Below are 115,343 nucleotides of genomic sequence, written 5' to 3' on the forward strand. Positions count from 1 at the left end.
ATTACCTCTGTTTACTTTCTTAAAGTACTTTATGATATTTTCTTCTAAACTAATCGAGGATGCAGTAGACCAGATCGCCGGATTGCCTGGCATAGGCAAAAAAACTGCTTTGCGATTAGTTTTTCATTTGCTCAAGCAAGATGAAAAATCAACGGTTGCACTGACCGACACACTCCTGAAATTACGCCGCGACATTGTGTATTGTAACCAGTGCCACCACATTTCCGATACACCCACCTGCAATATTTGCAATAGCAACAAGCGTGACCGTACATTATTGTGTGTAGTAGAAGACTCCCAAGATGTGTTGGCAATAGAAAATACAGCCCAATACCAGGGGCTTTACCATGTGTTAGGAGGAGTTATTTCTCCTATGGAAGGAGTCTCGCCTATAGACTTGCACATTACCTCTTTGCTGGAAAGGGTGGCCAAATCAGAAATTAAGGAAGTGATATTTGCGCTTAGCCCTACAATGGAAGGCGACACTACTACTTTTTATCTTACCAAAAAACTACGGGAACATCAAATTAAAATAAGCACTATTGCCAGAGGAGTGCCCATTGGCAGCGAACTGGAGTACACCGACGAAATAACCCTGGGACGCAGTATCATTGGCCGAACTACCTATGAATAGGGCCGTCGCACAAACTCATTATATTTCGTATATGTATGTTAAACTTCGCAAAACTTGGAGGCAAGCCTCTTGCGGTAGTTAACTTATTAGTATGACTCAAAGAATATCTGATAAACTATGGCTCTAACACAGGATTTTTCATTATACAACTACCTTACTACTTCTGCTAAGTATGATATGAACGATAAGGTAAAGCTCAAAGAGTTTGAAAAAGGGGAGTACGTTTACTTGCCCAACTCTCCTCAAAACTATATTTATCTGATAGAATCGGGAGTAGTAAAAATAGGAAGCTATGCCAACAATGGTGAAAAAGTGATTTATGATATTCTAACCCCCGGCGAAACTTTTGGTAACTTAAACTACCTGGGCGAAGATGTACCGTTTTTTGAGTTTGCTCAAGCCATCAGTGGTGCCAAAACCTCAGTATTTGAACTTAAGTTTTTCAAACACTTAATTGTACACGACCCTACTGTGTCTGAGTGGTTCAATATTACGGTAGTAGGCCGATGGAGCAAGGCAGAAACCCGCTTGTTGTACATGACCCGTGGCAATATTGAAGCCCGCATCGAAAACCTGCAAAAAGAGCTGTCTCACGAAGTAGCAGACAAAAGAGGGATTGCTTATAATGTGTTCAACCTTTTGTCGCAACAAGATATTGCTGACCTAACGGGTACGACCCGCCAAACAGTGGCAAAAAAACTGCGTTCGCAAAACTCTTCAGTATAGCCAGGTAAGCATACGCCTGGCTTTTTTTATAAGGGGCAACAAGTAAATATGCCTGTTGCTCTATAGTCCTTTTTATGCTTCGTCGATGTAAATAGAATAATGGGCTATTTTTTCTTGCAAACGTTGTTCGATATAAGGGTTCACCCCTTGCAAAGTATTTAATATCACCCGTGCCTCTTGTTGGTAGCGGTGCTTCTTGGGGGAATCCCAATAATAAGGAGGCTCGCTAAGGTTGTCTATTCGATCACACATTTTCACCATGCGTACTTCGGTACGTTGCCGTAAAATGCGCCGTAAACTATCTTCCATTTGTGCTTCTTTGCCTGGCAACTTGTCGTTTTTGGTAAGTGCCATTACTCCGTCTGCTACCTCTTGGCCAAAAACCTTGGCTACCTGTGCATAAGTCACCGTTGTATCTTCTATAGTATCGTGTAACAGGGCACATTGTAGGGCATAGTCTGCGTCAAATTTAACCGGGCTTTGTACCCAGGCAGTCATTATTTCCATAGCTACCCTTGCCAGGTGGGTAGTATACGAACGATTACTTCCAGGTATTTTTTGGGCAATGTGTGCATCTCCGGCAAACTCGATGGCTTTTAAATAAATCGATTGATTCCACATATTACTTTTTTTAGGAATGGACAAAAAGAACGCTTAGCCGAAGGTAGAATAAAGCCTCTCTTCCGAGGTAGATGACCTCTTGTTTTGATCGGCAAACAACCACCAACCCAAGCAATTACCTTTCAGAAAAACAAACTTATTTAAGTTACAATGTTTGAGTGCACGCTCGAAACGAAGATAAGCGAAATCTCCTGCAAGTGAAAAAATCGATGAACTTTCTTTGCTCCTCTTAAGTACACCAGACACTACATACATAAAATATTATTTACTGGTTTGGTAAGCTCAATACTCCGCAGTGATTTTAGTCAAAGCTGGTTGCTGGTTATCAGTTATTGATGAATTTAAAAACTATTTAATTGGGTGTTTAGGCGTAAAACCGAAACACTTTTAAAAATAAAGTGAGTAAGCAATCTTAATATAAAATACTGGTTTACAGCATTTAACAAGGTGAACATTTACTCGAATCGGCTATGGACTTCCATCTGCCGATTTTATAAGCCATTAAAAATCAGTGTATTATAAAACAGGTAGCATGCTTGCAAACCAGCTTAAAGCTAAGGGCTAATAGCTTTAGGCTGTAGAAGCTATCGCCTAAATACTATGGACTATTGTAAGCGTCATCACTTGTTAATTATTTCTTAAGAGCCTTGCCTTAAGTATTTAATTCCTAATTTTAAATACCCTATTAGAATATTTTATAAAACAACGACATAATGAATAAACGCTACCCAATAAAATGGAATCTATTGTGTATCATGTGGGTGCTGAGCCTTGGTATAATTACCACGGCTGAGGCGCAACGCAAAAAGAAAAAAAACAATAAAAATACGCCTGAAAGTACTGTAAAGCAATATTTTAAGTCAATGAAATGGCGCAACATAGGCCCTAACCGAGGCGGAAGAGCCGCTGCAGTTACCGGAGTACCGGGCAAGCCTGATTTGTACTATATGGGAGTGACTGGCGGTGGTGTATGGAAAACCAACGATGCTGGTACTACCTGGAAAAACATCTCTGATGGCTTTTTTGGAGGCTCTATAGGAGCCATCGCAGTAAGCGAATATGACAATAATGTAATTTATGTAGGTGGAGGCGAAACCACTGTTCGAGGCAATGTATCGCACGGCGACGGAGTGTGGAAATCGGTAGACGGTGGTAAAACCTGGAAGCACATGGGCTTGAAGGAATCGCGCCATATTGGACGCATCAGCATCCACCCAAAAAACCCTGACATAGTGTATGTGGCTGCTTTGGGGCACTTGTTTGGCCCTCATCCAGCGCGGGGGGTGTATCGCTCGATGAATGGAGGCAACACCTGGAAAAAGATTTTGTTTGCCAATGAAAACGCAGGGGCCTTTGACCTCATTCTTGACCCCAACAACCCTCGTGTAGTATATGCCAGTACCTGGCGCGTCCGCCGAACCCCATATAGCCTTGAGAGTGGTGGCAAAGGTTCTGTCTTGTGGAAAAGTACCGATGGCGGCGATAATTGGATAAATTTACACAAAAAATCGCAGGGGTTGCCCAAGGGCTTGTTAGGTGTGATTGGGGTAACGGTGTCTCCGGTGAACTCTAATCGGGTATGGGCGATTATAGAGCACAAAAACGGAGGTGTTTTTCGTTCTGACAATGCCGGCAAAACCTGGATAAAAGTAAATAGTGAGCGTAAACTACGCCAACGTGCCTGGTACTATAGCCGCATTTACGCCGATACCAAAGACCTGGACATGGTGTATGTGGTCAATGTTCGTTTTCATCGCTCAAAAGACGGAGGTAAAACCTACCAGTCTATTAAAACACCTCACGGCGACCATCACGACTTGTGGATTTCGCCTGATAACAACCAACACCTGATTGTGGCAGATGATGGAGGAGCGCAAGTGTCTAAAAACCACGGGGCAAGTTGGTCTACTTATATGAACCAACCCACCGCGCAGTTTTACAGAGTATCGGTTGACAATCATTACCCTTATAGGCTATATGCCGGACAACAAGACAACAGTGCCATTAGAATATTGAGCACGGCACGCCCTGGCAACATACGCGCTTGGGAAAGTACCGCTGGGGGCGAAAGTGGGCACATTGTGGCTGACCCTACCAATAATGACATTGTATATGGTGGTTCTTATGACGGCTTTTTGATCAAGATGAACCACAAAACCAAGCAGTTCAAATCGGTAGATGTATACCCAGACAACCCTATGGGCTGGGGCGCCAAAGACTTGAAATACCGCTTTCAATGGAACTTTCCTATTTTCTTTTCTCCACACGATGCTAAAACCTTGTACACTGCTGCTCAGGTGTTGTTTAAAACGACCGATGGTGGGCATAGCTGGACAAAAATAAGTGGCGACCTGACCAGAAACGACACTACCAAGATGAAATCGTCGGGGGGGCCTATCACCAAAGACAACACCAGTGTAGAGTATTACGGGACTATTTTTGCGGCTTGCGAATCGCCTTACGAAAAAGGCTTGTTATGGGCAGGTTCAGACGATGGTTTGATGCACGTGAGCCGTGATGGGGGCAAAACCTGGAAAAATGTAACGCCTAAAGGAATGCCTGAGTGGGTGATGATTAACAGCGTAGAGCCTCACCCAACCATCAAGGGTGGTTGCTATATCGCGGGCACGCGCTACAAGTTAGACGATTTTAAACCTTATTTGTATGTAACTACCAACTATGGCAAAACCTGGAAGAAAATTACCAACGGAATCAAGGACAACCATTTTACCAGGGTACTAAGGGCTGACCCCAAACGCAAAGGTTTACTGTATGCTGGCACTGAGTATGGCGTGTATATGTCGCTGGACGATGGGGCTAATTGGAAGTCACTTCAGTTGAACCTGCCCCAAGTGCCTATTACTGACCTTGCCATCAAAAACAACGATTTGATTGCCGCTACTCAAGGGCGTGCTTTTTGGATTTTAGACGATTTGACTCCTTTGCACCAGTTCAACGATGAGGTAAAGAAAAGCACCGCTTATTTGTTCAAACCAAACAGCACTTACAGTGGTGGGGCTTCGCGTGGGGTGAGCATTCGCTATTATCTTAAAGATAAACCGGGCAAAGACCAACCTGTCACATTAGAGTTGATGGATGGCAATGGTAAGTTGATTGCTAAGTACACCACCCAAAAGAATAAGAGTAAAAAACCACGCAAAGAAAATGGGGTAACCGTAAGAAAACTCAAGGTAAAAAAAGGCAGCAACAGCTTTCGCTGGAATATGCGCTATGAGGGTGCCGAACGCTTCAAGGGCATGGTGTTATGGTTTGGTGGCACCAAAGGCCCAAAGGCTGTGCCAGGCAAATACAAGGTGCATCTAACGGCCGCAGGTAAAACCCAAACGCAGGAATTTGAGATTGTCAAAGACCCACGCATTGAGGCATCGCAGGCCGACCTTGAAGCACAGTTTAAGTTTTTGGTAGAAGTACGTGACAAGCTCACCGAAACCCACCAGGCAATCAAGCAAATCCGCAAGATGAAAAAAGACATTGGTGGGGTAATGGCTCGCCTGGGTGACAACGACAAAATGAAGGATGTCAAGGAAATGGGCAAGGCAATGATCAAGAAGATAAGTACTATAGAGAAGGCATTGTACCAAACCCAAAACCGTAGTCCACAAGATCCCTTGAACTACCCCATTCGCCTAAACAACAAACTAAGTACACTGGCCACTTATGCTGGCTTTGCCGACAGCAGACCTACCCGTGGCTTGGTGCAGGTAAAAAAAGATCTTACAGCTAAAATTAATGTGCAACTCAACAAACTGAAAGGGGTCATCAGTCAGGATGTGCCTAAATTTAACAACTTGGTAGCGCAAAAACAGATTCCGGCAATTATGATTACAGATGAAGCAAAAGAGTAGTGATTAGCTATCAATTGCAAATAAATTCCAAAAAGCCCTGTTTTGATCAAAGACAGGGCTTTTTTGTTTGGTTTGACAATATATAATCAGAAAAACCGCGTAAAAGACCTAATCAGCCAGCGAAAGATGCTGTTGTAGACAGTTCAACCCAAAAAACAACTTCCTCGTGTTGGTCTTAAGGCTTTAGGCAGACCAACACCTGTCAGGCATAAGTGATGTCTTAAGCCAGCGAAAGATGCTGTTGTAGACAGTTCAACCCAAAAAACAACTTCCTCGTGTTGGTCTTAAGGCTTTAGGCAGACCAACACCTGCCAGGCATAAGTGATGCCTTAACCAGCGAAAGATGCTGTTGTAGACAATTCAACCCAAAAAACAACTTCCCCGTGTTGGTCTTAAGGCTTTAGCCAGACCAACACCTGTCAGGGAGGAGCATAGTAAAAAAATCACTTAAAAATACCGTCACCGCCTCAGCGAGTATCCCCACACGCTGATCGAATCGCCAAAATTTGGATACTGAAAGATGTTTCAGGGATAAAAAAGATAGTAGCCTGACGGCTATGGTGAAGACACACAGGCGAGGGTGATATTTTTTTAGCTGGGTAGAGTAGGCTTAAGTTACACTGCGCTACGCCTTAAGCCAGCGAAGTTTTGAAAATTTCCAATAATCCAGCAAAAATATAAAAATCTCTCGCCATTTTTTTACACAAAATTACCCACATCTGAGCAGAAATTTATCTGTGGTTGGTTTCCAACAAAAAAAGCCCTAAAATTGAAACTGAAACACACGACTAAAGAGCATTTCGTCTTGACAGGGTGTTGGTGTTTCTATTTTTTTCAACTAAAGAATTGACATTTTGGAACCTGATCGTAATAACTGTTCGTTTTCGCGGTGACGCTCTTTATCTGTTGAGAGTACTTTTGCCAAAGCTGGACATTTATTGAATCAAACTCCTTTAGCTTTTATATAATTATGGATTTAAAAACCACCGATTTAAAACAAACTGCCCTCAACGACATTCACGTAGCTCTAGGGGGTAAAATGGTAGAGTTTGCTGGCTACTCTATGCCCGTTCGTTATACTTCAGACAAAGAAGAACACTTTGCGGTGCGTGAAAACGTAGGGGTGTTTGATGTATCGCACATGGGCGAATTTTTGCTCAAAGGCGAAGGAGCGCTAGACCTTATCCAAAAAGTATCGTCAAACGATGCTTCTAAGCTTTACCCTGGCAGGGTGCAATACTCTTGCCTACCCAACGACCAGGGCGGTATTGTAGATGATTTGGTGATTTATATGATTGCCGAAAATGAATATTACCTGGTAGTAAACGCCTCTAATGTACAAAAAGACTGGGATTGGATAAGTAAACACAATACTTATGGGGTAGAGATGACCAACTTGTCTGACCAAACCTCTATGCTTGCTATACAAGGCCCTAAAGCCACTCAAGCCCTACAGTCGCTTACCGACGTAAAACTAGACGATATGAAGTTTTACACTTTTGAGAAAGCTACTTTTGCTGGAGTGCCCGACGTTATTATCTCGGCAACTGGCTACACTGGCTTGGGCGGAGTAGAACTATATGTTCCTAATGAGCACGCCGAAACTATTTGGAACAAAATATTTGAAGCAGGCAAAGACTACCACATTCAGGCCATTGGCTTGGGAGCACGCGATACTTTGCGTCTTGAAAAGGGATATTGTTTGTATGGCAACGACATAGATGATACTACCTCGCCACTAGAGGCTGGTTTGGGTTGGGTCACTAAGTTTACCAAAGATTTTGTAAACTCTGAAGCGCTTAAAAAACAGAAAGAAGAAGGTGTCAAACGCAAGTTGGTAGCTTTTAAGATGGTAGATAAGGGCATTCCCCGCCACGGTTACGAATTGCTGGACACCGATGGCAAAAACATAGGCAAGGTAACTTCTGGCTCTATGTCTCCCTCGCTCAATATTGGCATTGGCTTGGGTTATGTAACCAAAGAACTAAGCAAACCAGGCAATGAAATAATGGTGCAGGTACGCAACAAACAACTTAAGGCTGAGGTGATTAAATTGCCATTCATTTAGGCGACAAGCTTCAGACGACAAGTCAAAAACTCCCCCTTTATTTTACTGAAGGGGGAGTTTTTGTGTATAAATCTAAATCGCCAAGCGGTGACAAGTTATCAACGATGATTTACTTGATTTACCCACTCAAAAACATTTAATTCCTATACAAGCTAACAACTGAGAATGAAACAATTAGAAGTTTGTCTTACCCCCGACTTACTACAGCATTATTCGCTGGAAGGCAAGGTGGTAGTAGTAATAGACGTATTCAGAGCAACCACTACCATGGTATCGGCACTTGCCAATGGGATCAGCCGTATTACCCCAGTGGCTACACTCAAAGAGTGCTCGGCATTGAAAGAAAAAGGTTACCTGACAGCCGCTGAACGCAATGGTAAAAAGCCGGGTGGTTTTGATTTGGGCAACTCTCCGCTCAACTACCTCAAGCACGATTATTCAGGGCAGCAACTGGCCATGACTACCAGTAATGGTACGCTGGCAATTACCAAATCTATAGCAGCGCACGAAATTATTATTGGCGCATTTATTAATATGTCGGCGGTAGTAGCATATTTGCGTGCCCAAAGCCAGGATATTTTACTGCTTTGTGCTGGATGGAAGGGGCGCATCAACACCGAAGACAGCCTTTTTGCGGGGGCGGTGGCTCATTTGCTGGCAAACGAAACTGAACTGGCAAACGATTCGGCAGTAGCCGTACAAAGCCTTTACCAAACCCACGAAACCAATATGGAGGAGTTTTTGAAAGAAGGCTTACACTTTAACCGTCTGCAGCGCCTGGGGCTAGACGAAGACATCGAGTTTTGCCTGAAAAAAGATGAGTATAATTTAGTGCCAACGTATAAAAATGGCGTACTCATTGGCGTAGTTTATCACCCACAATAAACCCATCAGGAGATGCGCAAATCTTTATTTTTGTACGCTAAAACATGGGTGTTCTTAGTCTTGGGGTGCTGGCTTAACAGTTGCCAGCCCAAGCAGTTGTCGCCCCAAGCATTTGCCCAAAAGGTGGTGCAAAACTATCAACAGTTCAAGCCCGATCAAATGGCTGCTTTGTTTACCGATCGTGCTACAGCTATGATGGTTTCAGACCTGATCAATCACTACCCTAATTATATCAACAAAAAAAGGGCAGAGAGTGACCAACTGTACCAACAACGCATTGCCCATTGGGTGGCACAAAAACAACAATCTTTTAAAATTAACTGGAAAATGGTCAAGTTTGACAAGGTGGTAGTAGATGCCTCGAAACGCTACGGTAAGTCATTACAAACCATTGACTTGCGCATTGTTTTTCGGGGCAAGGTAAGCTTTCAGCAAGCGGTGAAGCTGATAAAACTAAAGGGTAAGTTGTATTTGTGGCAATTGGGAGGGTTTGACCGTTACCGCCAAGGTAAAAAAGCTTGATAATGATTTTATCCAGCCTTGTCTGACTTTCGTCTTATCTTATGCAAAAAAACCTAAAGCCAGTTTTACAATCTGCCATTTTTTCTCTTACCTTGCAATAAATTTTACCTCGACAATACTACTCAGTAACTCATGAGGTAAAACACTATTAGAAGAATGACAGGCAATGACTAATTTAAAACAATTACTCCATCATATAGAAGTTATCCAAACCAGAGGAAACGCTCCTGAATCTATTGAAAACATTCATTTTGACTCTCGTAAGGTACAAGCCAACGACTTGTTTGTAGCAGTAAAAGGTACACAGGCAGACGGACACCAATACATTGGGCAAGCGGTAGCGTTGGGTGCCAAAGTCGTCGTATGCGAAACGTTCCCCAAAAACCTGAGCGATTCGGCCACTTATATTCAAGTAGCCAATAGCGCCAAAGCGTTGGGCTGGCTGGCGTCTAATTATTATGATCATCCCTCGAAAAAGCTCAAGCTGGTGGGGATTACAGGTACCAACGGCAAAACTACTACGGTAACCCTGTTACACCAATTGTTTCGTAAGTTTGGTTACCGGGTGGGATTATTGTCTACCATTCAAAACTACATTGACGATACTGCCTTACCTGCCCGGCTTACTACGCCCGACCCACTGGAACTCAATCGCCTGATTGCCGAAATGGTAAAAGCAGGGTGTACACATTGCTTTATGGAGGTAAGCTCGCATGCAGTGGTACAAGAGCGCATTGCTGGGTTGCATTTTACGGGAGCGGCTTTTACCAATATTTCGCATGATCATTTAGACTTTCACGAAACTTTTGCCAATTATATCAACGCCAAAAAACAGTTTTTTGATCAGCTGCCGCCTACGGCTTTTGCCTTGATAAACGCAGACGATAAACGTGGCATGGTAATGCTGCAAAATACTGTGGCCAAAACCCAACGCACTTTTGCCCTCAAGCAATTTGCCGACTTTAAGGCAAGGGTGGTAGAGAGTTCGCTGCAGGGGTTGTTTATGGAGATAGATGATGTGGAGGTGTGGTTTCAGATGATTGGCTATTTTAACGCTTACAACTTGTTGGGCATTTATGCCATTGCAGTACTTTTGGGCGAAGATACCACCGAAACGCTTACTTTGCTGTCGGGTTTGCAGTCGGTTCCAGGCAGGTTTGAGAAAATTATTGGCGAATCGGGCGCTACTGGGGTTGTCGACTACTCGCATACCCCCGATGCCTTGGAAAATGTATTACAAACCATTTTTGAATTGCGTCAAAGCGGACAAAAAATTATTACGGTAGTAGGGTGTGGGGGCAACCGCGACGCCAGCAAACGCCCTATCATGGCTCAGATTGCCTGCCAATACAGCGATGTGGTTATTTTTACTTCAGATAACCCGCGAAATGAGCCGCCTATGCAAATACTGGAAGACATGCAGGAGGGGGTCTCTATTGATGATGAACCTAAAACCTCGCTGATTGCAAGCCGAAAGGATGCCATCAGAAAAGCCTGTGAACTAGCCCAAAAACAAGACATTATTTTGGTGGCAGGCAAAGGACACGAAACTTACCAGGAGATTGCCGGGGTACGTCATCCGTTTGACGATCGGCTAGTGCTTAAGGCATTTTGCAGTAAAATAGCGCACATAAGTAGCTCATGCTGCTACTACTTAAATTACCCTTACTTGTGAGTGATAACAAACAATAAAAACTAAACGAAAATACCCTTTACGGGAAACGACATCTAAACTACAAGCAAACTCAATGTTATACTACTTATTCGATTACTTAGAAAGCAATTACCAGTTTCCGGGCGCTACTTTGTTCAAATACATCTCATTTCGGGCAAGTATGACCATTATGATTTCCTTGCTGATTGGGGCAATTTTTGGCAGACGCCTGATCAACCTACTCAAAAAAATGCAGGTAAAAGAGCAAAGCAGGGTATTGGGTTTGCCAGGCGAAGATAGCAAGCAAGGGACGCCTACTATGGGAGGGCTCATCATTATTGGTTCTATTGTAATTCCTACGCTGTTGTTTGCCCGTTTGGACAATGTGTATGTTATTTTGTTATTGATTTCTACGCTTTGGCTGGGTTTCATTGGTTTTTTGGATGACTACACCAAGTTGGTAAAAAAGAAAAGAAGCTGGTTGGTTGGCGATCGGGGAATCAAGGGACAGTATAAAATTTTTGGGCAAGTGGGGTTGGGCTTGATTGTAGGCTTGGTGCTTTACTTTAACGAAAATGTAAAAGTCCGCCAGTATTACAACCCTGCTACTCAAGAGTACAACATATCGGTACCTGTAGATGGCTACCAGGAACGGTACAAAGACGTAAAGTCTAATGCTGTAAACGTACCTTTCTTTAAAAACAACGAACTGGACTACGGCAAAATCATTCCGTTTTTGCCCAAAAGCCTTACTTGGGTCTTGTATGTGATGGTAGCTATATTTATTATCACGTTTGTATCTAATGGTGCCAATATTACCGATGGGGTAGATGGGCTTGCTGCGGGCACCTCGGTAATCATAGCGGTTACACTTGCTATATTTGCCTATGTATCGGGCAATGCTATCTTTTCTAAATATTTGGGCATTATGTATATTCCCAATTCGGGCGAACTGGTAATTTTTTGTTCGGCACTGATGGGGGCCTGCATTGGCTTTTTGTGGTACAACTCTTACCCTGCCCAGGTATTTATGGGCGACACGGGCAGCCTTTCGCTGGGAGGGATCATTGCCGTGCTTGCCTTGTCGGTACGCAAAGAGTTGTTGATTCCTTTGATGTGCGGTATTTTCTTAGCCGAAAACCTTTCGGTAATCATTCAGGTAAGTTATTTTAAATATACCAAAAAGAGATTTGGCGAAGGAAAGCGCGTCTTCCTGATGGCTCCTTTGCACCATCACTTCCAGAAAAAAGGGTATCACGAAGCCAAAATTGTGACCCGCTTTTGGGTAGTGGGTGTCATACTTGCCGTACTTACATTGGTAATGCTTAAGTTAAGGTAAGAATTGTTTATAGAAATTATACAGTCAGTTTTTTGAGGCAACAAGTTCTACAGTGTACCCTATTACTTATCGCTAATTTTACTTGATAATCCATTGATTTTATAAAAAAATGCCAGATTTTTACAGGCGTAAAAAAACTGCGTAAAATCGCTTATGGAAGAGTTGATGAATACCACCAATTTTACCGAAGAAGAGGTAGAGAAAATGATCATAGAACAATTTGATATTGAAGGGTTTATCATTACCCAAATATCTGATCGTCACTATTATCACCGCGATTTGCCTAAAGGCATACAACTGCTTGATATTCAAATAGGTTTTACCTTGCCCAGCAAGCGCAAAGGGGTAAAGTATCGGGTGAAAAACATTCGCAACCTTACTTTGATTGTGCGTGAAGAGCAGCATTAACCAATCCAGAAATAAAATGTAACTTCCCAGGCTGAGTATAGGTAAACCGAGTAATTTTTTAACTGCGATTTTTATAAGTTACTGAAAATCAACGTGATATAAAAGGGTAGTTACCTGTCGGGGCTTTTAACTCTGGAGCACTCAGTACCACGTCTTGCCCAAACAAAGAAAGCCTTGATAGCTCACCAACTATCAAGGCTTTTACCTTTTTAGAGAAACAAACCCGTTTTAACTTGTCATTGCAGTAAGCAAATCGGCTTGGGTGATGATATGGATTTGGTTTTCATCGTCACGTACCATCAGGGCAGGGTTGTCTTTGTTGATCAACGATGACAGCACATCTACGGTGTTGTCCATCGCCACAAAGGTAAACGGTTTGTCCATAAAAGTGTCTATGGATTGATTTTTGATGTCGGGCGACTCTATCAATTTAGCCAAAATCTTAGAGTCACTCAAACTACCTACAATATGTTCACCATCTGTAATCGGAATCTGAGAAATTCCTTCTTTGGTAATCGTAGAAATAGCGTCAGCCACTTTACAGTTTTTGTCTATAGTAACCAGCTTGCCACTTCCGTTTTTGCGCGATACAATGTGGCGTGCTGTAGCAAAAGAGCGCTCCTCTAAGAAACCATGCGCACGCATCCACTCGTCGTTGTATACTTTGGCAAGGTAGCGGGTACCATGGTCAGGCAGTATAATCACCATTGTGTCCTCTTCTTTGAGGTTTTCACGGGCATACTCCAGGGCACCATATACGGCAGCCCCACACGACCAACCCACAAACAGCCCTTCTTCGCGCGCCAGGCGTCGGGTCATAATTGCAGAGTCTTTGTCGGTTACCTTTACGAAGGTGTCAATCATGCTAAAATCTACATTTTTAGGCAAAATATCTTCGCCAATGCCTTCAGTCAGGTAAGGGTAAATCTCGTTTTCGTCAAATTCGCCGGTTTCTTTATATTTTTTAAATACCGAACCATACGTATCTATTCCTACCGATACAATATTGGCATTTTGTTCTTTCAAGTATTTAGAGGTACCGCAAATGGTGCCACCCGTACCCACACCTGCCGCAAAATGAGTGATTTTGTGTTCGGTTTGTTTCCATATCTCAGGGCCAGTGGTCTCATAATGGGCCACTGAGTTTGACATATTGTCGTATTGGTTGGGATAAAACGAGTTAGGAATTTCCTCGTTGAGCTTGCTTGCCACTGAGTAATAAGAGCGAGGGTCTTCGGGGGCTACATTGGTGGGGCATACGTGTACTTCGGCACCTACAGCTCTTAGTATATCTATTTTTTCCTGAGACTGTTTATCGGCCATAGTAAAAATACAACGGTATCCTTTGGCGCAAGCCGCCAGTGCCAGCCCCATTCCGGTATTACCTGATGTACCTTCTATAATGGTGCCCCCTGGTTTAAGCAATCCGGCTTTTTCGGCATCCTCTACCATTTTAATGGCCATGCGGTCTTTTACTGAGTTGCCAGGGTTAAAGTATTCTACTTTTACCAATATAGTTCCTTTGATACCCTCAGCTATCTTGCCAAGCTTTACCAAAGGAGTATCTCCTATTGTTTCGATGATGGAATTGTAGTACATATAATAAAGTCTGTTTTATTCTTTATAATTCTTCTGTGATTGTGTTTGTCATATCGTGGTTGCAAAGTTCTATAAATTTTCTAACTTTTAACTATTTTTAAGGGATAATTGACAGGAGAGAATACAGATAGCCAAGTACTTGTTTGAAGTCAATGTTTCTAATGTGCTTTTGGGGGTAGATGCGTAGCCCTAAGGAATGGTGTAAAAATAAAGTTCTATAGTAACGTCAAAATATTTTGTTGTCAGGAGAGGCAGGGCAATATCCAGTGGATGTTGAGCCAGTCCTGCGGGACGGCGTCATAGCAGCGCTAAGGCAAGTTTTTTTAACGAATTCTGTCAGCGAAAGATGACGTTAAAAATGTAAATTTATTTTGGCACTATTACTAAGAGGAGCTAAACTGAAAAGAAGGGTGAATCGATGAAGGGAAAACCGTGTATAATCAAACAAAAACCTCCTTGGTTTCTTGGAAAAAGTAAGCCAGGAGGTTTTATAGTTTAAGCGTGAAAGCGAGATGCTAAGCAAAGTCGAGCAACCAGGCGTAGGCAGGTGTTTCTTCTTTGAAATACTTGGTAGTTAAAATTAAATTCCCTGTTTCGTCAAAAGTCTGGCTTACCGCCAGGTCATTGACAAAATCTCCATTGCTGAGCACAGCAAAGTAAAACTCTTGCCCTACAAATATCTTTTGGAATACGTTTAGGCTGTGCCATTCTTGCATTTCGGGACTCATGATATAATGAAACCCACTTAAATTAATTAGCCACTTTTGGGGGATTTTTTGGCGCTCTAATTTGCGTACCAACTGTCCAAGGTCTTTACGGTATTCATCATCACTCATATCAACCGTGTCTTGGTACCACTCCTGATGCCCTAGTTGTAAGCTTTTCTCTACAGCAATGGATTGATACCTGCTTTGGTAAATGGTTTCTAACTGCATAGTGATTGTTTTTTATTAGCTCAATAATATATTTCATAGCTTGGCAATGCTTGTTACAAACTGGTGATAGTGCTCCTTGCAAGCCAATATCTGTGTGTACGGAAGGCTTTGTTGGTTGGTTTTATCAGGCAAATGTATGTGTATGCCTAAAGCCGTATAAATCACATTTACTTAGTTTAATTAAAATACAGGTGGTTGCCATGCATTTTGTGTTTACTTATTTTATTGCCTGTGTTGGTTTTTGTTTTGTAAAATATTATTTAACTTAATTTTATGCTGTTTTTGTTTGTTATGATTAAATGTAGTATTGTTTTTTTTGATTTAATTTAAATTTTATTCTGTGTAGAAAAATTAAAAATAACCTTCATATTGTGCAATAAGTGAATTTTAAATGCAAAAATATCAATAAAGAGTAGTTGAGTGTTTTGTTTTTTATCGGAAAACAAGCTTTTTGATGGTGAATTTAGAATATCAATATAAAAATTATACAATCAAAAAATGGATACAATTACTACTATGCCGAGCATATTTCCGGCGGCACAAGACATTCCTACCCAATATCAAATCAATGAATTTATAGAACAGCGCGAGTACCTGATTGATGGGGAACTTCGCCAGTGGCAGGGACCAATGAACCAGGTGCAGTCGCCAGTATGCATTGAGACAATGGAAGGCTATCAGCAAAAAATAATTGGTAGCAGTCCCTTGCTTACCTCCAAAGAGTCGCTGGAAGCCCTGACCGCTGCCCACAAAGCATACAATAAAGGACAAGGCTTTTGGCCTACGCTTAAAGTAAAAGAACGCATTCAATATATGGAGGTGTTTGTAACTGAAATGCAAAAACAACGCGATGAAGTAGTGAAGTTGCTGATGTGGGAAATTGGCAAAACCCTGGCTGACTCTACCAAAGAGTTTGACCGCACGGTTACATACATTCAAGACACCATCAATGCCCTGAAAGACCTGGATAGGCGTTCGTCAAAATTTGAAATAGAAAGCGGTGTCATTGCCCAAATTCGTCGAGTACCTTTAGGAGTTACCCTTTGTATGGGGCCTTACAACTACCCGTTGAATGAGACCTTCACCACCTTAATTCCTGCGTTGATCATGGGCAACACGGTGGTGTTTAAGCCTGCCAAGTACGGGGTTTTACTGATCAGACCTTTGCTCAAGGCTTTTTGTGATATTTTTCCGAAAGGAGTAATTAATATTATCTATGGTCGGGGCAGAGATACGGTAGGGGCGTTGATGGAAACCGGGCAAGTAGACGCTTTTGCTTTTATTGGCACCAATAAAGGCGCCAATGACCTGAAAAAAATGCATCCCAAACCCCACAAGTTGCGCTCGGTACTAGGACTGGACGCTAAAAATCCTGGCATTGTACTGCCTGATGCTGATATGGAGAATGCCGTAGCCGAATGTGTTACGGGGAGCTTGTCTTACAACGGGCAACGTTGTACTGCTCTTAAGATTCTGTTTGTGCATCGCTCTATAGTAGAAGAGTTTTTAGGTAAATTTACCGAGGCAGTAAACCACCTAAAGCCCGGTATGCCCTGGGACGAAGGGGTAAAGCTTACCCCATTACCAGAACCTGGCAAAACCGATTATTTGGCAGGGTTGGTAAAGGATGCTGAAAGACACGGGGCACAAGTAGTGAATGCCGGATATGGTGGAGGCGAGGTAAACGAAACCTATTTTCATCCGGCAATACTTTACCCAGTCAATGACCAAATGCGGGTATACCGCGAAGAGCAGTTTGGCCCGGTAGTACCAGTGGTGGCTTATGACAACATAGAGGAAGTGATCGCGTATGTGGTCAGCTCTAATTTTGGGCAGCAGGCAAGTATTTTTGGGCGTGACCCTCAAAAGATTGCCGAGCTCATAGATGAATTGTATCACCAGGTAAGCCGGATCAACATCAATGCACAATGCCAGCGGGGACCCGATGTGTTTCCTTTCAATGGGCGTAAAGATTCGGCAGAGGGCACCCTTTCGGTATCTGATGCTTTGCGGGTGTTTTCTATCCGGGCGATTGTAGCCACCAAAGACCAGGAAAGTAACAAAGATATTGTGCGGAGCATTGTAAAAGAAGGACATTCCAGCTTTTTGCGTACCGATTATATTTTGTAAATAAATGATGCCTCAAGGTACAGGTTCCTTCTTACTTGTACCTTGTTACTTATTGAGTGTGTTTTGTTATTGGTTGTTTATTGCTACCTTGCCTGCACAACTTTAAAATAACTATAGCAATGAAAACCTCCATTTTTTATCCTGGTTTGGCGGCCTATTTGGCAGAGGTTACTCAAGAGTTTGAACAGATACCTGCCACGCGTCAGCACCAGCTCAAAGAAGTGAGCCAATACATTCGCCAAAAACTGAATGCAAATCAGCTTGTACAGGTAATAGTGATTTGTACCCACAATTCGCGCCGGAGCCATTTGGGACAAATTTGGCTACAGATAGCCGCTGCTTTTTATCATATTCAAAGGTTTACTTCCTTTTCGGGAGGAACTGAGTCTACTGCTTTTCACCCCAATGCTGTAACTGCCTTACAAACAGCAGGCATTGAGATTGTTTGCCAAAGTGCAGACGAAAACCCTGTATATGAGTGCCGTTATGGTGCCCATTTTCCTACAATAGAAGCTTTCTCTAAAGTGTATACGCACGCCACAAACCCTACCCAAAGTTTTGCGGCTTTGATGGTATGTACCCAGGCAGACCAGGGTTGCCCTATAGTAACCGGGGCTGAAGCGCGTTTTTCATTGCCTTACCAAGACCCCAAGGCTTATGACAACACTGCACAACAAAGCGAGCAGTACAACGAAAGGTGTCGCCAAATTGCCCGTGAAATGTTTTTTGTGATGAGCCAGGTCTTTTGAAAAAAAAACGTTGGGAACGCCAGAAGGAACAAGCCCTAAACTCGGTCTTGATTGAGCATTGGCTTCATCGTAAAAACAGACAACCCCTCACCCAGCTTTTGCCAGATCAGAGGTTGATTGTACATTAAAAACGATGCGCTAATCTTTGAAACTAAAATTCATAATAGGCATTAAACGAAGCAGTAAAGGATTGTCTCTGACATAATTGAGCAAACCAAACTGAAAACCTTTGAGCTTACGGGCGTAGTTAAAGATACCAATGGTTACCCCTTTTTGCTTACCCTTGATGTGGTTAAATGCACTAATGGCAAGCCCCTTCATAGTACCTCCATCTACTACATTGAGGTAAGCAGGAGCTATGTGAACACCACGTACATACTTGCCACCTACTACCAATGCTGCTGACAGCCCGCTGAGTTTTTTGGCGCCTACGGCTACCCCAGCTATGTTGATCCCCTTTACCTCGTCGCCTGCTCCTATGGCTATTCCGGCAAGGTTAAGCCCATATACCTGGCTACCCGCAGCTACGGCTATTCCAGCCACGTTTATCCCCACGGTTCTTTCGCCCGAGGCTACTGCAATGGCCGAAGCTGAGACTCCATATACGTTTTTACCTGCTCCAACGGCAAGCCCACCTAGGTTGATGCCTGCAATATTGTCGCCCGCGCCTACGGCTAAACCGCCTATATTGAGTCCTTGTGCTTTGTCGCCTGCGCCTATTACCCCAAAACTGGCATTGATTCCACTGACGTTGCCCCCTGAGCCTACGGCTAAACCGCCCAGGTTGAACCCAGTGATTTCTTTGCCTGCCCCTACAGCAAGCCCGCCTATGTTGATGCCTTGCACTTTTTTTCCGGCACCTGCTGCCAAACCGCCCACATTTATTCCAGTCAGGTTTTTGCCAGCGCCCAGCCCCAGCCCTCCTATATTTAGCAAGCCACTTACATTGTGCCCGGCGCCTAGCCCCAGTCCACCCAGGTTGACCAAGCCTACTACGTTGCGTCCAGCTCCGGCACCCAGCACACCCACGGTTACTCCATATATCGACTCGGTGGCACCTACACCAACTCCCACGGCAATGCCTCTAATGTTGCGGGCGCCAGTGAGTGGTACGCCTAAGGCCACGCCATTGACGTTGCCTCCTTCGCCCTGCTCCATATCATAGGGTGTCCAGATAGTGGCATTGAGCCCATTGACTTTTTGTAGACGGTAGTCACGATAATTTAGTCTAATGCCATTAAACTTTTTAGAATTGCCAAAGCCTATGCCGGTATGCTTGACTGCAAGGTTGAAACCGCCTCCGGCATCTTGTGCCAATACCGGCAGGGTAGTCATAGAGAGTAAAGAAAAGAGCACGATCAGGTAGCCTGCCACCACCTGGGTGTGATGCAGTTGTTTAAATTTATTCATGGTTTTTATGGTATTTTATATGGTTCAATGTATTTGCCTTTAAGACACCCCACTTGCTGTCAAAGGTTGCTTGAGGCTATAATTATTTTCGGTTGAAGGACATAACTGTTTGTTTTTATGGGCTTTAGGTAAGTTGATAATCGATACAAATGGCAATAATTTTGATAGGAAAACCAGTCGCCTGGTAGCTGCTGTGTTCAAATGGTTACCCAATTTTCCAAACCTCAAAAACATCTAAAGCCACCCTTGGGTTATTCGATAAAGTTTTGGAGTGTATTTAAAATTCATTCAATTTAAAATGAAAAAAAGTTATTACTTTCTTTGGTTTCGCCTGCATCAAACCGACCAATACCTTATTTGGGTGCAAGCCGATCACAACTTGGTTTACCTTGAAACCCCGTCGTTCCTGCCCACTTTTTCCAGCAAAGAAGCATTGAAACAATATGCCCACACAAAACAAATTCAACTAGAAGCCGATCCTCCTGTATTGCACCACCTGGACCTTGCCCTTGGTTGGTTGTCAAACCCGCAGGCAGACTTCAACTGTTTACAGTTTTTGGCAGCGTGGCATCTCTTTGGCGACATTGCCCGTAGTGTAAACAAGTTTTTTTTGGGCAACCAACAAAAAGATAGGCTCACCAATCAAGTGTATGATAAGTTGTTTGGAGGCAACAACCGACCTGCCTCAGCTTATGACCCTCACTGGACAGTGACCGAACTCAAAAGGCTTGCTGAAGTGCTTACACAGGGGTTTCAGCTAATGAAAGGGGTAACCAAAGAAATAAAAAGGTGAGCAGTAGGTGTGGGAGATTTTTTTAAATAGCGTTTGCCCAATCCTGGCGATTAGCCAATTTGAGCATCTACTCAGGTAACTTTGTACTTATAATCGAAAAAAGCCACCTCAAGTTTGAGGTGACTTTTAATTTAAGTCAGATGTCAATCAGTGGACTTCATCTATCTATTTATATCAAAGGTCAGCCATCACTTCACTACCAGTTGCTGGGTGTATGTCTGTTGGTTTGTGATAATTTGTAGCATATATATTCCCTTGGTCAGGCTATTTAAGCGCAAATTAGCCTTGGCTTGTTGCATAGTAAAGGTTTGCTTCAAATGACCACTTAAATCTAACACTTTTACCTTTACAACATCACCCAAAGACAAACGATGTGCCTCAGGTAGCTCTACTGTAAAGCGTCCGTCCGTTGTTGGGTTAGGGTATACCTTTGCTTGCCTTTGTCGATAGCTTGCCTGAGTAGTTCGCGCCATTTGAGTGCTTACATTGAGGCTATAATCTTCTACTTCTCCTGTCCAACCATCTCCACAGGCAGTACTTAACGAGCTACCGTAAGAAAGGCGAATACGTATACGGGTGGTGCCTATAGCCGCATTATTGGGGGCAGTCAAACGTACAGTATAAGGACCAACTCCCTCTACTACTGTGCCTTCGTTGGCATCGTCAAAATCACCGTCTTGGTTCCAGTCTACCCATATACTTAGCTTGCTGTCTGTCCAACTAGCACTTGGGGTTACTGTAATATCCTGACTTGAGCCAGGCATGATGTTGGTTGTCTGATCCGTGTAATTGGCATATCCACTAGAGGCAGACTCATTATCTATGTTGCCTATTTGCACCCGTGTAATGTGTTCTGTGTTGGTTTGCTGTGCACTTGCCTTGCAATAATCAGGTAAAGGATTAACACCATCACTTATAATATGCACAGTATAGTCTTCTACCTCACCATGGGCAAAGCTTCCACAGGCAGCACTGGCAGCACCATTGTACTTTAGGGCTATGCGCATACGGGTCTTTTTAACTATTCCAGAAGGTACTTCAATATTGCCAGTAACGGTAGTTTTAGTAGCTCCAGAAACATACACAAGTTCTCCGGCATCGTCAAAATCACAATCTCCGTTAAAATCAATCCATACCTTGAAATATTCGTCATAAGCAGTGCCCGAATAACCTGGTGTAAGCGCTATGGTTTGGGTAGTACCTGCGTAGAGCGTAATAGTTTTGTCAGTAAAGTCGGTATAGTTAGCCGCACCAGAAGCATTGTCAAAGTCCCCCAGCTTTACCTTGGCAATGTGCTCATAGTCAGAACCGTTACTTGTAGCGGCACAATAAGTACAGGTAGTGTCACCAGTGACCGTAATCATTGCAGCTATAGTTTGAGTATGATCACCTGTGGCATTGCTTACGGTCAGACTTACTTCATATACCCCCGGAGTATTGTAAGTAATCACGGGGTTTTGCAATGTACTACTGGTAGATGAACCTCCCGCAAATGTCCAGTTCCAGGCAGTAGGGTTGCCCGTAGAGGCATCCGAAAAACTGATGCTTTCACCTGCATCGATGGTTGTTTTATTTGCCGTAAACTGAGCCTTGAGTGTAGGCGCTACATATACTGTATAGTCTTCGGTTTCGCCTATGCCATCTGCTCCACACGGTGCCGCATGGTCGGCATAGGCAATCCTTACCCTCATACGGGTGCCACCTTCTTTGGCATTGGCAGGTACAGCAACCAATGTATTATAAGGAGCACCTGTTCCGCTTACATCCAGCACTCGTTCATTGGCATCGTTAAAATCTCCATCCTGGTTCCAATCTATCCACACCCTTACCCTATTGAGGTCCCAGTCTTTGGTGGCACCTATCGACAATGCATATTGATTGTTGTGTAACAGGGTAGTACTTTGCGCAGTGTAGTCTTCGTAGCCGTTGGTACCAGAGCCTGAGTTGTTGTTAATGGTATTGAGTTGTACATTGTTGATGTGTACATCATCGCGGTTGTGAGAAGCAGTACAATAGTTTCCGTCTACTCCACCACCTTGGCGCACTGTTACATAACCAATGACCTGGTTGCGTCCAGTGACATTGCTTGCCGTCAAAATTACTGGATAAACCCCCGCAGTAGAGTAGGTGACAGTAGGGTTATTTGCTGTACTGGTGGCAGGGTTACCATTAGGGAACTCCCACAAGATATCAGTAGGGTTGCCCAATGATGTATTTTCAAATTTAAGTGCTTCACCCCGGATGGTATAATTTACCTCAGAAGTAAACGATGCCACAGGCGCTTGTTCAACTATAGCTTCATTAATCACTACTACCGAGTAATCTTCGGTTTCACCAATAAAATTATCATTACCACAGGCTTGAGGATTTTCGCCTACCCGGTAATTAAGTCTTACCCGCATGCGGGTAGCAATATCGCGTACTGCGTTGGTGGGCACTTGTATCATTGCCTTTACTTCCTTAAATCGTCCTTTTTGCATCATTACTTGTTCTCCAGCATCGTCAAAATCACCATCCTGGTTCCAGTCTATCCAGACACCCACCCCTATGTTGTCTGACCTGGTATGCCATGGGGTAACAGTTAGCTGGAAACTCTGCCCTTGAGTAAGCTCGGTGAGTACCGAGGTGTGGTCGGCATACCCATTGGCAGGAAAACCCTCGGTAGCGTGGTCAATGTTTGCCAGTTGCACCCGGCGAATAGACGTGAAGTCATTTTGAGTAGCAGGAGTACAATAGTTTGCGTTGTTTTTGGCATATACCCTAATGTACTCATTGCGACTGGTGGTGTTAGTAGTACCATTTTGGCTGTTGGCGGTCAAAGCCACATCGTATCTGCCAGCATTTTTATATGCTACTGCAGGGTTAGGTACATTACTTATGCCGGGCGCTCCCCCAATCAAGCTCCAGGTCCAGTTATTTATCTGACCTACTGATTGATCGATGAACTGCAACTCTGTACCAACTAATACTGCCCTCATGCTTGCCTTAAAGTTGGCAGCAGCATCTTTGCTTATGTTAGGGTTGCGCAAAGGTCCCGTCACCACAAAGTTAGCTTTGGGTATTCCTCCAGCAAAGCTCACATTGGTAATGTAGCCAACAGTGTAGTCGAAGTTATTAAATTTGCTATTGTTGCGTAGGTTCTTCAATAACTCATTCAGAGCGTCACCTGTGCTTTGGGCAGCAGTGGCGTTGTTGTTGGCAATACCCTTTCCGGTAATGCTCCCGGTAATTTTGAATCTTTTATTGATCATGCTTGTCTCCAGACTTGCCGTTACATCCTGGATTCCAGTGATTTGGCTAAACTCAGCCTTTACTTCGGATGGCTTGCCCAATATCAACTGAAGGTCGTTCAACCATTTGGTGCTAGGTTCTTTGCCGTTAACAACTTTCGTATTTACTTGCCCCAAAAAGGTTTGATATTGGCTTTCGTCTGATGACTTAAGTGAGTTTACCAGGTTGTCGAACCCTGCCACGTCATTGCTTCGGGTCAGCTCAAAAAAGGTTTTCAATTTACTAAAATCATTGGTATACCAATAGTACCAAGCCATGTTGCCATAGTGATAATGGTGAAAGTTGCCACTGGTATAACTGGTATTGAATAAATCGGTGAGGCTTGGCCAATTACTACCCAAACCACGCACTACATTGGCATTAGAGGCAAGCAATTTTATACCATCGGAAGCAGTAGACCCAGAAAAAAACTCAGCCATTCCTTCTTCATACCACACCAGGCGGTTGTTGTCATAAATTTCGTTTTCGCCCCAATAGCCTGGTACCAGATAACGACCTTGCAAATAATGACAATATTCGTGACGAAAAAGCGACTCCAGCGACAGCGAACTTTCTACTCCTACGGTACGGTCCCAGGTATAAAAAGTAGCCCGACGCTCTATGTATATGCCCCCATTATTCGTGTCAATGCCATACAAATAAGAGGCGTAGTCCTCGTACTGACTCTTAGAGCCAAACACTACCATGTTCAATGTTTCATTTACATCACCTTCCACGGGTTGATCGGTTTGTAACATTTTAAAAAACTGTGCCTGTACCTCTTTAGCCGCATGGTAAAGTTTCTGTACTTCTTTATGACCTAAGGGAGTTTTTACCAATAACTTGCCGTCGTCCAGCGAGTACTCATTTGGAAAAAGGTAGCGGTGCAGCTCTTCTTTAAGTGCTTCTTCGCCTTCGCAAAGCCCATAAGTAGCACAATTGCCATATTGGTTCAAAGCAAGCGTTGCCTTAAACCACTTGATCTCCATGCGAGGGTAAAGGTTGATAATGGAAGCAAGCTCACCCTCTATCTGACTAATTACCCCAGGAATGTGCGCCATCCGGCTCAACTCCTGCACGGCATTGTTTACCATAAAACCAAGGTTGGGATTGGCCAATAGTTCAGCGTCTTTACCAACACTGGCCAGTAAAGAAGTCAGTTCAGGATCGTTATCTACGGCTGTCCAAAACTGACTATCACCCTCATTAGGAGCACCACTGCCACGAAACATCAAAAAGAAAAAACCATTGTATGATCCAACATAAGTTCTTAGCAGTTTATTATCAGAAATCTGTTTCCAGTTATCGTTGATAGTAAGGTTACGCATTGCTTGTTTTACTACACTCAAAACAAACGGTTGATGGCGGACTCCTTCATAGTCACAGTTAGTAAAGTATTCTTTCAAAACCGACAAAGCCTCATCGGTCAGGTCAAACAAATGGTTGTTAGACGACAGCGCACCCAATGCCTGGCTGTATAAAGCTTTAGAGGCCGCATCGAGGGTAACATAGTTGGGGTTATAAAACTCCTGATAAGTAGCCGCATGCATGTAGATGAGCAAGCCATATATACCACTGGCAAAGGTTCCATCATAGCTTGCTCCCAAATTGTATATTTCCTGAAAAACTGCCTGAATCTTTTGATTGGAAAACAGGTTCGGTAAATGGTTTCCGATTTCAAACAGTGGGGTTCCCACACAATCGTAATCGCTGTTTGCTTTCAAAAAGGCAACCAACGCACTGGTACTCAAACCAGCCAATTGAGTGGGGGTATATTGGCAGCCAGTTTCTGTCGTTTCATGATTGTTGGCGGCACCTGCTGGAGCTATGCTAGACAAGTGAAACGGGCGCTTACGGCTACCTGCCCGACTCATTTTTTGTATATGTTGGCTGGCACGTATTTTCATTGCCTTTTTTTTCAGATTTTCCCGTATATGTTGTTTGTGGGCGTGCATTCTTGAGCATTGGTGATCATCAACTTGATGAGGCTTCTGGGGAGGGGGAAGTGTTTTGGGTTGTACCTTTAGTTGTGCATGGGCATGGCATAGAATACCTATCATTAACAATAAGAGCATTGTTAACTTTTGGGTGGCAGTTTTTACCCATTCTTTTCTTGAGTTTTGCTTCATTAGCATTGTGAAAAGTTGCTCTCGCTGCCTACCAGTGTGGCGTTTTTTTGATTGATTTAAAGTTAGCATTGTCTTTATTTTAGTTGTGTAGTATGATTGGATGGTTGCCGTTGGGCTTACCAACTATAAACAAAGTAATACAGGTAAGAATCTTTTCATAAGGCAGGGTTAAATTAGTATATACCTATGCTATGATAGTATAAATAAAGGGTGAAATAATCGTATATTTGTACAATAAATTATTGTTTTAAAACAAAAAACTGGGTCGATTAAAAAAGTAAGTGGATAGGCTAAAAACGACCCAATATGGGTTGAGAACAGGAAAAAAAGGGGTGAAAAAAACTACATCTGAGCAGCTAGTTGTCGCAATTCTTCGGAGTTTCCAAAGCCTCTGGCTTCTAACCAGGGAATCATTTCGGGTACAATATATTCAAAGGGGTTGTTATATACATTGAGTTTGTGCAAGTGCTCCAGTTGGGTCAACTTTATAGGGAGCGTTTTGAGTTGATTACCACTGAGCGAGAGACTTCGTAGGTTTTTCATTCCGTTTATTTCAGCGGGCAATACTTCCAGCTGATTGTCGTCTGCCACGAGTACTTCTAAAGAATTTAATTTTCCTATACTTTTAGGAAAGCCAGTCAGGCGGTTTACTTGCAAGTGAAGTTCTTTGAGTTTCGACAAGCCTCCTATAGTTTCTGGAAGAGCCCCCAGTTGATTGTAGGCCAAAAACACCTCTGATAATTGAGCCAGTTGACCGAACGTTTTGGGTAAAACTTTGAGCTTGCTATTTTCAAAGTTGAGTTGCTGAAGTTGCTTCAACTTGCCTATTTCGTCGGGTAATTTCTTGATCAGAGTGTCTGCCAACGACAAAGTGTTGAGTTGCACGAGTTTGCCTATAGCAGGAGAAAGGTCTTGTATATCGTTGCCCCCCAAAAATAATTTTTCGAGATGAATAAGCTGCGTTACTTCTTGAGGAAAGGTGGTTAAGAGGTTATTGTCGAGGTAGAGTACCTTAAGGGCGGTAAGCTGGGCAAAACTCTGTGGCAATGCTGATAAACGATTGCCCCATAGCCACAAATGTTGCAGGTGTTGCAAATGTCCTATGCTTTCAGGCAAATTTCTCAAACGATTTTTACTCAAGTTCAAAGAGGTGAGGCAACCCAGCTGGTGTATGGTATGGGGCAAAGCCTGTAATTGGTTGTTGCGTAACTTGAGCTCCTGCAATTGGGTGAGCTGGAGTATTTCTTTAGGCAAAGTACTCCAGGTATTTTGCTCCATTTTTAGTTGGGTCAAGCGTTGGGTATAGGTTTGTTCAAAACCATACTGTACACAAAGCAAGGGGTGTTTTTGCAAACAAGCAGCTAATTTTGGGCTATAATGCCCACCTGCTCCCTGGCACAACTGAAAAGCAAGTGTAACGTTTACCTCGTTGTTGCTGTTGAGCAAAGCAATGATTTTGTTTTCGTCAGCGTTGGTCATTTTTACTGGTTGTTGGTTATTATTGGCTATCAAGGCACTATTTTACTGTTTACCAGATGATCAACCAAGTTAAACTTCTAGTAATGTGCCCAAATTTAACTCATTGGCTTTTTGTAAAATATAATGTGCTGCGGTCAGGTCTTGGGTACCTACCCCCACCGATTTGTAAAAAGTAATGTCTTGAGCACTTTTGCGGATGGTTAAACCGGTAGTGAGTACTTCGCCCAACTCGGCGAGTACGTCTTGTTCGTCAATCAAACCCTCTTGCAAAGGCATTAAAATATCACCCGCTTCCTTCAGGCACGCTTCACGGTAGTCTACTACTATTCTACTTTTTGCCACCAGTTTGCCCGGAACTTCGCGTAGGTGAGGCTTATAAGTGCCAATAGCGTTTATGTGGGTGCCAGGTTGTATGTAGTTGGCATCAAACAAGGGAGTAGAGGCGCTGGTTGTTGTACAAACAATGCTTGCTTCGGCCAATGCTGCCAGATCGTCAGTGGCTTCCAACAGGGCGCTACAGTGGGCTTGTTGGGCTTGCACAAATGCCTGGGCTTTTGCCAATGACCTGCCAAAAATATACACTTTATTAATGTCACGTACCAGGCACAAGGCCTCAAGGTGGGTAATGGCATTGGCACCTGTACCAAAAATTGCCAGGGTTTGGGCATCTGGGTTTGCCAATACATCGGTGGCAAGCGCCGAACCTGCCGCAGTGCGCATGGCGGTCAAATAGGTAGAATCCATGATGGCTTCTGCTTGTCCGTTTTGGGTGTTTATCAATAACATCAAACCTTGAATCAAGGGCAGGTTTTGGGCGGGGTTTTCTCGAAAAACATTGGCTATTTTAAGCCCCATTTGCTGGTAATCGGGGATGTATACAGGCATCATCAACACATCGGCGTTGGCATCTTTGATCGCCATTTCAGTTCTGGGGGGTAGTTGCGCCCGTTGTTGATATAGCCAGGTAAAAGATTCGCGCATGGCTTTGATGGCATCTGCCATTGGCAAAGCTGTCTGTACGTCGTGGCGGGATAATATTCTGATTTTTTGCATTGTATTTAGCTTGTCTTTTGTGTTGTTTAGCCTATTTGTCCAGTATGCTTTCTAACTATCAAATTTGATAGCTACCTATTAGAACAGGGTGTACCTTACTGCAGGGTTTTCTGATAAAAGGCTATTTAGGAGAATATACCTCCTAAAAGCCATATTTCCGCCTCGGGCAGTGTCTTCACGCCCGATCGAAACTTCGTACTTTACAAGCTTCAGGTTGCTCATTTTTTATAAGAAAGCCCTCTACTTTACTGGTTTAAGTCTCCGGGCTTTATACCTGACAATAGAAGCAAGTTTGTAACTTGCTATTCAACGAAAGTTACAAACTTGCCTCTAATTCGAGGGCTGAAGTTAAAAAAAAATCAGCCAGTAGTGTATTGCCTGTGGAACAAGGTACGCCTAGAACCTTGTCGGCTCCCAAGTAGCTAATTAAAAATAAACCCTTCCTTGTGTGCATCCTCTGGGTCTACCCAAAACTGGTGACTGCCCGTAAGGTATGCCGTACCCGATACTTCGGGAATAATGGCTTTGTAAGTGCCAAAAGTAATTTCGCGGGCTATTTTTACCGAAAACTGTGAGTCTAAAATACTCTCGATGTACATTTTTTCGCCTACAGCAAGCTCTTGGCGGGCGTGATGAATAGCCGCCCTGCCGCTTACCCCTGTACCTGTAGGGCTACGGTCTACTTCGCCGTTGGCAAAAATGCACACATTACGACTGTCGGCACTGTCGCCTAATGGTGGAGCTATAAAAATGGTTCCATACAAAAAACCAAGGTCTTGCTCAAAAGGATGTTCAATTTTGCGACTTTTCATAATGGCATGTTTTATTTCCATCCCTTTGTCTATCAGTTCCTTGTATTCGTCTGGGGTACAATTGAGCCCCAGTTGGTCGGCTTGCACGTAAGCATAAAAAGCCCCGCCAAAAGCCAGGTCATACGCAATGGTGCCCAGCCCGGGTACTTCTACTTCGGCATCTAACTCTAGCACAAACGAGGGCACATTTTGGAAGTGTACCTCTGTTACCTCATCGTTTTCTATAGTAGCAAAAGCAGTAATAAGCCCGGCGGGCGTGTCAATTTTTATAGTAGTTACAGGGGTTTGTTGAGGCAACATGCCGGTTTGTAACGCCACTTTAGTAAGGGCAATGATGGCGTGTCCGCACATGGTACTATAGCCCTCGTTGTGGATAAACAACACGCCAAAATCTGCTTCGGGCGATACAGGAGGGGTAAGTATACAACCATACATGTCGGCGTGTCCGCGTGGCTCAAACATAAGCGCAGTACGCAAATGGTCTAAGTTTTCGCGGGCAAACCGCCTTTTCTCTAAAATAGTGTTGCCTGGTAGCTCAGGAAACCCATCTACAATAATACGCAAAGGTTCGCCACCAGTGTGGGCATCTATGGTACTTATCTGTTGCCAGTGGCTGGGTGGTTGCCAGGTTGTTTGAGGGGTAAATTGTTTCATAGTTTTTCGAAAAAATAAAGTTACCGCAATATCAGGGTAAATTACCTCATAAACTGGTACACAATTAACCAAAGATGTACGATAGGTGATTTATTGAGGGTAATCAGTGTGTTTTTTTCGGCACCATAAAAAAACACCCAAACCAGCATTTGCCAGATTGGGTGTTTTAGAGCTTGTTTAAAAATCATTAATTAGGTCTTTTACGTGCCTTTCCTGATTATATATTGTCAAATTTATCAGCAATAGCGCTGCTATTACTTCAAAATTTGACGCATCTAATCTGAAAACTCATCATAAAGTCTCCTATAAACGAAAATTTAAACAAGCTCTTAGGGGCATTGGTTATCATTGATTATTCTTTGGTGGTTTCACCTATTACAGCAAATCCATTGGAGAATGGTTTAAGTTTGGTGTACTTAAAAGGAACAACTACTTTACCCTTGGCATTCACAGCTCCCCATTTGCCATTCTTTTTTAGGATAGATAGTTTTTGAGTAGAAGAATAGTAATCTTCATATTCAAATGGAATCACTACTTTGCCTTTAGTGTTGATCCCTCCCCATTTGTCATTTTTTTTCATGAGGGCTACCCCGTTTTTAAAAGAACTGCCCCCTTCGTATTGCATCGGAACCGTGAGCACCCCTTTGGCGTTGATAAACCCATACTTACGCGCTTGCTTTACCAAAGCCAACCCTTCCGAAAACTGTCTGGGGTAATAAGACTGCACTAGAGGGATAATTTCTTCCCCTTGGGTGTTGATATAACCATAGTATTTGCCTTTGCGCACGGCAGCTTTCCCCTCAGCAAAAGAGTAGGCAAAATCGTATTGAATAGGAATGACCAGCTTGCCTTTTTTGTTGATAAACCCATATTTTTTGTCCTTTCGTACCTTGGCAAGCCCCGCGATAAAATCAGCTACATAATCATAAGTAGCCGGAATGACTAGCTTATTCTTTTTGTTAATGAACCCATATTTACCGTCTTTCTTTATTCTGGCGAGTCCCTCTTTAAAACCAGCCGCAAAATCGTATTGGATAGGAATGACTAGCTTGCCTTTTTTGTCGATAAATCCGTATTTTTTATTTTGCTTTACGGCAGCAAGCCCCTCCGAAAAGTCGGCGCTATACTGGTATTGAGGCTCTATAACCACTTTGCCCTGTTTGTTAAAGTAGCCATATTTGCCATAACGTTTGGCTTGTACCCTTATGAGTCCTTCCTGGTATCGCCCTAGGTAATGGTGCTTCGCCGGAATGACTACCTTGCCTTTCATGTCAATTAACCCATATCGTATGTTGGGCCTTTTGACTTTTTTTCTTACAACTGGTGGGTCTTCAATGACTTTTTTGGTTTTTTGGGTAATTTTAAAGAAACCATTGTCCAGCCTGCGTATCTGCTTGTAGGCTTGGGTGGTGAGTGTTTTTCCTTTGGTATCTACCACATAATACCCCGAACCATAACTGCCCTTGCTCGCTATAGAGGTTCCTTTTTTAAAGTTTTCGGTGTAGCGAAAAGTAGGAGGGATGACCATTTTGCCTTTGGTATTGATGGCACCAAACTTATTGCTGCCAAGGTCTTTTACCCAGGCAAGCCCTTCTGAAAACTCAAATGCAGTAGGGTACTTAAAAGGCAAAATTGTTTTACCTGTTTTGTTGATGTAGCCATACCTGCCATCTTTTTTTACTGCGGCAAGCCCTTGGCTATACTTGGTGGCGTAATCGTATTGGAGAGGAATCACTATTTTGCCCGTTTTGTTGACGTAACCGTATTTTCCGTCTTTTTCTACCCTACCGAGTCCTTCCGAAAAGCCTAGATTAAGGTCATATTGAGTGGGTACAATGATGCCTTTTTGGTTGGCATAGCCGTACTTTCTGTCTTTTTTGATTCTAATAATACCTTCTTTGGCGGCTGCTACATAGTCGTACTCGCAAGGTACTATGAGCTTGCCTTGGGTATTGACAGCTCCGTATTTTCTGTCTTTTTTCACCCTTATAATGCCCTCTTTTACTCCTATCACATAGTCATATTCGCAGGGCACTATGAGTTTACCTTTTTTGTCAATACAGCCATACTTTTTGTTTTCTACTACTTTGGCGTAGCCATTTTCAAAGGCAGTAACATAACTATAATTAACGCTTAAAACATTTTTGCCGTTCTTGTCTATAAAATAGTACTTACCATCTTTCCTCACCCTGGCAAGCCCTTCCGAAAACTCGCTTACCGAAGTATAGCCTCCACGAATCACCCATTGTTCTTTGGTGTTGATATACCCCCGTTCACCATTTTTACGCACGGGTGCCAACCCCTCTTTGCCAAAACTGCCAGCCCAATCATACTCAAATGGGATCGCTACTTCGTGTTTTAGGTTAACAAAGCCGTATTTCCCCCCACTTTTTTTTCGGGCTACTACCAATCCTTTAGAAGGGGTACCCAAACGGTAGTATTTTGGTGGAATCAGCAATTTGCCCCTGGGGCTAAGTATGCCCTGTGTTGAAGTAGTAACATATCTTTTGGTGGGGGTTGTCTTGATTGGTTGAGAGACTATACGGGTAACCTTAGAGACTTTTAGTAACCCTTTTTTGCCGTGGTAGTATAACCTGTCATACTTAAGGTCAACTACTAACTTACCTTTATTATCTATTGCGCCATACTTGCCTGTTCTTAGCTTTGCTCTTTTTACAATGGCTATCCCATTATTAAAGCGGTAGCCTACAGCATAGCCAAAATCCACTACTACTTTACCTTTTTTGTCAATGGCACCATACTTTCCCAAAGGCGTTTTCTTTACCCATGCCAACCCCTCATGAAATCTATTGCCATAGTTGTAGTACATGATCGGAATCACCAATTTGCCTTTGGTATCAATGTAGCCCACTTTTCCGTCTTTTTTTACTGCAGCCAGCCCTTCGCTAAACTCATAGGTGTAATTGTATTGAAACGGAACCACTACTTTGCCAGTTGTATTGATAAACCCCCACTTACCTTCTTTATTTACATTTGCCAATCCGTGGCTAAAGTTGCCCGCCTTTTTGTATTGCAAAGGCACCACTACTTTGCCTTGGATGTTGGCAAAACCATACTTTTCGTCTTTTTTAACTTTCACCAACAAATCATCATTCACATAGCTTATGTAGTCATATTCGATAGGCAATAATAGCTTGCCTTTTTTATCAATCAAGCCATACTTGCCATTGCTTTTTACCCTTGCTACTCCTTTTTTAAAGCTATAGCAAAGGCTATAAATGGCAGGAATCACGAGTTTACTTTGTTTGTTGATGTAGCCATACTTACCGTTGACTTTCACATCGGCGAGCCCTTCCGAAAATGGGTAGGCACGATCATAGGTGGCAGGTATTACGAGCTTGCCCTTCTTGTTTATATAACCATAAAAAGAGTTATCAGTGCGTACTGCGGCAAGCCCATCTGAGAATGAATAGGCTCTTTTGAATTTAAAAGGAATGACTGTTTCATTTTTAAGGTTGATATATCCGTAGAGTCCTTTTTTGGTTTTTTTGGCCATTATCAACCCTTCCGATACACTGCCTAACCTGGCATAATTGGTGGGTATGAGCATTTGCCCCTTTTTGTTGATCACCCCATACTCATAAGTGGTGATTACTCGTGGTTTTTTTCTTACCTTACGAGTAGTAGCAATAGGCGTCTCAATGGTTGTCTCGTATTCTTCATTTATTTTTACAATCCGAGCCATACCCTCGTGAAAGTGGAGGATGAGGTCATACTTAAAGTCAACAATTACTTTTCCCTTGCGGTCAATTACCCCGTATTGCTTGTCTTTGCTCACTATAGCATACCCTTCTCTAAAACGCTTCGCTTTTTTGTAGAGGGGTTCAATAATGGTTTTACCGTTTTTGTCAATGGCGCCATAATTGGCCTTATGCGATTTTCTTACCCAAGCCAGTCCTTCGCTAAATGATTGTACTCTGGAATAGTCGTTTTTGATAGTGAGGTTACCAGTCAGGTCTATGTAACCGTATTTAAAATCTTTCTGAACTGCAGCAAGCCCCTCTGTAAATTTTTTGGCGCGGTAGTAGGTAGGCGGAATTACCTCGGTACCGGTTTTATCGATAAAACCGTATTTTTTATGCCCTTTTTCTACCAAAGCCAGCCCTTGGTTAAAGTCGCTCACCGAACGATACAAGCGTCCTATAACAATGCGCCCCCCACGGTCTATAAATCCGCTTTTTCCGCTTTGGCTAATGGCTGAAAGCCCTTCTTTAAAAGGACGGACATAAGTATATTGGTAATCAATTACTTTGCGCCCACGTTTGTCTATAAAACCCCAGCGGTAGTCCATACGGGCAGCGGCAAGTCCTTCCGAAAATTTACCTGCCCTTTCGAATTGAAAATCTATTTTTATTTTTCCTTTTTTATCAATAAAGCCATACTTGCCATCTTTTTTTACTGCGGCCAGCCCTTCGCTAAAATCCAGGGCTTTATCGAACTGGGGCTTGATCACTTCTCTCCCTTTCTTGTCGATAAATCCATATTTTTTGCCTACTTTGATCACCGCCCGACCCTCGGAGAAGTTGCCGGCATAGGCATATTTCATCTTGACAATGACTTTCCCTTTTTTGTTGATAAACCCATATTCGCGGGCGGGAGGTTGTGCTTGAGCAGCTATAAGGTTGCCAAATAACAGCAAGCTTGAAATAACTAAACTTTTTAATATTAGGTGTTTCATTTAACTATAAACTTTAATAGAGTAAGCGGTTTATACTGATTGTTAAACCAGCTTAAGTAAAAAATTAAAAAATGAGTTGTTAAATATTTGATAATTAGGTATATAGCATAAGAACTGATCTGGTCTTTTTAAATGCTTGTGAAAACTACTCATTATTTAAAGATGAAATGAGTTCTTCTAACAAAAAAACGTGTTTTAGGAATGAACAAAAAATAACGTCTTCCTGATCAATCAGGGCTGTAAGCAGTTCGGTAACTTATTTTTTCACCATTCCTTAGTGATCTTTCATAAATAATTTGAGCCATTAAAGTGTATCTATTGCCCTCATTCTTCTCAAAAAAAAAGCTTCATAGCTTTGGCTATGCACCGTTTTTTTTGAATTGTCTGAGAACAATATATTTTCTTGAATTGGCACATCTTATTTTTTCCAGATCACTTAGAAAGATATTTATCATTCTTATTATCTTGTTTTTAGTTATCATGAATGAGTAAGACCCTGAAATACTCTACAGTCTGAACGATTCCTTTATAAAATGAACTTGGTTTACAATGTTGGCATCTATTACTTCCAAAATTATTCAAAAACTGAACATAAAAAAAAACCTCTATGGCAATCAGGACGATTTGCCGAAGGGTAAAGTTGCCAAAAAAGATGTGCAAGATGCCTTGCAAGAGGTCTATAAGCGTGGCGATAAAGTGATGACCGTGTTCATCGGTTTGCACTTAGTAGTTGCCTTGATCATTGCCCTTATTTTTCAGAATATATGGGCAGAAACCCTCACCGCCGGGCTTACTGCAGTAGGATTGTTTGGGTTAAGCGTTACCTTTCGCCCCCGTAAGTTTTTTACCAGGGTAATAGCAGGGATATGTTTGCAGATGTTTGCATTTTTGTTGTTTTACCAGCTTCAGGTACAGGGGCAGAAAATAGACGAAGGGCGTTTTTTCTTTTTTATTGCCTTTACCATTATGATCGTGTACCAGGACTGGAGGGCAATTTGGCCAGGAGCCATTTTTTTGTTTGGGGTCATTACCCTTCCTATTGTGCTGAGTTACGTAGAGCTTTTTACGGGAGCCAATATAGGTAGTTTTCTCGACTTTGTAATGGAAACTGAGTTTGTAAAAGCTACCCGTGAGTTGTTTTTTGCCACGGAAGGAAAGCAACAAGTGATTTTATACGATCGCCTCATTGCTTATTTTGGTATTTTGAGCATTCAGGTGGTTTTGTGCAGTAGCTGGGCGTATTTTATGCAGATTCAAACCATCAAGGAGATGTTGTCGAAACGTAGCCTGATAGCACAGCAAAAACAAATAGCTCAAGCCAACGAAGAGCTTGAAAACAATGTGAAAAACAAGACTGAAGACCTGCAACGTGCACTCGAAACCTCACAAACCACCGAGGAAGAGCTTCGGCAAAACATGGAAGAGTTGCAAGCTACTCAAGACGAAATGAACGTACAGTCGCGCAAAATCAGAGACAGCCAGGAGGCGATGAAAAAGGTAGAGCAAGAGTTGCGACAACGCCAGCAAGACATGGAACGCACTCAATGGCTGGAGTCCAATTTGTCTAAGTTTGACGACTTGATGCGCTTAAACTACGACAAAAGCCTGGAAGAGTTTACCGATGTGGTTTTACTGAATCTTGCCGATTTATTGAATGGTTCTCAGGCGGCACTGTATGTGTACGACGAAGACAAAGACCGGATAGAAATGAAGGGTGGCTATGCCTGCACACCTAAAACAGTAAAAAAATCAAGCTTTTATATAGGCGAAGGGGTGCTGGGGCAAATTGTAAAAACCAAGAAAACCCACTACCTCGAAGACTTACCCATTGATTCGGCAACGGTGGAGTCTGCCTTGTCAAAAATAAGCAATAAAAGCCTGATTGTGGTACCATTGCTCTACAATGAAAAAATTCAGGGAGTACTGGAGCTTGCCAGCCTAAGTGCTATGAGCGAGTTGCATCGCCATTTTTTAGAGCGGTTGGGCAAAAATATTGCGTCTATGTTACAAAACATCCGCAGTATGCTACGCACCCAAAAACTCTTGAAACAATCGCGTGAAATGACCGATGAGTTGCAACGCAATACTGCCCAAATAGAACAAACTCAATTGGAAATAGAGCGTAGGGCGGCCGAGTTCCAGGCGCAGTTTAATGCCATTAACCTCTCTATGCTGGTGGTAGAATATACCGAGGAAGGAGAGATCACCCAGGTAAATAAAAAGTTCCTTAAACTATCTAAATACACCAAAGACGAACTCGTTGGGCAGCACCACAGCTCTTTGCTGCCGGTAAAAGTGGCAGAGTCTGAAGACTACAAACAGTTTTGGCGCAAGGTACACGAAGAAGCTTACCACGAAACTGAGCATAAACTGGTGACTAAAGATGGAGCCACGTTTTGGTTACGGGCAAACTATTATTGCCTTGCCACCGAACAAAAGAAAAAACCATCGACCAAGCCAATATATGCCTCTGGTACAAAACAACTCCCCACTACTTCGCCTCAATCGGAGGGTACCCCGACTACTACCACCCACAGTGCCCCCCCTAGTGTTGTCCGTGACGTGAGCGGTGCGCACTCTATGTCACAAACCATTATGATGATTGGCTGGGACATTAGTTTGCAAAAATTGCAAGAGCAGCAAATCAAACAAAACCTGGAAGAACTACAAACCCGTGAGTTGGAAAGTCAACAAAGCATTAAGCAGATGCAAAAACTGCAGGACGAACTGGAAACCAGGGCAAAAGAGTACCAAGGGCAGCTTCAGGCAATTAACCTGTCTATTGCCATGATTAATATGGATAGAGATGGGGTGATTTTGTCCATGAATGACAAGTTTGCCGAGATATTTAATTATGCTAAAAACGATTTGGTTGGGCAACACCACGAGGTATTGGTAAGAGATGGTTATGCCAAAAGCAAACCTTACCGAAAACTATGGCAACAGTTGTATAAAAATGAGTTTGTAGAAGGGGAGTTCAAAGGAATTACCAGGGATGAAAAAGTAGTGTGGCTCAGGGGAAGTTATTACCCCATTACCGATGCCCGCAACAATTTGTCTAAGATTTTGGTATTGGCGTATGACATTACCAAAGAACGGGAGCAAGCCGCTCAGATTAAACAAAACATTGCCGACCTTGAAAAAGTACGCGAAGAGCTTGAGATTAAAACCAATGAGATGAGCGCCCAATTAGAGGTAGTAAACCTGATCGCAGGAGTAGTGGAGTTAGCGCCTACTGGCGAAATATTAAGTGTCAATGAATTGTTTCTTGAGTTTGCCAAATATGATGGTGTGGAAGAGCTTGCCGGACAACACCACCAAGTGTTGGTAGATGCTGGTTTTGCCCAGACCAAGGCATACAAAAAGCTTTGGGAAACCTTGGGCAAAGGCGAACACATTGAGGGTATTTATGAGTATTTAGCAAAAGATAAGTCAAAAATAAAACTTCAGGGCAGCTTTTTTCCTGTCAAAAATCAAGAAGGCAAAGTATTTAAAATTCTTCACCTCACGCTTGACATTACCACTGATAGCAAGCAAAGAATTGGGGCGGGTGAGTAGACTCGTTGATGGATGCCATGTAGCTTCTTTTTGGCACTGAAAATAAACAGCCATCATCACCCATTCAACGCTGTTTGTACCAAAAGAAAGTTAAAAAAAAACAATGAACATCGAAGACGAATTGATTAGAGAAAACTCCAAAGAAAATGCCTTGGCTATAGCCAATTACATTGGGGCAGACCCTCACCGTTTTGCTCAATTGATGGCTTTGTTTTTACAAGGTGAATCCCTGGTGGTGCAAAGGGCTGCCTGGGTACTGTCTAAGTGCGCCGACCAATACCCTGAGTTGCTCACCCCACACCTAAAGTCTATGATAGAAAACCTGCAAGGAGAGGAGGTGCCCGTAGCCGTGCAACGTAATGCCTTGCGGGTGCTCCAAAATGTAGAGGTGCCAGAAGCATTGCTGGGTACGCTTGCCGAGGTATGCTTTAAATATATGGAAGACCCTAAAGCAGCCATTGCTGTCAAGGTGTTTGCTATGACCAACCTATACAACGTTACCCAAAAAGAACCTGCACTGGCAAATGAACTCAAGCTGCTAATCAAGTACCAGCTTCCCTATGCTTCGGCAGGGTTTAAGTCGCGGGCAAATAAAATACTGACGGCTTTGAACAAGCAGTAATCGTATTGAAAAATAGGAATAATGAGGGTAAATGCATATCTTAAGGCATTTGTAAACCACTCATTTAGCCCATGTTTTATGTTAGTAGAATTAGCTATAGGGGATGCCTACGGAGCACAGTTTGAATTTGCTGACCCCGAATTGGTAGAACAGCACAATCATTTGCAGTATATAGCAGTAAGAGACGACGCCATATCTCCGGGAAGTTATACCGACGATACCCAGCAAACAATTGCCATTGCTGAGTTGTTGGTAGAAGGAACAGAATGGACGCCTGAAAATATTGCGGGCAAGCTGGTAGAAGTGTATCACCGTGATCCTCGCAAAGGATACTCAAGGCGGGTAAAAATCGCTTTGAATGCTTCGGCTAACGGGGCAGAGTTTCTCAAAAATATTGACCCCAACAGCGACACTAGTGGGGCCGCCATGCGTGCTTGTCCTTTGGGTATTATCCATGACTTGCCCGAATTGGTAGAACGGGTGACTATTCAAGCAAAAGTTTCTCACAATACTCCATTAGGCATACAAGCTTCTCTGGCTACCGCATTGGCTACCCATTATTGTATTTATGAAATAGGCGAACTCAGTGATTTGGGCGAATTTATTGTAAGTCAGGTGCCTGGCGATTGGAATGTGGCGTATGATGAGTTTGTGGGGCAAAAAGGCTGGATGAGTGTAAGGGCTGCCCTGACAGTGCTCAGTAAACATGACAACCTTGCCGATATGCTCAAGGCTTGCATTGCTTTTACGGGCGATGTAGACACTGTGGCCACTATAGCCTTGGGTGCGGCTTCAAACACTGCCCGGATAGAAAAAAACCTGCCCGACTGTCTTTACCAAAACCTGGAATCGAGCAACTATGGACTGGAGTACCTACAGGCATTGAACGAACGCTGGCTTGAGCTTAAGGTGGTGCCTAATTTATAAATGTTGTGGCAGTTGTACGCTTACTTTTCAATGACGAGTGGGTTGCCTCCCAAGACAATGTACCCCCCCTATAGAAAAACGTTTCTTAGCTTTGGTCTCACTTCGCCAAGAACAAAGCTAAGAAACAACATGGAGCTGGGAAGCAATACAAAAATTCGACTTTTTATTCCGTTTGAAGTATATGAGGAAGCAAACCTAAACTTAACAATGAGCAATGGAAGAGCAAGAGTACACAAGTAAAATAAAAAGCTTGCTATATAGTATTGACAAGGCAAACCAGGCGTTGGCGTTTGAGTTGATGCGTGGCAGCGGAGTACCCCCTTTATTAAGTCAGGAACTTGCCGAGAAATATATTATAGAATGTCTTTCCAATGATTTTACCAGCCTTTTTGCCCACACTGAAAAGCTCAACCTAAGTCGGCAAAAACTCGACACCATTCCCCCTGCCCTGGGCAAATTGCCTAAGCTAAAATTTTTATTTTTACCTTTCAACAATTTTGATCAACTACCCGCCGAAATGGGCAACTTGAGTAGCCTTAAACGTATTTACCTGGACGGTAATCGTTTGGCAGGATTTCCAGCATCTTTTACTCAGCTACAAAACCTAGAACGTATATCGCTTGTGGGTAATCGCCTTACTCAAGTTCCCCCCGAGGTGCTTGCCATGCACAACATGCGTTGGTTAGACGTAAGCCACAATCAAATCACCCAGTTGCCCGAAGACATAGGTAAACTTAACCAAATGGAGTTTTTAACCTTGAGCTACAATCAAATCACCCGATTGCCCGACAGCATGCGTAAACTGACCAAGCTGACCAGTCTTTCACTAGAGCATAACCCACTGAGCCAACAAGAGATAGAAAAAATACGTCGCTGGTTGCCCAAAGCCCAGGTTCGGTTTTAGCCCACTGAAAATGAACCCTATAGCGACAATGATGCGTGGTACTTTTTTATTTTGGTCAATCATTAATTTCTGGTAAAAAGTTGTACTTTTGCTGCTTGTAGAAGAACCTTTGTGTAGATCAAGTATGGCAGAAATTTTACCTTTTAAGGCATGGCGTTATAATGAGTTTTTAACTGAAAAGTTGCTCAGTTTAAGTGCCCCGTTATCCGAAACTATTTTTCAACAACAAGAAGCGGCTCTTTACCAAGAGCCTTACCACAACTTTCATATTGCATCGCCCAGCGATGCTCCTCCTTTTGAAAACATCAGCCGTAGAATAAGCAACTGGAAATTAGACGGCGTAATACGTCAGGACAACTTGCCTGGTATTTATGTATATTATCAGTATTTTCAGAGCAAAGGCGATAAAAAGATGTCTTGTCGCAAGGGTTTTGTTTGCCTGATTAGAACCTCCGATTTTGAAGACCAGGTGGTATTGCCTCACGAAATGACTGTACCCGCAGCAGTAAAGTTTCGTACAGGGTTGTTGCAGCACACCGATATGCACACTACACCCACCCATGGTTTGTATACCGACGATGAAGAACTTCTGGAACACTACTTGGACGAAAGCATCGAACATCCAATATACGACATTACTGACGCCCACCAAACCCGTCATGTTGTAAGCATTATTCAAGACCAACAAGTGGTCAATACGTTTATGCAAATTTTGCGTACCAAAAAAGTGTTTCTGGCAGATGGTCACCATCGGTACGAAAGCTCGCTTAATTATAAAAATACCCTTCAAAATAACAACCCCTATCACCAAGGCAATGAGCCATACAATTACCACATGATGTGGCTTACCAATACTGCATCGAGCGACTTGGGCATATTGCCTACCCATCGTATGGTGCACCGTTTGCCAAAGGGAATGAGTGAAGCTCAATTATTGAAAAAGCTTGAACAATATTTTGAGGTAACCCTCAAAGAAGACATCAAACAAGCATTGGGAGCGGCTGCGCCTACCGATAATCTCTGGAAATTTGTCCTTATTTTTAAGAATAGCTCTTATATCTTATCTTTAAAACCCGAAGCGCTCAACGACTTTGACCTGGAAATACCAGAGGTAGTAAAAAAACTGGATGTGTCGGTGATGCATTATTTTATCTTTGACCGTATCATGGGGTTTCCGTGGAGCAACCAGTTTGAGTACTTGAGTTTTTCGCAAAACTACCGTGAGTGCATCAAGCAAGTGCAAGAGGGCACCGAACAGTTGGCAGTGCTTACCCGTAAAGTGACTTTTGAAGAGATAAAAAATGTGTGCAAAAGTGGAAATACAATGCCAGCAAAAGCTACTTACTTTTTTCCGAAAGTATTGGGAGGGTTGGTGTTTGGGTCGGTAAAACCAGAGGAGTTTTAAAAACGTGTATGTGTCATTACTCATTACAAGTAATTCTTGGTGGTTGGCTGACGCTGGTTTGTATACTGTTGACAGGCTGCAATTCAGCATCGGACAATCGGGAGACAGTACATAAGGTGGGCTCCTGGCAAAAAGTAATTGTGAAAGATAAAAAAGGCAATCGCATTGTAAAGTTTATCTGGAACGAGCAGCAAGTATTGATTCAAACCCCTGAAAAACTATGGCAAAGCAAAGACAGTATTGCCCTGATTGAGCGCCCTACTAAAATATACCAAACCCCTGCAAACACTCCATTGATAGAAACCAACGTCAAAGGGTTAGATATTTTGGCCAAAACCATTTCTCCTCCCTTTTCTCAATGGCGGCTTCGTTTTGTGGGCGATACAATGCAAGTGTTCAAAGCAAACCAGCACCCACCTGCTTATTGGGTGGTACAGTACAAACTAAACAAATACCGGGTATACCAGGCAGGTAATGAAGTAGGCAAAACCAAGATAACTAATGGGATAGTAGATGTAGATGGCGTAGGCATTGACCTAAAAATACCAACGCCTACCAACTCTTATGCTTATACTTTGCTTATGATGTACCAAATACCCAAAATCATTAGGTGTAGCCTGATGGCGGAATTGTTGCTGAAGCAGCTCTAAATAAACATACCCATCACAACTACAACTCTTAACCTAATATGATAAGATCTTATACCCAAGCCGATAAAGCTGCTGTGCTACAACTGTTACAAGCCAATACTCCGACGTTTTTTGACCCTTCCGAAGAAGCCGACTTTGTTCATTACCTGACCAATGAACTAGAAGATTACTTTGTGATCGAACAAAATCATCAGTTGTTGGGCTGTGGGGGAATCAATTACTTGATAGCAGATAAAACCGCTCGTATTTCGTGGGACATGCTGCACCCTGAAGCTCAAGGAAAGGGGTGGGGGGCAAAGTTGGTGCAACACCGTCTTGATCACATCAAAACCAAACCTGAGATAGCGACTGTAATAGTGCGTACCAGTCAGCTGGCTTATCAGTTTTACCAAAAGTGTGGTTTTGTGCTACAGGAAGTCACCAAAGACTATTGGGCAAAGGGTTTTGACTTGTATTATATGGTTTTAGAGCTTGTTTAATAGCTCAATGGCTCGTAAAGTGGGATAGATAATCAACACATTTTGCGAACCATTGAACTACCTACCTTTGTTTACAGGTTTTATAAGCCTTCAAAACCTGTAGCTGCTTGCTGAGCAGGGTATACTTGTGGCTTATCGCTCGAAGCTTGTCCCTGTAGGAGCCGCCAACTATTTTACCTAAACCACTTCTTCAAATACAAATAATCGAGAAAGTAAATGACCTTAAGCGAAAAAGTATTGCGTTGGGGCATTTGCATGACGTTGCGTCTAAAATTATCGGCAAAGGCGTAGTTTTCGGCTATACCAGCGACATGACTCAAGATGGCATTTTTCCAGACAAAGGTTACAAAACTGCCTGGTGCAAACTGCCAGTTGTACACAAAGTCTAGGTTAAAAGCGTTGAAATTTACATTGTTGTTGCGTATCTCAGTAGACAAATCAGTGATTTCAGCGGGCATTTGCTGCGACAAATCGCCGTTGGCTTCCAGATTATATAGTTTATCGTATTGTACATCGCTCCAGTAGTGCCTTACCCTTAGCCGGAAGTTCATCAAGTGATTGAAGGCATAGTCTAGCACAAAAGTATTAATAGTTTCTTTTACATTTCTTCTGCCATAAATAATGGCATTATTGCCAAACTCATGTTGGTCGTTCGTTGCATTGGCGTAGCCTCGTTCTTTGCGTCGGGCAATAAAAAACAGGTGATGTTGAAAAGACAAACGGTCGTTTACCCGGTAACGGGGCGAAATACCCACCCAGTTGTCTACCTGATTCCAGGCGGGGCGCGTCCACACCCCCGCATTGCCACTAACGGCAAATTTTTTACGCGAGTCGCTGCTCACCGAAACCCGCCCTCTCATCCAAGGGAGTTTTTTAAAATATCGCCCTTGCTCAAGTGCCCTGGTAGAAAAATAATCAAAATTATCGACAGGCGAGGCATTTAGGTTTAGCACAATATTCCAAAAGTTGGTAAAAGTTACCGAAGCATTTGTCCACAGCCCTGCTCCGGTAAAAGTATTGGGTTCATATAGACGATTATGCCAGATGCCAGTCCACCAGCTAAATCGGTTAACAATGCCTTTGGGCTTAAAGGTCATGTATCCTACTTCCAGCTCGTGGCTTATGTCGTTGGGTGCCCGCAAAAAGCCCAAGTCGTTGGGGTTGTAGTTGTCGCTTTCTACATTGCGCGAAATGGCATACTGAAAGTTGCCACTGGTTTTGCCAAAGCGTAAGGTGTATTTATGTCCCAAGTCAGGAATATAGTTGCCAGTAGTAGTGCTTCGGGCGTATTTTTGACTCACCGCCACAAACCCCGACACCCGGTAAGTATTGCGCTTGTTGTTGAGCCTTACATCGAGTCCATTGACATTGGCGTGTTCAAACCCTCCGGCACGTGCCACATTGGTATTCAAAAAAGTAATGTTGGAGTTGTTGCGCAGATTTTGGTCTACCACAAATACACTGTAATTGGTCAGTGGGTCTACCAACACTTCACGGGTTTCGCCCGATTCTTTATTGTATACTTTGGCATAAGATGCCTTGGTCACCGCATTGAAAACTCCAATACCCAGCCCGCTTTTGGTACGTCCCGATATTTTGGTAGCATTGAGTAACTGGGTTTCTGCCGGCATAAAAGTGGTAGAGTCGTGGGTGCCCGGGTCTTCTCTGAGTATGCCCTGGCTTTGACCTACCCGCCGCGAATAAAACAAATTACCTTTGCCAAACAACTCCGTTCCTTCGGTAAAAAAAGGTCGATTTTCTTCAAAAAACACTTCAAAAGGTCCCAGGTTGTTTACCAGGTTATCAGATTGTACTTGGCTAAAGTCAGGTATCAGGCTCATATCCAGGGTAAAGCTCTCATTAATCCCGTATTTTAAATCCATTCCTCCACCATAAGAATAACTTGTGCCATTGTTGTCGTCTTTGGTGATGGCTCCAGATACATAAGGCATTAACGACAACCGGGTGGGTGGCTTGATATTGCGGAGCCCCTCAAGCACTCCAAACTGATTGACAAAGCCAGCTACCCGACTTTCCGCACCTGTGTAGCTAAAACCGAGTAATTTATTAAACCACTGTTTATGAGGCGTTTATTCAAGGAGATAGTATTTCCTAACTTCTTGCCCCAGTAACCTAATGACCTTTGTATGCATCTCATTCATATTAAGAATGAGCATAGGTTGTTCTTGATTAACCCACAAGCAGTGAATGCCTCTAAAAAACTCGAAAATCCATTTCATTGTGGGTTTTTGAGTTTCTTTTTTAGTTTGATCCAGGACAAACTCCTTTTCCTGCTGCAGGTTTTTTCTTAATTCTCTCTCCAAAGCTGCATACACCATCAGCGACAATGCCATAATCATGAGTATAGCTTCAAGTCTCTCTGGCTTTTTTACAAAGAAGCTATCAGCAAGGAAAGCTTTATCTTTCAAAAACCTAAAACCTTTCTCGACATTAGATTGTCCTTTGTAAGCCAGTAGTTTATGTCCATTCCCCCACCTTTGTGCTGTATCATTGGAAGCAATCACAAACTTGCCCTGTTTTTGTCTTAGTTGTTCATAGTGTGTGAGTTTGGTTAGTGGACACCCTGTAATACGATACCCTATGGTCTGTTTTTGAGCTCCTTTGGGAGGTTTACCTGGTTTTTTAAACCCCTTGACTTGTTGAAAATTCAGGTCTTCTATTGACAAGTACTGGCACTTTTTTGAAAATTGTTCCCAGGCTTTTTCTGCATCCTGTTTACAGCTAAAAACCTTTTTGCAAAGCTTGATAAAGTCTTGGTGCTCTTCACTGCTTTTTTTTAGGTAACGTTTTTTCAAACTATGAACATCTCGCTTATAACCTGCCTCAGAAAAGACAACCATCCATTCTTGTCTTACACCTCCATAGCTGTTGCATACTTTCTGGTAGCGGTAGTTTTTCAATTTTTCTTCTGTGAAGAATTGCATATGCTCTGGCTGTACCTGTAGGAGTAATTCTTGAACAGCAGTAAGCTTGGAAGGAACACGGGTGATCCAATAATGCCGACCTGAGATTTTACCGATGGTTTCCTCAGTGTATAAGGCACTATCTGCCACCCAACATATAGGCTGACCATTATTCTGCAAACGTTCTACATAATCATCAATGGTTTGACCAAAGCTTGTTTGGTCACTTGTATTGCCATGCAAACCTTCCATAAGCAAAGGTATGCCTGAGGAGTTTTCTACTACCAAGTTAAGCATTACCTGATTTAGGTCAGGGCGGTGATCCCGGCTGTAACCTTGGGTGATGTGAAGGCAAGAAACCTCTGCTTCGTTAAGTTCACTATTATATTGCCCTTCCAACCCAAAACTGGTCGCATCCAAGTGGCGAAACTCTGAGTCTACTTCTTCTGACAAACCCAGTATTTCATAACTCTGTGCAGCCAAATGGCTGAATAACTCACTTACACCAAAGGCATACAAATCATCCAAGCAACGACCAAGACGATCATCATTGAACATTTCTGCGCTTAGATTTTCTCCTAATAAGTGAGCAACAGGCTTATCAGAAAAAAAATGAGGACTCAGGTATAAGCGACGCTCGGCAAAACCTAAACCATTTAAAATCAAGGCTTTGACGCAAGTACCTGTGCTTACTTGATGAAGCCCATTGGTGTTAGGTAAAAGCTCATCTATTTTAGAGCTCAAGTTTAAACGATCACACATGCCACTTACCAACCCTAAGTGGTCAAGGTTTTTACTTATGGGAAATGATTGCATACCAAAAAGTAAAACTTTTGGTCGACATAAAAAAATAATGCTTTTGCAATCAAGTGATTACATCAATTATTTGTTTTCCCGAACATACGTGCGGAAAGTCGGAGCTACCGAAGGGTCTACCCGGTTCCAGAACGACTCTTCGCGGGTACGTCTTATCTCGCGATAAAAATTGATGCCCCAATTTTGCACCTCTTTTTTAGGAAAACGCAACGCAGAGTAGGGGATTTCCAGTTCTACTACCCATCCTTCTTTTGTAATCTTTACTGCACTTTGCCAAACCGCATTCCAGTTATAATCTTCGTTTTGGGGAGTGTTGAACATATCAAGCTGTACTCCGGCGGCAGTTACCATAAAAAAGAACGCATTTTGGCGGTTATGATAAGTATCCAGTGCAATGCCAAACATATCGGTATTTTTGCCTCTGCCATCTCTCGGTCCCAGTTCACGCGAAATCTTACCAGGCTCATTGTCATAAAGTTTGGCTGCTACATAAATGGCAAAGTCATCGTATACGATTTTTACCCGGGTTTTTTGGGCAGACTTTGCTCCGTTGTTGGGGCGCAGTTGAATAAAATTGCCCTCGAAAAAGTGAGAGTCATTTGACCATATTTTTTCATTCAACACTCCGTCTATTCGAGGTCTTTTACTGATTTTGGTGGCTTGTAGCGAATTGGGTTTTTTCTTTTTGGGTGGTTTGCCAAAGCCAGACATACTTGCCAGACACAATGCGCAAACAATGATTAAAAGGAGACGTTTTTTAGACCTGACATGAGGTTTTTATTGTTTATTGTATGAGTTTAAAATAACACCTGTATGACTAAAAGTGAACGAAAACGGACGCTTGTATTACAAAACCGGACACTTTTTAGCCTTATTCGTCATTGACTACAGGTATTTAAGATTCCTTACTTTAGATACAGCAGTGGGTTAATGCATTGAAAATCAGTGAATTAATTTTTCGTTTTGTGATGAACAAACTACTGTCTAATGGTTGATTTACTCATAAAATGAACAAATGAGAGACTAGACTTTATTTTTGCTAAATTTCACTTTGTTAAAAGGTTGTTAAGGAGTGGGCAAAAAATAACTTTTCGTTTTATAGGCGATTTTTCATCCTGATATTTTGTTACTTTTAGCCGAAGGTAGAACTCAGCATTTGCGTTGAAAACGCCTGCAATGATAAAAACCGATCCACGAATATGGTCTATTGTTTATCTCCCTTATGAAACAAACCAAACATTTAATAGAACTTAACATTGCACTGGTGTTTTTGAGCACTTCTGGGGTATTGGGCAAACTAGTCACTACTACTCCTGCCTACACTATTTTTTGGCGTTGTGTCATTGCAGCGCTTGCCTTGGCAGGATATGTTCACTTTCAGAAACTCTGGCAAAAGCCTAAAGCCAAAGAAACCCGTTTTTGGCTTATCAGTGGGGCTTTTTTTGGGCTACACATGATTTTTTATTTTTATGCCATTGGGGTGTCTACTGTAGCCATTGCCTTTATATCTTTGTTTACTTATCCCATCATTACTACCTTGATAGAGCCACTGTTTTTTAAGCAAAAGTTTGACTGGTTTAACTTGATAAGCGCAGTGCTGATCGCGGTGGGCATTGTCATTATGACTCCAGAGTTTAGCCTAAAAAACAACACTACACTAGGCGTTTTATTAGGAGTTATTGCAGCGGCTATGCTTGCTCTGCGCAACCTCATGAGCAAGCGCTACATGCAAGAGCGCAATGTGTCGGGATCGGTGGTTATGTTGTACCAACTCATCGTATCGGTGGTGGTACTCTTGCCCGCCCTGGCAGGTAATTATGGGCAAAATAGCTGGCAAAATATGGGCTATATCGCATTGTTAGGGGTAGCTACTACTGCTGTAGGGCATACGGTATTTATTAGCAAAATTCGTTATTTCAAAGCCAGCACCCAAAGTATTATTGCAGGAGTTCAACCCATTTATGGCATTGTGTGGGCGGTTTTGCTCATTGGCGAAAAGCTGCCTTTGCGTACGGTCATTGGGGGGAGTATCATTATTTTTACAGTATGCCTAGAGAGCCTCAAACAAGTACGCAAAGGCAGGAACTGATCCAGTGGGTACTAAATTCCTGCGTATATCTTTGGCTTTTTTCACGCAACTATCGCTTAAGTAGGAAAACCCAATTCAGTACTTGACTAACTGGTCTTTCGCAATACGTATTTTTGTTTTTAAGCGAAAAAATATAGTGTAGAACTAAGGTTGCGTCAGCTGGATTCAGCCTTAGTTTATTGACGTTAAGAATCCTAAATTCTTTGTATGCCTACATCTAAAAGCCACCACCAAGCTTGTCTCCTCCTCTTGGTCTTAAGCGCAGCTGACCAAGAGAGCGGGTAACGATAGCGAAGAACGTGCATTGTGTTGGTCTTGCTAAAAGCCTTCTAACTAACAAGTTAAGCTATTGAAAATGAGTGTGATGTGAATTTGTTAATTGCCTGTGAACCGAATCTACAGCTTGCTGTGATGAGCTCAAAGGAGTTAAACAAGGTGTACCTAGTACCTCAACCTCTAAGTAAATGCACTATTTATTTTGGATGAGATTTGTTCTCTGACGAACTTCAAAAATTGAGCATAGCCATAGCTACGCGATATTTTTTAAGTAAAGTCAGGGTGCGAATATCGCCGAAATAATGTATCAGGTATTTAGAGGTTGAGGTACTAGAACCTTGCATCTAGTCGCTAGAACCTTGTCGGGGCTTAAGACCACTACAAGTGAGTTTGTATGGGTTTTTAATCAAGTGTTAATGAATTAATTACCATAAAAAAAGCCCCAGTACTGGGGCTTGTATATTGTATATATCACAAGGTGGTGGCAGGTTGCCAATGGCTTGCCGCTACTTATTTAGTTCACCTTGCTCAGTAGTTCTTCTTTTTTACTGTTAAATTCATCGTCGGTTAACACGCCTGCATCTTTGAGCTTTTTGAGTTTGTCAAGCTTTTTAAATACCTCTGCCTGGTTGCTGGACTTACCCTCTTTGTGAAGCGTTACTGCATACTCTTTTCCTTTTTCAAACTCCTCTTCGTATTTCTTTTTGCCTTCTTCTACATCAATATCCTCTAAGCCTTGCCCCATTTCAAAGTAGTTGAGGAAAACCTTGCCAATGCCATAGGTAGAAGCCCCCGAAAGTATGACCATAGATACTCCACCAATGGCAGAGCCAATAATAGGAATACCCTTGATGGCGCTTGCCGCAAAACGAGCCAGCACACTACCCGAAATGGCAGTTACTATACTTTTGCCTTGGCTTTCGTTATAAGGCACATCATAGTTTGCGCATAGTTGTTTGAGCATGTCTATCTGAATCATAGTAACTGCAGCAATGTCCAGAATAGGAACAGGTACTGCTCCGGCACCCATTGCCCACAATACGTGATTGTTGATTACTTGATTAGCAAGTTTTGTAAGGTTTTTCTTTTCTTCACTCATGAGGTAAAATCTATAATGTGATTTTTTATATTTAGTTATATTTTGCAATATACGCTTTTTCCTGGTCAATAGTTGGTAGTCTGTAAGAGTGTGTCCATTGCCCTTATAACTTTGGCAATTTGCAACCGTTTTAGGTCAGGTTTTCAAACTCTCCAAATCAAGTTCAGCGCTGTACCTGGTTTTGCCCTATTGTTCGTTTAATAGCTACTTCACTACATAAAACCTTCCAAAGTTAACAGTTTCTTCGCCTTTGATGTTGAGTCGCCAGTAATAAAACCCTGGGGGAAGTGATGTTTTAAAAACCGCCTTATTTTTGGGTAAATCCCAACGTTTGGGCTGGCTTTGGGTAGCCTTGGTAAACACTTCTAACTCAAGTTTTTGCCCTTTTAAGGAGGCATTGTTCCAGCTAAATACTACTTCTTGCCCTGCCTTGAGTAAAGTATCTATAGCAGGCAGGTTTTTTTGAGGCGCTGCTATACCTCGCTGCTGAGCCATTTGTGTATCAAGCACGGGCAGGCGTTGGCTGGCGTATCGCTTTTTTTGCTGTTGCAGTACTTGAGCGTATCGTTGCTGGTTTTGCCACCAGTTTTTCGAACGGTTCAGTTGCCAAACAACCCACACCCCCGTTACTATCAATACAATTGCTACTACTGCATATTGCCAGGTACTGCTTACCTGCTTGGTTTGACTGGCTTGTTTGGTAGCCCATACATTTTCTAATTGAGCTTTGATGCCCCCTTTGCCAAATACCTCGCCAACGAGCCTTAAGTTTTGGTAAAACTCCAGGTCTTGTTGCAGGCTGGCATTCGTAGTGAGCTCTTCTTCAAATGCTTTTTTTTCCGCCCCTTCCAGCTTGCCGTCTAAATAGGCTAAAATTCTTGTAATATCATCCATTTTTAAAAGCTTTGTGCTGTAAATATATCGTTAGCAAGTAATTATTAGTGATTTAGCAGAGGAAGTACTTAGTTTTGTAAGTCAGGAAATTTGTAATGTTTTGCAAAAGCTTTTCTAAAATAGGGCAAACATACTTTGCTGCGCCTTACCCTGATATAAGCTTCACTTAACTGGGTTTTTTCGGCAATTTCACGGTCTCTTTTCCTTTCCAAAAAAAACATTCGAATGATGTCAATACAATGCTTCAGCCCCTTTTGTTTTGCCATATCTTTGAATACATCCTGTACAATTTCATTAAAAGTATTCAGTCTTTCGTACTCGTTCTCTTCAGGCACTAGATTGTTATCTTTAATTTCAGTTTTTTTCATTTTTTCGTTCAGCTTTTTGAACCCCTTGCGTTTGATAATGCCATAAATATACCCACCTAGATCTTCCATTACCTTGCCTTTGGCCAAATTTATAAACAACACAATGACTGTTTCTTGCCAAATATCCTTGGCATCTTCTTTCAAAGTAGCAGATGGGTATTTAATAGAGCGTAAAAATGCTTCTGTTTTGGGGTAATATAGTTCGTAAGCCTCTTCCCAGGCGTCCTGATCTTTTCTTTTTAGTTTTTCAATAAACCTCTCATAATTCTCTTCCTGCGGCATAAATCAATAGTTGAATAATAAAAAAATTAAAGTATTACCAAAAAAAACGCCTCAAACCTATAACATTTTTCCTCTTCTGGTAACGACTATTTACAAATAAGTGATCTGGAAAAAATAAGATGTTCCAATTCAAGAAAATATATTGTTCTCAGACGATTCAAAAAAAACAGTGCATAGCCGAAGCTATGAAACTTTTTTTTGAGAAGAATGAGGGTAATAGATACACTTTAATGGCTCAAATTATTTATGAAAGATCACTAAGATTATTTTTCGCACATTATTCAATACAGGCTTTATGAATCCATCTAAACCAACGAATATCCCTGTTTTAATCATTGATCAAAATCAGCATAAAATCTGTCTGCAACAAAAAAGCACTCGGGTAGAAGTGAGAATGAGCCCGTTGTGCAAGGCGCTCTATTTTTTGTTCCTAAAACATCCTCAGGGAATCACCTTGTATGACTTACATACTTATGAAAAAGACTTAATGCTTATTTATAAACGGATTAGCCGTAGAAACGACTTTGAAGCAATGAAAAAAAGCATTCATAACCTGGTAGACCGCAGCGAAAACTCTTTTCACGAGAAGTGCGCCAGAATCAAGGCTACATTTAAAAAAGTAGTCCCACTTGAGCTAGTAGACCTGTATTATATTAAAGGTGAACGAGGTGGGGAAAAAAAAATACATTTGCCCAATACGCAGATTATTTACACCCAGTGCACCTAAAGAAAACCCGGAAAAAGAAGTCTATCAATGGGCTTCTTTTTCCGGGTTCCATATAGCTTGCTTCACATTTACTAAGTCATGATAGGCATTAGAAATACGTTAAATACGTACCCCACTTTGCCCTTATATTTTACTTGAATCCAAGTACCCGTATGCTCGCCGATTGTCACCGTTTTAGACCTGTCTAAAGTAGCGCAATCGTTTACCAACTCTAGCATTGCACCCTCAGGCGCCAACGTTACCTGCTTGCCGTCTTTAGAGGGTTTATCCCTTAATGTTACTCCCGACGGAGTGGCTACCTCCATCTCAAGCGGACGCGATGAGCCTGCATACATTCGCACAAATGCATTGACTACATACCCCTCCTTGCCTTGGTACTTTACCTTGATCCATCGCCCTATCATTCCACCTATGCATTTGGGTTTTTGTTGTATGTCTATATTTTCTACTACCTCTAGTTTGGCATCATAGGGTGCTATTATTACCTCTTCTGACCCAACATCGGGCTTACTACGCAGTCTTATCCCAGAGGGAGCCGCCACATAAGCCTCTTTTTCGTTGGCAGGGCGGGTAAACTTACTTAAGTCTATCTCCTTCTTTTTAGATTTTTGCTCTGCTTCTTGCGAGCCTTCGCTTTCGTTTTCTTGTCCTTTGAGCTTTAAAAAGGCACTAAACACATACCCCTCATCCCCTTTCGCTTTTATTTTGTACCAATTGCCTTTTTTGCCTTCTATGGTTTCGGCAGGGCCATTTTTGTCCAATATTTCAACCTCACTTTTATCGTCTAATAAGGCTACTTGTTTGCTGTCGCTATTGGGTTTGGCTCTTAGGGTAAGCCCCGAAGGAGCGTTGACCTTAGCGGTAAGTTTGTTTACATCATTGTTTACACTGTCCGTACTTTGTCCTTTTTGACTGCCGCCACAGGCTGTCATCAACAGCAGGGCAAACGCCATAAAAATGAAATGATAGGTATATTTCATACAATTTATGTTTAAGTTTACTCTACCCAGCTTTTAACTTCGTTGAGCTCAGCACAGTAAAACTGTAGCTTCGGTTTTTTAAAAGTACCTTCCTCGCCTCGGTTGTGTGTCTTCACCAATTGATAAATCCCGCCATTCGGGGGCGATCGAAACCCTAAAATAAGCCGTTTTTTAAGCTTGTGGGTGAGGTGATTTGTGAAGACACAAATCAGGGCGAAAAATAGTAGGGTAGAGTAGTTTAAGTTAATAACTTAATAATAATAAAAATTAAGGGGTTTTTCTCAATGCAAAGAGATATATCTCAAGAAACTTTACTTGGAAATAAAAGTTTCCAAATGTTGCGGTTCCTCATCCGAATTCTTTATTTTTTTACCCCTACATTTGCCCCCTCAGTTGTATCATCCAAACAAAAATTTATGTCAAAAAAAACGCGGTTTCGTTTTTTCGTTCTTTGCTTTTTATCCGTATCATTCACAACCTCGTTTGGCTTTGCGCAAACACCTGCCGATACCTCGCTTACCAAGCTGTTAGATAGTGTAATAGTAACTGCATCGCGTATGGCAGGCCTGGAACAACAAGTACCCTATGCTTTAACAGTTTCTGATGCGTTTTATATGCAAACCGGGCAACGTCAATTATCTATCAACGAAGCATTACAAAACATTCCGGGGTTGGTGGCGCTCAATCCCGACAATTTTGCCCAGGACTTGCGGGTGTCTATCCGGGGTTTTGGGGCAAGGGCAGCGTTTGGTATCCGAGGCATCAAGATCATGGTAGATGGTTTGCCCGAATCTACTCCCGACGGGCAGGCTCAAGTAGATAACCTCGACTTGGGGGCTTTTCAGCAAATGGAGGTTATCAGGGGGGCAAGCTCCAGTCTCTATGGCAATGCCGCAGGAGGTGTGATCAGCTTTAGCAGTGAAGCATTGCCGTCCAAGCCTTATGTTGAGCTAGGGCTTACTACCGGGTCTTTTGGTTTACAACGTTCCCAGTTAAAAACCGGCTGGCAACAAGGCAAGCTGGGCGGTTTTTTGCACGTAGCCCATACCCAAACCAATGGCTATCGGTCGCAAAGTGCCATGCAAAGCACTTTACTATACAATCGTTTAGAGTGGAAACTAAACACTCATACCCATCTAAAACTCATTTATAATTATGTGTTTTCGCCCAAGGCAGACGATCCTGGTGCACTTACCCGCCCAGAGGCCGATAACCAACGCAGGGCAGCCCGTGACAGAAACGTGATGTTTGCTACCGGAGAGGCAGTAGAACAAGGAAAAGTGGGAGCGATACTGACCCATCAGTTCAGTCCTCGTCAGCGTTTGCAACTCAAGGGTTTTTTCTTAGACCGTAGCTTTTCTAACCGCCTTCCTTTTGAAAACGGAGGCATTGTTCAGCTCCGGCGGGCTTATGCTGGCGGTGGTGCCACTTATTATTACCAAAACCAACCAAATAACTATAGAATCAAGGCAGGCATAGACATTGAAAACCAGCGAGATAACCGACAACGCTACCAAAACCTACAAGGCACCAGAGGGGCGCAAACCCTGTATCAAATAGAAGGCTTTGCCACTACAGGTCTGTTTGTATTACAAGATATTGAGTTAAGCCCTGTATTTAAAGTTAATTTAGGAACCCGGTATGATGTTATCAAGGTGAGCGCAATCGACCGTTTTTTAAGCAATGGCGATGCTTCGGGTAATCAATCATTTCGGGTGTTTAACCCCAGCTTGGGTGTGGTGTACAGCTTTGCCCCGTTTGCCCATATATACGCCAATTTGTCTACAAGTTTTGAGACACCTGCCTTGAGCGAACTATCTGCCAATCCTCAGGCTACAGGTGGTTTTAATCCTGAGCTCACCCCACAAAAAGCGATCAGTTATGAATTGGGAGTTAAGGGTTTAGCACACAAAAAGCTAAACTATACAGCTGCTTTGTTTTACATTCAGGTACAAAACGAACTACTTCCTTTTGAACTGGCCGCTTTTCCTCAGCGTATTTTTTACAACAACGCGGGCGCTTCTACCCGCCAAGGCATAGAAACCAGCCTAAAATACCAGTTTGTGCCTGGTGTTTTGCTGGAAGGCAGTTACACTTTTTCTCGGTTTGTTTTTGATTCGTTTGTAGCCGATGGTCAAAACTATGCAGGTAAAGTGTTGCCAGGAATTCCCCAACACATGGGCCACCTGGGGGCACGGTATATATACCCCAATGGGAGTTATATAGCAGTGAGTGCCCGGTTCAATGGGCGTATATTTGCCAACAATGACAACAGCGTAGTTGACCCTGGTTATCAGTTGGTGAACCTAAGGGCAGGCTGGAAAAAGTCATGGAAAAACTGGGCAATTGAGCCTTTTGCCGGGGTAAATAACTTATTGAACATGAGGTATACAAGTAACCTGAGAATCAATGCTTTTGGCAAACGTTTTTATGAACCAGGTGCTACGATTAATTTTTACGGAGGTGTGCGGGTGAGATTTTTTTAGTGTACCAGCAAGTCAGCCCTCAATCTCTGCTAAAAAATCATTCAAAGCCTGGGCTACTTCTTCTGGCAGTTCTTCGTGTACAAAATGCCCCGCATCGAACTCTTTGACTGTAATATGCTCAAAACAATCGTCGATGTGCTCCAGAAAAGAAGGAATAATGACAGAGTCGCGTTTGCCATAAACATATAAAGAAGGCATCGTAAACTTATGTTCCTCATAAGTTGCCCAGCGTTTTTTGTCTTTGGGCAAGGTGCGGTAGTAGTAGGCACTGGTAGTAGGTGTATCCGGTATTTTAAAAGCACGCAAATATTCTTCTATAGCCTCTTCAGGGAAAAGCCTTTGCTTTGACATACGCAAAAAATAACGCAACCATACTTCTTCGTTACCCTCAATGAGGCGTTCGGGGAGGTTTTCTTGTTGGTAAAGCAGATGGTACCAATTAGGCAGGTTGTCGTTTTGTAGGTGTGCTTCTCTTGCTTTGAGGTTTCCTTTGAGGTTATTAATTAATAAAATATTCATTAAAACCATTGCTTGCACCCGTTTTGGCTGACTGATGGCCATTTCTTGCACTATAGCTCCACCCCAGTCGTGCCCTACCAAAACTACTTGATTGACCTCCAGTTTATCGAGGATACGCCATATATCGGCAGCCATTTCATTTTTCAGGTAAGCCGGACGTGCCAAGCTACGGTCGCTATTGCCCAACCCGCGCAAATCGGGGCGGATCAAGCGGTGGTTTTTAGGTAAATAATCCAGCATGGCTTCCCAGCAATAAGAAGTTTCAGGCCAACCGTGCAATAGCACCACTACAAGTCCATCTTGTTCGTTGTCTCGGACACTAAAAGCTCCATGACCTGTCTTTACTTCTTTGATAATTGTTTTTGACATAACCTTATAATACCTCTTTAGCTTCAAAAGTGTGTGTTAGTAAGTAGTGCTCACTCGCGCATCATATGCTAATTGTATTGTATTTGTGACCGCAAAAATTTAGATCAAGCTCGAAAAACACTACTTTCAGCTAATTGATTAGTTTGTAATTAAGTATAAGGAAAAATAGGAAAATAAACCTGTTTCAACAAGTTTATAACAGGGATAATCTATATAAATTTACCCGCTTGTAATGCTTCTACTACGCTACTTGCCAATTGTACCCCACTAAAAAACAATCCAATGCCCAGTACTTTTTGGCGAGACGAAAGGTTGACAAAAGCCAATGGAAGAAATGTAACTGACATAAGGGCATAAAAAACAGGATACAAGATAAAACAAACCAGTGCTGGGGTACCCGAAAATACTGATATGCCTAGTAGCATGACTGCACAACCTACTACACCAATCCAAGCAGCTTTGACCACCGAAAAACGTTGTGCCCATAAGCTCAATGGATAACAAAGTAAGGCAGAAAAGGCAATTAAAATAGAAGTAAAATAAGAGCTTTTAAAACCAGTAGACTTTAAGAAAGGTAACTTTGCGGCGGTTAAATTAGGAAAAAGCTCAAAGAAGTACATGGTGGCGAGCCCCATAAACAAACCTAATAATAACACTACTCCAAAACGCGATGGAGTTTGAGGCTTATCAGTATTTTGATCGTTACCAGTGAGAGGTTTAAAGCTCCGCACCGTACGTTGCAGCCATAAACCAGCACCAAACACCATTAAACCACCTGCGGCAAAGGTAAGAGGAGCACCAAAAAAAGTAATCAGGTCTATGATAGAAGGCTCAATAGAGGCCGCCATGTCAGTGATTACCGCAAAAATAGCCATAATCTGGGGCAGTTTTTCCCTAGGCACAAACATATCCAGGGTAGATATAGCCGGGCTATGAAACACGTTCATAAACACCAACCATAGTACAATCATAAGTGGGAAAAGCATACGTATAATACCACCAGGGTTGGCCCATACAGTAACTGCTACTACCATAAAAACCATAGAGACAAAGTTGATTCCTATGCCTACCACTGGTATGGGGCGACTGTCTTTGAGGCGTGCTTTGTCAGCAAACCAACCAGCAATAGGTGGGGTTACAAACAAAATAAGTCCTTGTACAATGGCGAGTTCAAATACGTACTGGCTAAACCTAAACTGAGTAAGTAGTTCTGGTTGGTACTTGTTGTAGGCGACCCAACTAATGACAATTGCCAGGTTGAGGGCGATCAGACTCCACACTTGTTTCCATTGGATATTTTGCGATTGTAAATTGGATGTATTACTCATAAAATAAATGGTAAATGTTTATTTGACAATGAGGGTATCTATATACCCTGTCAGGGTTTGTATTTCTTTATATACTCTACATTACTGAAGAGTAGGTGCTTATTAATTTTGGTGGAGCTGTAACTTTTCCCTTAGCGGAACAATGACACCTACGCAAAAAAAAAGTAGTTGGATTTTTATAGTTTATCAATAACCTGGCAAATTGTGACAAAAAGGAGGTTAAATGTTTTTGTTTTTACTTTTTTTCCATCTTTGGCGTAAAGGTGCAAGCTTCAAGCGACAAGTCCTTAGATGCCCACATAACCTCCATTATACAAACCCTTCACAGACAATCAGTAAACCTGTAAAATACTGAAGGTGAGTAGTTTGTGGGTTTGTTGATTAGAAGCCAAGAACTATTCTCAAGGTTATTTCATTGTTAACTAAATAAAATATGGATTCTTTAGCCACGCCAAAACGTTTGGGATAAGCTTGTTATAACACACTGGGGACTAAAAACACATTGATTAACTGACCTTTCGCAGTACGTATTTTTGTTTTTAAGCAAAAAAATACAGTTTAGGACTAAGGTTGCGTCAGCTGGATTCAGCCTTAGTTTGTTGCCGTTAAGAATCTGTGAAACGAAGCCGTAAAAACAGATCACTGTTTGAGCGAAGCGAGTTTGAGCTGTTTCGGCGTAGTGCAACAGATTTAGGCGAAACAAACTACAGCTGCGGGTTTTTTGATTACTTTTTTACCTGTAGAAAAAAGTAATGGCTCACAGATACTCGAATCATTGCTTTTTATGAGCATATTTTGCTGAGTGGTATTTTTTCACAGAGAACAAATTTTTGACCTGCGAAAGGTCAGTGATTAACCAACATATTTATAGAATGAAAATAAAAGTAGGCATTATTCAGCACAGCTCGGTGCATCAAAACCTGGCAGCAAGTGTAGAAAAACTCACCACATTACTAGAGCAAGCTGCCCGGCAAGACCTTCAGATGGTAGTAGTAGGCGAAGGATGGCTTTCTGGCTATCCGGTATGGTTTGATTATGTACCCGAAGCAGCCCTTTGGGATCATTTACCTACCAAAAAACTATATGCCCGCTTTCGCGAAAATAGTGTATTGATCGACGGGGCAGAGATGGAGCATATTTGTGCGCTGGCAAAAAAGCATCAGCTAGTGCTGAGTCTTGGAATGAACGAGCGTGTAGAAAAAGGTTTAGGGGTTGGATCGGTGTACAACAGCCTGGTGTTGATAGATGCCAACGGAGCCATTGTAAACCACCACCGCAAACTAGTGCCTACCTTTACCGAAAAGCTAGTGCATGCCCACGGTGATGCTGCCGGGCTCAAAGCCGAAGATACCAAAGTAGGCAAGGTAGGAGGCTTAATTTGTTGGGAGCATTGGATGCCGCTCAATCGTCAGGCATTGCACAACGACGCCGAGCAAATTCATGTGGCAATGTGGCCCAACGTACATGAAATGCATCAGGTGGCAAGCCGACAATATGCCTTTGAGGGGCGTTGTTTTGTATTGGCAGCCGGACAAATGCTCAAAGCTAAAGATTTGCCCGAAGAGCTTACCTTGCCCGAAAACCTTGCGGCCAACCCTGAACAATATATTTTGCGGGGAGGAAGCTGTATCATAGCTCCCGATGGCAGGTACATTGTTCCGCCTGTGTTCGACAAAGAGGAGATCGTGACTGCCGAAATAGACTTGCAGGAAATGTATTACGAAAAAATGACTTTGGACACCTCAGGGCATTATTACCGCCCCGATATCTTTAGTTTTTCTGTCAATAAAAAACGCTCAGGTTTTTAATGAACCTTTGACCAGTTTTTGCCTGAATTTAGCCTACGGGCACTTGCCAAATTTTATTTGGAATATTTTTTTATATTTGTAAAACCAGAACCTGCAAATGGTTGTTAGTTTGGCAATAATGCCATTCCTTTACAGTAACAATAGTATGTTTAAATTTTGTCATTGGAGTTAAAAATTATTTTTCAGCCCATTAGTGATCTGGAAAAAATAAGATGTGCCAATTTAAGAAAATATATTGTTCTCAGACAATTCAAAAAAAACGGTGCATAGCCAAAGGTATGAGGCTTTTTTTTTGAGAAGAATGAGGGCAATAGATACACTTTAATGGCTCAAATTATTTATGAAAGATCACTTACACAATGTTTAAATGTATTTATAAGTATTAAAAACACAAACAGGGCATTGAAAAACGATGCGGTTGTTGAACCAATGCCTGACACTAATAGATGAGAAGATATGAAAGAAACCCAAAATAAAACGACCTTAAAAGCACCCATTAAGGACAAGCAAACCAAATTGGGTAAACCCAAATGGTTGAAACTTCAAATACCTACAGGCAAAGAGTATTTAAAAGTAGACAAAATTGTAGAAGATCATGGTTTGCATACAATATGTCGCAGCGGTAAGTGCCCTAATATTGGCGAATGTTGGGGGAGTGGTACTGCTACACTAATGATTTTGGGTGATGTATGTACCCGTGCGTGTACTTTTTGTTCGGTAAAAACCGGACGACCTGATACAGTAGACTGGAAAGAACCCATGCGGGTAGCAAAATCGGTGCAGTTGATGGGGCTTAAGCACGCAGTGATTACATCGGTAGACCGTGATGATTTGAAAGACGGGGGGGCTTCGGTATGGCAAGCGACCATTCAGGCGATCAAAAAACTCAACCCGGAAACCACCATGGAGGTATTGATTCCTGATTTTAAGGGCAAGCCCGAAAACATTCAATTAGTAATAGACGCAAAACCCGAAGTGATTTCGCACAACATGGAAACTGTTCGCCGTCTTACCCGCGAAGTACGCCGCAACTCTAACTACGACCGAAGCCTTTCGGTACTTAAGTTTGTAGCAGAGGCAGGCATTCGTGCCAAGTCGGGGGTGATGGTAGGCCTGGGTGAAACCGAAGAAGAAGTACTGGAAACAATGGACGATTTGCGCGCCAACGGGGTAGAAGTACTTACCATTGGGCAGTATTTGCAACCTACCAAAGACCACCGCAAAGTATATGAATACATTAAGCCCGAAGTATTTGAACGTTACCGTGTGGCAGGACTTGAGAAGGGTTTCAGGCATGTAGAGAGCGGACCAATGGTGCGAAGCTCATACCACGCTGAAAAACATGTGCACTAAAATTACGCCTAATTTAAGGGGGGTAATTGACTTATTATCAATGGTTTACTATTACTTAAACCATATATCACAAGGCGAGGGATGCAAATCTCTCGCTTTTTTTGACTTTTGAATTTTAACCCATGGATAAAAAAACTGCTACATCACCTACCATTGTTTTTCAAGATTTAGGGCTTATAGATTATAAAGAGGCCTGGGACTATCAGAAAACGGTATTTGAACAGTTGGTGACATATAAAAAAAATGCCAAAGATCACCCTAAACAAAGCTTAGTATCACCGGATAACTACCTGTTGTTTTGTGAGCACCCTCATGTATATACATTAGGAAAAAGCGGCAAGCCCGAAAACCTATTGGTGTCAAAAGCTCAGCTACAAAGCAAAGGCGCTGCTTTTTACCAGATAGATCGGGGAGGAGACATTACCTATCATGGACCAGGGCAGTTGGTGGGTTACCCTATATTAGACCTTGAGCGCCTTGGCTTGGGCATTAGGCAATATGTGCACTTAATCGAGGAGGCTATTATTCAATCATTGCAGTATTTTGGCATAGCTGCTGCCCGGCTAGAGGGCGCCCCCGGAATATGGGTGGAACAAAGCAGGAAAATATGTGCGTTGGGAGTGCGCGCCAGCCGAGGCATTACTATGCATGGTTTTGCCTTGAATGTAAATACTAACCTTGATTTTTTTGGATTTATACACCCTTGTGGCTTCGTTGATAAAGGGGTTACTTCTATAGAAAAAGAGCTTGGAAAGCCACTGGAAATGACTCAACTAAAAGCCATAGTAAAGCAAAATTTGGTAAATCTATTTGGAATAGAAACATAATCACGTATTTTCGTACATAACACTGTATTTATAAAGGAATTAGCACCATACACAAAAGACAAAAATATGTTACCATTCCCAAATTTTGAACAAGTAATAGACACCAAAGTAGCCTCTAGTGGACATCGTTATTATGCTTACGGACACATTACAAATATTCGCCTAAAAGAGTTTAGAGAGTGGACAGCCAAAGTAAAAGGTTCACAGTCTTATGATGTAGAGATAAAAATTGGTAATGGTTATGTAGAGCATTTCAAGTGTGATTGCTCTGATGGTTGCTTGGGTGAAGTCTGCAAGCATGTAGTGGCTGTGTTGTATCATATCAAAGAAGATCGCTTGCAAACCGAAGAAGATTTTATTGAGCTGAGCAATGAGGTAAATGGAATGTTGGCGGGTTTGTCGAAAGAAGATTTGAAAGCCTTTATGGTGGAGTTTGCCACACAAAACAAGAAGTTTCGGGAGCGACTTATGCTAGAGTTTGGTCAGTGAAGCATGCTTGATTAATGCGTTGAATAATGAAACTTTTGCCTGAAGCACTATTTCAGGCATTTTGTTTGTGCTTGCTTGTATAAATAAAAAAACGTGTCCTTTAACTTTGTACTTGAAGCAAAACCCTTTGATATGCTGATAACCAATATATTAGCTAAATATATCAGTCGCTGCAAGTGTATGCTTTGCCAACGTTTTGCCACCCTTGCAAAACAATATATTACAGCGTCTAATGTTCTGATAAGCACTGTATTGATTACACACACTGAGTAAGTATACCTAATCTGGTAAAAGTAAAATCGCCTGATTTTTTTATTAAAAGAAAATTCCTCTGTTTTAATGGTAGTTTGGGACTATTTTAGAGGGGGAAAGCTTGTTGACTATAAGAATGAATTTATGAAAAATATTGAGAACACCAATCATTTGAAAAACACCTTTGCAAAAACAGAAGATCAAACATTACAAGACAGACTATGGCTAGATGCTACCCTTCAGTCATTTGACGAGATACTACGGGGTAGCTATGACAAATCTATAGAAGATTTTGCTGATGCAGTATTGTATCATTTTGCTAAAATCACTCAGGCTTTACGCGGTACTTTTTTTACTGCTAATATTGACAAAGAGTTGCTTGTGGCTACAGGAGGTTATGCCTGTAGGCCAGAACATTTGCCCAAAAAAGAATTTTATTGGGGGGAAGGTTTGGTAGGGCAAGCCGTAAAAACCCAGGAAACCCTTTACATGAACAATTTGCCCCCTGTCAGCATTACCGTTGATTCATCGCTGGGGCAAGTGCCTGCCGTGGCTTTGCTTATTGTTCCCCTAATTTTTAACGAAGAGGCTTATGGAGCCATCGAACTGGTATTTGTTGAAGACCTTCCCGACAAATTTATATTACTTTCTGAGCGATTGAGCAAAAATATAGCGTCTATGTTGGGGAGTATTCAGAGCAACATCAGAACCAAACATTTGTTAGAAGTATCGCAAGAGCAGGCCACTCATTTGGCAGCTCAAGAAGAGGAGCTACGCCAGAACATGGAAGAAATGACTGCTACCCAGGAGCACCTCGAAAAGCAAGTACAGGAAACCAACGCCATGAAGCAAGAATTGCTGGTACGTGACCAGTTATTGAACAAAATTGCTTTAGTGTCAGAAACCGACCTCAACGGAACCATTACTTACGCCAACGAAAAATTTTCTAAAGTATCTAAATACAGTATCGAGGAGCTGTTGGGTAGTCCTCATAATATTGTGCGCCACCCTGAGGTATCGCCAGCGGTGTTCAGAAAAATGTGGGATACTATTCAAAGTGGAAAAATATTTAAAGGGAAGTTTAAAAATCAGGCAAAAGATGGTACCACTTATTGGGTAGATGCCAGTGTGGCTCCAGTGCTCAACGATGAAGGCGTGCCGGTGCGTTTTCTTGCCATTAGGTTTGATATCACTGATGAAATGGAGAAAAGGGCAGAGGTGCAACACTTGCTGGAGCAGTCTCAACAGCAACAGTCTGACCTGGTAACTTCAGAAGAAGAGCTGAGGCAAAACATGGAAGAACTCACTGCTGTACAAACCAACCTTGAGCAACAAATGCGTGCCACCGAACGGGTAAAAGCAGAACTAGAGGCAAGGGTAAACCTACTCAATAAAGCAGCCCTGATGTCTGAAGCAGACTTATACGGCACGATTACCTACGCCAACGAGAAATTTTGTGAAATATCTGGGTATACCCTTGACGAGTTATTGGGTAAACCCCATAATATTATCCGCCATCCTGATACACCCAAAGAAGTTTTCAAAGAAATGTGGGCAACCATTAAAGATGGGAGGGTGTTTCACGCCAAGTACAAAAATCGAACAAAAGACAACGATGAGTATTGGGTAGACGCTACTATAGCTCCAGTGCTGGATGCTCAAGGCAATCTGATTAAATATATTGCGATTCGTTTTGATATTACCGAAGAGATGGAGCGACGCAATAAAGTGCAGCACTTGCTTGAACAGTCGCAACAACAGCAGTCTGACTTGGTAAACTCAGAAGAAGAGTTACGACAAAATATGGAAGAGCTGCAGGCCATACAAGCTAATCTTGAAGGGCAAATGGAGGAAAATCAAGAGGTAAAAGCAGCGCTTGAGGCACGCGACAATTTACTAAATAAAGCGGCTTTAGTGTCAGAAGCAGATTTGTATGGAACGATTACTTATGCTAATGAAAAATTTTGCAAAGTCGCGCAATACTCTTTGGAAGAACTAGTGGGCAAACCCCATAACATTGTACGCCACCCCGATACCCCCCAAGATATGTTCAGAAACATGTGGGCAACCATTCAACGTGGCAAAGTATTCAATGCAAAATATAAAAACCAGGCAAGAGATGGCAGTACATACTGGGTAGATGCGACTATTGCCCCGGTGCTGGATAAAAACGGAAATCCGGTGCGTTATATTGCCATTAGGTTTGATATTACCGAAGAAATGGAAGCCAGAGAAAAATTGATGAAACAAATACCACATAACGAATAAAATAGTAGTGATGAAGAATCGTGCTTTTTTAAACACCACTATGAAAGTAAATAGAAACAATGGGGGTAAAAATGAATACTCAGACCAGGATATTGAGGCTTTAAGGGAAGAATTAAAACAACTGCGGCTATTTAAAAAAGCCCAGGAAGCAAAAGAAAAACTTGCACAGCATCTTACAGAAATAAAAGGTTTGCTTACTCGTAAGCCAGGGCAAACAGTGGAAGCCTGGGCAGATGGTTGGATGGCTAAACTGGTACCCAGAATACAAGGAGTGCAAGCTGCTATGTACATAGTGACAGATAACAATACCAATCACTTAGAGTATGTCAGCGGTTTTGCTATTAGTGCCCGTTCACGTCAGACCTTGGCAAGCAGTCAAAATGCATTATTGCAGCAGGTGGTTAAAACTAAAGAACCTTATGAAGTGCCATTGCTTGCAAATCCTCCAGTGTTACAAGCCGCTGCACATATTCAGCTAGTGCCCAAAACTTTGTTAATACACCCTTTTACCTATCAGAATGAGGTTCTGGGGGTGGTGGAAGTGTATTTGCTCGAAGCGTTGACCGAACAACAACGCGCATTGATAGCCGATTTGCAAGATTCTGTAGCTTTGTCTCTGAAGATGTATCGTGATAAAACCAGTTTGAAGGCGAGCCTACATGAGATGCAGCAAACCAAAGACCGGCATCAAAATATTTTGGACAATACCCAACAAGCCCTCGCCTTACTCGATCAGCAAGGGCAGGTTTTGGATGCCAACAAAGCTTTTTTTCAATTATTGGACTATTCAAGCAAGCCCGAAATACTGCCCAGTTTTTTTAAGCATTTGGCAGACGAAGCAGATCATAAACACTTGCAGTTGGTCATCAACAAACTGATGCAAACCGAACACAATAGCCAGATTACTTTGCTGAGGTTGGCAAGCGACTATGGAGGCAGAGTGAAATATAAGTTTCATTTTACCAAAATAGCAGTGCCTCACCAAAGTGACTCTATTTTGGTACAATTGCTTGGGTACAGCATCATCAACAAAAAACACCAACACACCGAGTTGTCGTTTGAGGTATTGAATGATGCCATGCAAGAAGTGTTTATTTTTGATATGCACAGTTTGGAGGTGTTATATGCCAATAAAAGTGCGTTAACAAACATTGAGTTTAGTTTGAAGGGACTCAAGGGGAAACGCTTTGATGAACTTCTGCCCCAGTTTAACCAAGACGCCTTAGTAGAAATTATCAAGGTTTTGAGCCAATCTAACAAAGAATTCATTCAGTTTGAAGTCCAGTTGCGTCGGCAAGACCAATCGCTGTATGCTTCCAACCTCCGCCTGATTATTACCTCCTATAGAACAAAACCAGTAGTGGTGGCAATGGTGCAAGACATTTCGCGAAGAAAAGAGCTGGAGCGAGACTTATTGTTGCAAGGCGATAAGATTGCCAAAGAGCTTACCCGGAAGGTAAACGAAAAAGAGAAAAAGCTGGAGTGGGAAAAAGCCCGTACTCAGGAGATCAACCAACAGATTATTCAGCAAAATAAAATAATTGCTGATAAGCGAAAAAACATGCTCGATAGTCTTCAGTATGCCAAAATGATTCAGGAAAGCATTTTGCCTTCAGAAGCAACCATGCGCAAACACGTCATAGAATCTTTTGTGTATTACAAGGCCAAGGATGTAGTAAGCGGAGATTTTTATTGGGTGCACGAAAAGCAAGGCAAGGTGTTTTTGGTAGCTGCCGATTGTACTGGACATGGAGTGCCAGGAGCCTTATTGACAATGTTGGGGAGTAATTTGCTAAAAGAAGTAGTGAAAACATCTGATACTGATGACCCTGCCGATATTCTGGAACAACTAGACAAGGTTATGAGTGAAAGTCTGCAGCACGAAGAGGTTGAAAACCGCGATGGCATGGACGTGGCCTTGTGTGTAATTGATAAGCAAAAGCAACGCGTATCGTTTGCAGGAGCCAAAAACCCTTTGATTTATATCAAAAACAACGAAGTGCAAAAGATCAGAGGCAGCATTAGAAGCATAGGTTCCTGGGCACACAACCTTCCCCCTTTTGTTACCCACCATATTGCTATAGATCAACCCTCTACTTTTTATATTTTTTCGGATGGCTACCAAGACCAGTTTGGGGGCGAAGCAGACAAAAAGTTTATGGTAAGTCAACTAAAGTCACTTTTCAAACAGATTCACCTGAAGCCTATGGCGGAGCAAAAACAGTTTGTAACTGATACAATGGATGCCTGGATAGGCAGGAGAAGCCAGACCGATGACATGCTGGTAATGGGGTTTAAGCTAAGCAGTGATATAGCTTAATGTGTATTTTGTAGACTTGCCAATGATTACATAAAACTATACTGTGCTAAAAAAATAGGGCTAATGGGCTGATTACTATATCGTTTGTATATATTTGCGCCTAATTCAATGTTGATGGGCAAACCCATTATTCCAGAAGTGATGGTTTGCAGCCCGAATAAATTTAATAATGGTATGATTGAATGTAAACCTAAAGGAAAAGCCATTGTATCGCTCGGTTTGTTTGCCGTGATATGTTATGCTGCCAGTTTATTGTTGTTTTCGGTAGCCGCCAAAACTACTTTTATTTATGTAGTCATTGTGTTGCTCACTGTATTGGGGCTGATCATAAACTTACGTATGTTTATGACCTACAAGGTGATTACGGTAGGCAAAGGTAAACTATTTGTAAAACAACCTTACCTCTTTCGCACTAAAACCTATGAGCTGATCAACCTTAAGTTAGTCAATGAAGAAAAAATAAAAACATTCAATGATGAGTATAAAGAACTTCTGCTGGAGTTTGATAATGGTAAGCTAAAACTCAACAAGCAAGAATATACAGACTATGAAAGGTTTAAGTCTTATATAGACAAAAACAAGCCTGGGAAGAAGAAGAATAAAGGAAAGAGTAAAAAGAGTTTGGGGTAAAAAACAAATTGGACAAATTGAAGTGCATAATAACTGATTGTGTGAAAATTAAGGATAAAAAATATGTGATAAAGTAAGTTAAAGATAAGAAAAATCTAATAAAAAGTGAGTTTTTTCAAAAAAAAGTACATAGACCTATTTAAAGCATTATTATAATTTTATGCCCAATTCTTAAATTCAACAATTAAACTTTCAGGCAAAGTTTGAGTTCCTTCCCAATAGATGCGCACGTGATTTTTGCTGAATTCTTCTGATCTTGCCGAATAAATAATCTTCATTTCATTGGGACACTCCCGATTAAGTGTAGCAAATATATCGTAAGTAATTTCCCAGTATCCTCCTCGGCAGTTGTTGCCCGATGTATAATACTCTTGTGTATTTTCAAGGTAGTTTTGGAGGTTTTGAAGGGCTTTTACAAATATTTTGTAGGATTTTTGGAGAGATTTGCGGGTAAACTTTTCTTCGTTGTTGAGCAGTTGAATGATTTGGTCATATTTTATCAGTTGCTCATTGTGCAAATAGTGTGTGGCTAAATCTTCAAAATTAAAGTTCATAGGACCGTGATAAATGATATGTAGAGTATTAAGTGGTTGATTTCAATATAATGATAACCCTAAGTTACAAAATAAGTTGATAAGTAGCCGACTGACTAATGTAAGAATTGTATAAATATACATATTTGGCAGGCAAAAAATGAAAATACACACTTGAATTGTATATTTGTAAGTCATTACCCTTAAGTTGAACGATACTAGCGTTATACATGAACAATACAAACACCCCTTTGCCTGTTCAGTGGCAGCCGTTGGCAAAAGTATTAGATGGTGAGCTACATACCGACGATGTCATGCGTACTTTGTATGCGACCGATGCTTCGGCTTACCGTGAAATGCCTGCTGCTGTGGCAGTACCCCGCTCCAGCAAAGACATCAAGTACCTGATCAGTTTTGCCCGACAACAAAAGTTGAGTCTGATTCCGAGGGCAGCAGGCACCTCTCTGGCTGGGCAAGTGGTAGGCAATGGCATAGTAGTAGATGTGTCGCAGCACATGACCCAGGTACTGGAGATCAACGCAGAAGAAAGGTGGGTAAGGGTGCAGCCTGGGGTGATACGTGATGACCTGAACCATGTACTGGAGCCTTACGGCTTGTTTTTTGGTCCCGAAACCTCTACAGCTAATCGAGCCATGATAGGGGGCATGGTGGGTAATAACTCCTGCGGAACGCATTCGGTGGTGTATGGCAGCACCCGCGAACATACCTTAGAAATCAAAGGCTTGCTTGCTGATGGGTCAGAAGTGGTTTTTAATGCTTTGAACGCCCAACAGTACCAACAAAAAATAGCCGAAAGTGAGACAAATACTTTCGAAGGTAAGGTTTATCGCCAAATTGATCAATTGCTTACCAATGAAGCTCACCAAAAAGAAATAAGAGAGCATTTTCCTAAGCGAGCCATTCCCCGGCGCAATACTGGTTATGCCTTGGATATGTTGCTCGACCTTGAGCCCTTTACCCCGGCGGGCGAACCGTTTAACTTTTGTAAACTGTTGTGTGGCTCTGAAGGCACCCTCATGTTTATGACCGAAATAAAGCTTCATGTAGACCCTTTACCCCCCAAAGAAACTGGATTGGTGTGTGCGCACTTCAATACTATAGATGATGCCCTCAAAGCCAATATCATTGCGCTACAATATGGTCCTTCGGCAAGTGAATTGATGGATCATTACATCCTCGAATGTACTAAAGCCAACATAGAGCATCGTCAAAACCGGTTTTTTGTAAAAGGCGACCCAGAGGCTATTCTTATTGTAGAGTTTAATAAAGATACCCGCGAAGCAATAGCCGAAGTAGCGCAACGTATGCAACAAGCCATGGAACAAGAGGGATTGGGCTATCACTTTCCGGTGGTGTATGGCGACGATACCCGCAAGGTTTGGAATTTGCGTAAAGCTGGGCTGGGGTTGCTCTCAAACATTGTGGGTGATGCCAAGCCCGCCCCTGTGATAGAAGACACCGCAGTGACTATAGAAGATTTGCCTGCTTATATTCAAGATTTTAATGAAATTCTGAGCCAGAATAATATGTCGGCGGTGCACTATGCCCACGCTGGTTCGGGAGAGCTGCACCTGCGCCCCATCATTAACCTAAAAACTGAGCAGGGACAAAAAGAATTTAGGCTGATAGCTGAAGAAATAGCCAGGTTGGTGAAAAAATACCAGGGCTCGCTGAGCGGCGAACATGGCGATGGCCGTTTGCGGGGAGAGTTTATCGAGCAAATGGTAGGCAAAAAGGGGTATGAGTTGATGAAGGAGGTCAAGCAAATATTTGACCCTGAGCATATTTTTAACCCCAACAAAATTGTAGAAACCCCTCCGATGGATACCTTTCTGCGCTATGATGCCGGGCAAGATACGCCAGCATTTGACACTGTGTTGGATTTTAGCGGTACTCAGGGCATATTGCGGGGAGCCGAAATGTGCAATGGGTCGGGCGATTGCCGTAAAACTGAAATAAGTGGAGGAACTATGTGCCCAAGCTACATGGCTACCCGTAGCGAAAAAGATACCACCCGCGCCCGTGCCAATATTTTGCGCGAATACCTGACCCGTTCGGACAAACCAAATCGTTTTGACCACGAAGAAATCAAAGAGGTGATGGACTTGTGCTTGTCGTGCAAGGGGTGTAAGTCGGAGTGCCCCTCAAATGTGGATATGGCAAAGATGAAAGCGGAGTTTTTGCAACAGTACTATGATGCCAATGGGGTGCCGTTTAGAACCAAGCTCATTGCTAATTTTACTCGCCTGAACAAGCTGGCGGCTAAAGTACCCTGGGCGTATAATTGGGCGTTTACAAATCCTTTAACGGGTAAGTTGAGCAAAAAAATGTCAGGCTTTGCTGCCGAGCGAAGCATCCCTAAACTACACAAAACTACGTTGCGCAAGTGGTATAAGAAGCATTATGCTTCTATAGCACCCAAGGGTGCCACCAAAAAAGTGTGGTTGTTTTGTGATGAGTTTACTGATTTTAACGATACCGATGTGGGCATAGTAACGGTAAAACTGCTTGCCAAGCTGGGGTATGAGGTTATTATTCCTGAACACCTTGAGAGTAGCCGTACTTATTTGTCAAAAGGTTTGCTTAGAAAGGCCAAAACCATTGCCGAAAAAAATATTGCCTTGTTACAAGGGGTGGTAAGTGATGAAACTCCTTTGTTGGGGGTAGAACCTTCGGCTATTTTGACTTTTAGGGACGAGTACATTGACTTGGTGAGGGGCAATACACAAGAGAAAGCTCGAGAACTGGCGAGAAATGCGTTGACAATGGAAGAATTTCTTGCCAGAGAAATAGATCGGGGAAATATTACGGCAAATAGTTTTACAGAAGATAAAAAAATACTGAAATTGCATGGACATTGCCAGCAAAAAGCTTTATCATCACTTACCCCATCCAAAAAAATGCTTTCTTTGCCCAAAAATTATGAGGTGCACCTGATTCGTTCGGGGTGTTGTGGTATGGCAGGTTCGTTTGGTTATGAGCAAGAGCATTACAAAGTGTCAATGCAGATTGGCGAGTTGGTGTTGTTTCCAACGGTGCGCCAACAACCCCAGGAGGTAATAATTGTAGCCGCTGGTACAAGTTGTCGTCATCAGATCAAAGACGGCACCCAGCGTCGTGCCTTGCATCCGGTAGAGGTATGGTGGGATGCCCTTAAAAAATAAATCATGCTACCTTTGGCTTATTTATAAGCCCAAAGAACATGTGAACTGTTAGCTAGTGAATTCATAAATAATTGAAGTTGCGAGGTACAAGCGACAAGCTTCAAGTGCCAGTTTGTGCGTGCCTGAAATATATAAATAGTTGGAAGTTAAGCTTTTACAGTTTATATGCTGCAACTTGGGTTAAATAGTTGAAAAATAAGCATACTATGAATTGTTAGTTGCTTATGAACCGAATCTACAGCAGCTTGCTGTGATGAGCTCAACACAGAAGGTGTACCTAGAACCTTGTTGTTGCTACTAACTAGCGAACTTGCAAATGTGAGAAGTTTCTCAGGCCTCTCACTAATAAATGTATAACCGCTGTTACACAGGCGAAGAGAAGTTATAGGTTTTGGACGACCAACTATGGACTGTTGACAAAAAACTATTCACTGAAAAAAAATAGATTACTATTATTGTATGACAGAGACAGCCTCAATGCTTACTGATGAAATTCTCCAGTTTTTATCTACTCCACAAGTATTTGCCGAAAGGCCCCAAAAAGTAAGTGTTGTACAAACCCACATCTCTATAGTGTCTCTGTTAGACGAGGTGGTGTACAAGGTGAAAAAAGCGGTTGACTTTGGTTTTTTAAACTTTATGAAGTTGGAAGATCGCAAATATTACCTTGAAGAAGAGGTAAGACTCAACTCACGCCTTACAACTGACCTATACCTAGATTTGGTGCCTATTTACCGCCTTGACAACGGAACTTTGAGCTTTACGAGTGAACAATCTACTGATGTGGTGGTAGAGTATGCGTTGAAAATGAAGCGCTTGCCGCATGAGTTTTTTTTAGATGAACTGCTCAAAAAGAATACTTTTGATTGGCAAAATATTAACTTGATTGCCAATAAACTTGCCCGGTTTTATCAGCATATACCCGTAGATGCACACAAGAGTAAATGGGGGCGTACTGAGTTTTTGCGTGAGATTATAGACGAAAATTTTGAGCAAATCACCCCTTTTGTGAATAACACCATTCAGACTATCGAGTTTAGGGTGTTGCGGGCTTATCAATATTATTTTTTAGAAAATAACAAGCAGTGGTTTCACCAACGAGTGGCAGAGGGCAAAATACTGGAGTGTCACGGAGACCTTAAGTGTGACCATATTCATGTAGAAAATCAGCAGGTAAATATTTATGATTGTATTGAGTTCAACGAGCGTTATCGTTGCATTGATGTATTAAACGACATTGCTTTTTTGAGCATGGAGCTTGATTTTAGGCGTAAGTTTAATTTGTCTAATTATTTTGTAAATCAGGTAACCAATCAGTTAGAGACTGGGGAGTATCAGGATTTATTTGATTTTTATAAGTCGTTTCGGGCGTTTGTCAAGGGCAAAGTAGAGAGCTTTACATCTACCACTCTGGAGGTGCCCGCCAAAAAACGCCATAAATGTGCCGAGCGTGCCCGAAAGTATTTTAAGCTGGCGCTAAAGTATGCGCTTATAGGTTCAGAAGCTACCCTGGTAGTGGTATATGGTGGAGTGGCTACTGGCAAAACTACCTTGGCGCAAAAAATAGCCAAACACATGAATATCCAACATTTTAACTCTGATTTGATCAGGAAAAAAATGGCGGGTATTCCTACTTATGAGCGTACCCGCAGCGAAGATTTGCAAAGGGTATACTCTACAGAAATGACTGAGAAAGTATACGAAACATTGATAGAGGAGGGGATCAATTGTGCTTTTCAGGAGGGAACATCTATATTAGATGCCACATTTCGGGATATTACTAAGTTAGAGAGGTTGTTAAAAAAGGTTCGTGAGGCACAGCCTTTAAGGGTGGTATTTATTGAAGCAATTGCCCCTGATGAAGAAATTAAACAGCGTTTACGCGCCCGCGAAAATGAACCAAATGTGTCGGATGCACGCATAGAGCATTTCGAAATGTTGAGGCAGTCACGCCATCAAATAGCCAAAATGTTGCCCAACCACCTTACCCTAAATACTGCCAACCCTTTGCAAAAAACAATGGTAAACTTGTTTGTGCAAATGTTTGAAGCCCGTTTGTTGAATTAAGTGACAGCTATAGAACATAATCTGCCTTGTAAATGTTAAACCAAGTGTTCCTGCGTTTTATTCAGGGCGTGTTACTTTCAAACAGCATCATATTTAAACTTTTTATTTTATGAATAAAATAGCCATTGTTGCCGGGGCTACTGGTCTGGTGGGCAGCGAGTTAGTGAAGTTGTTGCTACAAGACGACGATTACCAGCAAGTAAAAATAATTGGTAGAAAAAGTATTGGCATAGACCACGCAAAAATAGAGGAGTTGTTGGTGGACTTTGATCAACTAGACAATTATCAGGATTTTTTTGTGGGTGCCACCGAAGCATTTTGTTGCTTGGGTACTACCACCAAAAAAATGGGGAAGGAGGGACTTACTAAAGTTGATTTCACCTATTGTCATGCGTTTGCTCAGCTTGCTGCCAAGGCAAATGTTGCCCAGTTTTTAATTATATCAAGCATTGGTGCTAGTGCCGACAGCCGCTACCATTATTCAAGGGTAAAAGCACGCATAGAAGATGCGGTTAAAAAACTGCCTTTCAAATCAATCCATATTTTGCGCCCTTCACTCTTGGTGGGCGACCGTAACGAGGTACGCATCTTGGAAGACCTGGGGCGTGTATTCAGTGCTGCGTTTAACTCGTTTATTCCAGCCAAATACAAAAGTATCAAAGTTAAAACGGTGGCAGTATTTATGCAAAAAATTGCCAAAAAACAATTGCCTGGACAGTTTACCTATGAGTCGAACCACATAAGAAAAATAGCAGTGAGCAAATTTGACTACGAAAAGTTTAGCGAATATACTGAGTATAAAGACTTGTAATGTAGAGCCAGCGTCTTCTACATGCTATTCATTTTGGCTAAAGTTTGGTGCGATCGCTTCAGTTTGTGTCCCCACAACTGAAAAACGTCGTACTCCCAATAGCACCGATGTTCATTGGTACCTAAGGACTTGTCGCTTAAAGCTTGCCCCTATTGGGGCTTTCAACTACTTATTTGCAAACCCTTATGAAAAGATTTTTATTACTTTTGAGTATTTGTCAATTTGCCTGGGTGCTTACTTACTGTGGCAACCAGCGTAGCCCGGAACCTACCAGTCCCACTACGCCTACCACCAGCGACACGATATGTTTTGAAGCCGACTTGTTGCCTTTACTTAGGTTTAATTGTGCCAAGTCGGGGTGCCATGATGCAGGCACCGCTGCCAATGGGGTGGTAACTGAGGATTATGCGACCATAAGAGCGCAGGTAAGCCCTAACAATCTTGATCAGAGTGCTTTGTATAATGCGGTAAAGGTGGGGAGTCACCAGGGGGTAAGCCTTGACCCGCTTCAGGTAGAGTTGATCCAAAACTGGGTATTGCAAGGAGCACAAAATACTACAGGCTGTGGTGGGGTGCCTTTTAATTGCGATACGGCAAAGTTTACTTACAACGAGGTGGTACGCATTATCATGGACAAAGAATGTGTAGGGTGCCATAATGCCAATACTGCCAACGACAATATAAGGCTGGACACTTTTGATGAAGTAAAAAAGGTGGCAACAAGTGGGGCTTTAGTTGGGGCTATAGAGTGGCAAAACGGTTTTAGCCCAATGCCTCGCAACCGTGACCAACTGCCTGATTGTGAGCGTACTGTTATTAGAAAGTGGATAGCTGCTGGAATGCCTTTTTAGCAGGTTTGCTAAATTTATAAACTACTGGTGGCAAGTGTCAATAAGAAAAGTCAATCACCCAGAGTCCACTCCTGTGATCAAAAGTTATTTTAAACATAAAACCATATAAGTCTTATTAAAATTTATTTAGTTTTGTGATTCAGAACCAGATAAAAGGTGTTGCGTGTGAATGAATTTCCAAAAATAACGATCATCACCCCTTCTTACAACCAGGGGCACTTTATAGAGCAAACTATTTTGTCAGTAGTAGAGCAACAATACCCCAATTTAGAGTATTTTATTATAGATGGGGGCAGTACTGACAATACTGTAGATATTATAAAAAAATATGAGGAGCATATCACTTATTGGGTAAGCGAAAAAGATAAAGGGCAAAGCCACGCCATTAACAAAGGGCTGGACAAAGCCTCTGGGCAAATTATTAACTGGCTTAATTCGGATGATTACTATGAGCCTCATGCATTGTTCAAGGTGGCGACAGCGTTTAACCGAGGCGAACATGTAAAAGTGGTGTGTGGCAGGAGCCGACTTTTTAAAGGGCAAAAAACGGTGAAGTATTCGAATGGCACCGATGTATATACAGATAACCTTGCCAAAACTATAGGTTGGGCACGGATAGACCAGCCTGAAACATTTTTTAAGGCCGAGGTTGTCAAAAAAATGGGATTACTCGATAATCGTTTGCATTACTTGATGGACCGGGATTGGTGGATCAAATATTTGCTGTTGTTTGGGTTGCAGGGGGTAGTAAAAATACCTGATATCTTGGTCAACTTTAGACTACACGAAGATTCTAAAACGGTGTCGCAAAATGATGGGTTTCAAGTAGAACATGATACTTATTTTTATGCGCTTGCCCGCCAGTATGAACTCTCTAAATATGCCGAAATCGTGGCAGAGGTATGCCAGGTAGATGAGCGTTTTGCGGTACAGTTAGATGATTATGAGCCAGATGAAGAGCTATTGGAAGAGGTGTTTAACTATTACTTGTTTTTGCGTGCCAATGAGTTTTATGCGCAAAATGAACCACAAAAAGCGCAACGTTTATTAGAACAAATCAATACCGATTTGCTTGCCGAAGATGACCAAAAGCTTTGGAAAAAACTCAAGTTTAGAAATAAATACATTCCGCAGCCAATTTTGAACATTTGGCGCAATACAGTATCTAAAATTCGTAAATAACAAACCACCAACGCCTTGCATTCAACTAAAGTAAGTGTCATTGTACCTAGCTACAATGGTGCACACAAATTGCCTAACATTCTGAAAGCGCTTGAAGCTCAAACCATACAAGATTTTGAAACTGTAGTGGTAGTGGATGGCTCTACTGACAATACCCGTGAGGTGTTGGAGGGTACGCAGTGGAAACTAAAAGACCTGAATGTGGTGTATAGGCAAAATGGGGGACGTGCAGTAGCGCGTAACGTGGGTGTTGCGGCAGCTCAAGGTGATTTGTTGGTTTTTTTTGATGATGATGTCAGACCAATCCCTGAGTGTTTGGCATTACATGTACAACATGCCGTAGCCAAGCCCCATACAATTTTGGTTGGTCCTCCTTTTGAGGATATAAGCAAGATGAAAACTGATTTTCAATTGTTTAGGGCTTATCTGAGCCGTACCTGGTTGCCAGTAGAAGGGTATGGTCGTATTCCTAACGCTCAACCTTTTATTACGGCGGCTGACTTTTCTTTGAGCAAGTCATTATTTGATAAGTTGGGTGGGTTTGACAAAAGGCTAAACGATGCTGAAGATTTTGACCTTGCGGTAAGGGCAGTGCAGCAGCAAATACCTATTTATTTTAATAAAGATGTCGTGGTGTGGCACGACGATTTTGTGACCTGTAGATTGATGATAAAACGCCACAGACAATACCGTCAATCTTACCTTACGCTACAGACGCTTAAGCCTGATTTACGCCAGCATTTCAATCAATATGAACCAGCCCCAATAGGTACATTGAAAAAAACAATCTATTGGTTTTTTAGTCAAAAATTTTGGTTGTGGTCTATTGATAAATTCAATTGGCTCCGTATATTGCCTAAGAAAGTTCGGTATAAAATATATAATATTGTGCTTACTGGATACTCTGTATATTTTATCAATAAAAAAATCTGATGTTAAAAAAGCTAGTCAAAAGCATCTATAAAATCTTACCTTTTAAAAAAGCCTTTTTTGTAGCCTTGAGAGGGGTATGGTCGCCTCCACACCGGGTCTATCAGCATTTGCATTTTCAGGGCAAAATCAACGTGAAAACGACGGGTAATCAGGAGTTTAAAATGCATCATTATGGTTTTGAGCTTGAAAATGAATTGTTTTGGAGAGGAATCAAAGGAGGGTGGGAGCAGCAATCGATACAGTTATGGGAAAAACTGTGTACTGTGAATGACTGCATTATAGATGTAGGTGCCAACACAGGAGTTTATGCACTCATTGCCAAAACTGTTCGACCAACTGCTCAGGTGGTAGCTTTTGAACCTGTAAAACGAGTGTTTGAAAAGCTTCAGGAAAACATCGCACTTAACCAGTTTGATGTTAAAGCCTATGAGTTGGCTTTGTCGGACAGCGATGGCAAAGCAACCATATATGATCAGGACACCGAACATACTTATTCGGTAACAGTGAGCCAAGATTTGAGCCCAGAAGGAGTTGATACGGTTGCAACTTCTATTGATATCATAAGGTTTGATACTTTTATAGCCCAACACCAGCTGCCTAAAGTTGGGTTGATGAAAATTGATGTAGAAACCCACGAACCCGAAGTGCTGGAAGGAATGGGGGAGTACCTGGATACAATGCGCCCTACGTTATTGATTGAAATTTTGACCAATGAAGTAGCCCAAAGGGTTGAAAAGCTGGTAGAAGGAAAGGGATATTTATATTTTGATCTGGATGAGAAAAACCCTCCTCGAAAAGTAGACCGTATTCAAAAAAGTGGTTTTTATAATTACCTGATTTGTACTGAATCTATAGCCCAACAACTTCAATTAATCTGACACATTGCCTACAAATATTACTTACATACTGTCTGACATAGACAAGGCCATAGCCTTTGAGTGGATCGAGCAGGCACTGAGAGATTCAGAGTTTCGGCTGTCTTTTGTTTTGCTCAACCAAGGCGAGAGCCAGCTGGAAACTTACCTGAAGGCAAATGAAGTACCAGTATATCGGATAGGTTATCGTGGTAAAAAAGATGCTTTTAAGGCAATAAGGAGCATTTGGAAAGTGTTTAGGGCTGAAGAAACGGACATTGTCCACACCCACTTGTTCGATGCGTCTATGTTTGGCTTGCTGGCCGCAAAGCTTGCCCGAATTCCTAAACGTATTTATACCCGCCACCACGGTACTTTACACCATGAGTTTTTTCCCAGGGCTGTTTATTACGACAAATTAATTCATTCGTTTGCTACTGATATAATAGCGATTTCGGGTATTGTAAAAGATGTACTTATTGAGCGAGAAAAGGTAGCCCAGTTTAAAGTGCATTTGGTTCATCATGGGTTCGACTTACAAGGATTTAGTAATACGACTCCTAAAAAAGTGACTAAGCTTAAAGAAAAGTATGGCATTGTGGACAAACATCCGGTGATAGGGGTAATAGCCCGACAAACTTATTGGAAGGGCATCCAGCATATTATACCTGCTTTTGGCAAACTACTTACACAATACCCCAAGGCACACCTGATTCTTGCCAATGCCAAAGGCGACTATAAGCTTCAAATTGATGAGTTATTGGAACAATTGCCCCAGGAGAGTTTTACTGAAATTGTCTTCGAGAATGACATTTACCATTTATATCAATTGTTTGATTTGTATGTGCATACACCCATAAATAATGAATTAGAGGCCTTTGGACAAACTTATGTAGAAGCCCTCGCGGCGGGTATTCCAGCCGTATTTAGTTTATCAGGGGTTGCCCCCGAATTTATCGAGCACGAGCAGAATGCTTTGGTGGTTCCTTTTGAAGACAGTGAGGCAGTTTATAAACAAATGCTCAGGCTTTTGCAAGACCAAGAGTTGGCCCAAAAGCTTATACAGCGGGGGCAACAAGATGTACAACAAAGGTTTGCATTGGAAAATATGATTTTGGCATTAAAAAAAATATACACTATATGAAGTTGCTCACCCAGGTAGTTCATAAAACGGTTTTGAAATTAGGGTTAGAAAATGCCTTCGCCTTTTTAGGCAAAAACATCCCTGCTTTTACCAAGTTTATTCCTCACCCTGAGGCTTATCAGGCTGCACCGGAGAGAACAGTGACCAGAGATGGGGTAAAGTTTAACTTAACATTGACCGATTTTATGCAGTGGCATGTGTTTGCTCATTTGCCCGATTACTCCTGGAAAAAAGCGGCCGAATACTTACAAAATCAAGCCCATGTATTAGATGTAGGGGCAAACTGTGGGGCATTTAGCCTAAAACTGGCAGAAGAAGCTTATCGACAAAAAAAACAGGGGACAACCATTCACGCCTTTGACCCTAACCCTTATATTGTAAAAAAACTTGAGTACAACGTATCGCTTAACCCACGCCTTAAAGCTTTGGTAAAAGTACACGCCATAGGGTTGGGGGCAGACAATACTACAGCACCAATGGTGTTTAGTAGTACCAATACTGGTGGCGCCAGGGTGATGGCTCAAGGTGAGCAAGGTAAGGTAATGGTGCCCGTACAAACGATTGATAGTTTTGTAGAAGAGCACCAGCTAGAGGCCATTAGTTTTATAAAAATAGACGTAGAAGGCTACGAGCCTTTTGTTTTTTTAGGTGCTGAACAAACCATTCGAAAATTTCGTCCGGCAATGTACATAGAAATTACCGATGAGTGGTTCAAGGCAAATGGCTACTCCAAGGAGTTTATTTTTGAGCAATTGACCAAAGAAGGCTATAAGCTTTTGGTGGAAACTGGGTATCAGTTTGTAGACATTGCCACCCTTAAAAATACCATTGATCAAATCCCTCAGTTTAACCTTTTGGCACTGCCTGAATAAGTAAATCGTATGACGCCATCTCCTTATTTTAGTATCATTATTCCTACCTACAACCGAGTTGATTTTATTTTGAATACGCTCGATACAGTTTTTAACCAACAATATACTGACTATGAGGTGATTGTGGTAGATAACTGTAGCACAGATAATACACTAGAGGTATTGCAGCCCTTGATAGACGAAGGCAAGATCAGGTTTATTCAACACGATAAAAACTATGAACGGGCAAAGTCGCGCAATACGGGTATGCAAAACGCCCAGGGTGAGTATTTGACCTTTTTAGACTCGGATGACTTTATGTATCCAGACAATCTTCTGGATGCCTATAATTATGCACAACAGCACCCCGATAAAAAAGTTTTTCATAACTTGTATGAATTGGTTGATGAAGATAAAAAAGTATTGTCAAAGTATGATTTTCAGCCGCTTACCGATCCAGTGAGGCAGATTAGCGAAGGCAATTTTTTATCTTGTATAGGGGTATTTGTTCACCGTGATATTTATCAAAATATATCATGGGATGAAACCCCTGTGTTGACAGGCTCAGAAGATTATGACTTTGCGTTGAGACTGGTGGCGGCTTTTCCAGCTATAGGTAGAATCAATAAGTTTAATAATGGGGTGTTAGACCATCCGGCACGCACTATAAATACAGCACAGCTACACAAGGCAGAAGAACGGTTTGAGTATTTTATAAAAAAACTCAACGAAGACGAAGATTATGCTTTTTTTGGCAAATACTTGAACAAAATAAAAGCTACTTTATATATTTTTTTGGCAGGAATGGCAAAGGAAGCACACAAACTGCCAAAAATGAAAACATATATACGCATGGCTTATAAGGTAGACAAGGGGGTTTGGAAGAGGCGTAACTTTCAAAGCCTGAACTATCATTATATCAAAAAGAAACTATTGAAGAACTAAGTACACTGTAAAATAAATATCTTATGCTTTTTTCGGCTTCTTTTGCCCTCTGACTTCTCTTTACAAAAATCGCGTAGCTTTGGCTATGCTCTATTTGTAAAGATCGCCAGCAAACAAAATAAACTCGAACTAAATGACAACTTACTTAAGTTACAGTGTACTAAGGAATAGTACCAAAATAAATTCACATTTTTAACGTCATCTTTCGCTGACAGAATTCGTTAAAAAGACTTGCCGTCCCGCAGGGCTGGCTCAATATCCACTGGATATTGCCCTGCCTCTCCTGCCAACAAAATATTTTGGCGTTACTATAGAACTTTATTTTTACACCATTCCTAAGCAACTTTGAAAGGGTTGCCGAACGGCTTATTTAAAAAGAATTATGAAAAAAACACTATTAATTACTGGAGGTACAGGTTTTTTGGGCAAACGCTTGGCTTTGGCGCTCAAAGATGAATACAAGGTGGTTTTGACTGGACGTAACAATAAGCAAAACCTATTGGCTAAAAAGTTTACGGGTTGCGAAGTTGCTCCAATGGATATTTCCAGTATAGAATCGGTCAGAGATACCTTCAGAGAGTTTAAACCTCATGTGGTCATTCATGCGGCAGCTACCAAGTTTGTAGACCTTGCCGAAAAATACCCTATGGAATGTATTGATGTCAATGTGGTGGGTTCGCAAAACGTAGCGCGCCTGGCCATTGATCAAAACGTAGAAGTAGTGGTGGGCATTTCTACTGACAAAGCTTCGCCTCCAGTACGTAATACTTATGGAATGAGCAAGTCGGTAATGGAAAGAGTGTATTGTTCTATGAACGGCAAAACCGATACTAAATTTACTTGTGTACGTTATGGCAATGTGGCTTGGTCTACAGGATCGGTGCTGACTATTTGGAAAAAAATGCATGAAGAAACCGGAGTAATGGGCACCACTGGTCCCGAAATGAGGCGATTCTTTTTTACTGTTGACGAAGCCGTAAATTTGGTAATTGCTGCCTTGAACAACATAGACGAAACCCAAGGCAAGGTATTGTCGCGGATGATGAAAGCAGCCCAAATGGAAGATATGCTGAAAACCTGGGTAAAACACAAAGGTGGAAAGTACGAAAAAATAGAAGGGCGCCCTGGAGAACGTATAGATGAGTACCTGATAGGTGAACTTGAACTGCCGTTTACCCGTGAACTAAAATATGATGGCATTACTCATTACTTAATTTCGTTTAACGAAAAAGTTGCCAATCCAGTATCAGTAGGTTTGTCGTCTGCCAATACCGAAAAGCTGACCGAAGAAGAAATTCTGGCGATTATAGACAATCCACCAGCAGAGGAGGTAAACTAAGTACACTTCATTGACAATGCTTGAAGGAGCTTGGTTAAAATCTGGACAGTGATTGTATTTCTAAACGATACAATGAGTTGTCATAGAGTGTGTTCAGGGGAGGTGTAAACCCCTGAACCACCGTCAAAAACTTGTAGTTATAAAAACCTGTACTAATGAAAAAAATACGACACGCCTTGATTATGGCAGCAGGACGCGGTACCCGCATGCTACCTCTCACCAACGTAATACCCAAGCCCATGGCGCCTTACAAAGGGTCTACGCTGATAGCTGAAGGCATCAAAAAAGTAACCCCTGCCATTGACTATTTACATATTACGGTGGGTTATAAGGGAGCAGTGCTTGCCCAGCATGTGATAGAGCAGGGGGTACATTCTGTATTTAACACTGAGGGGAAAGGCAATGCCTGGTGGATTTATAACACAATGATGGCTCATTTAAACGAGCCTGTTTTTGTGCTTACTGCAGACAATATTACAGAGCTTGATTTTGACCTACTGTCAGAAGAGTACCATAAATACAACGAGCCGGCTTGTATGGTAGTGCCAGTGTTGCCTATCGAGGGCTTAGAGGGTGATTATATACACCATACCAATAACTGTGTATACGAGCTAAACCGTCAGAAAAAGGCCAAAACCTACTGTTCGGGCATTCAAATGCTCAACCCTTATAAGATCAATCAATTGACTGAGAAAACAGCCGATTTTTATGCCGTATGGCAGCAACTTATTGCCCAACAACAATTGTATTGTTCAGACAGTTATCCCAAAAACTGGTTTACGGTAGACACTATAGAACAGCTCAATGCCCTGAACCAGAAATGATTGGAATCATGGGAACCGAGAGCGAACTACAAAAACAAACCCCACTAATAAAGTTATTAGTGGGGTTTGTTTTATATTTCAGTGTTTTCTTGCCCCAAAGCCATTCGTATTTGCTCTTCTGCTTTTTGTACTATTTCATCGGCAGAATAGTTGGCAGGCTCGATAGGAGGGAGTATTTGCGTTTTGTATTTTACTCCAAAAGGGATAGGTTTGAGTTTGTACTTGAGCAACTCCCAGGAACCCGAAATGGCTACAGGTATTACCAAAGCCGAAGGAGAGTGTTGTAGCAAAGTTTTGATGCCCGTAGTTTTAAATGGTTTAAGCATTCCATCACGAGAACGGGTGCCTTCAGGAAATATACAAGCTGCCCTATTGTGCTCTTCTATATATTTCCCCAGGTTTTCTATAGCTTGGGTGGCTTGTTCGCGGTCTTTGCGATCTATCAATACCGAACCACCGTGTTTTAGATTAAACGAAATGCTGGGAATGCCTTTACCCAGTTCTTTTTTGGCCACAAACTTGGCGTGATTTTTTCGAAATAGCCAGATGATCGACGGAATGTCAAACATACTTTGGTGATTTGATATAATGATGATGGGGCGGTCGGTGGGTACTTTCTGAGCAGAGCGCAAGGTTTTGAAACGGGTGCCTCCCAGTCTGAGCGAGTTCATAATACATAGCTGTAGTATATCTACCGTATTTTTGTGTGCTTTGTAGCCAAATCCAAAGTAAGCAATTCGCTGGATGACTTCAAACACCACTAGTGAACCCAGAAACGAAATAGCAAAAAAAGGCAATAGCAACCATCCTAATATTTTATCCATAATTAATAATTTAAGAACTTATTTTTTTCAAAATTTTGGGCATCGTTCAAGCGTTTTCAATGCCCAAAAATGTATTTTTAGCCTTCCAATGCCTTTACACCAGGCAGAGTTTTGCCTTCCATGTATTCAAGCAATGCTCCTCCTCCAGTAGACACATAAGAAACCTCCTCGCCAAAACCAAGATTGTTTACTGCAGCGGCAGAGTCGCCACCACCTATCAAAGAAAATCCCCCGTTTTGAGTTGCCTCTACTACTGCCTTGGCTACTGCAATGGTTCCATTGGCAAAGTTGGGCATTTCAAAAACCCCCATAGGGCCATTCCATAATATAGTTTTAGAGTTTTGGATGGTTTCAGAAAATTTAGCCGAAGCTTTTTCTCCAATATCCAGCCCCATATAACCCTCTTTGATCGCCATGTTATCGGCAGACTCTCGGTTTGCATCATTTTTAAAGTCGTCTGCAATGACCGAGTCTTCGGGTAACAATAGATTAACCCCTTTATCCCTGGCTTTGTTTATCAGTTCCTTGGCAAGTTCCAGTTTATCCTCTTCTACCAACGATTTACCAATGCTGCCGCCTTGTGCCTTAAAAAATGTATAGGCCATTGCCCCACCAATCAACAAATTGTCTACCTTGTCAAGCAATTGCTCAATTACCAAAATTTTATCTGAGATTTTGGCACCTCCCATAATTGCGGTGAAGGGTTTTTCAGCTTTTTCTAACACTTTTTGGGCGTTGTCAAGCTCTGCCTGCATTACATAGCCACTTACTTTTTCGTCAAAGTACTGGGCAATTACTGCGGTAGAGGCGTGGGCACGGTGGGCAGTACCAAAGGCATCATTTACATAAACATCGCCTAGTTTGGCAAGTTTTTGGGCAAAAGCCTCGTCTCCTTTTTTCTCTTCTTTGTGAAATCGGAGGTTTTCTAACAATAACACTTCGCCCCCTTGCAATCCTGTTGCCAGTGTTTCAGCTTCATTGCCTATGCAGTCAGCCGCAAACTTTACAGTTAATGCCAAACGATCGCTCAAAGGTTTTACCAGGTGTTTCAGCGAAAACTTTTCATTGTACCCATCTTTGGGTCTGCCCAGGTGTGACATCAGGATAAGGCTACCCCCATCTTTTAATATTTTTTGCAAAGTAGGCATTGCCGCTTTTATTCGGGTGTCATCAGTTATCTCAAATTGGTCATTGAGAGGTACGTTAAAATCAACCCTTACAAGTGCTTTTTTTCCGGCAAAGTTATATTGTTCTACTGTATTCATAAAGAAACTTACGAGTATAGGCTACAAAGTACAAGGCACATACATTGTGGCCTGAGTTTGTTGTTTAAAATAAAAAATAGAGTACTGCCAACAAAGTTAAACCCCGATACTCTAGTGTCCAAAGGGATCGTGATAAATCGTAAAATAAATGGATGTAAGGGAGGCAGAAGGAAAGAGTGAAAAGCAATAAAACAGGAGTGAATAAGCTTGGTAATCGTTGACTAAATAAAAATAGTTGTATATTACACTTATTTAGAAAAACTAATGAAAACACGAATGAATGATGATACTAGAGCATGAAACCCTGGACTTATTTGGTAAATCAGTTTTTGAACGTGCTACTTTGCGTGCCCCTTTTAAAAAGAAATTGACCCTGTATAAAAAGGCTTGTTTTTTATACATTACACGGGGGGCTTGCCACGCTTTTGCACCAGATGTTGTAGTAAAAGCTGAAGAAAAAGAAGCAGTATTGATGAAGTGTGGTCACTATACAGGCAGGTTTTTGGGGGAGTCTCCACACACAGAATACCAGGCTATAGCAGTTCATTTTTATCCTGAGGTGCTCAACAAAGTATATGAGTATACTTTACCCGATTGTTTGACAACTCCTCCTCACCTAAACAAGCAAAGTATGGCCAAACTACCATCTGGTACTGGTATTGAGCGGTATATGGGGAGCATTGCTGCCTGTTTTGAAAACTTTGATGAGGCAAACCAGGAACTAATGGCACTTAAGCTAAAAGAACTGGTGACCGTATTGAGTGCTACCCAACACGCACCAGAGGTACGCGCTGTCTTGTCAAACTTGTTTGTGCCCACCAGTTTTACATTTCAAGAGTTGGTAGCAGCAAATTTGTATACCAATATTACCCTGCAAGAGCTTGCCCAACTTGCCAGTTTGAGTGAATCATCGCTTAAGCGAATGTTCAAAAAAGTGTACCAAGACAGTCCTGCCAGCTATTTACGCCATCAAAAACTGTTGCGTTCTCAGGAACTGCTCACTGCCTCAAACCTGAGTATTACACAAATTACCCTGGATTGTGGGTTCAACGATGTTGCCCATTTTTCTAAGTTATTCAAACAAAAATACGGAGTTTCGCCCTCTGCTTACCGGGTAAACCAACTGGTGTGACATAGAGCTATTTGGGGGCAGTTATCTGTATTAGTTCGTTGATATTTACTTTATTTCCAGCGTGTGATCTTTGCAAAGCATTTGACCAAAAAATAAAGAAAACAGGGAACCACCCCATAAAATGCATAAACATTTAGCCTGAGGCAGTTCCTTCTCTCATCAATGAAACTTTTCTTCAAAGAGCTGTTTCATGGCCTGCCAAGCTCTCCGATCGGTATCGGGTTGGTAAAACATTCCTGGTTGATTGGCGCTAGGGTTGGTAAAAGCGTGTCCGGTATGGCCAAAAGCTAAAATTTGCCAGTCTGCTTTGCGTTCAGTCAGTTCGTGTGCCAAGGCCACCGTTTGTTCAGGAGTAGCCAGTGGGTCTTCCCAACCGTGTAGTACCAACACTGCCGCTTTGATAGGGGTAGGGTGAGACATAACGGGAGCATCATATACTCCATGAAAGCTCACTACTCCCTGAAGATGAGCCCCCGAACGTGCCAGGTCAAGTACTGCTTTGCCACCAAAGCAAAACCCAACGGCTCCTAATTGCCCGGTATCTGTCAAAGCATGTTTTTTGAGCACATCCAACGCCAACTCCATGCGTTGCAGTAGCAATGGACGGTCATTATTTAGTTCATCCATCAAAGCTTGTGCTTCTTCCTTGACTGAGGCACGCCTGCCTTTGCCGTATAAATCTATGGCAAAACCTACATACCCCATACTGGCCAGTGCTACCGCTTTTTGGTTGTCAAACTCGCCTTGTCCTTTAAAAGTATGCACCACCAATATTCCAGGGCGTTTTTGCTGAGTAGCATCATCCCAATTAATGGTTCCCTCAAAAGCGTTGCCTTGAGCGTCGTGATAAGTGATAGTTTCGGTTTTTATCATTGAATGCAATTTTTATTACTTAACATAATTAAGGGTTATAAAACTAATTCCGATCAAACATTCCTATATCGTAGCTGCTCGAATGGAAGCAAGCACTTTTTCGGGGCGGCAGTGGTTGAGTCCTGCACCCCAACAAGAATTAAACTCTATAATGCACCAGCCTCTTGTTTTACTGTAGCCTATGTCTAGCACAAATGAGTGGGGGAGAGCGGCAGCCTCAGCAGAGTGTAAAAAATGGTGGATAAACTGCTGGGCAGTCTTAAGGTCAGTGCTGCCTTCATACAAAGCCAGGTCTTGTATTTGTTTGCCAAGCACAAAAGAGCGTACTTCTGCCACCAGGTCGTCAATCACCTCCGAGCAAATCAAAGTTTCGTTGCCTAATGCTTGTATTGCTTCTACTTCGTCTTCCAGTCGTACTACTTTAGCAGTCAGTAGTTTTGGTTTAACCGACTTTACAAATACTGGCAACTGGTCTATCGCAAAATATTCCGCGACTATTAAGTCCAACTTCCGTTTGCCCCATCGATAAGGCAGTTGAGCAACGAGTTCGTCTTGTGGCGATAGTAAAGCACGCCCCAAGACTTGAGCCAATACCAAAGCAAAAGTATCGTTACCGTAAATGCTAACGCGGGCATTGCCAGTGTTGGGAGCTTGCCAAAACTTGCCAACGTGCATTACTTTGCCTCCGTACTGTTGCCATACCAACGCCAAAGCATCCCGTTCTTTGTCTGCCTTTTCGGGGATTAGTAATACTTCGTTTGATAAGTCCATTTTCACGTGGTCAATACCCCCATTGTCCATCTACCAAAGCATCGGCAATTGCTTTTACAAATGAATCGGCTACTAACTTAGATTTGTTCTCAGCCTTAAGTGTATGCCAGGGTACCCCGTTGACATCTGCCATTTTTTTTGCCCATTTTATGCTGTCAGCGTCTTCGGGGCCCCCTACAATAAAGCGTCGCTTATCAGGGTTTTTGATATATTCCTGTAAAAAATAACCATACTCCCAACGACTGGTAGGCCCTATGTTTGGAGCAAACACACCTGCTTTTTCCTTGGTCCAATAAGTAGGTAACCAAAAAGCTGTAATATCGCATAGGTTCAGGTATTGCCACTCCCAAGGTATTTGCTTGTCTTGAATGGCCTCCGTCTGGTTTGCCGGGTGGGCATTGTCAATGTCTGCCCAATTACCTGTTTCAGGTTCGGGCGATACTACCATCATTCCAGGGTGCAACCTTTCATCTGCCTTGAGTGCATTTATAACCGCCCGCCTCCAGCCAGTAGTCATGGAACCATTGGGCGGAGTAGGCCCTGCCAAAAATACCCCTTGTTTGGGAATGACTACCTCGTGTTTGCGTGAAAATAAAGTTCTGATGGTTTCTTTCATATCAAAATGGTTTGTGAGTGTTGGTGTTGCTTATTTATTTGATCAATGTCTACACAATAGTCCATAGCTGATTCGAGTAAATGTTCACCTTGTTAAATGCTGTAAACCAGTGTTTTAAGATTGTATACTCACTTTATTTTTAAAAGTGTTTCGGTTTTATGCCTAAACACCCAATTAAATAGCTTTTAAATTCATCAATGACTGATCACCAGCAAACAACTTTGACTAAAATCACTGCGGAGTATTGCTACAGTAACGCAGGGTTTATTTAGGTCATGTGCTCTTGTTTTACTCCAAACTGCAAGTACAAAAATGCGGCTAGTGCCGAAAACCCTCCTAACCAAAATGTCCATGGAAAGTTCGCTGGATTATTGGCAAACACCCAAGCCGATACAAGAGCCCCTATACCAATGCCTGCTTCCAGGGCAATATACAAAGTAGCCAAAGCCCTCCCTCTGGCATTATCATGGCTCAAGTCAATGGTCCAGGCGAAAGCCGTAGGGGACATAATACCCACCGCTATGCCAAAAAATACCGCACCCATCATCAACATCAGTGGGGTGGTAGCCATTCCAATGATAACCATAGAGATTAATTGGATAATAGCGCCTACTTTAATCACTGACACCCTGCCAAAACGATCGGATATCTTGCCCGCAACAAATCTGATACCCAACGAACTTAAGGTAAATACTGTAAAGAATAAACCCTTGTTTTTAATGCCGAGGTGATCGCTAAAATCAGGTATAATGGTGAGAATAATACCAAATGAAAACACAGATAATAGCAAAGTTACAGAAGGAGCAACCACCCTCAACTCTATAATATCTCTGGGGTTTATCTTCAACAAACTCCACCTAAATGGTTGGCGTTGCTTTTGGGGCAGGGTTTCTTTGAGTTTGATCAAAATAAGAATGGATAAAATAGCAAACCCTGAAGAACAATAAAACATATATTGAATAGGGTAATGCAAGGCAATATAACTACCAAAAGCAGGGCCTATAGCAGTGCCAATATTATTGGTCAAACCAAAAATACCCATGGCTTCGCCTCTTTTGCGTATGGGCACTACATCGGCTACATAGGCTGCAGTACCGGTGGGCGTAAATCCAGTAGACAAACCGTGAACAAACCGAATAAACAAAAAACCACCTACAGTAAGCAACAGAGGGTATAAAAAGCCTGTAAGAAAACAAACCACTGCACCAAATACAATGATAGGAATGCGCCCTACAGTATCGGTGAGTTTACCGCTAAACGGTCGTGATAAACCTGCTGCCAAAGTAAATAAGGCAATGATAAGCCCCTTGTATTCTTTGCCCCCCAGTGAGGTAAGGAAAGAGGGTAATTCTGCCAAAATCATTGAAAAACTGGAAAAAAACAAAAATGAACTTAGGCAAAGCAGCCCAAACTGTGCGGTATAAAAGCTGGCTTCTTGATCGTTTACTTGTTTTGTTGGAAAAGGAGGGGAGTTACTGGCTTGTTGGTTGTTTGATTCTGGAGTATTTTCAGTGTCTTGCATATACATAAATTTATGCCGCAAGTTGCCAAGATTATTCTATTTCCCAAAGTGTTTGGGGCATTATAAAATAAAGCCACCCCTGTGTTCAGAGGTGGCTTGGGTAGAATTAGTCCAGAGTCGGTAGACCGTAGTCAGGAGCCATTAGAGCTTTTAGAATTAGTCCAGAGTCGGTAGACCGTATATAGGTAAAATAGACTAATTACTTGTTTTTATTTTTTCTGGTCTTCTCCAATGCTAAAGTTAAGGAGTAACATATTTTTTGCATTGGTATTGCCCAACGCTTTAGCCCTGAGCCAATCAGCTTTTGCCCCTTCATTGTCCTTGAGCAACCACTTAGACTTGCCTCGCAAATAATAAGCTTCCGAATAGTTTATATCCAGCAATAGGGCGTTGTCAAAGTCTTTGATTGCGCTTCTATAGTCTTTCAAGCGTATTTTTGCGTGCCCCCTGTCCATATAAGCTTCTTTAAAGCGGGCGTCTGCCCAAATAGCTTGGGTATAGCGGGTAATGGCATCATAAAAAGCCTCGTTGTCTAATCTCTCATTACCTAACTTATAAAACTGAATTGCTTCAGCATTGCTCGACGATAAGCCCGTATTATAATTTCGGGTGGTATCGGTAGTACGTTGGTTGTTGCTGCCCCTTGTTTTACAATACTCCTGTATCAAACCTTCTGCCTTATAATCACCCAATTCTTTGGCTTTCTTCAAATCTGCACAAGTACCTACTGCGTCGCCTAACTCGTAGCGTGCCAGGGCACGATTACGATAAGACCACCCATCGTTTGGATCTATCTTCAAGGCATTGTTATAATCTTCTATGGCATTTTTATAACGCCCCAGGTAGTACTTGGTACGAGCGCGGTGTGCATATGCCCACCGATAAGAAGGCTTTAAGGCAATGGCCTTATCAAAGTCAAGCAAAGCTTCTGTATATTTTTTGGCTACCACTTTGGCGTAGCCCCGGCTGGCATACGCCCAGTCATACTCAGGGTTAATTTTTATAGCCTTGCTAAAATCAGCAATTGCTTGATCAAGGTTGCCCGCCTTACGGTTGGCTCTACCCCGGTGCCCATACGCCATGTAATGGTCAGATTTTAGGTGCACACATTTGGTATAAGCACTAATGGCTTCTTGCCACTTTTCGTTCAATAAAGCTTTGTCACCATCGGCAAAGTACTCATCAGCAGTCTTGGCAGGACCATCACCAGTACAAAAATCATCTAACCACCGTTGTGCTTTTTGGTTTTTTAGACGCAACGCACTTGTCCAGTCTTTACAGGCTTGCTCTTGGTTGCCAAAACGATAGTGGGTAATGCCTCGCCATAGGTAAGCATCAGAAAAGCGAGGGTTTAGAATAATAGATTTTGAGTAATCGCGTACCGAGTTGGTGTAGTCGCCCAACTTAGCTCTTACATAGCCTCGGTTGTTGTATGCCATGGCGTACTCTGGATCCATAGCAATGGCCTTGTTGTAGTCTTGTTCGGCTTCGGTAAACCTTTTTAGCTTGGCCTTGGCCCACCCACGATTATTATATGAAGCAGCATCTGCCATTTTTAGCCCAATAGACTTGTCATAATCATCTATAGCGCTCTGAAAAACCCTCATGGTAAGGTAAGTAAACGCTCGGTTATTGTAGGCTTTGGCAAAAGTAGGCTCTAAAGCGGTGGCTTTGGTATAGTCACTCACTGCTTCTTTGTAGCGTTTTAGCCCAAAGTTTGCGAGCCCCCGGTTATTATAAACCTTCGATTGGTTGGGTTCTAGTCTTAGCGCAATGTCACAATCCTGCACTGACTCAAGGTAACGACCCAAGCGGTATTTAGCGATGGCACGATTGGCAAAAAATGCAGCAACATTGGTTTTTTGAGCTATAGCGTTGTTATAGTCATTCACTGCCCCGTCGTAATCTTCTTTCATTAGCTTTTGATTGCCGCTGTCAAAATACTCCTCTGCAGTTTGCGCCCATGTTCCTGATGCTCCTAACAGGCAAATAAAAAACAAATAGTAGAAAGGTTTGCGCATTGATGTGTTATTTTGGTTCACAGTAATACTATCACTTAACAATTGTTATACCTAAAAATTTGAGTAACCCAATTGGATTAATTTTTCAAACAAATCTAAGTGATTTATAATAAATTTGTGATACTAAGACAAGTAAAATGCTATAAGGTAGTATTTAGCCGTAAAAAAAGCAAACGGTTTTCATGTAAGTTTTGGCGAGGCTTAGCAAAAAACTGTATTTATAATCTAACGCCCAACAATAAAATATCATCTCTTTGCTCAGTATTTTTCATGTGATTTTCCAGATGATCTAATAATGCCTTTTTTTGTCTGGCGACTGACAATGGTGAAATGTCAAGTAATAGTTGTTTGAGGTATGCTGTCCCTATTTTTCGACGCTGTGCATCGTTTTGGTCAGCATAACCATCTGACGATAAATACAACATACTACCTTGGGGCAATTGTAGTTGGTGACCTTCAAAGTTCAAATCTTCACGCCTTTTGCTGCCTATAGATCGTCGGGTTCCTCTTACCTCGATCAACTCATTGCTTTTGGGAGTGATATAATACAAAGGACGACGCGCACCCGAAAAAGCTACATTCGTGACTTGAGCGTTGTCTGTAGAGTTAAACATACACATACCCACATCCATACCGCTATTGGTATTGCTTTCTTGTTTTTTGAGTGCATAGCCAAACTTCACATTTAGCTCGCTTAGAATTTCTTTGGGCTGCATGATTCGTTGAACTTTCACAATATGGTCGAGCAAAGTGTTGGTGATCATACTCATAAATGCTCCTGGTACCCCGTGCCCAGTACAATCTACTGCTACCACAAATATGCGTTTGTCAATTCTCTCAATCCAGTAAAAGTCTCCTGACACAATGTCTTTAGGCTGATAAATACAAAAATACTCTTGAAGAAAAGCATCTACCCTTGAGGCAAAAGGAAGCGTAGCATCTTGTATGTTCTTAGCTGCCTTGATGCTTTGTGTGATCATGGTGTTTTTTTCTGACAAAGATTTATTTTGGTTTTCTATAAAGTCACGTTGGCTAATGATTTCTTCCTGTTGTTGGTGTAACTCTTGGTTGAGTTTGCTTAGGTGTAAGTTGGCTTTTTGTTTTGAACGATAATACCTATACAATACTACGGCAAGCAGTACCATCGCAAAAAAACCACCGCTGATAATAATCAGCCATAAATACTGGGTTTTGAGCTTTTGCAACTGCATCGCCTTTTCCTGCTTCAGCAATTCGTTTTCATTTTCTTTGCGTTCGGTGTCATACTTTGCCCGCATCTTAGTAAGTAATTTCTTGCCTCGCTGATCGTATAATTTGGCATTTACTTTTTGATACTTTCTCAGGTAGTTCCAGGCACCCATCATGTTGCCCCTGGCCGAATCGAGCAAAGCCAGGCTTTGGTAATTATACATGACCAAATCGTTCATCCCTTGTTTTTGGGTAATGTTTAGGGCATTTTTGAGCATTGTGTCTGCTCGGTTCAGGTCTCCCGAACGGACAAAGAGCTCTCCCAGGTTGGTAAAACTATTGGCAATTTGCCGTTGTGTACCTACTTTTTGTTTGAGCTTGAGCGATTGTAAAGAAAACTCTATAGCCTTGGGGTATTTTTTTTGGTAGGCGTACAATAAGCCCAGGTTATATAAGGTACTGGCCACTCCTCTTTCCGATTTTTGGGCTTTGTATATTTTCAGGGCTTTGTTATAAAAAACTTCGGATTGCTTATATTTCTTGAGCATGCGATAAATGACCCCCTTTCGTCGATAAATAAGGGCAAGGGTCATTGGGTCATTCTGCTGCTCAAATGCCTTGATTGCCTTGTCGTAATACTGTAAGGCTTTGCCGAACTGTTGCCTTCCCTTAAACATCCGCCCCAGGCTTATGTATGATTGTGCAATACCCTTGAGGTTTTGGGTAGAGTCATAAATATCCAGCGCCTTTTGGTAATAAGTTTCCGACTCTTCAAGTTTGCCTTGCTCCGCAAACAATGAACCCAATGATTGAAAAGCTTTTGCTTTGATCAAAGGATAGGAGGTAGTTTTCATTTTGTCTAGCGCCTGATGGTAATATTTTAACGATTTTTTATAGTTGCTGCGTTCTTGCCAAAACTTACCTTTTTTTAACAATGCCAATATTTCGTACTTCGATAATTGTTCGTCGTGGGCTATTTCCAGCATTTCTCCCAGAACCGAGTCTGCCTTGTAGTGTTGTTTGTGGGTTTCGTAGGCGGAGGCTACCTTCAATAAAAACCGGACTTTTTGGGTGTCGGCTTTTAAGCTTAAATACTCTTTTTGTAAGCTATCGGGGGACATTGATTGTGCCTGAACGCTGGTGTTAGTAGCCAACAATACTAAAATAACTATGACCAGAGCTTCACGCATTTTAATCAATTTTTTGTATGGATGAGTTTGTACTTGTACTGCAAGTATTAAGCAATGCTTGATGTTGTAAAGCATTTGTTTAACATTTTTGTTGCCAATTTCTTTTCAAAAGTATTTGAATAACCTTTGCGTGATTTTGTTGATAATATTCGGGATTTGAATAATCCTCACTTTTTCTTACCAAAAGTTAATTTATAAAAAAGAGTCAGTGAATACATTACAGGCGTTAAAGATTGTGCTTATTAAAATAGTAAAACCACAAAAAAAATACTTATCATGGAATATAAAAACTTTAAATTTGGAACGCGATCCAGCAAAGTACAGGCACATCGCGACACCATTAGTGCCGAAGAGTTTCAAAGCCGCCTTAATTTTTATAAAAAAAAATACGAAGCTGAGCAAAAAGCCAGAAACGAAGCGTTATTAAACAATCATCAAGAACAAACTACGCCCTTGGTTGAGTTGAACCAATCAGACACCGAGGAGACTACCATACCGCTTGAAACAGATGAAGCACAAAACGAAGAAGCTCCTTTAGAAGTAGACCGCTTGTTTTTGCAACGAAACGATCAAGCCGAAGGCTTGCTAAATAACGAAGGTTATGTACCTGCGCCTGAGAAACTATATACCTCTGCTCAAGGTAAACAACCACGACATTGAGATAAATAATTTGCCGTTAAAGTGCAGGAAAAAGTGATCACTCTTCCTCTTTTTTTCTTATCATTTCCAGTACATATTCCATTTCAGTATCTACCCCTTTCAATATATCACCTATTTTAGGCTGTAATTCATAGTCTGGCATAATTCCATGTCCCTCAGTTTTATAATCCGACGCAATGGCGTTGCTGTATTTAATCAAAGGAATTTTAAGACGCATTTTGGTATGAGGCAGGTTTACATAGCAGATACGCCCCGCAGTACACCCCTTGTAACCTCCACCTGTTTCTTCTCCTATAAAAACCCCTCGTTTATTGGCATGCACCAAAGATGCAAACTGTGTAGTGGCCGAAAAGCTACGCCCATTAATTAATATATACAGGGTACGCTTGTAGTTGTATTTGCTGGGCTTGTGGGTTTTGAGGTTGTAGTGTAGCTTATTGGAAACATAATACCCTGAGTCGGTTTTTACCAATAGTTTATTGTTGACCATACGACTTCGGTAAGAGTTAACATATCGCATAAAAGAGAAAGGACGATTAGTAGCTACTTTCTCGTAGTGGAAATATTTAAACCTGCGTTTTGTAAGGTATGAGTAAAGTAAAATACCATTCCGAACTGTTCCCCCGCTATTTTCGCGTAAATCTAGTATCAAGTGTCTGACCCTTTTTTTGCGGATGGTGCGAAAGACGTTGCGTATGTATTGGCTAAAACTAAAACCTTGCTTACGCAGGGTATTGTTCTGAAAAGATTTGATTTTGAGTACGGCTACTCTGGCGCGTTTGAGAGGATGATCGGTAGCTGGGCGGGTATTGTCTGCGCTTTCATCGTCTTGACCACCTATCATTTTGAACTGAAGGGCAGGTGCTTCGCTTTGTCTCTGCTTACGTACCGATTTTCGGTACGCTTTACGGGAGATAGAGGCAAGCTGATAGTGGACAAGTTGTTTGCTTTGGGTTTCAACACACTGGATGCTGAACGTATCTACCTTGGCGTTGATATAATAAGGATATAGCAAGGGAAAATCCTGATCGAGAATCCGGTATTTGTAAGTAGTATTAAATCCATCGGAGGGAGTATAACTAAAGAGTTTATTGATGACTTTATGTATAGGTTGTCCGTTGATATGTGCTACCTGTAGTCCTAACCGTACGGTAGAGTCCTGGCTATGGTTTTTATGAATGTAGGCTTTGCCATCGATAAACTTAAGATGCAACGGAAAGTAGTTGATTTTTTTACGGAAGTGATTTCTAAATTTGACTGAGGTATATAGTTGAGTATGCCCACAGTTGATTTGTACAGCCAGAGGGCGCACCAAACGGTAAAACTCTAACTCGGTCATGGGGTGAGTAATGTGTTTTTTGAGGCTATCATATTTTTTTGTAAATGCGGCTTTGCTGGTATACCAATAAAATCCTGGATGCGCTTCTTTAAAAGCATTGAACAAGATGTCGAAATCGGTTTTTAATTGTTTTACCGAGTATTTTCGGCTGGCTTTGAATCCAATAATTCGTTTTTTGGCAGAAGCTGCTACTTTATCGCTTGTTTTTACCTTTGCCTGAGCAATACCCGAAGTGTAAAAAAAGAGTAAAAGGCTACTTACAAAAAATGAGGTGTACAGCGAGATGTTTTGTCGATTTACATGGTTTCTCATGAATTTTTAGACGAATGTTTTTTGAATATTGTTTTTATCAAAATAAAAAATCCATTTGCGCTATGCAAATGGATCGTTGTCTAAAAAAAGAGAATGATACCAATGTGTGGCTTTGAACCATTATGTTTTATAAAAAAACGCCCAACTTTATACCTCTTCTTCTTCCTCCTCATAGTCGATGTCAATACTCTTGACAATGTTTTGTAAATAGTTGTATGCCGACAACACCCTATAGTCGCGACGTTCTTCGTCTTCGCATTCAAAAAAGCCCTCTTTGGTCATTTTGCGCACGAGATGGCTTACTCTTTCATAATAACTTGAGTTTTCAGAAATGTCACGGGTTACTTCAAATAATTGTTGTTGTAGGTTGGTATCTACCTTACTTTTTTGCTCAATGTCGGTCATGCTAAACTGGTAACCCTCACCAAAACTATTGTCAAAATCGGCAAAGAAGGCTAAAATATCAATGTACTTATAAAAAGTTTCTATTTTACGCTCTAGTATATAGTTAGCTTCTTCCTTCGAAAAATAGTAATAGTTATTTCCTGCCTCAAGAGTAAAACCAATGGCACCAAAATAATCAAATATCTCTTCAAAGTGCTCTTCTATTTGATTAAACAACTGTCGATGGCGGTATACCTTGCTGTTGGCGCTGATAAAGTTGCCCCGGCTCAGCAAGTCAAATATTTCTTTGAGAAAAGGAGTAATTTCTTTCATTTGTTTCCATTAAGTTGTGCCTCTACCACTGCCTGGTACACATTGCCATTACGTTCTTCCAAAAGTACTGTCCAGCCCTGGGTAGATGACTTGATAGTGGCAAGGTCATAATTTTTGATAGTGACCAATTGTAAATCAGTATGAGTACTGATGTGGTACTGTTGATCAAAAACTGCAATAAATTTTTTGGTACGATGAGGGCGACCACTCACACATATTTCACATCCCAGCGCCGATTTATGGATAAAATGCCCCTCTATATGAAAAGCCTGCAAGCCTTGCAGCACCTCAATTAAACGTTGATTGGTCATAAAATTTGCCCCTTTTACTTTCAGCTTAATCAAGGTTTGGTTTTCTTTAAATATAATGGCCGGAATCATTTTTTCTACCTCAGTATGGCTTATGCAAGTACCTGTTTGCTTAGGATAAACGAACGACCTGACATACAAGGGAATGTCTTTTTTCATTAAAGGAATGATGGTCTTGGGGTGAATCACCTTTGCTCCGTACTGGGTCATTTCGGCTGCTTCCCAATACGATAAATAAGCATATTTTTGAGCATTGGCTACTATTTTAGGATCTGCGTTCAATATTCCATTCACGTCTTTCCAGATAGTAAGTGAGGTGGCTTGCAGGCTGGTAGCAAAAATAGCCCCGGTAAAATCAGACCCTTCGCGCCCCAATGTAGTGGTTTTATTGCCTACTGTACCAGCTATAAACCCTTGGGTGATCACCTGCCCCTGAGCAAGCATAGGCAACACCTTTTGTCTAATTTGTGATTCAGTAATTTCCCAATCTATTTGTGCATCACGCCACTTGGCATCGGTATACAATACCTGGCGGGCGTCCAACCATTGGCAGGCGAGCCCTTCTTGTTGCAAGTACTTGCTAATCAGTTGGGTAGAAATAATTTCACCATAAGAAATTACCTGGTCATAGGCTTCATCATACGACACCGTGTGGTGGCTAACGCTGCTTAATTGCTGCTTTAATTCTGCGAACAGGTTTTCGAGCAACGAAAAAATACTATCTTTGCGATCTGTAAATAAATTTTGGGCAATGTCCCAATGGTATTGTCTGATGTTTTCAAGCGTTGCCTGATAGTCTTGCTGCTCCCAGTGAAGACTAAAAAGTTGTTCCAGTGCATTGGTTGTTTTACCCATCGCCGAAATAACAATCACCAAACGTTGGTCGGCAGCCTGTTGCTTTAATATATGCAGCATATTTTTTACCGACCGGGCATCTTTAACTGATGCACCACCAAATTTGAAAACTTTCATAAACAACCAAATTATTCAGTAAATACAAGAAGTTGAAGGAGTGTGCTACTTGTGTTTGCTGGCTTCCCATTGATGGGAAAGTATACAAAGCGCATACACTTAATTTCGATTAAGTTTCAATACTAGATATATCTATGGTCTTATACAAAAAATGATGAAGCAATGAGCGAAAAATTATCTTTACCCATTGGTACTACTCTTAGTCGGTTTATCAGGGAGCGACAAGAGCAGTTTACTTATGCAAGTGGGGAGCTGTCGCAACTACTGAGGGATATTTCGGTGGCAGCCAAAGTAGTAAACCGTGAGGTAAACCGTGCCGGGTTGACCAATATATTGGGTAAACATGGGGCTCAGAATGTACAAGGTGAAGAACAACAAAAGCTGGATGTAATAGCCAATAATTTATTTATAAAATCTTTGAGTAACGGAGGAGAGGTTTGCGCCATTATTTCGGAAGAGGATGAAAATATAACTGATACCCAAAACCCGCATGGCAAATATGTCATTGCAATGGACCCATTAGATGGTTCCTCTAACATAGATGTCAATGTATCTATAGGCACCATTTTTTCCATTTATCGACGACAGTCTCCGGTAGGTTCGCCGGTACAGGAATCAGATATTTTCCAGAAAGGCACCGAACAGGTAGGAGCTGGCTATACACTTTATGGTTCGTCTACTATGTTGGTATACACCACAGGTCATGGGGTCAACGGCTTTACTCTTGAGCCCTCATTGGGCGAGTTCTTATTGTCACACCCTGATATGAAGATTCCCACCAAGGGCAAAATATTTTCTATCAACGAAGGGTCAGCCGTAGACTTTGGCCAAGCAGTGAAAAATTATGTCAGTGATTGTAAAAAGAACAAGTTCAAAGGACGTTACATTGGTTCTTTGGTGGCAGACTTTCACCGCAACTTGCTCAAGGGAGGCATTTATGTTTATCCATCTACCAAAAGTGCTCCCAATGGCAAGCTCCGCTTGTTGTATGAGTGCAACGCACTGGCTTTTATAGCAGAGCAGGCAGGAGGAAAGTCGTCAAATGGTATACAGCGTACCCTAGAGATAGAGCCTACCGAACTTCACCAGCGTTGTCCACTATACATTGGTTCAAAAGAAATGGTAGAACGGGCTGAGTCTTTTATTATGGCAGGCGAAAATGTAGAGAAATAGTAAAACTCTAAGCGACAGCCTCAAGGTACAGGCGACAAGCCACAAGCTTGAGGCTGTCTTATAAACAGCCAAGTGTTTTTTAAAGTTGAAATAGGATTGATGGTGATTACAGTTAGTTACTCTACTGACTCTTGACCCGCTTGAGACTTGTCGCTTGAAGCACCGATATGCATCAGTATCTAAAGATTTGAGCCTCTCAAAAGGGTAATAAAAAAGAGCCATACCAACCATTACCAGTTTTACTGGGTAAAGGATATTGGTAATGGCTCATCCCTCTTATCTTGCCTGATGTTTTTTTTAGTGATCTTTCATAAATAATTTGAGCCATTAAAGTGTATCTATTGCCCTCATTCTTCTCAAAAAAAAAGCTCCATAGCTTTGGCTATGCACCGTTTTTTTTGAATCGTCTGAGAACAATATATTTTCTTAAATTGGCACATCTTATTTTTTCCAGATCACTTAGTACTTGCTCAACGGATTATTATTTAAAAGGGTCAGCAAACTTTTCATCATTGATAAAAGTGTTGTCTGTCAGGGTATTGAGAAAAGCTATCACAGCGGTTTTTTCGGCTGCAGTCAGGTTTAACTTTTTTGCCTGATTGGTTCCTGGTGCTTTCAAGCGGTTGTCTAAAGCCGGATGTGCTTTTACTCCACTGTTGTAATGCTCTATGACCTGTTCAAGCGTCGTAAAACGTCCATCGTGCATATAAGGAGCAGTAAGTGCTACATTGCGTAACGATGGCACTTTAAATTTACCCTCATCGGTAGCAAGCCCAGTTACTCCAGCCAACCCTTTGTCGGTAGTGGTGGCATCCAGCCCATTGTTGAGCGCTTCCCGACCTATAAATAAATCGGTACTATGGCATCCGGCACAACCTCCTCTGGCAGGATCGCTAAACACCTGGCGGCCAAGGTTTTCTTCAGTGGTAAGTCCGGTAAGGTTGGCTCCTGGATTAGTAGGCCCATTTTGTCCATTGAGTGCTTCATCGTATTTCGATTGATAAGATACCATCGAACGTATAAATTGGGCAAGCGATTTGGAAATTCTTTCGGTAGTGACTGTAGTATCGCCATAAGTTTGACGAAACAATACTTTGTAATAGTCTAGTGCCTGAAGTTTGGGTACAAGGTTTTCGAGGGTCATTCCCATCTCTATTTGGTCTTGAATAGGCATCAATACCTGATCTTCTAAAGTAGCGGCGCGCTCATCCCAGAAAAACTTGCCATTTTCATAAAACAATGCATTGGCAAGGCTCATTGAGTGTCGCCCGGTTTTACCTCCTTCGAAGCCATCGCTAAACTGGGCTGGGTCGGTAAAACTTTTGCTTTGCAAATGACAAGACCCACAGGCAATGGTATTATTAGCCGACAGGTTTTTGTCGTAAAACAATACCCGCCCCAGGGTAGAGCCCAGGTCAGTTACTGGGTTGGTACTAGGGGTGTTATTGGCATCTTGCACAGGGCGTACCTGAAAATGGTTTGGGAGAGTAATGTTGGAGTAATTGTATGGCTCGGAAGGCAAATTCAATGTTTTTGCCAATACCTCTGTGTCCGAAGTATTACTCTGAGGGTCTGTGGTTGATTCTGTTTTGGTGCAAGACGCCAGTAAGCATAAACAGGCAAAGGCTATAATATAATTGGGGTATTTCATAAAAAAACGATCAAAAAAATAAGAAATAAATGGTAAATGATACATTGTTATAAGCCCTTAAGCAGTGGCTTGTAACAATGTATTGATCGTTTTTTTGAAATAATTATAGTACAATCAAATAATTTTTTTGACAATACAGCTAAGGAAAAACAGTATTGGAAGTGTTTGCTCAAGTTATCAAAAATTGATCAGAGTTCTGTTAGGAACACACGCGGGGACGCGTGCACCAGCCGCATTAAAGCTACCTTGATTTGAAAACTTTTGTAAAAAAAATTAAAGTCAGGCAACCATTCCTTTGACCAAGGTTGTATAGCATTGTAATTAGTTGAAAACTATCTGTCTAAACAAACCTGAACCACACATGACAACTTTTAATTTGATAAATTGTCGACAACACCTTTGTGCACTGTTTTGCACCTCTTTGGAAGCAAATCCAGAGAGTCATGCACCACTGGAATTCAAATCAAACAAGTTGGTAACTGCTTTGCCCTATTTGGAGCAATTAAAAACCAACATTTCCCCCCACCATTCAAATTATCAAAAAGGTAGGAATAGAACGCGAATCAGGAGAATTTGCTTTTAGCCCCATTGTGTCAAACAATCACATGTTTTTTGCAGCCAGCAGCAATTAAGCCGACTCTTGGGTGATGGGTAGTCATACTCCCATTAAAGTAAAACAAATAGAGGTATTTCGTAACCTGCCTTCTTTTACTTTGGAGTTTTGGTACAAAGGTACTGGAGGCAACAATACCATTTTTGCTTTAGACAATACTAAAGAAAAGACAAAAGTCGACAACGGGTCACTGCTGGCGTGTATGTGTACGAACTCAAATGCAATGGCACCCATATTCGCAAGCGGTTGATAGTTAAGTAAGTTAGCTTACTATTTAAGGACTCGTAAACTCGGTTGTGAAGACACAAATCAGGGCGAAAAATAGTAGGGTAGAGTAGGCACTACTTTGCTCCTAATACTTGGGGAACTAAGGAAGGAGTATGAGAAAGGCAAAAAATCCTCAAAAGAATTTCTGGAGAAGCTTCCAGACACTTTTGAGGATTTTTTGCCTCTATAGAATTATTACTGTGTGCCAAGTTCCTTAAGTCAGGGAATTAATTATTTTTCATCTCTAAGATACCATGTGTTCTGCGGTATTGCTTAAGTACTGCTCAAAAACCTTTTGCTGCTTTTCGTCTAAAATCCGGTAAAACATCGTCGTATTACTATTGCATTGGTTCAGAAACTCGCTCCAGAGATCCTCCCCATAGTCAGCACCAAATATGCGATTAAAATCACTCATCACACTATGTGCTTCAAAGTCTATCAATGCCTTCATAAATTTATTAACCGTAGTGGTGTTAAGTTTATCCATAATTATAAGAGGGTATGAGTTGGAACAAAAAGAAACAATGCGCAATATTTGTACCCTTATACCGTTGTGAAAGCTTGATTTTCAAAGATTTGTTAAATAGTAACCCCGCTTTCTTAAAAAAAAAACTTAGTTTTACGCGCTATTTTTTTGATGCGCTTGTCTAACCTTTCCCCCACAAGGGGTAAAATACTTTTGGGCAAGTGCTTTTGCATTTATATTAATTGCCAATTTGATTAAGAGTAATGGATTATTTTAAGGGTATTATTGGTTTGGTGGTATTTATGTTGGTGGGCTATCTTGTTTCCAACAATCGTAAAGCCATCAATTGGAGGCTGGTTGGTATAGGGATTACACTCCAGATCGTATTTGGGTTGTTGATCATGAAAGTGCCATTTGTGCGGGATATGTTCGATGCAATAAGTACTGGGTTTGTGCGCTTTTTAGATTTTGCATTGGACGGTTCTAAATTTCTCTTTGGTGACCTGGCAAACGATAAGTCTTCTTTTGGTTTTATATTTGCCTTTCAGGTGTTACCCACCATTATCTTTTTCTCTACCATTTCGGCTGCTCTTTATTACTTAGGCATTCTACAAAAAATAGTATACGCCATCGCTTATGTTATGTCAAAGGCCATGGGTTTGTCTGGACCTGAGAGTCTGTCTGCCGCAGGAAATATTTTTTTAGGGCAAACCGAAGCCCCTCTGTTAGTAAAGCCTTTTATTAAAAATATGACCAAGTCGGAGCTGATGTGCCTCATGACAGGTGGTATGGCTACCATTGCCGGAGCCATTCTGGCTGCTGCAGTAGGCGTATTAGGGGGTGCCGATCCGGTGGCTAAAGCCAAGTTTGCTTCGCATTTGCTCAGTGCTTCTATTATGAGTGCCCCTGCTGCCATTGTGATGGCAAAAATTATGATTCCAGAAACCAAGGATGTAAACAAGAGTTTAGAACTGTCTAAAGAATCGCTAGGGGTAAACCTGATAGACGCGATGGCGATTGGGGCAGGTGATGGATTGAAACTAGCCTTGAATGTAGGTGGTATGCTGTTGGCATTTATTGCTGTAATTGCGATGCTCAATGCTGGATTGGTTTATATAGGCGATGTGTTGGATGTGAACCAAATTATCAGGGTACAAACAGGTGGGGCTTTCAAGGCTCTTTCTATGGAGTATTTGCTGGGGCAAATTAGCCGACCTTTTGCCTACTTGATGGGGGTAGAGTGGAAAGATACCTTACTTGTGGGAAGTTTGATTGGACAAAAAACGGCGGTCAATGAGTTTGTCGCTTACCTTGACTTATCGCGTATGATTAAGGAAGGTTCTTTGAGTGAAAAGTCTATTTTGGTATCTACCTACGCCCTTTGTGGTTTTTCTAACTTTAGCTCTATTGCCATTCAGATTGGGGGAATTAGTGGAATGGCGCCTAACCAACAAGGGAATTTGTCTAAGTTGGGGCTGCGTGCTTTATTGGGTGCTACTCTGGCTTGTTTTATGACTGCCACCATTGCCGGAGCCATTTCGGGATAGGCCAATTTAAAAAATAACAAAAAGGCTTTCTCTGATGCAGGGAAAGCTTTTTTTGCTTAAGGTATGGGAGTAAAATGCCTCGAATACCTATGTAGCGCATTGCGCAACAATTAAAACAATAGAAATCAATGAACCTACAAACCATTCTTTACAAAGATTATGAAACTGACTTGCCTCAGGAAGGGCGGCATATTTTGGGGCAAATGACCAACGCCGAAAACCTGATTGTTTACCAGGCTTTTAACCCTAGTATAGCCAAATATGCCGTAACCCATCAACAATTTGGCGGAAGCCAATACAGCTTTAGCCGCATGAGCTGGATCAAACCCAATTTTTTGTGGATGATGTACCGGGCTGGCTGGGCAAGCAAACCTAATCAAGAGCGTATTTTGGCCATCGAAATAAGCAAACAAAATTTTGAATTAATTCTGGAAGAAGCCATTCATTCCAGTTATGTAGCCGAGGTGTATGGCTCAAGAGCTGATTGGCAGGCAAAGCTGAAAGCAAGCAATGTGGTGATGCAATGGGACCCTGACCACGCCCCCAATGGCGATAAGCTACAACGAAGGGCGGTGCAATTGGGCTTGCGCAATGAGCTCCTGAAGAATTTTGGCACTCATTGGGCGGTGTCTATCCAAGACATTACCGACTTTGTGTTGGAACAGGGCAAGTGCTTGCGAGGGCAAAAAATGGATGAGTTGCTGGTAATGCAAGAACAGGTAATTGCTATAGACAATCCAGAGGTGGTGAAAAGGCTGGGGTTGGCGGTTTAGTACTACCTGCTAGTCATACCTGGCAGGTTTTCGAAAACCTGCCAGATAGTTGTGACAAAATGCCTTGCTTAGTCTTGGTCGGTCAGCGATTGAAGTTTGCGGCGAAACACAAACCAAACGATGGAAGCTACCAACAAAATACCAAAGCCATAGAGTGTAGGTATGGTAGATACTTTGAGGCCTGCCATCAATATTTTAGGGGAAACAGCACCTACCTTGCTCAATACGTTAAACGCCTCGTACAAACCGACCAATTGCCCCAATATTCCAAAAATAAACGAGAAACTACCCAAATAAATGATGGTATCCAGGCTTTTGCTTACTCTTGGCTTCAAGGCTCGCTCGGCTACAAACAACTCAAGCCCCAACCTTACCCCAAAAAATAAGATAATGCCCGCAAAAAGGGTCAATGGCAAAGTAAAAAACAAACCTCCGTTTACTATAAAATCAAGAAAAGTTTTCATTGTGTATTAGATTTAGTTGTAACCAAAAAAATAATTTCGTTACAATGATAAGAGGTATTTGCAAGGCAAAATTTTTAAATCGCTGTATGCCTGTATAAGCTTTCAATATAACGGTTTTACCCTGCGAACGGTCGTTTTGAGCCCAAAAACTGCCGAAAACCCTTTCAAACCTGAATTTGGTCTACAAATGCCTTTCATTTTGTGAAAACATAAAAAATATGTGTAATTAGTCCATAGTATTTAGTCGGGAGTCCATAGCTGATTCGAGTAAATGTTCACTTTGTTATACTTAAACAAAAATGGTTTTGGGGACATCCGAAAAAATCGGGTAATCTTGAGCAATATTTACCATTCAAGAGTGGATTTATATGGTTCTTACGCCTATAAATATGAAGGTTTTTTCATAGTGCGTTTAACCTAAACATTCAAAACTGTACACTAATTTTCATTTCTTATAACTTGCGTCGTGATATTTTTTATCAAAGGTCAAAAGTGCTTGAATTACAGCGTCTTTCATTCCGCCTTAGCTTGTAAGCGTTAAGAAATTACCTTGCGGTGAGCTCGGCACAGCGTAGCTGTAGCCATCGGTTTACGCAATGAAGCCGATAAAACAGATCACCGACCGAGGTACGAGGGAGTGTTTGAGCTGTTCGGCGTAATGAAGTAAATTTTAGCGATCAAGGTACAGCGGTGGCTTTTTAGCCTTTGGCAGAGCTCAGCGCAGCGTAGCTGCAGCTATCGGTTTTGGTTCGTTTTTTTAGCTACAGAAAATCCATGATCCCGAACTTGATTCGGGGAAATGAACGGATGTTGAGGTTCACAAAACTAGATTTTACTCCAAAATATGGCAGATTAGCCACTATTTTTATGCTGTAAAATCATCCTAACAATCAAGCAGAATGAAATATAAAAAAGTGTACGGTTTCAAATACCTAACACATACATCTAAAGTTGTCCACTTGCTTTTCTGGGGAGTAGTGTGGTTGTTTTACACCTTATTTTTTGGGCACCAAAACGCCCACTATGCCAGTAGCTTTTTATTGGTAAGCCTGCTATTGCCCATTACTGCTGCCACCCTTTATTTGCTCAACTATTGCCTGATTCCCCGGTTTTTGTTACAAAAAAAATACAGGCTATTTGCCTTTTTTACCTTCGGTATTTTTGTGCTTTCACTTTGGCTGCAGGCTTGGGCCATTGTACTGACCATTATATTAGTTGCCAAGTATCAGGTCAGTTCCATGACTCCGGCAAGCCTGGATGTATACTTTCTGATAGTGGGTATGTATTGGGTGATATTTTTGGGGGTGGCTATCAAGTTGTTCAAACATTGGTACCAAAGTCAGCAAAAAAATCAATGGTTGGTGCAGTACTCGCTCGAAAATGAGCTACGCCTTAAAGAAGCTGAACTACAGTTGCTCAAAGCGCAAATTCATCCTCATCTTTTGTTCAATACCCTGAACAGTCTGTATGGGCTTACCCTCGAAAAGTCAGACAATGCCCCCGAAGTAGTCATCAAACTGTCGGAATTGCTTGATTACGTACTTTACAAGAGCAACAAGCCCCAAGTGTTGCTACAGGATGAAATCAGACATATTCAAAACTTTATCTCTTTGGAGCAATTGCGTTACGAAAACAAACTGGAGTTGCATTGGCAAACCGAAGGGCAACTTGCTGGGCAATACATCGCCCCCATGCTGATTCTGCCTTTTATCGAAAACTGTTTTAAACACGGAGTAAGTAATGAAGCAAAAAAGTGTTGGATTAACGTGTCTTTAAAAGTAAATAGTGATGCCTTACAGTTATACATTAACAATAGTAAAATTTCGGGGGCAGATTTGTCGCTCCCTTACAAAAGTGGCAACGGCATAGGTTTACAAAATGTGCAAAAACGCTTGAATTTATTATACAAAGACCAGCACACCCTTAAGATAGAAGATAAAACAGACGAGTTTAAGGTAAGTTTAATGCTGAATTTTAGCCAAGCTCTTAGTGAGAAATAATCATCAAAAAAATAAAGAAAAATGAACTGTAAATGTATCATAGTGGATGATGAACCTATTGCAATTCGGGTGATTGCCAATCATTTAGAAAAAATACCCCATATACAAGTAGTGGCCAAATGCCAGCACGCCATGGAAGCACTAGAGGTATTACAAAAAAACACCATTGATTTGGTCTTTCTTGACATTCAAATGCCTCAAATTACGGGCATAGATTTTCTGAAAACGCTTAGTCATCCTCCCAAGGTGATTTTTACCACTGCTTACCGCGATTATGCCTTGGAAGCGTTTGACCTGGAAGTGGTAGACTACTTGCTCAAGCCCATTGCATTTGATCGTTTTTTGAAAGCAATCAACAAGTACTACCGACAAAGCGAAGGTAGTTTGGCCACGGTAAATAATGAGGAGGGCAACAGTGTCGATGCTTTTATTTATGTAAAAGCAGACCGCAAAGTGCTTAAAGTATACCTCAAAGATATTTTATACATTGAAAGCCTCAAAGATTATGTAAAATTGCATACTGTCCAAAAACTCATTGTTACCAAACAACTCATCAGCCAGTTTGAACAGGCGTTGCCACCAGCCCTATTTGTACGTACGCACCGTTCGTTTATAGTAGCAATGGACAGGATAGAGGCGTTTACTGCCGAAACCATAGAGCTCAACGGGCAAACCCTGCCGATTGGCAGGGTGTATAAAAACGCGGTCATGGGGGCGCTTAACTATAAAGGGTAGTTTATAAGGATGAATGGGCGCTTTGCCTGGCTAATACCCATCATTACCGATTATATAGGGTCTACATCAATGACAATTTGCAGCTTTTTAAATTCTTTGGATAATAAGACTTCTTCGCGTTGTTCTTGAATAAAGTGTTTGACCGCCTTAAGGTCAATTTTTTCACGTTCCAGTTTAATCAAAATTGTTTTGAGGTACTTGTTCCTGATCTTTTCAACCAAAGGGGCTTCAGGACCCAACACCCGGTCGCGCCCTAACTTGGTGGTAAGCTTATCGGCAAGCATTTGGGCTGCCCTTGCACTGGCGCCTTTGTCTATGTGCTTGGTAGTAAGCTTGATCAATCGGGTAAATGGTGGATACTTAAAATACTGTCGGTCTTCTATTTCCTTACGATACATCCCCTCATAGTCTCCGGCAATTATTTTATGCAAAACGTCTTGCTGAGTGTCGGCCGTTTGTATAAGAACCAAACCCGGTTTGTCTTTACGCCCGGCACGTCCGCTTACTTGGGTCATAATCTGAAAAGCCCGCTCGTGCGAGCGAAAATCGGGAAAGTTGATGATACGGTCTGCGTCAAAAATACCTACCAGGCTTACATTGTCAAAGTCAAGCCCCTTGCTCAGCATTTGAGTGCCCACCAAAATTTCTATTTGTTGGTTTTCAAAGTCTTGAATAATTTGCTGGTAACTATTCTTGGCGCGGGTAGTATCCAAATCCATCCTTTGCACCCTTGCCTGCGTAAACATCACCTTGAGTTCATCTTCTATCTTTTCGGTACCATAACCCACGGTTGCTATCTCCATAGAGCCACAAGCGGGACATTTTCGGGGGGGGGCTTCAATATGTCCGCAATAATGGCAACGCAGTTCGTTGCTGTACATGTGGTAAGTAAGGCTTACCGCGCAGTTTTCGCATTTGGGAATGTGGGCACAAGCACGACAACTCATATAAGGGGAATAGCCCCGGCGGTTTTGAAATAAAATAACCTGCTCTTGTACGTGCAAGCGTTCTTTGATAGCCTGTACCAAGGTAGAAGAGAAGCGAATGCTGCGCTTTTTCATTTTTTTTCGCTCTGCCGTCAAATCTACCAACTGAATATCGGGCAGGCGGGCACTGCCATAACGTTCTTTGAGCTGTACCAAACCATAGCGCCCCATTTTGGCATTGTAGAAGCTTTCGGTAGATGGGGTAGCAGAGCCCAACAATACCTTGCAATGTTGTTGGCGGGCAATGACCAGGGTCATATCGCGGGCATGATAACGGGGCGCCGGATCGTATTGTTTGTATGAGCTTTCGTGCTCTTCGTCAACAATAATAAGCCCCAGGTTATCAAAGGGTAAAAATACTGCCGAGCGTACCCCTACTACAAAGTTAAACCTGCCCGATACTACCCCTTGCCACACTTCTACCCGTTCGTTGTCCGAAAACTTGGAGTGGTAAACGCCCATTTGGTTGCCAAAAATACGCTTAAGGCGTGACACAATCTGGGTAGTCAGGGCAATTTCGGGCAGCAAAAACAGCACTTGTGAACCACTCTCAAATACTTTTTGAATCAGGTCTATATAAATCTCCGTTTTACCGCTCCCGGTAACCCCATGCAGCAACACCACATCTTTTTCTTCAAAATTGAGCATAATCTCACCGCTTACCTCTTGCTGGCGCTCCGATAGCTCTATTTTTACGTTAGGGTCAGGGATGTACTCATCAAAACGGGATACTATGATCTCAAACTCTTCAAAAATGCCATTCTTGGTCAAGGTCTTAAGTGCCGAGTTAGACAAGGTCTCGTTTTTGGTAAAAGCAGATTTGGCAAGCCCACCCTCATTGAGCATCCAATCTTTGTATACGGGTACGTGCCGCAGGTAATTTAGCAATACATCTTGTTGCTTGGGCTTTTTTTCCAACGACTTGGAAAGGGTGTCCAAGGTTTGTTTCTCGATGTATTCTTTACACAAGCGTATTTTTTTGAGCTTTTTGGGCTGATAGCGTTCCCTTATTTCTTCAAATACCAGCACTATTTCTTTGGCTACCAGTGATTTAATCAATTGATAAATATTGCGCACCCCCAACACTTCAGAGGCTTCGGTATACGACAATGACTGGGCTTCTTGCAGGGCTTCTATCAGGCGTTGCTCATTGTGGCTAAGGTCGGCATGTACCAGGTCGACATTGGGGTTGAGCTGTATCTTTGACTGGCTGCTTATCTTTAAGCCAGAGGGCAGCGCTACATTGAGTACCTCACCAATATAACACATATAGTACCCCGCCATCCACTGAAACATTTCTATTTGTTGGGGAGTCACCATGGGCACCTCGTCCAGTAGTTCCAGCAAGTACTTTGCTTTGTAGTTGGTAGGTGGGTTTTTGTGAATGTGCGCCACTACTGCAGTCAATACTTTTTTGCTACCAAACTGCACAATTACTCTTGCCCCCACCTGAATAAGGTCGTTCATGGCCAATGGCACCCGATAAGTAAATAACTTGGGGATAGGCACGGGCAAAATCACGTCGACAAAATAAGTAATCACTTCGGTGCTTCCAGTAGTATTAAGTTCAGTCTGCATGCTTTATTTTCTTGGTATAATAGTCGGGAGACCCTACAGGAGCAAGCTTGAAGCTTCAAGCGACAAGTATACACTTTGGGGTTAGGTGTTAATGTATTTTAACCAACGGTTGACTATTTTCTATTTTAATCTTCAAAACAAACACAATTAACAAATATAAAAAAATGAGCATCAATTTTATCGTCTTTGATAAATTAATGCTCATTTAAGTAGCAATTGTTAAAATAAAGTAACAATCATAGGAGAGCTTATTACTTCAGGTAGCATCTGCTTCGGGGTGGATTGCTTGTATTTCTACTCCAATTACCAGTATATCATCTACCTGGCTTTGTCCTTCCATCCATTCATATAGTTTTTTTTGTAACAACTGTTTTTGTTGCTCGATGGGTTCGGCAGAGAGCTGGTAAATCAATTCCCTAAAACGCTTTTTCATGAATTTTTTACCATCGGCTCCCCCAAATTGATCCTGAAAACCATCTGAGTAGATATAAAACGACGTGGGTTGGTCTATAGCAATGGTATGGTTGCGGTACTTGGTGGGCTGGTTGGCTTTACGATGACCATTGATTTCGTACATATCGCCTTTTATTTCTTGTGCTTTTCCACCTTGTATGAGTAGCAAGGAGTTTTTAGCCCCCGCAAAATGCAGTTGAGAACGGTTTTTATCAATCACGCATATTGCCATGTCCATGCCATCCTGAATGTGGGTATCTTTACTTTTCAGAATACGCCTCATTACCTTATCCAAGGCATTTAGTATTTGATGAGGTTGGTGTATCTTTTTTTGAATCACAATTTCGGCAAGCGCACTAGAGCCCAACATCGTCATCAAAGCACCCGATACCCCATGCCCGGTACAATCTGCCGCTACCAAAAAAATCAACCCTTCTGTTTCTTCAAACCAATAAAAATCTCCTGAAACAATATCGCGGGGCAGGTAAAGTACAAAGTGCGCAGGCAACGCCTTGAGCATTCGATCGGTCAAGGGCAAAATAGCTTGTTGAATCCTCTTTGCATACTTAATACCTGCCGTAATATCTTCATTTTTACGGTCAATCTGTTGGTAAATTTGTGCATTTTCTATAGCAATTGCCACATAAAGCGATAGGTTTTTTAGCAAATTGAGGTGGTAGTCTGTATAAGCATGGTGCTGAAAACTTTGGGCACTAATGACCCCTACCATTCTATCCTGAATCATCAGAGGCACATACACTGCTGAAGCGGGCATGGTACTTTGCGAACCATCCAGAAGGTATTGATCAGCCAAAAACGCTTCTTCAATGTACTGATATTGCTCTTCTACTACATTGCCCATCAGAATAGACTGTTTGTTTTCGATACACCATACCGAAAACTGGTTTTTTTCTGACATACTGCGTGAGTAGGGCTTATAGCGCATGTTCCGCTCTATGGCGAGTTCAAAGCTTACCTGTTGTGTTTCTGGCTGATAAATACCAATGCCAAAAATAGTAGCATCCATGAGCTTATTCACATTTTCATAAATGGTATTGAGCACCTTGTCTAAGTTGAGCGAAGCCGTAATTTCTTGCCCCATTTTGGTCATCAGGCTTACATTCTTATAAGATTGCTCCAGGTAACTGTTTTGTACCTCCAGTTCTTTGGTACGTGCAGCCACAAGTTGCGCCAGGTGTTCTTTTTGGCGACGCAAACGTGCAGTATACCAGCGAACCCCTCCAGTAATGATAAGTAAGCCCAATAACACATAGCTGATATACGCCCAAACCGTGCGGTACCAGGGAGGCAATATCTGAAAACGGTAATCAACTATTGGGCTTACTGCCTTGTACACATTGCGGGTTTGTAAATGTAGTACATAATTGCCCGCCGGAAGGTTGGTGTATTCTTTGTAGGTTTCGCTTGTCCAATCAGACCATTGCACGTCTAGCCCCTCCAGCCAGTAGCGGTATTGGTTTTGGTGGGCGTTGGCATAAAAAGTACTACTGGCAGCGAACCTTAAGCTGTGGTATTTGTAAGGTAGTACTGTAGCTTGGCGAGCAGGGTTGGTAAGGGTGCCCGAAAATATGACAGAATCTTTAGCTTCCAACACCAACACCTTACGCAGCAATGCACTGAACGAAAAAGGGGGCAAGGCAATGGTTGGGTCATAATGAATCAACCCCTCACGAGTGGCCAACAGCACGTCTTTATTGCCCAAGCTATTCAAATGCGGCGCTATTTTTTCGATAAATACTCCCCTCATTTTTTTCAGTGTTTGATCTTTCCGTTGGTAACCCTCATTGTTTTTTTTTAGTAATACCAAGTGGGGGTATTTGTCTGCTTTACTTTGCAACATTGCCCAGATGTTTTGTTGTGCATCGCTACGCAAATACAAAACGGCTTGTTGGGCACCCAGGAGTTGATTCAGTTTTTTTTCTCTTACAAATTGGTCTTGTGCCTGATGGTATACATAAATACCATCTTCACTGGCTACCACGTTTTTTCCATTTATTTTGTACACACGGTTGAACGTGTTAGAAGGCAAACCTTTGGCTTTGTTATACCATACTGTTTGAGTTATCTGACTATAGGTGGTTGTATCAAGCTTAAAGCGACATACCCCTTTTTGATCATTGCTTACCCAGAAATAGCCATTTTTACCTTCTTGCAAATAGCGGGCGTTATGCGAAAACCCTTTGACCTTATGTTTAAGCTGCCACACATTATTTTTCCATTCGAGCAAAAACAAGCCACTTATACTGCCCGCCAGCAAGTACTTTGGACGATGGGCAATGTGGGTAAATGTCCATATATTTCCTGGCAGTGTTTCCAGTTCTTTGAGCTTTGGGTTAGTACCTAAAGTTTCAACCTGAACGACTCCAGGGTTGTAGGCTGCCAACAATTGGTTTTGTTCCATACTAAAAGCCCAGGTTTGATGAACAAAGTCAGACATTGGATAAAACCTGACGGTGTCTGACAAGGGGTTTTGATAGGAAGACCAATGACGGTACTGGATGCCTTGCGAGGTGGCCGAAAAAAGCTTTTTTTGATGCACATAGGTGTCATAAACTGTCCCATTGATGCCATACAATTTAGAAAAAGGAGAGGCTACCTCAAGCAAGGCTATGCCATTAGACAATGCCGCCCATAAATTTCGGTTTTGATCGAGGTACAAGTAGTATACATTGTTGCCCTGTAACCCATTGCCTCGGTGTATATGCTGAATTACTTTGCCGGTTTTGTCAATAATAAGCACGCCTGCCCGATTGGTACCCAAGGCATAATAATGATCGTTTATTTTGGCAATGCTGTAGAGTTTGTTTTGAGTAAAGAAATCATTGAGATGAGCAGCAAAGGGGCGGGTGTTTGTAGCGTTGTGTATGTAAAGTTTGGTACGGGTAAGCAATAACCATTGTCCTTGAGACATGGGTACTGCATATTTTATATTTTTGTCTTCGAGCTTTTCAAATCGTTTGCTGGGCTTCAATTGCCCATTTTCCAGTTTCAGGATGCCTACTTTGGGGATACTTACATACAGTTGTTGGTTTAGCTTAAAAGCATACCCAAAACGAGTACCTGTAGGTGGGAGAATCACTTTGCATTTTCCTTGTTTGAGAATGACCAATTGTTCACGAGCCCTAAAGACAATGCCCTCGTTGGGCACTTCTCTTATGCCCCATACTGTCTGAAAGTCATGGGCGTTTTTAGGAAGCTTATCCATCAAAGAAGCCACATAAGTTTGCCCAGTGGCATTGGTAGATACATACCCTATAAAACCCTTGCCTCCAATGTATACCTTGCCATTACTGCTATGGCATA

At 42.0% G+C, this 115,343-nt stretch carries 84 protein-coding genes (1 of these 84 only partly in view); 48 read left to right on the plus strand and 36 right to left on the minus strand.

The features are described from left to right. Positions 1–31: 31 nt before the first annotated feature. Together recR and M23134_RS08675 are read left to right on the plus strand one after the other, a co-directional pair. On the plus strand, positions 32–634 hold the full coding sequence (recR, locus tag M23134_RS08670) for a recombination mediator RecR (protein WP_002695527.1): 603 nt from the start codon (positions 32–34) through the stop codon (positions 632–634). A gap of 117 nt (positions 635–751) precedes the next feature. After that, positions 752–1,360 carry a Crp/Fnr family transcriptional regulator gene (locus tag M23134_RS08675; RefSeq protein ID WP_002695530.1) on the plus strand — a complete coding sequence of 203 codons (609 nt, stop codon included), beginning with the start codon at positions 752–754 and terminating at the stop codon, positions 1,358–1,360. A 72-nt stretch (positions 1,361–1,432) separates the two neighbouring features. On the opposite strand, the gene M23134_RS08680 is transcribed toward M23134_RS08675, so the two are convergent. Beyond that, positions 1,433–1,981 (minus strand): HD domain-containing protein, encoded by a 549-nt coding sequence (locus tag M23134_RS08680; RefSeq protein ID WP_002695532.1) that lies wholly within the window; start codon positions 1,979–1,981, stop codon positions 1,433–1,435. A 713-nt stretch (positions 1,982–2,694) separates the two neighbouring features. On the opposite strand from M23134_RS08680, the gene M23134_RS08685 reads away from it, so the two are divergent. From M23134_RS08685 to M23134_RS08715, 7 genes are all read left to right on the plus strand, one after another. After that, positions 2,695–5,847, plus strand: a complete 3,153-nt coding sequence (locus tag M23134_RS08685) for a WD40/YVTN/BNR-like repeat-containing protein (protein ID WP_157558400.1) — start codon at positions 2,695–2,697, stop codon at positions 5,845–5,847. Positions 5,848–6,817: 970 nt separating this feature from the next. Continuing rightward, complete coding sequence (gcvT, locus tag M23134_RS08690; protein WP_002695538.1) at positions 6,818–7,915, plus strand: glycine cleavage system aminomethyltransferase GcvT; 1,098 nt, start codon at positions 6,818–6,820, stop codon at positions 7,913–7,915. Between the two features lie 165 nt (positions 7,916–8,080). Continuing rightward, positions 8,081–8,800, plus strand: a complete 720-nt coding sequence (locus M23134_RS08695) for a 2-phosphosulfolactate phosphatase (protein ID WP_002695540.1) — start codon at positions 8,081–8,083, stop codon at positions 8,798–8,800. A gap of 12 nt (positions 8,801–8,812) precedes the next feature. Next, a complete protein-coding gene (locus M23134_RS08700) occupies positions 8,813–9,322 on the plus strand; it encodes a hypothetical protein (RefSeq protein ID WP_045113254.1) in 510 nt (169 codons plus the stop codon). A 166-nt stretch (positions 9,323–9,488) separates the two neighbouring features. Continuing rightward, positions 9,489–10,997, plus strand: a complete 1,509-nt coding sequence (locus M23134_RS08705) for a UDP-N-acetylmuramoyl-L-alanyl-D-glutamate--2,6-diaminopimelate ligase (RefSeq protein ID WP_002695545.1) — start codon at positions 9,489–9,491, stop codon at positions 10,995–10,997. 73 nt (positions 10,998–11,070) lie between these two features. Next, entirely contained in the window at positions 11,071–12,315 is a 1,245-nt protein-coding gene (gene mraY, locus M23134_RS08710; RefSeq protein WP_002695546.1) for a phospho-N-acetylmuramoyl-pentapeptide-transferase, read from the plus strand. Positions 12,316–12,468: 153 nt separating this feature from the next. Next, positions 12,469–12,723, plus strand: coding sequence for a hypothetical protein (locus M23134_RS08715; protein WP_002695547.1), 255 nt, complete (start codon positions 12,469–12,471; stop codon positions 12,721–12,723). 228 nt (positions 12,724–12,951) lie between these two features. On the opposite strand, the gene M23134_RS08720 is transcribed toward M23134_RS08715, so the two are convergent. Both M23134_RS08720 and M23134_RS08725 read right to left on the minus strand, forming a co-directional pair. After that, positions 12,952–14,322, minus strand: a complete 1,371-nt coding sequence (locus tag M23134_RS08720) for a cystathionine beta-synthase (RefSeq protein WP_002695548.1) — start codon at positions 14,320–14,322, stop codon at positions 12,952–12,954. Positions 14,323–14,837: 515 nt separating this feature from the next. After that, entirely contained in the window at positions 14,838–15,257 is a 420-nt protein-coding gene (locus M23134_RS08725) for a hypothetical protein (RefSeq protein ID WP_002695549.1), read from the minus strand. A 498-nt stretch (positions 15,258–15,755) separates the two neighbouring features. Between M23134_RS08725 and M23134_RS08730 the strand changes: the two genes are divergently transcribed. Further along, on the plus strand, positions 15,756–17,387 hold the full coding sequence (locus M23134_RS08730) for an NADP-dependent glyceraldehyde-3-phosphate dehydrogenase (protein ID WP_002695552.1): 1,632 nt from the start codon (positions 15,756–15,758) through the stop codon (positions 17,385–17,387). A gap of 119 nt (positions 17,388–17,506) precedes the next feature. Next, positions 17,507–18,136 carry a low molecular weight phosphatase family protein gene (locus M23134_RS08735; protein WP_002695553.1) on the plus strand — a complete coding sequence of 210 codons (630 nt, stop codon included), beginning with the start codon at positions 17,507–17,509 and terminating at the stop codon, positions 18,134–18,136. A 138-nt stretch (positions 18,137–18,274) separates the two neighbouring features. Here M23134_RS08735 and M23134_RS08740 read toward each other — a convergent pair whose 3' ends face one another. Beyond that, positions 18,275–19,546 (minus strand): hypothetical protein, encoded by a 1,272-nt coding sequence (locus M23134_RS08740; RefSeq protein WP_002695555.1) that lies wholly within the window; start codon positions 19,544–19,546, stop codon positions 18,275–18,277. A 298-nt stretch (positions 19,547–19,844) separates the two neighbouring features. On the opposite strand from M23134_RS08740, the gene M23134_RS08750 reads away from it, so the two are divergent. Further along, positions 19,845–20,339, plus strand: coding sequence for a hypothetical protein (locus M23134_RS08750; protein ID WP_002695557.1), 495 nt, complete (start codon positions 19,845–19,847; stop codon positions 20,337–20,339). A gap of 188 nt (positions 20,340–20,527) precedes the next feature. Here the strand turns inward: M23134_RS08750 and M23134_RS08755 are convergent, their stop codons facing one another. The 5 genes from M23134_RS08755 to M23134_RS08775 form a co-directional block, all read right to left on the minus strand. Continuing rightward, positions 20,528–25,738: a GEVED domain-containing protein gene (locus tag M23134_RS08755; RefSeq protein ID WP_045113256.1), complete on the minus strand. Its 5,211-nt coding sequence runs from the start codon at positions 25,736–25,738 to the stop codon at positions 20,528–20,530. Positions 25,739–26,080: 342 nt separating this feature from the next. Next, positions 26,081–27,250, minus strand: coding sequence for a leucine-rich repeat domain-containing protein (locus M23134_RS08760; protein WP_002695562.1), 1,170 nt, complete (start codon positions 27,248–27,250; stop codon positions 26,081–26,083). A 36-nt stretch (positions 27,251–27,286) separates the two neighbouring features. Then, entirely contained in the window at positions 27,287–28,270 is a 984-nt protein-coding gene (locus M23134_RS08765; protein ID WP_002695564.1) for an ornithine cyclodeaminase family protein, read from the minus strand. Positions 28,271–28,692: 422 nt separating this feature from the next. Next, positions 28,693–29,736, minus strand: coding sequence for a proline racemase family protein (locus M23134_RS08770; protein WP_045113257.1), 1,044 nt, complete (start codon positions 29,734–29,736; stop codon positions 28,693–28,695). Between the two features lie 352 nt (positions 29,737–30,088). Continuing rightward, complete coding sequence (locus M23134_RS08775) at positions 30,089–34,435, minus strand: WG repeat-containing protein (protein WP_002695571.1); 4,347 nt, start codon at positions 34,433–34,435, stop codon at positions 30,089–30,091. Positions 34,436–34,984: 549 nt separating this feature from the next. Between M23134_RS08775 and M23134_RS08780 the strand changes: the two genes are divergently transcribed. The 7 genes from M23134_RS08780 (at position 34,985) to M23134_RS08810 (ending at position 42,980) form a co-directional block, all read left to right on the plus strand. Beyond that, complete coding sequence (locus M23134_RS08780) at positions 34,985–37,993, plus strand: PAS domain-containing protein (RefSeq protein ID WP_002695572.1); 3,009 nt, start codon at positions 34,985–34,987, stop codon at positions 37,991–37,993. 103 nt (positions 37,994–38,096) lie between these two features. Then, a complete protein-coding gene (locus M23134_RS08785) occupies positions 38,097–38,615 on the plus strand; it encodes a hypothetical protein (protein WP_002695573.1) in 519 nt (172 codons plus the stop codon). Positions 38,616–38,693: 78 nt separating this feature from the next. Next, positions 38,694–39,542 (plus strand): ADP-ribosylglycohydrolase family protein, encoded by an 849-nt coding sequence (locus tag M23134_RS08790; RefSeq protein WP_002695574.1) that lies wholly within the window; start codon positions 38,694–38,696, stop codon positions 39,540–39,542. Positions 39,543–39,756: 214 nt separating this feature from the next. Continuing rightward, complete coding sequence (locus tag M23134_RS08795; protein WP_002695575.1) at positions 39,757–40,446, plus strand: leucine-rich repeat domain-containing protein; 690 nt, start codon at positions 39,757–39,759, stop codon at positions 40,444–40,446. A 124-nt stretch (positions 40,447–40,570) separates the two neighbouring features. Continuing rightward, positions 40,571–41,851 carry a DUF1015 domain-containing protein gene (locus M23134_RS08800; protein ID WP_002695576.1) on the plus strand — a complete coding sequence of 427 codons (1,281 nt, stop codon included), beginning with the start codon at positions 40,571–40,573 and terminating at the stop codon, positions 41,849–41,851. Positions 41,852–41,859: 8 nt separating this feature from the next. Beyond that, complete coding sequence (locus M23134_RS08805) at positions 41,860–42,501, plus strand: hypothetical protein (RefSeq protein WP_045113258.1); 642 nt, start codon at positions 41,860–41,862, stop codon at positions 42,499–42,501. Positions 42,502–42,539: 38 nt separating this feature from the next. Further along, complete coding sequence (locus tag M23134_RS08810; protein WP_002695579.1) at positions 42,540–42,980, plus strand: GNAT family N-acetyltransferase; 441 nt, start codon at positions 42,540–42,542, stop codon at positions 42,978–42,980. A gap of 173 nt (positions 42,981–43,153) precedes the next feature. Here the strand turns inward: M23134_RS08810 and M23134_RS08815 are convergent, their stop codons facing one another. From M23134_RS08815 to M23134_RS08825, 3 genes are all read right to left on the minus strand, one after another. Next, positions 43,154–44,980 carry a DUF5916 domain-containing protein gene (locus M23134_RS08815; protein WP_002695581.1) on the minus strand — a complete coding sequence of 609 codons (1,827 nt, stop codon included), beginning with the start codon at positions 44,978–44,980 and terminating at the stop codon, positions 43,154–43,156. 90 nt (positions 44,981–45,070) lie between these two features. Then, positions 45,071–46,720 carry an IS1634 family transposase gene (locus M23134_RS08820; protein WP_002695583.1) on the minus strand — a complete coding sequence of 550 codons (1,650 nt, stop codon included), beginning with the start codon at positions 46,718–46,720 and terminating at the stop codon, positions 45,071–45,073. 66 nt (positions 46,721–46,786) lie between these two features. Next, complete coding sequence (locus tag M23134_RS08825) at positions 46,787–47,446, minus strand: carbohydrate binding family 9 domain-containing protein (RefSeq protein ID WP_232296793.1); 660 nt, start codon at positions 47,444–47,446, stop codon at positions 46,787–46,789. A 496-nt stretch (positions 47,447–47,942) separates the two neighbouring features. Here M23134_RS08825 and M23134_RS08830 point away from each other — a divergent pair, with 496 nt between their 5' ends. After that, positions 47,943–48,809: a DMT family transporter gene (locus tag M23134_RS08830; RefSeq protein WP_002695587.1), complete on the plus strand. Its 867-nt coding sequence runs from the start codon at positions 47,943–47,945 to the stop codon at positions 48,807–48,809. A 790-nt stretch (positions 48,810–49,599) separates the two neighbouring features. On the opposite strand, the gene M23134_RS08835 is transcribed toward M23134_RS08830, so the two are convergent. The 3 genes from M23134_RS08835 to M23134_RS08845 form a co-directional block, all read right to left on the minus strand. Beyond that, complete coding sequence (locus M23134_RS08835; protein WP_002695595.1) at positions 49,600–50,184, minus strand: YcjF family protein; 585 nt, start codon at positions 50,182–50,184, stop codon at positions 49,600–49,602. 204 nt (positions 50,185–50,388) lie between these two features. After that, positions 50,389–51,078 (minus strand): anti-sigma factor, encoded by a 690-nt coding sequence (locus M23134_RS08840; protein ID WP_002695597.1) that lies wholly within the window; start codon positions 51,076–51,078, stop codon positions 50,389–50,391. A 68-nt stretch (positions 51,079–51,146) separates the two neighbouring features. Further along, positions 51,147–51,728, minus strand: coding sequence for an RNA polymerase sigma factor (locus tag M23134_RS08845; protein ID WP_002695599.1), 582 nt, complete (start codon positions 51,726–51,728; stop codon positions 51,147–51,149). Positions 51,729–52,023: 295 nt separating this feature from the next. Here M23134_RS08845 and M23134_RS08855 point away from each other — a divergent pair, with 295 nt between their 5' ends. Next, complete coding sequence (locus M23134_RS08855; protein WP_157558401.1) at positions 52,024–52,455, plus strand: hypothetical protein; 432 nt, start codon at positions 52,024–52,026, stop codon at positions 52,453–52,455. 71 nt (positions 52,456–52,526) lie between these two features. Here the strand turns inward: M23134_RS08855 and M23134_RS08860 are convergent, their stop codons facing one another. Then, the gene (locus tag M23134_RS08860) at positions 52,527–53,435 is read right to left on the minus strand and encodes an SH3 domain-containing protein (protein ID WP_002695604.1); all 909 of its coding nucleotides are present in this window, start codon (positions 53,433–53,435) and stop codon (positions 52,527–52,529) included. A 416-nt stretch (positions 53,436–53,851) separates the two neighbouring features. Between M23134_RS08860 and M23134_RS08865 the strand changes: the two genes are divergently transcribed. Further along, positions 53,852–55,921 (plus strand): TonB-dependent receptor family protein, encoded by a 2,070-nt coding sequence (locus M23134_RS08865; protein WP_002695605.1) that lies wholly within the window; start codon positions 53,852–53,854, stop codon positions 55,919–55,921. 12 nt (positions 55,922–55,933) lie between these two features. Here M23134_RS08865 and M23134_RS08870 read toward each other — a convergent pair whose 3' ends face one another. Beyond that, the gene (locus tag M23134_RS08870) at positions 55,934–56,809 is read right to left on the minus strand and encodes an alpha/beta fold hydrolase (RefSeq protein ID WP_002695607.1); all 876 of its coding nucleotides are present in this window, start codon (positions 56,807–56,809) and stop codon (positions 55,934–55,936) included. Positions 56,810–57,018: 209 nt separating this feature from the next. Beyond that, positions 57,019–58,137: an MFS transporter gene (locus tag M23134_RS08875; RefSeq protein ID WP_002695608.1), complete on the minus strand. Its 1,119-nt coding sequence runs from the start codon at positions 58,135–58,137 to the stop codon at positions 57,019–57,021. Positions 58,138–59,009: 872 nt separating this feature from the next. Between M23134_RS08875 and M23134_RS08880 the strand changes: the two genes are divergently transcribed. From M23134_RS08880 to M23134_RS08910, 7 genes are all read left to right on the plus strand, one after another. Beyond that, a complete protein-coding gene (locus M23134_RS08880; protein ID WP_002695609.1) occupies positions 59,010–59,945 on the plus strand; it encodes a carbon-nitrogen hydrolase family protein in 936 nt (311 codons plus the stop codon). Between the two features lie 456 nt (positions 59,946–60,401). Then, positions 60,402–61,298 (plus strand): lipoyl synthase, encoded by an 897-nt coding sequence (gene lipA / locus M23134_RS08885; protein ID WP_002695611.1) that lies wholly within the window; start codon positions 60,402–60,404, stop codon positions 61,296–61,298. Positions 61,299–61,420: 122 nt separating this feature from the next. After that, positions 61,421–62,125 (plus strand): lipoyl(octanoyl) transferase LipB, encoded by a 705-nt coding sequence (gene lipB, locus M23134_RS08890; protein WP_002695612.1) that lies wholly within the window; start codon positions 61,421–61,423, stop codon positions 62,123–62,125. A gap of 66 nt (positions 62,126–62,191) precedes the next feature. Next, complete coding sequence (locus M23134_RS08895; protein ID WP_002695613.1) at positions 62,192–62,614, plus strand: SWIM zinc finger family protein; 423 nt, start codon at positions 62,192–62,194, stop codon at positions 62,612–62,614. 396 nt (positions 62,615–63,010) lie between these two features. Then, positions 63,011–65,134 carry a PAS domain-containing protein gene (locus M23134_RS08900; protein WP_198144996.1) on the plus strand — a complete coding sequence of 708 codons (2,124 nt, stop codon included), beginning with the start codon at positions 63,011–63,013 and terminating at the stop codon, positions 65,132–65,134. A gap of 40 nt (positions 65,135–65,174) precedes the next feature. After that, complete coding sequence (locus M23134_RS08905) at positions 65,175–67,454, plus strand: SpoIIE family protein phosphatase (RefSeq protein ID WP_002695615.1); 2,280 nt, start codon at positions 65,175–65,177, stop codon at positions 67,452–67,454. A 174-nt stretch (positions 67,455–67,628) separates the two neighbouring features. Continuing rightward, positions 67,629–68,084: a hypothetical protein gene (locus M23134_RS08910; protein WP_157558402.1), complete on the plus strand. Its 456-nt coding sequence runs from the start codon at positions 67,629–67,631 to the stop codon at positions 68,082–68,084. A gap of 158 nt (positions 68,085–68,242) precedes the next feature. Here M23134_RS08910 and M23134_RS08915 read toward each other — a convergent pair whose 3' ends face one another. Then, positions 68,243–68,638 carry a hypothetical protein gene (locus tag M23134_RS08915; protein WP_002695618.1) on the minus strand — a complete coding sequence of 132 codons (396 nt, stop codon included), beginning with the start codon at positions 68,636–68,638 and terminating at the stop codon, positions 68,243–68,245. A 209-nt stretch (positions 68,639–68,847) separates the two neighbouring features. Between M23134_RS08915 and M23134_RS08920 the strand changes: the two genes are divergently transcribed. The 12 genes from M23134_RS08920 (at position 68,848) to M23134_RS08975 (ending at position 83,603) form a co-directional block, all read left to right on the plus strand. After that, complete coding sequence (locus M23134_RS08920) at positions 68,848–71,802, plus strand: FAD-binding and (Fe-S)-binding domain-containing protein (protein WP_002695619.1); 2,955 nt, start codon at positions 68,848–68,850, stop codon at positions 71,800–71,802. Between the two features lie 459 nt (positions 71,803–72,261). After that, on the plus strand, positions 72,262–73,869 hold the full coding sequence (locus M23134_RS08925) for a bifunctional aminoglycoside phosphotransferase/ATP-binding protein (RefSeq protein ID WP_045113262.1): 1,608 nt from the start codon (positions 72,262–72,264) through the stop codon (positions 73,867–73,869). 109 nt (positions 73,870–73,978) lie between these two features. Beyond that, the gene (locus tag M23134_RS08930) at positions 73,979–74,680 is read left to right on the plus strand and encodes an NAD(P)H-binding protein (protein WP_002695622.1); all 702 of its coding nucleotides are present in this window, start codon (positions 73,979–73,981) and stop codon (positions 74,678–74,680) included. Between the two features lie 185 nt (positions 74,681–74,865). Next, the gene (locus tag M23134_RS08935; RefSeq protein WP_045113263.1) at positions 74,866–75,531 is read left to right on the plus strand and encodes a hypothetical protein; all 666 of its coding nucleotides are present in this window, start codon (positions 74,866–74,868) and stop codon (positions 75,529–75,531) included. A gap of 165 nt (positions 75,532–75,696) precedes the next feature. Continuing rightward, complete coding sequence (locus tag M23134_RS37750; protein ID WP_002695624.1) at positions 75,697–76,713, plus strand: glycosyltransferase family 2 protein; 1,017 nt, start codon at positions 75,697–75,699, stop codon at positions 76,711–76,713. A gap of 15 nt (positions 76,714–76,728) precedes the next feature. After that, complete coding sequence (locus tag M23134_RS37755) at positions 76,729–77,646, plus strand: glycosyltransferase family 2 protein (protein ID WP_002695625.1); 918 nt, start codon at positions 76,729–76,731, stop codon at positions 77,644–77,646. Then, on the plus strand, positions 77,646–78,524 hold the full coding sequence (locus M23134_RS08950; protein ID WP_002695627.1) for an FkbM family methyltransferase: 879 nt from the start codon (positions 77,646–77,648) through the stop codon (positions 78,522–78,524). The genes M23134_RS37755 and M23134_RS08950 overlap by 1 nt, the downstream gene beginning before the upstream one ends. A gap of 4 nt (positions 78,525–78,528) precedes the next feature. Beyond that, positions 78,529–79,644 carry a glycosyltransferase family 4 protein gene (locus M23134_RS08955; protein ID WP_002695629.1) on the plus strand — a complete coding sequence of 372 codons (1,116 nt, stop codon included), beginning with the start codon at positions 78,529–78,531 and terminating at the stop codon, positions 79,642–79,644. After that, the gene (locus tag M23134_RS08960) at positions 79,641–80,516 is read left to right on the plus strand and encodes an FkbM family methyltransferase (protein WP_002695631.1); all 876 of its coding nucleotides are present in this window, start codon (positions 79,641–79,643) and stop codon (positions 80,514–80,516) included. The genes M23134_RS08955 and M23134_RS08960 overlap by 4 nt, the downstream gene beginning before the upstream one ends. 9 nt (positions 80,517–80,525) lie before the next feature. Further along, a complete protein-coding gene (locus tag M23134_RS37760; protein ID WP_002695633.1) occupies positions 80,526–81,440 on the plus strand; it encodes a glycosyltransferase family 2 protein in 915 nt (304 codons plus the stop codon). 382 nt (positions 81,441–81,822) lie between these two features. Then, positions 81,823–82,779, plus strand: a complete 957-nt coding sequence (locus tag M23134_RS08970; protein ID WP_002695635.1) for a UDP-N-acetylglucosamine 4,6-dehydratase — start codon at positions 81,823–81,825, stop codon at positions 82,777–82,779. 155 nt (positions 82,780–82,934) lie between these two features. Then, entirely contained in the window at positions 82,935–83,603 is a 669-nt protein-coding gene (locus M23134_RS08975) for a nucleotidyltransferase family protein (protein WP_002695637.1), read from the plus strand. A gap of 71 nt (positions 83,604–83,674) precedes the next feature. On the opposite strand, the gene M23134_RS08980 is transcribed toward M23134_RS08975, so the two are convergent. Beyond that, positions 83,675–84,427 carry a lysophospholipid acyltransferase family protein gene (locus M23134_RS08980; RefSeq protein ID WP_002695639.1) on the minus strand — a complete coding sequence of 251 codons (753 nt, stop codon included), beginning with the start codon at positions 84,425–84,427 and terminating at the stop codon, positions 83,675–83,677. Between the two features lie 77 nt (positions 84,428–84,504). Next, the gene (locus tag M23134_RS08985; RefSeq protein WP_002695640.1) at positions 84,505–85,692 is read right to left on the minus strand and encodes a phosphoglycerate kinase; all 1,188 of its coding nucleotides are present in this window, start codon (positions 85,690–85,692) and stop codon (positions 84,505–84,507) included. Between the two features lie 280 nt (positions 85,693–85,972). Here M23134_RS08985 and M23134_RS08990 point away from each other — a divergent pair, with 280 nt between their 5' ends. Beyond that, positions 85,973–86,824 (plus strand): helix-turn-helix domain-containing protein, encoded by an 852-nt coding sequence (locus M23134_RS08990; protein WP_045113264.1) that lies wholly within the window; start codon positions 85,973–85,975, stop codon positions 86,822–86,824. A gap of 159 nt (positions 86,825–86,983) precedes the next feature. On the opposite strand, the gene M23134_RS08995 is transcribed toward M23134_RS08990, so the two are convergent. The 6 genes from M23134_RS08995 to M23134_RS09020 all read right to left on the minus strand — a co-directional run bounded on the left by M23134_RS08995 (position 86,984) and on the right by M23134_RS09020 (position 95,005). Beyond that, the gene (locus tag M23134_RS08995) at positions 86,984–87,697 is read right to left on the minus strand and encodes a dienelactone hydrolase family protein (RefSeq protein ID WP_002695645.1); all 714 of its coding nucleotides are present in this window, start codon (positions 87,695–87,697) and stop codon (positions 86,984–86,986) included. 63 nt (positions 87,698–87,760) lie between these two features. Beyond that, positions 87,761–88,468: an ATP-grasp domain-containing protein gene (locus tag M23134_RS09000; protein WP_157558403.1), complete on the minus strand. Its 708-nt coding sequence runs from the start codon at positions 88,466–88,468 to the stop codon at positions 87,761–87,763. 10 nt (positions 88,469–88,478) lie between these two features. Next, positions 88,479–89,084 (minus strand): nucleoside 2-deoxyribosyltransferase domain-containing protein, encoded by a 606-nt coding sequence (locus M23134_RS09005; protein WP_002695647.1) that lies wholly within the window; start codon positions 89,082–89,084, stop codon positions 88,479–88,481. A 268-nt stretch (positions 89,085–89,352) separates the two neighbouring features. Beyond that, complete coding sequence (locus M23134_RS09010) at positions 89,353–90,612, minus strand: MFS transporter (RefSeq protein WP_002695648.1); 1,260 nt, start codon at positions 90,610–90,612, stop codon at positions 89,353–89,355. 203 nt (positions 90,613–90,815) lie between these two features. After that, a complete protein-coding gene (locus tag M23134_RS09015; protein ID WP_002695649.1) occupies positions 90,816–92,627 on the minus strand; it encodes a tetratricopeptide repeat protein in 1,812 nt (603 codons plus the stop codon). 218 nt (positions 92,628–92,845) lie between these two features. Further along, complete coding sequence (locus M23134_RS09020) at positions 92,846–95,005, minus strand: tetratricopeptide repeat protein (RefSeq protein ID WP_198144997.1); 2,160 nt, start codon at positions 95,003–95,005, stop codon at positions 92,846–92,848. A gap of 276 nt (positions 95,006–95,281) precedes the next feature. Here M23134_RS09020 and M23134_RS09025 point away from each other — a divergent pair, with 276 nt between their 5' ends. Next, positions 95,282–95,665 carry a hypothetical protein gene (locus tag M23134_RS09025; RefSeq protein WP_002695651.1) on the plus strand — a complete coding sequence of 128 codons (384 nt, stop codon included), beginning with the start codon at positions 95,282–95,284 and terminating at the stop codon, positions 95,663–95,665. A 37-nt stretch (positions 95,666–95,702) separates the two neighbouring features. Here M23134_RS09025 and M23134_RS09030 read toward each other — a convergent pair whose 3' ends face one another. The 3 genes from M23134_RS09030 to M23134_RS09040 all read right to left on the minus strand — a co-directional run bounded on the left by M23134_RS09030 (position 95,703) and on the right by M23134_RS09040 (position 99,313). Further along, entirely contained in the window at positions 95,703–97,316 is a 1,614-nt protein-coding gene (locus M23134_RS09030) for a S41 family peptidase (RefSeq protein ID WP_002695652.1), read from the minus strand. A gap of 147 nt (positions 97,317–97,463) precedes the next feature. Then, positions 97,464–98,033, minus strand: a complete 570-nt coding sequence (locus tag M23134_RS09035) for a condensin complex protein MksE (RefSeq protein ID WP_002695653.1) — start codon at positions 98,031–98,033, stop codon at positions 97,464–97,466. Further along, positions 98,030–99,313, minus strand: a complete 1,284-nt coding sequence (locus tag M23134_RS09040; RefSeq protein ID WP_002695654.1) for an aspartate kinase — start codon at positions 99,311–99,313, stop codon at positions 98,030–98,032. Before M23134_RS09040 ends, M23134_RS09035 begins: the two co-directional genes overlap by 4 nt. A gap of 162 nt (positions 99,314–99,475) precedes the next feature. Between M23134_RS09040 and fbp the strand changes: the two genes are divergently transcribed. Next, positions 99,476–100,486 (plus strand): class 1 fructose-bisphosphatase, encoded by a 1,011-nt coding sequence (gene fbp / locus M23134_RS09045; protein WP_002695657.1) that lies wholly within the window; start codon positions 99,476–99,478, stop codon positions 100,484–100,486. Positions 100,487–100,967: 481 nt separating this feature from the next. Here fbp and M23134_RS09050 read toward each other — a convergent pair whose 3' ends face one another. The 3 genes from M23134_RS09050 to M23134_RS09060 form a co-directional block, all read right to left on the minus strand. After that, positions 100,968–102,182 carry a cytochrome-c peroxidase gene (locus M23134_RS09050; protein WP_002695661.1) on the minus strand — a complete coding sequence of 405 codons (1,215 nt, stop codon included), beginning with the start codon at positions 102,180–102,182 and terminating at the stop codon, positions 100,968–100,970. Positions 102,183–102,792: 610 nt separating this feature from the next. After that, positions 102,793–102,984, minus strand: a complete 192-nt coding sequence (locus tag M23134_RS09055; RefSeq protein ID WP_045113266.1) for a hypothetical protein — start codon at positions 102,982–102,984, stop codon at positions 102,793–102,795. Positions 102,985–103,261: 277 nt separating this feature from the next. Beyond that, positions 103,262–103,504, minus strand: coding sequence for a hypothetical protein (locus tag M23134_RS09060; protein ID WP_002695670.1), 243 nt, complete (start codon positions 103,502–103,504; stop codon positions 103,262–103,264). 242 nt (positions 103,505–103,746) lie between these two features. Between M23134_RS09060 and M23134_RS09065 the strand changes: the two genes are divergently transcribed. Beyond that, entirely contained in the window at positions 103,747–105,030 is a 1,284-nt protein-coding gene (locus tag M23134_RS09065) for a NupC/NupG family nucleoside CNT transporter (RefSeq protein WP_002695672.1), read from the plus strand. A gap of 128 nt (positions 105,031–105,158) precedes the next feature. After that, positions 105,159–105,803, plus strand: a complete 645-nt coding sequence (locus M23134_RS09070) for a DUF4291 domain-containing protein (protein WP_002695673.1) — start codon at positions 105,159–105,161, stop codon at positions 105,801–105,803. 68 nt (positions 105,804–105,871) lie between these two features. Here the strand turns inward: M23134_RS09070 and M23134_RS09075 are convergent, their stop codons facing one another. Then, positions 105,872–106,267: a MotA/TolQ/ExbB proton channel family protein gene (locus M23134_RS09075; RefSeq protein ID WP_002695675.1), complete on the minus strand. Its 396-nt coding sequence runs from the start codon at positions 106,265–106,267 to the stop codon at positions 105,872–105,874. A gap of 899 nt (positions 106,268–107,166) precedes the next feature. Here M23134_RS09075 and M23134_RS09080 point away from each other — a divergent pair. After that, entirely contained in the window at positions 107,167–108,267 is a 1,101-nt protein-coding gene (locus tag M23134_RS09080) for a sensor histidine kinase (RefSeq protein ID WP_002695679.1), read from the plus strand. Between the two features lie 21 nt (positions 108,268–108,288). After that, entirely contained in the window at positions 108,289–109,002 is a 714-nt protein-coding gene (locus tag M23134_RS09085; protein WP_002695681.1) for a LytR/AlgR family response regulator transcription factor, read from the plus strand. A gap of 50 nt (positions 109,003–109,052) precedes the next feature. On the opposite strand, the gene priA is transcribed toward M23134_RS09085, so the two are convergent. Next, positions 109,053–111,566, minus strand: coding sequence for a replication restart helicase PriA (priA, locus tag M23134_RS09090; protein WP_002695692.1), 2,514 nt, complete (start codon positions 111,564–111,566; stop codon positions 109,053–109,055). A 256-nt stretch (positions 111,567–111,822) separates the two neighbouring features. Continuing rightward, on the minus strand, positions 111,823–115,343 hold the 3' portion of the coding sequence (locus M23134_RS09095) for a SpoIIE family protein phosphatase (RefSeq protein ID WP_198144998.1). The gene runs 256 nt beyond the window's last position; 3,521 of the gene's 3,777 nt are visible here — the last part of the coding sequence; its start codon lies beyond the right edge, outside the window; the stop codon is at positions 111,823–111,825.

This window comes from Microscilla marina ATCC 23134, assembly GCF_000169175.1.
GTDB classification, from domain to species: Bacteria; Bacteroidota; Bacteroidia; order Cytophagales; family Microscillaceae; genus Microscilla; species Microscilla marina.

Excerpts from the sequence above, each read along its gene's own strand:
- recR (WP_002695527.1), top strand. The coding sequence starts at position 32 with ATGATATTTTCTTCTAAACTAATCGAGGATGCAGTAGACCAGATCGCC.
- M23134_RS08675 (WP_002695530.1), top strand. The coding sequence starts at position 752 with ATGGCTCTAACACAGGATTTTTCATTATACAACTACCTTACTACTTCT.
- M23134_RS08680 (WP_002695532.1), bottom strand. The coding sequence starts at position 1,981 with ATGTGGAATCAATCGATTTATTTAAAAGCCATCGAGTTTGCCGGAGAT.
- M23134_RS08685 (WP_157558400.1), top strand. The coding sequence starts at position 2,695 with ATGAATAAACGCTACCCAATAAAATGGAATCTATTGTGTATCATGTGG.
- gcvT (WP_002695538.1), top strand. The coding sequence starts at position 6,818 with ATGGATTTAAAAACCACCGATTTAAAACAAACTGCCCTCAACGACATT.
- M23134_RS08695 (WP_002695540.1), top strand. The coding sequence starts at position 8,081 with ATGAAACAATTAGAAGTTTGTCTTACCCCCGACTTACTACAGCATTAT.
- M23134_RS08700 (WP_045113254.1), top strand. The coding sequence starts at position 8,813 with ATGCGCAAATCTTTATTTTTGTACGCTAAAACATGGGTGTTCTTAGTC.
- M23134_RS08705 (WP_002695545.1), top strand. The coding sequence starts at position 9,489 with ATGACTAATTTAAAACAATTACTCCATCATATAGAAGTTATCCAAACC.
- mraY (WP_002695546.1), top strand. The coding sequence starts at position 11,071 with ATGTTATACTACTTATTCGATTACTTAGAAAGCAATTACCAGTTTCCG.
- M23134_RS08715 (WP_002695547.1), top strand. The coding sequence starts at position 12,469 with ATGGAAGAGTTGATGAATACCACCAATTTTACCGAAGAAGAGGTAGAG.
- M23134_RS08720 (WP_002695548.1), bottom strand. The coding sequence starts at position 14,322 with ATGTACTACAATTCCATCATCGAAACAATAGGAGATACTCCTTTGGTA.
- M23134_RS08725 (WP_002695549.1), bottom strand. The coding sequence starts at position 15,257 with ATGCAGTTAGAAACCATTTACCAAAGCAGGTATCAATCCATTGCTGTA.
- M23134_RS08730 (WP_002695552.1), top strand. The coding sequence starts at position 15,756 with ATGGATACAATTACTACTATGCCGAGCATATTTCCGGCGGCACAAGAC.
- M23134_RS08735 (WP_002695553.1), top strand. The coding sequence starts at position 17,507 with ATGAAAACCTCCATTTTTTATCCTGGTTTGGCGGCCTATTTGGCAGAG.
- M23134_RS08740 (WP_002695555.1), bottom strand. The coding sequence starts at position 19,546 with ATGAATAAATTTAAACAACTGCATCACACCCAGGTGGTGGCAGGCTAC.
- M23134_RS08750 (WP_002695557.1), top strand. The coding sequence starts at position 19,845 with ATGAAAAAAAGTTATTACTTTCTTTGGTTTCGCCTGCATCAAACCGAC.
- M23134_RS08755 (WP_045113256.1), bottom strand. The coding sequence starts at position 25,738 with ATGAAGCAAAACTCAAGAAAAGAATGGGTAAAAACTGCCACCCAAAAG.
- M23134_RS08765 (WP_002695564.1), bottom strand. The coding sequence starts at position 28,270 with ATGCAAAAAATCAGAATATTATCCCGCCACGACGTACAGACAGCTTTG.
- M23134_RS08770 (WP_045113257.1), bottom strand. The coding sequence starts at position 29,736 with ATGAAACAATTTACCCCTCAAACAACCTGGCAACCACCCAGCCACTGG.
- M23134_RS08775 (WP_002695571.1), bottom strand. The coding sequence starts at position 34,435 with ATGAAACACCTAATATTAAAAAGTTTAGTTATTTCAAGCTTGCTGTTA.
- M23134_RS08780 (WP_002695572.1), top strand. The coding sequence starts at position 34,985 with ATGTTGGCATCTATTACTTCCAAAATTATTCAAAAACTGAACATAAAA.
- M23134_RS08785 (WP_002695573.1), top strand. The coding sequence starts at position 38,097 with ATGAACATCGAAGACGAATTGATTAGAGAAAACTCCAAAGAAAATGCC.
- M23134_RS08790 (WP_002695574.1), top strand. The coding sequence starts at position 38,694 with ATGTTAGTAGAATTAGCTATAGGGGATGCCTACGGAGCACAGTTTGAA.
- M23134_RS08795 (WP_002695575.1), top strand. The coding sequence starts at position 39,757 with ATGGAAGAGCAAGAGTACACAAGTAAAATAAAAAGCTTGCTATATAGT.
- M23134_RS08800 (WP_002695576.1), top strand. The coding sequence starts at position 40,571 with ATGGCAGAAATTTTACCTTTTAAGGCATGGCGTTATAATGAGTTTTTA.
- M23134_RS08805 (WP_045113258.1), top strand. The coding sequence starts at position 41,860 with ATGTGTCATTACTCATTACAAGTAATTCTTGGTGGTTGGCTGACGCTG.
- M23134_RS08810 (WP_002695579.1), top strand. The coding sequence starts at position 42,540 with ATGATAAGATCTTATACCCAAGCCGATAAAGCTGCTGTGCTACAACTG.
- M23134_RS08820 (WP_002695583.1), bottom strand. The coding sequence starts at position 46,720 with ATGCAATCATTTCCCATAAGTAAAAACCTTGACCACTTAGGGTTGGTA.
- M23134_RS08830 (WP_002695587.1), top strand. The coding sequence starts at position 47,943 with ATGAAACAAACCAAACATTTAATAGAACTTAACATTGCACTGGTGTTT.
- M23134_RS08835 (WP_002695595.1), bottom strand. The coding sequence starts at position 50,184 with ATGAGTGAAGAAAAGAAAAACCTTACAAAACTTGCTAATCAAGTAATC.
- M23134_RS08840 (WP_002695597.1), bottom strand. The coding sequence starts at position 51,078 with ATGGATGATATTACAAGAATTTTAGCCTATTTAGACGGCAAGCTGGAA.
- M23134_RS08845 (WP_002695599.1), bottom strand. The coding sequence starts at position 51,728 with ATGCCGCAGGAAGAGAATTATGAGAGGTTTATTGAAAAACTAAAAAGA.
- M23134_RS08855 (WP_157558401.1), top strand. The coding sequence starts at position 52,024 with ATGAATCCATCTAAACCAACGAATATCCCTGTTTTAATCATTGATCAA.
- M23134_RS08860 (WP_002695604.1), bottom strand. The coding sequence starts at position 53,435 with ATGAAATATACCTATCATTTCATTTTTATGGCGTTTGCCCTGCTGTTG.
- M23134_RS08865 (WP_002695605.1), top strand. The coding sequence starts at position 53,852 with ATGTCAAAAAAAACGCGGTTTCGTTTTTTCGTTCTTTGCTTTTTATCC.
- M23134_RS08870 (WP_002695607.1), bottom strand. The coding sequence starts at position 56,809 with ATGTCAAAAACAATTATCAAAGAAGTAAAGACAGGTCATGGAGCTTTT.
- M23134_RS08875 (WP_002695608.1), bottom strand. The coding sequence starts at position 58,137 with ATGAGTAATACATCCAATTTACAATCGCAAAATATCCAATGGAAACAA.
- M23134_RS08880 (WP_002695609.1), top strand. The coding sequence starts at position 59,010 with ATGAAAATAAAAGTAGGCATTATTCAGCACAGCTCGGTGCATCAAAAC.
- lipA (WP_002695611.1), top strand. The coding sequence starts at position 60,402 with ATGAAAGAAACCCAAAATAAAACGACCTTAAAAGCACCCATTAAGGAC.
- lipB (WP_002695612.1), top strand. The coding sequence starts at position 61,421 with ATGGATAAAAAAACTGCTACATCACCTACCATTGTTTTTCAAGATTTA.
- M23134_RS08895 (WP_002695613.1), top strand. The coding sequence starts at position 62,192 with ATGTTACCATTCCCAAATTTTGAACAAGTAATAGACACCAAAGTAGCC.
- M23134_RS08900 (WP_198144996.1), top strand. The coding sequence starts at position 63,011 with ATGAAAAATATTGAGAACACCAATCATTTGAAAAACACCTTTGCAAAA.
- M23134_RS08905 (WP_002695615.1), top strand. The coding sequence starts at position 65,175 with ATGAAAGTAAATAGAAACAATGGGGGTAAAAATGAATACTCAGACCAG.
- M23134_RS08910 (WP_157558402.1), top strand. The coding sequence starts at position 67,629 with ATGATTGAATGTAAACCTAAAGGAAAAGCCATTGTATCGCTCGGTTTG.
- M23134_RS08915 (WP_002695618.1), bottom strand. The coding sequence starts at position 68,638 with ATGAACTTTAATTTTGAAGATTTAGCCACACACTATTTGCACAATGAG.
- M23134_RS08920 (WP_002695619.1), top strand. The coding sequence starts at position 68,848 with ATGAACAATACAAACACCCCTTTGCCTGTTCAGTGGCAGCCGTTGGCA.
- M23134_RS08925 (WP_045113262.1), top strand. The coding sequence starts at position 72,262 with ATGACAGAGACAGCCTCAATGCTTACTGATGAAATTCTCCAGTTTTTA.
- M23134_RS08930 (WP_002695622.1), top strand. The coding sequence starts at position 73,979 with ATGAATAAAATAGCCATTGTTGCCGGGGCTACTGGTCTGGTGGGCAGC.
- M23134_RS08935 (WP_045113263.1), top strand. The coding sequence starts at position 74,866 with ATGAAAAGATTTTTATTACTTTTGAGTATTTGTCAATTTGCCTGGGTG.
- M23134_RS08950 (WP_002695627.1), top strand. The coding sequence starts at position 77,646 with ATGTTAAAAAAGCTAGTCAAAAGCATCTATAAAATCTTACCTTTTAAA.
- M23134_RS08960 (WP_002695631.1), top strand. The coding sequence starts at position 79,641 with ATGAAGTTGCTCACCCAGGTAGTTCATAAAACGGTTTTGAAATTAGGG.
- M23134_RS37760 (WP_002695633.1), top strand. The coding sequence starts at position 80,526 with ATGACGCCATCTCCTTATTTTAGTATCATTATTCCTACCTACAACCGA.
- M23134_RS08970 (WP_002695635.1), top strand. The coding sequence starts at position 81,823 with ATGAAAAAAACACTATTAATTACTGGAGGTACAGGTTTTTTGGGCAAA.
- M23134_RS08975 (WP_002695637.1), top strand. The coding sequence starts at position 82,935 with ATGAAAAAAATACGACACGCCTTGATTATGGCAGCAGGACGCGGTACC.
- M23134_RS08980 (WP_002695639.1), bottom strand. The coding sequence starts at position 84,427 with ATGGATAAAATATTAGGATGGTTGCTATTGCCTTTTTTTGCTATTTCG.
- M23134_RS08985 (WP_002695640.1), bottom strand. The coding sequence starts at position 85,692 with ATGAATACAGTAGAACAATATAACTTTGCCGGAAAAAAAGCACTTGTA.
- M23134_RS08990 (WP_045113264.1), top strand. The coding sequence starts at position 85,973 with ATGATGATACTAGAGCATGAAACCCTGGACTTATTTGGTAAATCAGTT.
- M23134_RS08995 (WP_002695645.1), bottom strand. The coding sequence starts at position 87,697 with ATGATAAAAACCGAAACTATCACTTATCACGACGCTCAAGGCAACGCT.
- M23134_RS09000 (WP_157558403.1), bottom strand. The coding sequence starts at position 88,468 with ATGGACTTATCAAACGAAGTATTACTAATCCCCGAAAAGGCAGACAAA.
- M23134_RS09005 (WP_002695647.1), bottom strand. The coding sequence starts at position 89,084 with ATGAAAGAAACCATCAGAACTTTATTTTCACGCAAACACGAGGTAGTC.
- M23134_RS09010 (WP_002695648.1), bottom strand. The coding sequence starts at position 90,612 with ATGTATATGCAAGACACTGAAAATACTCCAGAATCAAACAACCAACAA.
- M23134_RS09015 (WP_002695649.1), bottom strand. The coding sequence starts at position 92,627 with ATGCGCAAACCTTTCTACTATTTGTTTTTTATTTGCCTGTTAGGAGCA.
- M23134_RS09020 (WP_198144997.1), bottom strand. The coding sequence starts at position 95,005 with ATGCGTGAAGCTCTGGTCATAGTTATTTTAGTATTGTTGGCTACTAAC.
- M23134_RS09025 (WP_002695651.1), top strand. The coding sequence starts at position 95,282 with ATGGAATATAAAAACTTTAAATTTGGAACGCGATCCAGCAAAGTACAG.
- M23134_RS09030 (WP_002695652.1), bottom strand. The coding sequence starts at position 97,316 with ATGAGAAACCATGTAAATCGACAAAACATCTCGCTGTACACCTCATTT.
- M23134_RS09035 (WP_002695653.1), bottom strand. The coding sequence starts at position 98,033 with ATGAAAGAAATTACTCCTTTTCTCAAAGAAATATTTGACTTGCTGAGC.
- M23134_RS09040 (WP_002695654.1), bottom strand. The coding sequence starts at position 99,313 with ATGAAAGTTTTCAAATTTGGTGGTGCATCAGTTAAAGATGCCCGGTCG.
- fbp (WP_002695657.1), top strand. The coding sequence starts at position 99,476 with ATGAGCGAAAAATTATCTTTACCCATTGGTACTACTCTTAGTCGGTTT.
- M23134_RS09050 (WP_002695661.1), bottom strand. The coding sequence starts at position 102,182 with ATGTATCATTTACCATTTATTTCTTATTTTTTTGATCGTTTTTTTATG.
- M23134_RS09055 (WP_045113266.1), bottom strand. The coding sequence starts at position 102,984 with ATGGGTGCCATTGCATTTGAGTTCGTACACATACACGCCAGCAGTGAC.
- M23134_RS09060 (WP_002695670.1), bottom strand. The coding sequence starts at position 103,504 with ATGGATAAACTTAACACCACTACGGTTAATAAATTTATGAAGGCATTG.
- M23134_RS09065 (WP_002695672.1), top strand. The coding sequence starts at position 103,747 with ATGGATTATTTTAAGGGTATTATTGGTTTGGTGGTATTTATGTTGGTG.
- M23134_RS09070 (WP_002695673.1), top strand. The coding sequence starts at position 105,159 with ATGAACCTACAAACCATTCTTTACAAAGATTATGAAACTGACTTGCCT.
- M23134_RS09075 (WP_002695675.1), bottom strand. The coding sequence starts at position 106,267 with ATGAAAACTTTTCTTGATTTTATAGTAAACGGAGGTTTGTTTTTTACT.
- M23134_RS09080 (WP_002695679.1), top strand. The coding sequence starts at position 107,167 with ATGAAATATAAAAAAGTGTACGGTTTCAAATACCTAACACATACATCT.
- M23134_RS09085 (WP_002695681.1), top strand. The coding sequence starts at position 108,289 with ATGAACTGTAAATGTATCATAGTGGATGATGAACCTATTGCAATTCGG.
- priA (WP_002695692.1), bottom strand. The coding sequence starts at position 111,566 with ATGCAGACTGAACTTAATACTACTGGAAGCACCGAAGTGATTACTTAT.